The sequence below is a fragment of the Stenotrophomonas nematodicola genome (assembly GCF_009467805.1).
In the GTDB taxonomy this organism is placed as follows: Bacteria; Pseudomonadota; Gammaproteobacteria; order Xanthomonadales; family Xanthomonadaceae; genus Stenotrophomonas; species Stenotrophomonas nematodicola.
Window position 1 is genome coordinate 55,158 of record NZ_WIAY01000003.1, and the last position, 113,754, is coordinate 168,911.

At 68.3% G+C, this 113,754-nt stretch carries 104 protein-coding genes, 1 other RNA gene and 2 riboswitches (1 of these 107 cut by a window edge); of the genes, 39 read left to right on the forward strand and 66 right to left on the reverse strand.

Annotated elements, in window-relative coordinates:
- The first annotated feature begins 68 nt into the window (after positions 1–68).
- The 9 genes from GDJ08_RS11135 to GDJ08_RS11175 all read left to right on the forward strand — a co-directional run bounded on the left by GDJ08_RS11135 (position 69) and on the right by GDJ08_RS11175 (position 9,355).
- The gene (locus GDJ08_RS11135) at positions 69–653 is read left to right on the forward strand and encodes a hypothetical protein (RefSeq protein ID WP_017356474.1); all 585 of its coding nucleotides are present in this window, start codon (positions 69–71) and stop codon (positions 651–653) included.
- A gap of 14 nt (positions 654–667) precedes the next feature.
- Positions 668–1,222 carry a cob(I)yrinic acid a,c-diamide adenosyltransferase gene (locus tag GDJ08_RS11140; protein ID WP_017356473.1) on the forward strand — a complete coding sequence of 185 codons (555 nt, stop codon included), beginning with the start codon at positions 668–670 and terminating at the stop codon, positions 1,220–1,222.
- A 24-nt stretch (positions 1,223–1,246) separates the two neighbouring features.
- Positions 1,247–2,158, forward strand: coding sequence for a histone deacetylase family protein (locus tag GDJ08_RS11145; protein WP_017356472.1), 912 nt, complete (start codon positions 1,247–1,249; stop codon positions 2,156–2,158).
- A 116-nt stretch (positions 2,159–2,274) separates the two neighbouring features.
- Complete coding sequence (lptD, locus tag GDJ08_RS11150; protein ID WP_153164884.1) at positions 2,275–4,725, forward strand: LPS-assembly protein LptD; 2,451 nt, start codon at positions 2,275–2,277, stop codon at positions 4,723–4,725.
- On the forward strand, positions 4,722–6,068 hold the full coding sequence (locus tag GDJ08_RS11155; protein ID WP_017356470.1) for a peptidylprolyl isomerase: 1,347 nt from the start codon (positions 4,722–4,724) through the stop codon (positions 6,066–6,068). The genes lptD and GDJ08_RS11155 overlap by 4 nt, the downstream gene beginning before the upstream one ends.
- 3 nt (positions 6,069–6,071) lie before the next feature.
- A complete protein-coding gene (gene pdxA, locus GDJ08_RS11160) occupies positions 6,072–7,052 on the forward strand; it encodes a 4-hydroxythreonine-4-phosphate dehydrogenase PdxA (protein ID WP_017356469.1) in 981 nt (326 codons plus the stop codon).
- On the forward strand, positions 7,049–7,882 hold the full coding sequence (gene rsmA, locus GDJ08_RS11165) for a 16S rRNA (adenine(1518)-N(6)/adenine(1519)-N(6))-dimethyltransferase RsmA (RefSeq protein WP_017356468.1): 834 nt from the start codon (positions 7,049–7,051) through the stop codon (positions 7,880–7,882). Before pdxA ends, rsmA begins: the two co-directional genes overlap by 4 nt.
- A 68-nt stretch (positions 7,883–7,950) precedes the next feature.
- Complete coding sequence (gene apaG, locus GDJ08_RS11170) at positions 7,951–8,334, forward strand: Co2+/Mg2+ efflux protein ApaG (RefSeq protein WP_017356467.1); 384 nt, start codon at positions 7,951–7,953, stop codon at positions 8,332–8,334.
- 13 nt (positions 8,335–8,347) lie between these two features.
- Complete coding sequence (locus GDJ08_RS11175; RefSeq protein ID WP_136003726.1) at positions 8,348–9,355, forward strand: symmetrical bis(5'-nucleosyl)-tetraphosphatase; 1,008 nt, start codon at positions 8,348–8,350, stop codon at positions 9,353–9,355.
- Positions 9,356–9,388: 33 nt separating this feature from the next.
- Here GDJ08_RS11175 and GDJ08_RS11180 read toward each other — a convergent pair whose 3' ends face one another.
- From GDJ08_RS11180 to GDJ08_RS11220, 9 genes are all read right to left on the reverse strand, one after another.
- Positions 9,389–9,880, reverse strand: a complete 492-nt coding sequence (locus GDJ08_RS11180; RefSeq protein WP_153164885.1) for a dihydrofolate reductase — start codon at positions 9,878–9,880, stop codon at positions 9,389–9,391.
- Between the two features lie 102 nt (positions 9,881–9,982).
- Positions 9,983–10,513, reverse strand: coding sequence for a hypothetical protein (locus GDJ08_RS11185; RefSeq protein ID WP_153164886.1), 531 nt, complete (start codon positions 10,511–10,513; stop codon positions 9,983–9,985).
- A 120-nt stretch (positions 10,514–10,633) separates the two neighbouring features.
- Positions 10,634–11,428 (reverse strand): thymidylate synthase, encoded by a 795-nt coding sequence (locus tag GDJ08_RS11190; protein WP_017356027.1) that lies wholly within the window; start codon positions 11,426–11,428, stop codon positions 10,634–10,636.
- On the reverse strand, positions 11,425–12,315 hold the full coding sequence (lgt, locus tag GDJ08_RS11195) for a prolipoprotein diacylglyceryl transferase (RefSeq protein WP_017356026.1): 891 nt from the start codon (positions 12,313–12,315) through the stop codon (positions 11,425–11,427). The genes GDJ08_RS11190 and lgt overlap by 4 nt, the downstream gene beginning before the upstream one ends.
- Positions 12,316–12,366: 51 nt before the next feature.
- Positions 12,367–12,855 carry a TPM domain-containing protein gene (locus GDJ08_RS11200; protein ID WP_017356025.1) on the reverse strand — a complete coding sequence of 163 codons (489 nt, stop codon included), beginning with the start codon at positions 12,853–12,855 and terminating at the stop codon, positions 12,367–12,369.
- Positions 12,855–13,745 carry a TPM domain-containing protein gene (locus GDJ08_RS11205; RefSeq protein WP_153164887.1) on the reverse strand — a complete coding sequence of 297 codons (891 nt, stop codon included), beginning with the start codon at positions 13,743–13,745 and terminating at the stop codon, positions 12,855–12,857. The genes GDJ08_RS11200 and GDJ08_RS11205 overlap by 1 nt, the downstream gene beginning before the upstream one ends.
- A 4-nt stretch (positions 13,746–13,749) precedes the next feature.
- Entirely contained in the window at positions 13,750–14,394 is a 645-nt protein-coding gene (locus tag GDJ08_RS11210) for a LemA family protein (RefSeq protein ID WP_153164888.1), read from the reverse strand.
- 100 nt (positions 14,395–14,494) lie between these two features.
- On the reverse strand, positions 14,495–15,244 hold the full coding sequence (locus tag GDJ08_RS11215; protein WP_017357185.1) for a TerC family protein: 750 nt from the start codon (positions 15,242–15,244) through the stop codon (positions 14,495–14,497).
- A 42-nt stretch (positions 15,245–15,286) separates the two neighbouring features.
- The gene (locus GDJ08_RS11220) at positions 15,287–15,667 is read right to left on the reverse strand and encodes a diacylglycerol kinase (RefSeq protein ID WP_153164889.1); all 381 of its coding nucleotides are present in this window, start codon (positions 15,665–15,667) and stop codon (positions 15,287–15,289) included.
- A gap of 208 nt (positions 15,668–15,875) precedes the next feature.
- On the opposite strand from GDJ08_RS11220, the gene GDJ08_RS11225 reads away from it, so the two are divergent.
- A complete protein-coding gene (locus tag GDJ08_RS11225; RefSeq protein ID WP_136003717.1) occupies positions 15,876–16,580 on the forward strand; it encodes an SGNH/GDSL hydrolase family protein in 705 nt (234 codons plus the stop codon).
- A gap of 25 nt (positions 16,581–16,605) precedes the next feature.
- Here GDJ08_RS11225 and GDJ08_RS11230 read toward each other — a convergent pair whose 3' ends face one another.
- The 3 genes from GDJ08_RS11230 to GDJ08_RS11240 all read right to left on the reverse strand — a co-directional run bounded on the left by GDJ08_RS11230 (position 16,606) and on the right by GDJ08_RS11240 (position 19,470).
- Entirely contained in the window at positions 16,606–17,877 is a 1,272-nt protein-coding gene (locus GDJ08_RS11230) for a sensor histidine kinase (RefSeq protein ID WP_153164890.1), read from the reverse strand.
- Positions 17,878–18,028: 151 nt separating this feature from the next.
- Positions 18,029–18,742 (reverse strand): response regulator transcription factor, encoded by a 714-nt coding sequence (locus GDJ08_RS11235; protein WP_017357189.1) that lies wholly within the window; start codon positions 18,740–18,742, stop codon positions 18,029–18,031.
- Between the two features lie 77 nt (positions 18,743–18,819).
- Positions 18,820–19,470 (reverse strand): arylesterase, encoded by a 651-nt coding sequence (locus tag GDJ08_RS11240; protein WP_017357190.1) that lies wholly within the window; start codon positions 19,468–19,470, stop codon positions 18,820–18,822.
- Positions 19,471–19,590: 120 nt separating this feature from the next.
- Between GDJ08_RS11240 and GDJ08_RS11245 the strand changes: the two genes are divergently transcribed.
- The 3 genes from GDJ08_RS11245 to GDJ08_RS11255 all read left to right on the forward strand — a co-directional run bounded on the left by GDJ08_RS11245 (position 19,591) and on the right by GDJ08_RS11255 (position 23,119).
- Complete coding sequence (locus GDJ08_RS11245) at positions 19,591–20,193, forward strand: ABC transporter ATP-binding protein (RefSeq protein WP_017357191.1); 603 nt, start codon at positions 19,591–19,593, stop codon at positions 20,191–20,193.
- Complete coding sequence (locus tag GDJ08_RS11250) at positions 20,190–22,676, forward strand: ABC transporter permease (protein ID WP_153164891.1); 2,487 nt, start codon at positions 20,190–20,192, stop codon at positions 22,674–22,676. Before GDJ08_RS11245 ends, GDJ08_RS11250 begins: the two co-directional genes overlap by 4 nt.
- Positions 22,677–22,765: 89 nt before the next feature.
- Complete coding sequence (locus GDJ08_RS11255) at positions 22,766–23,119, forward strand: DMT family protein (RefSeq protein ID WP_136003706.1); 354 nt, start codon at positions 22,766–22,768, stop codon at positions 23,117–23,119.
- Positions 23,120–24,118: 999 nt separating this feature from the next.
- Here the strand turns inward: GDJ08_RS11255 and GDJ08_RS11260 are convergent.
- The 5 genes from GDJ08_RS11260 to GDJ08_RS11280 form a co-directional block, all read right to left on the reverse strand.
- Entirely contained in the window at positions 24,119–25,060 is a 942-nt protein-coding gene (locus GDJ08_RS11260; protein WP_017357223.1) for a DUF6607 family protein, read from the reverse strand.
- A 35-nt stretch (positions 25,061–25,095) separates the two neighbouring features.
- The gene (locus GDJ08_RS11265; RefSeq protein ID WP_136003702.1) at positions 25,096–25,692 is read right to left on the reverse strand and encodes a Hemin transport protein; all 597 of its coding nucleotides are present in this window, start codon (positions 25,690–25,692) and stop codon (positions 25,096–25,098) included.
- A gap of 5 nt (positions 25,693–25,697) precedes the next feature.
- Complete coding sequence (locus GDJ08_RS11270; protein ID WP_423669787.1) at positions 25,698–27,911, reverse strand: TonB-dependent hemoglobin/transferrin/lactoferrin family receptor; 2,214 nt, start codon at positions 27,909–27,911, stop codon at positions 25,698–25,700.
- Positions 27,912–28,054: 143 nt separating this feature from the next.
- Positions 28,055–28,255: a hemin uptake protein HemP gene (gene hemP, locus GDJ08_RS11275; protein WP_017357220.1), complete on the reverse strand. Its 201-nt coding sequence runs from the start codon at positions 28,253–28,255 to the stop codon at positions 28,055–28,057.
- 118 nt (positions 28,256–28,373) lie between these two features.
- A complete protein-coding gene (locus tag GDJ08_RS11280; protein WP_153164892.1) occupies positions 28,374–29,345 on the reverse strand; it encodes a potassium channel beta subunit family protein in 972 nt (323 codons plus the stop codon).
- Between the two features lie 190 nt (positions 29,346–29,535).
- On the opposite strand from GDJ08_RS11280, the gene GDJ08_RS11285 reads away from it, so the two are divergent.
- From GDJ08_RS11285 to GDJ08_RS11305, 5 genes are all read left to right on the forward strand, one after another.
- Positions 29,536–30,834 (forward strand): NupC/NupG family nucleoside CNT transporter, encoded by a 1,299-nt coding sequence (locus tag GDJ08_RS11285; RefSeq protein ID WP_017357218.1) that lies wholly within the window; start codon positions 29,536–29,538, stop codon positions 30,832–30,834.
- A 26-nt stretch (positions 30,835–30,860) separates the two neighbouring features.
- A complete protein-coding gene (locus tag GDJ08_RS11290) occupies positions 30,861–31,853 on the forward strand; it encodes a ribokinase (RefSeq protein WP_153164893.1) in 993 nt (330 codons plus the stop codon).
- Between the two features lie 150 nt (positions 31,854–32,003).
- Positions 32,004–32,432: a hypothetical protein gene (locus tag GDJ08_RS11295; RefSeq protein ID WP_153164894.1), complete on the forward strand. Its 429-nt coding sequence runs from the start codon at positions 32,004–32,006 to the stop codon at positions 32,430–32,432.
- A 169-nt stretch (positions 32,433–32,601) separates the two neighbouring features.
- Positions 32,602–33,594, forward strand: coding sequence for a tRNA dihydrouridine synthase DusB (gene dusB / locus GDJ08_RS11300; RefSeq protein WP_037591248.1), 993 nt, complete (start codon positions 32,602–32,604; stop codon positions 33,592–33,594).
- A 10-nt stretch (positions 33,595–33,604) separates the two neighbouring features.
- Positions 33,605–34,432, forward strand: a complete 828-nt coding sequence (locus tag GDJ08_RS11305; protein ID WP_017356136.1) for a methyltransferase domain-containing protein — start codon at positions 33,605–33,607, stop codon at positions 34,430–34,432.
- Between the two features lie 12 nt (positions 34,433–34,444).
- On the opposite strand, the gene GDJ08_RS11310 is transcribed toward GDJ08_RS11305, so the two are convergent.
- From GDJ08_RS11310 to olsF, 4 genes are read right to left on the reverse strand one after another with little or no spacing between them, the layout of a single operon-like run.
- Entirely contained in the window at positions 34,445–34,888 is a 444-nt protein-coding gene (locus GDJ08_RS11310; RefSeq protein WP_136003700.1) for a hypothetical protein, read from the reverse strand.
- On the reverse strand, positions 34,885–35,961 hold the full coding sequence (locus tag GDJ08_RS11315; RefSeq protein WP_017356138.1) for a metal-dependent hydrolase: 1,077 nt from the start codon (positions 35,959–35,961) through the stop codon (positions 34,885–34,887). The genes GDJ08_RS11310 and GDJ08_RS11315 overlap by 4 nt, the downstream gene beginning before the upstream one ends.
- Before the next feature lie 40 nt (positions 35,962–36,001).
- Entirely contained in the window at positions 36,002–36,805 is an 804-nt protein-coding gene (locus GDJ08_RS11320) for a UDP-2,3-diacylglucosamine diphosphatase (protein ID WP_136003698.1), read from the reverse strand.
- On the reverse strand, positions 36,802–38,511 hold the full coding sequence (gene olsF, locus GDJ08_RS11325) for a bifunctional ornithine lipid synthase OlsF (protein ID WP_153165008.1): 1,710 nt from the start codon (positions 38,509–38,511) through the stop codon (positions 36,802–36,804). The genes GDJ08_RS11320 and olsF overlap by 4 nt, the downstream gene beginning before the upstream one ends.
- A 297-nt stretch (positions 38,512–38,808) precedes the next feature.
- On the opposite strand from olsF, the gene metK reads away from it, so the two are divergent.
- Both metK and GDJ08_RS11335 read left to right on the forward strand, forming a co-directional pair.
- Positions 38,809–40,020 (forward strand): methionine adenosyltransferase, encoded by a 1,212-nt coding sequence (gene metK / locus GDJ08_RS11330; RefSeq protein WP_017355270.1) that lies wholly within the window; start codon positions 38,809–38,811, stop codon positions 40,018–40,020.
- Between the two features lie 130 nt (positions 40,021–40,150).
- On the forward strand, positions 40,151–40,654 hold the full coding sequence (locus GDJ08_RS11335; protein ID WP_017355271.1) for an acyl-CoA thioesterase: 504 nt from the start codon (positions 40,151–40,153) through the stop codon (positions 40,652–40,654).
- 19 nt (positions 40,655–40,673) lie between these two features.
- Here the strand turns inward: GDJ08_RS11335 and ppc are convergent, their stop codons facing one another.
- Together ppc and GDJ08_RS11345 are read right to left on the reverse strand one after the other, a co-directional pair.
- Entirely contained in the window at positions 40,674–43,385 is a 2,712-nt protein-coding gene (gene ppc, locus GDJ08_RS11340) for a phosphoenolpyruvate carboxylase (protein WP_153164895.1), read from the reverse strand.
- 170 nt (positions 43,386–43,555) lie between these two features.
- Positions 43,556–46,081 (reverse strand): S9 family peptidase, encoded by a 2,526-nt coding sequence (locus GDJ08_RS11345; RefSeq protein WP_153164896.1) that lies wholly within the window; start codon positions 46,079–46,081, stop codon positions 43,556–43,558.
- Between the two features lie 126 nt (positions 46,082–46,207).
- Positions 46,208–46,295: riboswitch (S-adenosyl-L-homocysteine riboswitch) on the forward strand.
- Between the two features lie 38 nt (positions 46,296–46,333).
- Between GDJ08_RS11345 and ahcY the strand changes: the two genes are divergently transcribed.
- From ahcY to GDJ08_RS11360, 3 genes are all read left to right on the forward strand, one after another.
- Positions 46,334–47,779: an adenosylhomocysteinase gene (gene ahcY / locus GDJ08_RS11350; protein WP_017355275.1), complete on the forward strand. Its 1,446-nt coding sequence runs from the start codon at positions 46,334–46,336 to the stop codon at positions 47,777–47,779.
- A gap of 147 nt (positions 47,780–47,926) precedes the next feature.
- Complete coding sequence (gene ybaK / locus GDJ08_RS11355; RefSeq protein WP_017355276.1) at positions 47,927–48,400, forward strand: Cys-tRNA(Pro) deacylase; 474 nt, start codon at positions 47,927–47,929, stop codon at positions 48,398–48,400.
- Positions 48,397–48,906: a hypothetical protein gene (locus GDJ08_RS11360; RefSeq protein ID WP_017355277.1), complete on the forward strand. Its 510-nt coding sequence runs from the start codon at positions 48,397–48,399 to the stop codon at positions 48,904–48,906. The genes ybaK and GDJ08_RS11360 overlap by 4 nt, the downstream gene beginning before the upstream one ends.
- A 7-nt stretch (positions 48,907–48,913) precedes the next feature.
- Here GDJ08_RS11360 and GDJ08_RS11365 read toward each other — a convergent pair whose 3' ends face one another.
- The 6 genes from GDJ08_RS11365 to GDJ08_RS11390 all read right to left on the reverse strand — a co-directional run bounded on the left by GDJ08_RS11365 (position 48,914) and on the right by GDJ08_RS11390 (position 53,985).
- Positions 48,914–49,540 (reverse strand): energy transducer TonB, encoded by a 627-nt coding sequence (locus GDJ08_RS11365; protein WP_051008577.1) that lies wholly within the window; start codon positions 49,538–49,540, stop codon positions 48,914–48,916.
- An 86-nt stretch (positions 49,541–49,626) separates the two neighbouring features.
- Entirely contained in the window at positions 49,627–50,184 is a 558-nt protein-coding gene (locus GDJ08_RS11370; RefSeq protein WP_017355279.1) for a DUF3228 family protein, read from the reverse strand.
- A 48-nt stretch (positions 50,185–50,232) separates the two neighbouring features.
- On the reverse strand, positions 50,233–50,967 hold the full coding sequence (locus tag GDJ08_RS11375) for a LytR/AlgR family response regulator transcription factor (RefSeq protein ID WP_017355280.1): 735 nt from the start codon (positions 50,965–50,967) through the stop codon (positions 50,233–50,235).
- Positions 50,964–52,025, reverse strand: a complete 1,062-nt coding sequence (locus GDJ08_RS11380; RefSeq protein ID WP_017355281.1) for a sensor histidine kinase — start codon at positions 52,023–52,025, stop codon at positions 50,964–50,966. Before GDJ08_RS11380 ends, GDJ08_RS11375 begins: the two co-directional genes overlap by 4 nt.
- 26 nt (positions 52,026–52,051) lie before the next feature.
- The gene (locus GDJ08_RS11385) at positions 52,052–52,972 is read right to left on the reverse strand and encodes an alpha/beta fold hydrolase (RefSeq protein ID WP_153164897.1); all 921 of its coding nucleotides are present in this window, start codon (positions 52,970–52,972) and stop codon (positions 52,052–52,054) included.
- A gap of 122 nt (positions 52,973–53,094) precedes the next feature.
- Positions 53,095–53,985, reverse strand: a complete 891-nt coding sequence (locus GDJ08_RS11390) for a TIGR01777 family oxidoreductase (RefSeq protein WP_153164898.1) — start codon at positions 53,983–53,985, stop codon at positions 53,095–53,097.
- 123 nt (positions 53,986–54,108) lie between these two features.
- On the opposite strand from GDJ08_RS11390, the gene metF reads away from it, so the two are divergent.
- A complete protein-coding gene (gene metF / locus GDJ08_RS11395; RefSeq protein ID WP_017355284.1) occupies positions 54,109–54,936 on the forward strand; it encodes a methylenetetrahydrofolate reductase [NAD(P)H] in 828 nt (275 codons plus the stop codon).
- 52 nt (positions 54,937–54,988) lie between these two features.
- Complete coding sequence (locus GDJ08_RS11400) at positions 54,989–55,561, forward strand: hypothetical protein (protein ID WP_136003679.1); 573 nt, start codon at positions 54,989–54,991, stop codon at positions 55,559–55,561.
- On the opposite strand, the gene GDJ08_RS11405 is transcribed toward GDJ08_RS11400, so the two are convergent.
- The 3 genes from GDJ08_RS11405 to GDJ08_RS11415 all read right to left on the reverse strand — a co-directional run bounded on the left by GDJ08_RS11405 (position 55,551) and on the right by GDJ08_RS11415 (position 60,556).
- Entirely contained in the window at positions 55,551–56,501 is a 951-nt protein-coding gene (locus tag GDJ08_RS11405; protein WP_153164899.1) for a Nudix family hydrolase, read from the reverse strand. The two genes, GDJ08_RS11400 and GDJ08_RS11405, sit on opposite strands and share 11 nt — an antisense overlap.
- A 213-nt stretch (positions 56,502–56,714) precedes the next feature.
- The gene (gene secA / locus GDJ08_RS11410) at positions 56,715–59,447 is read right to left on the reverse strand and encodes a preprotein translocase subunit SecA (protein ID WP_017355451.1); all 2,733 of its coding nucleotides are present in this window, start codon (positions 59,445–59,447) and stop codon (positions 56,715–56,717) included.
- 158 nt (positions 59,448–59,605) lie between these two features.
- Positions 59,606–60,556, reverse strand: coding sequence for a M23 family metallopeptidase (locus tag GDJ08_RS11415; RefSeq protein ID WP_017355450.1), 951 nt, complete (start codon positions 60,554–60,556; stop codon positions 59,606–59,608).
- A gap of 12 nt (positions 60,557–60,568) precedes the next feature.
- Here GDJ08_RS11415 and GDJ08_RS11420 point away from each other — a divergent pair, with 12 nt between their 5' ends.
- The gene (locus GDJ08_RS11420) at positions 60,569–61,012 is read left to right on the forward strand and encodes a DciA family protein (protein ID WP_026070670.1); all 444 of its coding nucleotides are present in this window, start codon (positions 60,569–60,571) and stop codon (positions 61,010–61,012) included.
- A 282-nt stretch (positions 61,013–61,294) separates the two neighbouring features.
- On the opposite strand, the gene lpxC is transcribed toward GDJ08_RS11420, so the two are convergent.
- The 15 genes from lpxC to mraZ form a co-directional block, all read right to left on the reverse strand.
- A complete protein-coding gene (gene lpxC / locus GDJ08_RS11425; RefSeq protein WP_017355448.1) occupies positions 61,295–62,206 on the reverse strand; it encodes a UDP-3-O-acyl-N-acetylglucosamine deacetylase in 912 nt (303 codons plus the stop codon).
- Between the two features lie 223 nt (positions 62,207–62,429).
- Positions 62,430–63,659, reverse strand: coding sequence for a cell division protein FtsZ (gene ftsZ / locus GDJ08_RS11430; protein ID WP_017355447.1), 1,230 nt, complete (start codon positions 63,657–63,659; stop codon positions 62,430–62,432).
- A 168-nt stretch (positions 63,660–63,827) separates the two neighbouring features.
- Positions 63,828–65,063: a cell division protein FtsA gene (ftsA, locus tag GDJ08_RS11435; RefSeq protein WP_017355446.1), complete on the reverse strand. Its 1,236-nt coding sequence runs from the start codon at positions 65,061–65,063 to the stop codon at positions 63,828–63,830.
- Positions 65,060–65,812 (reverse strand): cell division protein FtsQ/DivIB, encoded by a 753-nt coding sequence (locus tag GDJ08_RS11440; RefSeq protein ID WP_017355445.1) that lies wholly within the window; start codon positions 65,810–65,812, stop codon positions 65,060–65,062. Before GDJ08_RS11440 ends, ftsA begins: the two co-directional genes overlap by 4 nt.
- Positions 65,809–66,774, reverse strand: coding sequence for a D-alanine--D-alanine ligase (locus tag GDJ08_RS11445; RefSeq protein WP_136003675.1), 966 nt, complete (start codon positions 66,772–66,774; stop codon positions 65,809–65,811). Before GDJ08_RS11445 ends, GDJ08_RS11440 begins: the two co-directional genes overlap by 4 nt.
- Positions 66,771–68,207, reverse strand: coding sequence for a UDP-N-acetylmuramate--L-alanine ligase (murC, locus tag GDJ08_RS11450; RefSeq protein ID WP_017355443.1), 1,437 nt, complete (start codon positions 68,205–68,207; stop codon positions 66,771–66,773). Before murC ends, GDJ08_RS11445 begins: the two co-directional genes overlap by 4 nt.
- Positions 68,208–68,250: 43 nt before the next feature.
- Positions 68,251–69,342 carry an undecaprenyldiphospho-muramoylpentapeptide beta-N-acetylglucosaminyltransferase gene (murG, locus tag GDJ08_RS11455; RefSeq protein ID WP_017355442.1) on the reverse strand — a complete coding sequence of 364 codons (1,092 nt, stop codon included), beginning with the start codon at positions 69,340–69,342 and terminating at the stop codon, positions 68,251–68,253.
- Entirely contained in the window at positions 69,339–70,649 is a 1,311-nt protein-coding gene (gene ftsW / locus GDJ08_RS11460; protein ID WP_017355441.1) for a putative lipid II flippase FtsW, read from the reverse strand. The genes murG and ftsW overlap by 4 nt, the downstream gene beginning before the upstream one ends.
- Positions 70,649–71,734 carry a phospho-N-acetylmuramoyl-pentapeptide-transferase gene (gene mraY / locus GDJ08_RS11465; RefSeq protein ID WP_017355440.1) on the reverse strand — a complete coding sequence of 362 codons (1,086 nt, stop codon included), beginning with the start codon at positions 71,732–71,734 and terminating at the stop codon, positions 70,649–70,651. The genes ftsW and mraY overlap by 1 nt, the downstream gene beginning before the upstream one ends.
- A complete protein-coding gene (locus tag GDJ08_RS11470) occupies positions 71,724–73,118 on the reverse strand; it encodes a UDP-N-acetylmuramoyl-tripeptide--D-alanyl-D-alanine ligase (protein WP_153164900.1) in 1,395 nt (464 codons plus the stop codon). The genes mraY and GDJ08_RS11470 overlap by 11 nt, the downstream gene beginning before the upstream one ends.
- Positions 73,115–74,599 (reverse strand): UDP-N-acetylmuramoyl-L-alanyl-D-glutamate--2,6-diaminopimelate ligase, encoded by a 1,485-nt coding sequence (locus tag GDJ08_RS11475; protein WP_153164901.1) that lies wholly within the window; start codon positions 74,597–74,599, stop codon positions 73,115–73,117. The genes GDJ08_RS11470 and GDJ08_RS11475 overlap by 4 nt, the downstream gene beginning before the upstream one ends.
- Complete coding sequence (locus GDJ08_RS11480; RefSeq protein WP_136003670.1) at positions 74,596–76,440, reverse strand: peptidoglycan D,D-transpeptidase FtsI family protein; 1,845 nt, start codon at positions 76,438–76,440, stop codon at positions 74,596–74,598. Before GDJ08_RS11480 ends, GDJ08_RS11475 begins: the two co-directional genes overlap by 4 nt.
- On the reverse strand, positions 76,437–76,700 hold the full coding sequence (ftsL, locus tag GDJ08_RS11485) for a cell division protein FtsL (protein WP_017357228.1): 264 nt from the start codon (positions 76,698–76,700) through the stop codon (positions 76,437–76,439). Before ftsL ends, GDJ08_RS11480 begins: the two co-directional genes overlap by 4 nt.
- Positions 76,697–77,665: a 16S rRNA (cytosine(1402)-N(4))-methyltransferase RsmH gene (gene rsmH, locus GDJ08_RS11490; RefSeq protein ID WP_153165009.1), complete on the reverse strand. Its 969-nt coding sequence runs from the start codon at positions 77,663–77,665 to the stop codon at positions 76,697–76,699. The genes ftsL and rsmH overlap by 4 nt, the downstream gene beginning before the upstream one ends.
- A gap of 14 nt (positions 77,666–77,679) precedes the next feature.
- Positions 77,680–78,126: a division/cell wall cluster transcriptional repressor MraZ gene (mraZ, locus tag GDJ08_RS11495; protein WP_017357226.1), complete on the reverse strand. Its 447-nt coding sequence runs from the start codon at positions 78,124–78,126 to the stop codon at positions 77,680–77,682.
- 324 nt (positions 78,127–78,450) lie between these two features.
- Here mraZ and GDJ08_RS11500 point away from each other — a divergent pair, with 324 nt between their 5' ends.
- Both GDJ08_RS11500 and rnpB read left to right on the forward strand, forming a co-directional pair.
- Complete coding sequence (locus GDJ08_RS11500; RefSeq protein ID WP_153164902.1) at positions 78,451–79,215, forward strand: NRDE family protein; 765 nt, start codon at positions 78,451–78,453, stop codon at positions 79,213–79,215.
- Positions 79,216–79,266: 51 nt separating this feature from the next.
- Positions 79,267–79,617, forward strand: an RNA gene (gene rnpB / locus GDJ08_RS11505) — RNase P RNA component class A.
- A gap of 192 nt (positions 79,618–79,809) precedes the next feature.
- On the opposite strand, the gene rsmI is transcribed toward rnpB, so the two are convergent.
- Positions 79,810–80,631, reverse strand: coding sequence for a 16S rRNA (cytidine(1402)-2'-O)-methyltransferase (gene rsmI, locus GDJ08_RS11510; protein ID WP_017357224.1), 822 nt, complete (start codon positions 80,629–80,631; stop codon positions 79,810–79,812).
- Positions 80,632–80,711: 80 nt separating this feature from the next.
- On the opposite strand from rsmI, the gene GDJ08_RS11515 reads away from it, so the two are divergent.
- The 7 genes from GDJ08_RS11515 (at position 80,712) to GDJ08_RS11545 (ending at position 93,458) form a co-directional block, all read left to right on the forward strand.
- Positions 80,712–82,433 carry a penicillin-binding protein activator gene (locus GDJ08_RS11515; protein WP_153164903.1) on the forward strand — a complete coding sequence of 574 codons (1,722 nt, stop codon included), beginning with the start codon at positions 80,712–80,714 and terminating at the stop codon, positions 82,431–82,433.
- A gap of 7 nt (positions 82,434–82,440) precedes the next feature.
- Positions 82,441–82,809 (forward strand): YraN family protein, encoded by a 369-nt coding sequence (locus GDJ08_RS11520; protein WP_136003666.1) that lies wholly within the window; start codon positions 82,441–82,443, stop codon positions 82,807–82,809.
- Complete coding sequence (locus tag GDJ08_RS11525) at positions 82,809–83,351, forward strand: metal-dependent hydrolase (protein ID WP_153164904.1); 543 nt, start codon at positions 82,809–82,811, stop codon at positions 83,349–83,351. The genes GDJ08_RS11520 and GDJ08_RS11525 overlap by 1 nt, the downstream gene beginning before the upstream one ends.
- The gene (locus GDJ08_RS11530) at positions 83,348–84,733 is read left to right on the forward strand and encodes an FAD-binding oxidoreductase (RefSeq protein ID WP_136003662.1); all 1,386 of its coding nucleotides are present in this window, start codon (positions 83,348–83,350) and stop codon (positions 84,731–84,733) included. Before GDJ08_RS11525 ends, GDJ08_RS11530 begins: the two co-directional genes overlap by 4 nt.
- 499 nt (positions 84,734–85,232) lie before the next feature.
- On the forward strand, positions 85,233–87,866 hold the full coding sequence (locus tag GDJ08_RS11535; protein WP_165699797.1) for an autotransporter family protein: 2,634 nt from the start codon (positions 85,233–85,235) through the stop codon (positions 87,864–87,866).
- A 410-nt stretch (positions 87,867–88,276) separates the two neighbouring features.
- The gene (locus tag GDJ08_RS11540) at positions 88,277–90,700 is read left to right on the forward strand and encodes an autotransporter family protein (protein WP_229296509.1); all 2,424 of its coding nucleotides are present in this window, start codon (positions 88,277–88,279) and stop codon (positions 90,698–90,700) included.
- 409 nt (positions 90,701–91,109) lie between these two features.
- Positions 91,110–93,458: an autotransporter family protein gene (locus GDJ08_RS11545; protein ID WP_229296510.1), complete on the forward strand. Its 2,349-nt coding sequence runs from the start codon at positions 91,110–91,112 to the stop codon at positions 93,456–93,458.
- A 75-nt stretch (positions 93,459–93,533) separates the two neighbouring features.
- Here the strand turns inward: GDJ08_RS11545 and thiL are convergent, their stop codons facing one another.
- The 5 genes from thiL to GDJ08_RS11570 form a co-directional block, all read right to left on the reverse strand.
- On the reverse strand, positions 93,534–94,499 hold the full coding sequence (gene thiL / locus GDJ08_RS11550) for a thiamine-phosphate kinase (protein ID WP_229296511.1): 966 nt from the start codon (positions 94,497–94,499) through the stop codon (positions 93,534–93,536).
- A gap of 4 nt (positions 94,500–94,503) precedes the next feature.
- Positions 94,504–94,983 carry a transcription antitermination factor NusB gene (gene nusB / locus GDJ08_RS11555; protein ID WP_017356154.1) on the reverse strand — a complete coding sequence of 160 codons (480 nt, stop codon included), beginning with the start codon at positions 94,981–94,983 and terminating at the stop codon, positions 94,504–94,506.
- Positions 94,980–95,447: a 6,7-dimethyl-8-ribityllumazine synthase gene (gene ribH / locus GDJ08_RS11560; RefSeq protein ID WP_017356153.1), complete on the reverse strand. Its 468-nt coding sequence runs from the start codon at positions 95,445–95,447 to the stop codon at positions 94,980–94,982. The genes nusB and ribH overlap by 4 nt, the downstream gene beginning before the upstream one ends.
- 143 nt (positions 95,448–95,590) lie before the next feature.
- Positions 95,591–96,688, reverse strand: coding sequence for a 3,4-dihydroxy-2-butanone-4-phosphate synthase (gene ribB / locus GDJ08_RS11565; RefSeq protein ID WP_017356152.1), 1,098 nt, complete (start codon positions 96,686–96,688; stop codon positions 95,591–95,593).
- Positions 96,685–97,311 (reverse strand): riboflavin synthase, encoded by a 627-nt coding sequence (locus tag GDJ08_RS11570; protein WP_153164908.1) that lies wholly within the window; start codon positions 97,309–97,311, stop codon positions 96,685–96,687. The genes ribB and GDJ08_RS11570 overlap by 4 nt, the downstream gene beginning before the upstream one ends.
- Positions 97,312–97,389: 78 nt before the next feature.
- A riboswitch (FMN riboswitch) is annotated at positions 97,390–97,534 on the reverse strand.
- A gap of 161 nt (positions 97,535–97,695) precedes the next feature.
- On the opposite strand from GDJ08_RS11570, the gene GDJ08_RS11575 reads away from it, so the two are divergent.
- Positions 97,696–98,319, forward strand: coding sequence for an autotransporter outer membrane beta-barrel domain-containing protein (locus GDJ08_RS11575; protein ID WP_017356150.1), 624 nt, complete (start codon positions 97,696–97,698; stop codon positions 98,317–98,319).
- A gap of 81 nt (positions 98,320–98,400) precedes the next feature.
- Here the strand turns inward: GDJ08_RS11575 and ribD are convergent, their stop codons facing one another.
- The 7 genes from ribD to GDJ08_RS11610 form a co-directional block, all read right to left on the reverse strand.
- Positions 98,401–99,483 carry a bifunctional diaminohydroxyphosphoribosylaminopyrimidine deaminase/5-amino-6-(5-phosphoribosylamino)uracil reductase RibD gene (gene ribD, locus GDJ08_RS11580; RefSeq protein ID WP_153164909.1) on the reverse strand — a complete coding sequence of 361 codons (1,083 nt, stop codon included), beginning with the start codon at positions 99,481–99,483 and terminating at the stop codon, positions 98,401–98,403.
- A gap of 69 nt (positions 99,484–99,552) precedes the next feature.
- Positions 99,553–100,074, reverse strand: a complete 522-nt coding sequence (gene nrdR / locus GDJ08_RS11585) for a transcriptional regulator NrdR (protein ID WP_017356148.1) — start codon at positions 100,072–100,074, stop codon at positions 99,553–99,555.
- 95 nt (positions 100,075–100,169) lie between these two features.
- Positions 100,170–100,604, reverse strand: a complete 435-nt coding sequence (locus GDJ08_RS11590) for a hypothetical protein (protein ID WP_017356147.1) — start codon at positions 100,602–100,604, stop codon at positions 100,170–100,172.
- Between the two features lie 26 nt (positions 100,605–100,630).
- Positions 100,631–101,065, reverse strand: coding sequence for a hypothetical protein (locus GDJ08_RS11595; protein ID WP_017356146.1), 435 nt, complete (start codon positions 101,063–101,065; stop codon positions 100,631–100,633).
- Positions 101,058–101,522: a hypothetical protein gene (locus GDJ08_RS11600; protein WP_153164910.1), complete on the reverse strand. Its 465-nt coding sequence runs from the start codon at positions 101,520–101,522 to the stop codon at positions 101,058–101,060. Before GDJ08_RS11600 ends, GDJ08_RS11595 begins: the two co-directional genes overlap by 8 nt.
- Position 101,523: 1 nt before the next feature.
- Positions 101,524–102,777, reverse strand: a complete 1,254-nt coding sequence (gene glyA / locus GDJ08_RS11605; RefSeq protein WP_017356144.1) for a serine hydroxymethyltransferase — start codon at positions 102,775–102,777, stop codon at positions 101,524–101,526.
- A 147-nt stretch (positions 102,778–102,924) separates the two neighbouring features.
- On the reverse strand, positions 102,925–103,398 hold the full coding sequence (locus GDJ08_RS11610) for an RcnB family protein (protein WP_136003653.1): 474 nt from the start codon (positions 103,396–103,398) through the stop codon (positions 102,925–102,927).
- Positions 103,399–103,635: 237 nt separating this feature from the next.
- Here GDJ08_RS11610 and ettA point away from each other — a divergent pair, with 237 nt between their 5' ends.
- From ettA to GDJ08_RS11625, 3 genes are all read left to right on the forward strand, one after another.
- Entirely contained in the window at positions 103,636–105,300 is a 1,665-nt protein-coding gene (ettA, locus tag GDJ08_RS11615) for an energy-dependent translational throttle protein EttA (RefSeq protein ID WP_017356142.1), read from the forward strand.
- A 480-nt stretch (positions 105,301–105,780) separates the two neighbouring features.
- On the forward strand, positions 105,781–107,097 hold the full coding sequence (locus GDJ08_RS11620) for an NCS2 family permease (RefSeq protein ID WP_153164911.1): 1,317 nt from the start codon (positions 105,781–105,783) through the stop codon (positions 107,095–107,097).
- 44 nt (positions 107,098–107,141) lie between these two features.
- Complete coding sequence (locus GDJ08_RS11625; RefSeq protein WP_153164912.1) at positions 107,142–108,158, forward strand: DUF4434 domain-containing protein; 1,017 nt, start codon at positions 107,142–107,144, stop codon at positions 108,156–108,158.
- A gap of 6 nt (positions 108,159–108,164) precedes the next feature.
- On the opposite strand, the gene GDJ08_RS11630 is transcribed toward GDJ08_RS11625, so the two are convergent.
- The 6 genes in view from GDJ08_RS11630 to GDJ08_RS11655 are tightly spaced (at most 29 nt apart) and all read right to left on the reverse strand, a layout consistent with a single transcriptional unit that may run on beyond the window.
- Positions 108,165–109,298, reverse strand: coding sequence for an acyl-CoA dehydrogenase family protein (locus GDJ08_RS11630; RefSeq protein WP_153164913.1), 1,134 nt, complete (start codon positions 109,296–109,298; stop codon positions 108,165–108,167).
- A gap of 3 nt (positions 109,299–109,301) precedes the next feature.
- Entirely contained in the window at positions 109,302–109,988 is a 687-nt protein-coding gene (locus GDJ08_RS11635) for an alginate O-acetyltransferase AlgF (RefSeq protein WP_136003646.1), read from the reverse strand.
- A complete protein-coding gene (locus tag GDJ08_RS11640; protein WP_136003644.1) occupies positions 109,985–111,460 on the reverse strand; it encodes an AMP-binding protein in 1,476 nt (491 codons plus the stop codon). Before GDJ08_RS11640 ends, GDJ08_RS11635 begins: the two co-directional genes overlap by 4 nt.
- A 29-nt stretch (positions 111,461–111,489) precedes the next feature.
- Positions 111,490–111,720: an acyl carrier protein gene (locus tag GDJ08_RS11645; protein WP_017357450.1), complete on the reverse strand. Its 231-nt coding sequence runs from the start codon at positions 111,718–111,720 to the stop codon at positions 111,490–111,492.
- 13 nt (positions 111,721–111,733) lie between these two features.
- Positions 111,734–113,314, reverse strand: a complete 1,581-nt coding sequence (locus GDJ08_RS11650; RefSeq protein WP_017357449.1) for an MBOAT family O-acyltransferase — start codon at positions 113,312–113,314, stop codon at positions 111,734–111,736.
- A 13-nt stretch (positions 113,315–113,327) separates the two neighbouring features.
- Positions 113,328–113,754 carry the 3' end of an alginate O-acetyltransferase AlgX-related protein gene (locus GDJ08_RS11655; RefSeq protein WP_165699798.1) on the reverse strand. 698 nt of this gene lie beyond the right edge of the window, so only the last 427 of its 1,125 coding nucleotides appear in the window; its start codon lies off the right edge, out of view; its stop codon occupies positions 113,328–113,330.

Here is a 113,754-nt window from a genome sequence, read left to right on the forward strand (position 1 = left end):
GTGTCCGGTGCGCCCGGCCGGGCCGGGCCGGGGCTAGAATGGATGCTGAATCCTCTCCCGTCGCCGCCATGACCTCCACCGCCCAACGCGCCTTCGTCCTGTCCGTGCTCGTGCTGCTGATGGCGGCCACACGGGTCAATCATTTCGCCGCGACCCCGGATGCCTCATGGGCGGTGTTCTTCCTCGGCGGGTTCTACCTGCGCGCCTGGACGCGCTGGGCGTTCCCGCTGCTGATGGCGCTGGCCCTGCTGGTGGACGTACTGGTGATCCGCAGCGCCGGCATGGCCTACCTGCAGCACTACTGCGTCTCGCCGGGCACCTGGATGCTGCTGCCGGCCTACTTCGCACTGTGGGCCGGCGGCATGCTGCTGCGCCAGCACTATCGGGGCGCGAGCTGGGCGGCACTGGGCAAGGGCGCACTGCTGCTGGTGGCCGCAGTGGCGGTCTGCCACCTGTTTGCCCAAGGCGGTTTCTACTGGACCAGCGCCAACGTGTCCCAGCCGACCCTGGCCGGTTGGGCCAGCAACTACGGCGACTGGTACCTGCCCTACCTGCGCACCGCCGCGATCTACGTCGGCCTGGCCGCGGCGCTGCAGCTGGCCACCGAACAGGTGGCCAAGCTGCTGCAGGCGCGCCGCGACATCCTGCACTGAGCGCCGGAGCCACCGTGGGCAATCGCCTTTCCCGCATCTATACGCGCACCGGTGACGATGGCAGCACCGGCCTGGGCGATGGCAGCCGCGTGCGCAAGGATGCCGCCCGGGTCCAGGCCTACGGCACCGTGGACGAGGCCAACTCGGCGCTGGGCGTGCTGCTGGCGGTTGCGCTGCCGGACGACGTACGCGCGTTGCTGACCACGATCCAGCACCAGCTGTTCGACCTCGGCGGCGAGCTGTGCATCCCCGGCCATGCCGCCATCCATGCCACCGACATCGAGGCGCTGGAGGCCCGGCTGGACCACTTCAATGCCGACCTGCCGGCCCTGAAGGAGTTCATTCTGCCCGCCGGTGGCGAGGCCGCCGCACGCTGCCACCTGGCCCGCACCATCGTGCGCCGTGCCGAGCGCGAGACGGTCACCCTGGCCGCCCTGGAACCGGTGCGCGTCGAAGCGATCGGCTACCTCAACCGCCTGTCGGACCTGCTGTTCGTGCTCGCGCGCGTGCTGGCGCGCGCCGATGGCCAGGGCGATGTGCTATGGCGCCACGAGCGCCGGCACGCCTGAGCCCCTACCGGAACCCCTGCCCGCATGCTGGTTTTCACCCATCCCGCCTGTCTGCAACACGATCCCGGCCGTGGCCACCCCGAAAGCCCCCAACGCCTGCAAACGGTCCTGGACGCCCTGGAAGCGGCATTCCCCGACCAGCTCGACTGGCGCCAGGCCCCGCCGGCGAAGCTGGGTGAGCTGGCCCGGGTCCACGACAGCGCGCTGATCGACCTGGTCCTGCAGCCGCAGACCGAGCCGCTGCGCCTGCTCGACATGGACACCATGACCTCGCCAGGCTCGGCCAGTGCGGCCCTGCACGCGGCCGGGGCCGGCGTGGCCGCGGTCGATGCGGTGATGCTGGGCGCGGACCCGGTGGCCTTCTGCGCGGTCCGTCCGCCGGGCCACCACGCCACCGCGACCACCGCGATGGGCTTCTGCCTGTTCAACAACATCGCCATCGCCGCTGCGTATGCGCGCGACCGGTATGGGCTGGAACGCATCGCGATCATCGATTTCGACGTCCACCACGGCAACGGCACCCAGGACATCTTCATCGCCGACCCGGGGGTGGCCTACTACAGCACCCACCAGGCCGGGCTGTTCCCGAACTCCGGGCTGCGCCGCGACCGCGGGGCCGGCAACCTGCTCAACATCCTGCTGCCGCCAGGCAGCGGTGGCTTCCGCTTCCGCAATACCTGGGCCGACGAGATGCTGCCGGCGATCGACGATTTCCGCCCGCAGCTGCTGCTGATCTCGGCCGGCTTCGATGCGCACATGCGCGACCCCCAGGCCGACCTGATGCTGGAAACCGACGATTTCGCCTGGATCACCACCGAGCTGCGTACCCTGGCGCGCCGCCACGGTGGCGGCCGGGTGGTGTCGATGCTGGAGGGCGGATACGACCTCCAGGCGCTGGCCGAATGCAGCGTGGCCCACGTCGGCGCGCTGCGCTGAGCCGGCGCAATCCGGGCCGGCGCTGAACCCGGACCCCTTGTCGCCAATCGCCTTCATTGCCCCTATGCAAGGGATGGGGCAAGCTACGGTCCGTTTTCGCCCGAATCCGATACCGCGTGCGCCGAGCCCTCCGCCTGCTGCCCCTCCCCCTCAGCATCGCCATCTGCCTGCCGGCCCTGGCCGACGAAAAGCCGGTGAGCTGGGGCCTGTGTCCGGCCACTGACGTGCTGCCCGTCTTCAACGATGCTCCCCAAGCCGACAAGGCCGCAGCCGCCACGCGCGACCAGCAGCCCACCGACATCGAGGGCGACCAGCTGACCGGCACCTCGACGGTGCCGCAATACCAGGGCAACGTCGCGCTCAAGCGTGGCGACCAGTTCCTGGGCACCGACCACCTGAGCTTCGACACCGAAAGCGGCAATTACATCGCCGAGGGCAACGTCCGCTACCAGGACTCCTCGATCCGCATGGTCGCCAAGCGGGCCGAAGGCAACCAGGAAGCGGACACCCACAAGATTTCCGACATCCAGTACCAGCTGGTGTCCCGCCGTGGCAATGGTGGCGCCGAATCGATCGACCTGCAGGGCGCCGTGGGGCAGATGCACCGCTCCACCTACACCACCTGCGATCCGTCGCAGCCGGTGTGGAAGCTGTCGGCACCGCAGATCGAAGTGGACAACGACGAAGGCTTCGGCACGGCGCGCAACGCCGTGCTGCGCATCGGCAAGGTGCCGGTGCTGTGGGCGCCCTACTTCAAGTTCCCGATCGACGACCGGCGCCAGACCGGCCTGCTGTACCCCCAGCTGGGCCTGTCCGGCCGCAACGGCTTCGATTACACCCAGCCGATCTACCTGAACCTGGCCCCGAACTACGACGACACCCTGATGCCGCGCTACATGAGCAAGCGCGGTTTCATGCTCGACAACGAGTTCCGCTATCTGTACGACGGCGGCCGCGGCGAACTGCTGACCGCCTACCTGCCCAACGACAAGCTGCGCGACAAAGACCGTGGCCGCGTCGAATACACCGGTTATCACAACGTCAACGCGCAGTGGCAGGCGCGGGCAAGCCTGGCCTGGGTCAGCGACGAGCGCTACGTGGAGGACTTCTCCAACCGGCTGCTGGGCGTGACCACGTCCAATCTGCAGAGCCAGATCGGCATCTACGGTACCGGCGAGAACTGGACCGGCGGCCTGATGGCCGACTACTGGCAGCTCACCGACTACACCCTGACCGAAGACGCGCTGCCGTATGCGCGCCAGCCGCGGGCGTTCTTCACCTGGGACAAGCCGCTGCTGCCGTGGCTGGAAGCCGGCGTCTACGCCGAAGCGGTGCGCTTCACCCACGACGACAACCGCCGCAAGATCATCGATGCCGATGGCGAGTACATCCGCTCCGGAGTGGTCGACCCGCGCTTCAACGGGTCGCGCCTGGACATCAAGCCGTACGTGTCGATGCCCTTCAGTGGCGCGGCCTGGTATGTCACCCCGACCGTGGCCTGGCGCTACACCGCCTACGACCTGGAGCGCGGGCTGGCCGACGACATCCGCCGCAGCCAGTTGACCCCGGAACAGTTGGCGGTTGCCACGCCCGAGCAGCTGCGCGGCAACACCTCGCCCAGCCGCAGCCTGCCGATCGGCACGATCGACGCCGGCCTGTTCTTCGACCGCGAGACCACCATCGGCGGCACCCGCTTCCTGCACACGCTGGAACCGCGCCTGTTCTACCTGCGTACGCCCTACCGCGACCAGAGCGACCTGCCGGTCTTCGATACCCGCGATTTCACCTTCAGCTGGGGCCAGCTGTTCCGCGACTCGCGCTACTCCGGCGCCGACCGCCAGAACGATGCCAACCAGCTGACGATGGCACTGAGCACCCGCTTCATCGATCAGGAGACCGGCAAGGAACGCTTCTCCGGCAGCATCGGCCAGATCCTGTATTTCGATGATTCGCGGGTGACCCTCAACAGCAGCGAGACCCCGGTCGAGAAGGGCAAATCGGCCTGGGTGGCCGACGGCAACTACGCCATCAACGACCGCTGGACCTTGGGCGCCACCTACCAGTGGGATCCCAAGTACAAGCGCGAAGACCTGGCCAGCGTGCGTGCGCGCTACCTGATGTCCAACGACGGCATCATCAACCTGAGCTACAGAAGCCGCCTGAATCCGCAGGCGTCGAACACCACGACCCGCTTCGACCGGACGCTGCTGGAGCAGGCCGACCTGTCCTTCCTGTATCCCATCAACGAGCGCTGGAGCCTGGTCGGCCGCTACTACTACTCCATCAAGGACAGTGCCCCGCTGGAAATCATCGGCGGCGTGCAGTGGGACAGCTGCTGCCTGGCCGTGCGTGCGGTGGCCCGACGCTATGTGCGCAACCGCGAGGGCGACCTGAACAACTCCTTCCAGATCGAGTTCGTCCTCAAGGGCCTGAGCTCCATCGGCCAGAACACGGACCGCACCTTGCGCCGTGCTATTCTCGGTTATTACCGCGACGACCTGTATCTCGTGCCGCCCAGCAACACCGGCGCGTCGCGGGACGACTACGATCCGAACCAGATCCCATGACCAAGACCCTTCCCGTTCTTCTCGCTTCCCTGCTGGCGGTGTCCACCGCATCGGTGCCGTTGCAGGTCCTGGCCCAGCAGAGCCAGCCGCTGGATCGAATCGCTGCCGTGGTCGACGAAGACGTCGTGCTGCAGAGCGAACTGGACCGTGCGATCCAGAACATCAAGGCCCAGTACGCCGGCCGCGAGGGCCAGCTGCCACCGGATGACGTGCTGAGCCGCCAGGTGCTCGAGCGACTGGTCCTGGTCAAGCTGCAGGTCGCCCGCGCCGAAAGCAGCGGCATCAAGATCAGCGATCAGGAACTGAACCAGGCCCTGAACGCGATTGCCCAGCAGAACGGCTCCAGCCTGGACGCCCTTCGCCAGCGCCTGGCCAAGGACGGGATCGATTTCAACGACTTCCGTGCCTCGGTGCGCGATGAAATCACCGTGCAGCGTCTGCGCCAGAGCTTCGCCCAGAGCCGCATCAGCGTCAGCGAGGGCGAAGTGGATGCCGCGCTGAAGCAGCAGGCAACGGTGGGGACCCAGTATCACCTCGCCCACATCCTGATCGGCCTGCCCGAGGGGGCCAATGCCGACCAGATCGCCACCGGCCAGAAGAAGGCCGACGGTGTGAAGGCACTGCTGGACAAGGGCGAGCTGGACTTCAACGCGGCCGCCGTGCGCTATTCCGACAGCCCCAACGCGCTGGAAGGCGGCGACCTGGGCTGGCGTACGCTGGATGAAATCCCCAATGCGTTCGCGCAGATGATGAGCCAGATGAAGGCTGGCGACGTGATCGGTCCGCTGCGCGGCCCGAGCGGCTTCCAGCTGCTGAAGCTGGTGGAAGTGCGTGATGCCAATGCGGCGGCCGGCACCGGCAACACCGTCACCGAGTACCACGCCCGCCACATCCTGGTGCGCGTGAACGACCAGCAGGACAACGCCGCAGCCAAGGCCAAGATCGAAACGCTGCGCGCCCGCATCGCTGGCGGCGCGGACTTCCAGGCCGTGGCCAAGGAAGCCTCCGAAGACAACAACAGCAAGGGCCAGGGCGGCGATCTGGGCTGGTTCCCGGCCGATGCGTTCGGTCCGGACTTCGGCCGCCAGGTCGAAAGCGTCGCCGACGGCGGCGTGAGCCAGGCCTTCCGCACCGACGCTGGCTGGCACATCGTGCAGCGCGTGGCGACCCGCCAGACCGATGCCACCAACGACAACCAGCGTGCGCAGATCCGTGAAACGATCGGCCGCCGCAAGCTGGAGGAAGAGTACAACCGCTTCCTGCAGGAACTGCGCGGCGAAGCCTATGTCAGCTTCCGCAGCGGCGACCGGGCGGAAAACACCGCCACGCCTCCGCAGTCCTGATCGATGATCCCGCAGCTCGCGCTGGTACCGGGCGAGCCGGCCGGGATCGGTCCGGAACTCTGCCTCCGCCTCATCCAGCAGCCGCGCACCGATTGCCGGCTGCTCGCCTTCGCCGACCCGGACACCCTGCGGGCGGCGGCGGCGGCACTCGCGCTGCCCCTGCAGCTTCTGCCTGAAGACGCCATCGCCCGCCAGCCGGGCGATCTGCCGTTGTGCGAGGTGCGCAACACCACCCCGTCGCGCTTCGGCGAACCGGATCCGGCCAATGCCGGCGCCGTGATCGGCGCCCTCCTCCAGGCCGGCCAGGCCTGCCTGGACGGTCGTCTGGACGGCGTGGTCACCGGCCCGGTGCACAAGGCCGTGATCAACCAGGGCGGCATCGCCTACAGCGGCACCACCGAGCTGCTGGCCGACCAGGCCGGGGTGGAGGTGGTGATGATGCTCGCCAACGACATCGTGCGCGTGGCCCTGGCCACCACGCACCTGCCCCTGCGCGCGGTCGCCGATGCGATCACCGCCGAGGGCCTGACGGCCACCCTGCACACCGTGCACGCCGCGCTGCGCCGCGAGTTCGGCATTGCCACGCCACGCATCGCCGTGCTCGGGCTGAATCCGCATGCCGGCGAGGACGGGCACCTGGGCCGCGAGGAGCTGGACCTGATCATCCCGCTGCTGGACCGGCTGCGGGCGCAGGGCATGGACCTGGTTGGCCCGCTGCCGGCCGACACCGCCTTCCTGCCGGCCAGACTGACCGGCTTCGACACCGTGCTGGCCATGTACCACGATCAGGGCCTGCCGGTGCTCAAGTACAGCGGCTTCGAACAGGCCGTCAACATCACCCTGGGCCTGCCCTACCCGCGCGTGGCGGTCGATCACGGCACCGCGCTGGAGCTGGCCGGCCGGGGCATCGCCGATCCCTCCAGCCTGCTTGCCGCCACGTCCCTGTGTGCCCGGCTGGCGCGCCAACGTAAACTGGTGCCATGACTTCCCCGTATTCCCCCTCCGCCGCCGGGTTCACCGCGCCGGCCAAAAAGCAGCTCGGCCAGCACTTCCTGGCCGATCGCAGCTACATCGACAAGATCGTGCTGGCCGTGAACCCCAAGGACGACGACCGGCTGGTCGAGATCGGCCCGGGTCAGGGCGCGATCACCCTGCCGCTGCTGCGCCGCCATCCGCGCCTGACCGTGATCGAGTTCGACCGCGACCTGATCGCACCGCTGACCGCCGCCGCCGCGCCGTTGGGCGAGCTGACCATCGTGCACCGCGACGTGTTGCAGGTGGACTTCACCGAGCTGGCCGACGGCGGGCAGATCCGCCTGGTCGGCAACCTGCCCTACAACATTTCCTCGCCCATCCTGTTCCATGCAATGGAACACGCCGCGGTGATCCGCGACATGCACTTCATGCTGCAGAAGGAAGTGGTGGACCGCATGGCGGCCGAACCCGGCAGCAAGGTCTATGGCCGGCTGAGCGTGATGCTGCAGGCCTGGTGCAGGGTGACCTCGCTGTTCGTGGTGCCGCCGGGTGCGTTCCGGCCGCCGCCGAAGGTGGATTCGGCCGTGGTGCGGCTGGTGCCGCGCGATCCGGCCACGGTCGGCATCCTCGACCGCAAGCGCTTCGCCGATGTGGTCCGGGCCGCCTTCGGGCAGCGCCGCAAGACCCTGCGCAACGCACTCAACAACGTGGTCAGCGCCGCACAGTTCGAGGCCGCCGGCGTGCGCAGCGATGCCCGCGCCGAACAGCTCGAGGTGGCGCAGTTCATCGCGCTGGCCAACGTTCCGCACCTGGACGGCGACGACGTGCCCCAGGGTTGAACGCGACGCCACGCGCCAGCCTGCGCTGCGCTCACCTCAACCTGCACAACACCCTCTAAACTGCCTGCATGAACGACGCTGCAAACTATGCGATCTCGGTCGAGGTCGCTCCGCGCTTTCTCGACGACCAGTCCACGCCGGAGGACGGACGCTATGCGTTCGCCTACACGATCCGCATCCACAACGAGGGCCGGATCGCGGCGCGGCTGGTGGCGCGGCACTGGCGCATCACCGATGCCAACGGCCGTATCGAGCATGTGGATGGCGATGGCGTGATCGGCGAGCAGCCGCGCCTGCGGCCGGGTGAAGACTTCCGTTACACCTCCGGTGTCATGCTGGAAACGGAACACGGCACGATGCAGGGGCACTACGACATGGTGGCCGACGACGGCACCGAGTTCGCCGCACCGATCGCGCCGTTCGTATTGACCGTTCCGCGCACATTGCACTGATGGAGGCGCACGCATGAGTGTCTGGGCCATCGGCGACCTGCAGGGCTGCTACGACGTCACCCAGCGGCTGCTGGAGAAGATCCGCTTCGATCCGGCGGTGGATACGCTGTGGTTCTGTGGCGACCTGGTCAACCGCGGCGGTCAGTCGCTGGAAACGCTGCGACTGGTGCATTCGCTGCGCGACAGCAGTGTGGTGGTGCTCGGCAACCACGATCTGTCGCTGCTGGCCGTGGGCGCGCGGACCGAAGAAGAGCAGCGCAAGGTCAACCCGGATCTGCTGCGCATCGTGCAGGCCGAGGACCGCGACGTCCTCCTGGACTGGCTGCGGCTGCAGAAGCTGGCCCACGTCGACCGCGACCTGGGCTGGATGATGATCCATGCCGGGCTGGCGCCGAAGTGGACCACCCAGCTGGCCGAGAAGCATGCCCGCGAAGTGGAGATGCAGCTGCACGGCAGCGGTTACCGCAAGCTGTTCCGCAACATGTATGGCGACAAGCCGGCGTGGTCGCCGGGCCTTTCCGGCTACGACCGCTCGCGCGCGATCATCAACCTGTTCACGCGCATGCGCTACTGCACGCCGCGCGGCCGCATCGGCATCGAGGACAAGGGCACGCCGGGCACCCAGGAACAGGGGCTCTACCCCTGGTTCGAGGTGCCGGGCCGGGTGGAGCGCGACCTCAAGATCGTGTGCGGCCACTGGTCTGCGCTGGGCCTGACCATCACTCAGGGCGTGCACGCCATCGACACCGGTGCGGTGTGGGGCGGCAAGCTCACCGCGCTGCAGCTGGACACCGACGAACTGCGCGTGGTGCAGGTACCCGGCCGCGATGTCCCCAAGCCGGTCTCCGCGCCGCGACCGCCGGCACGCCGGCCGGCCAGCGAAGGCACCTCCGAAGGCCGACCTGCCCGCCAGGGCGGCCCTGGCCAACGTGACCGCCACCGCGGCACGGGTCGCCCGACGCCGCAGGTACAGGCGCAGGCCCATCCCCGGAACGCGGACGTCACCAGCGACAGCGAGTGAGGCCACAGCCGGTCCTGGCGACCGGCCCGTGCTTCAGCGACGGCCGTAGTCCACGAAATCGAACGCCACCGCGTGCCGGGCATCGGCCGGGTGATGTTCGCGCGCCACTTCGACCCACAGCGCCGGGTCAACGGCCGGGAAGTGGGTATCGGCGGCGACGACGGTATCCACCCAGGTCAGGTGCAGGTCGGTGGCCTGCGCCATGACCAGGGCGTAGATCTGCCCGCCCCCGATCACGCACAGCTCGTCGGCCCCATCGGCGCGGGCCTGCTGCAGCGCCTGTTCGACCGATTCGACTGCCTGCATGCCCTCGAACGGCACCTCGCCGGTGCGGGTGAGGACCAGATTGCGGCGGCCCGGCAACGCGCGGCCCAGCGATTCGGCGGTACGCCGGCCCATCAGGATCGGCTTGCCCACGGTCAACGCCTTGAAGCGCTTGAGGTCGTCGGGCAACTGCCACGGCAACTGGTTGTCGTGGCCGATGCCGTGCTGGCGGTCGAGGGCGGCAATCAGGGAGAGCTTCATGGCAGGTCGAATCCGGGCGGCACGGCGGCGCACAGTATACGAAGTGCCTGTTGGCGCGCGGCGAGGCCACCGGCGGCGAAGCGAAGGGCAGCCGGCTCGACGCTACCGTGCCGCGCAGCGCGCGCGCTCGGCGCGGATTGCGGCGAGCTGGCCGTCGAATCCGGCGATGTAGTCGGCGTCTTCCTCGCGGCGCGCCTGCAGCAGGTCGACGCGGTCGTTGATGACGTCTGCGAGCGCCGGGGTGTCGAGCATCGCCGCCCCGAGCTCAAGCGGGGGCACATGACCAATGCGCCCGTTGAGCCTGCGCAGCTGATCCAGCGAGAACGCCGAGGCGACCACCTGGTCAACCTGCGCCAAGTGCCCCGCTTCCTGCATGGCCGGGCGCAACGGCGCGATGTAGGTCGCCGCGATCGGCGCCAGCGCGGCCTCTGCCGCGTGCCGGCAGGCCTCGGGCAGGCCCTCCGGTTCGTCCCCGGTGAAGTTGTCCAGGATCGACCTCTCGATGTCGTCCAGCAGCGCGCGGGTGTAGATCGCCAGCACGTCGTGATTGAGCCGTTGCGCCAGCGACAGCGCTTCCTCGCCGGGCCCGGCCAGCGCAGGCAGTGCCAGCGCGCCGCATACCAGGGCCGCCACGGCCCGCCTCCTCCGATGTGTCACCTGCATCCTTGACCGTCCATCTCCATCTCCAGGGCCGGTCACCCTACACCAGCCCGCGCGCCCGGGGCGAGCCTCAGGCGGCGCCCCCGGCTGCGCTCAGACCGCGACCGGCGCCTTGATTGCCGGGTGCGGGTCGTAGCCGTCGATGCGGATGTCGTCGAACTGGAAGCCGAACAGGTCGGTGACCTGCGGATTCAGCCACAGCGTGGGCAGCGCGCGTGGCGTACGCGACAACTGTTCGCGGGCCTGCTCGATGTGATTCGAGTACAGGTGCGCATCGCCCAGCGTATGCACGAAATCGCCCACGCCCAGCCCGGTGGCCTGGGCGACCATGTGCGTGAGCAGCGCGTAGCTGGCGATGTTGAACGGCACGCCTAGGAAAATGTCGCCGCTGCGCTGGTAGAGCTGGCAGCTGAGCTTGCCGTCGATCACGTAGAACTGGAACAGGTTGTGGCACGGCATCAATGCCATCTGCGACAGTTCGCCCACATTCCAGGCACTTACCACCAGGCGCCGCGAATCCGGATTGCGCTTGATCTCCTCGACCAGCCACTGCATCTGGTCGATCGAACCGCCGTCGGCGGTGGCCCAGCTGCGCCACTGTCTGCCGTACACCGGACCAAGATCGCCGTTGGCATCGGCCCACTCGTCCCAGATGCGGACCTGGTTGTCCTTGAGGTAGCCGATGTTGGTATCGCCCTTCAGGAACCACAGCAGCTCGTGGATGATCGAGCGCAGGTGCAGCTTCTTGGTGGTGACCAGCGGAAAGCCCTCACCCAGGTTGAAGCGCATCTGCCAGCCGAACACGCTGCGCGTGCCGGTGCCGGTACGGTCGGATTTCTCCGCGCCGTGGTCCAGCACGTGCTGCAGCAGATCCAGATACGGCTTCATGCCTTCGCTCCGGCCGGCGACGCCGGCAGTTGCGGCTGCAGCACCGGCGCGCGGCGCGACAGCACCAGCAGCACCAGGCCGAACACCACCAGCGGCAGGCTCAGCAGCTGGCCGCGGGTGAACCAGTCGAAGGCCAGATACACGCCGTTGTCGGGCATGCGCACGAACTCGACCGCGAAGCGGAAGATGCCGTACATCAGCGCGAACAGGCCCGCGATCACATAGCGATGGCGCGGCTTGGCCGACACCGCCCACAGCACCACGAACATCACCAGGCCTTCCAGCAGGGCTTCATACAACTGCGACGGATGGCGGGCGTACTGATTGAGCGCGCCCGTGGCGAACTGCGCCTTGAGCGTGGCGGCATCGAGCGCATTCAATGGCGCCGGCAGACCGCTGGGGAACACCACACCCCAGGTGCCGTCGGTGTACTTGCCCCACAGCTCGGCGCCGATGAAGTTGCCGATGCGGCCGAAGCCCAGGCCCAGCGGCACCAGCGGGGCCATGAAATCGATGGTGTCGAACAGGTGCAGGCGATGCCTGCGCGACCACCACCACGCCGCGAACAGCACGCCCAGCAGGCCGCCGTGGAAGCTCATGCCGCCATCCCACACCTTGAACAGCAGCAGCGGGTTGTGCAGGAAGTCGCCCAGCGCATAGAACAGCATGTAGCCCACGCGCCCGCCCACCACCACGCCGAGCATGGCGTAGAACAGCAGGTCGGAGAAGCCGTCGGCATTCACCCCCGGCAGGCGCCCGGCCGCGATGCGGCGACGCCCCAGCCACCAGGCCGCCATGAAGCCGAGCAGGTACATGATGCCGTACCAGTGCACTTTGACCGGCCCAAGCGAGATGGCGATGGGGTCGATGTCGTGGAAATAGATCATGGGCGATGCCTTGCAGGTAAGCGGCTATTCTCGGGGTACGGCCGCGCTACCTCAACCGAGCAGTTGGGGGGTGTTGGGCAGACCGTCATCCTTTGACCCGGTGCCGGGCGGATAGTGCCCGGCCAGCAGATCGGACACTTCGTTGATCGCCTGCAGCACCGCGTCCTGCAGTTCACCCTGGCGCAGACGTGCCTGCATGTGGGCGCAGATCGCCTGCCACTGGGCCTGGCCGATCCGCCCGCGCAGGCCACGGTCGGCCACCAGTTCGATCGCGTGGTCGGCCAGCAGCAGGTACACCAGCACGCCGTTGTTGTGCTCGGTATCCCACGTGCGCAACTGGGCAAAGGCGGCTTCGGCGCGCTGGCGCGGGCTGACCCGGTGCCACAGGGCCATTAGCGGCAGGTCGCTTTCCACGGCAAACATCACCTGCCCGCCGTGGCGCCGTTCGCCGGCCGTGATCGCGTCGGTGATCGCCTGCAGCCGGGCTGGCGGGAAGGCGCGCCGCACCGACGGGGAGAAAAGATGTCGCCACCAGCGCATCACCAGCCTCCCGAGGCGCCACCGCCTCCTGAACGTCCGCCCCCACCGCCCCAGCTACCACCGCCGCCGAAGCCGCCGCCGCCTCCACCCCAGCCACCCCCGCCGAAGCCACCGCCCCCGCCCCAGCCCCCACTGCGGGCAAAGCGGCCGGCCTTGCTCGAGGACAGACCGATGAACAGCGCCACCAGCCCGGCCAGGCCACTGGCCAGCCACAGCGAGGTGAACAGGAACGCGGCGACTGCCGCGCCGGCACCGCCCAGCAGTCCGCGCAGCGGGCGTGGCACCCCGCTCAACAGCGCACGCAGGACGCTGCCGACGAAGAAGCCGATCACCAGGGCAAAGGTCCAGCCGTCGCCATCCGGGTTGCGGGTGGCGCGGTGGTCGCTGACCGGTGCCGGCAGCTCCTCGCCGTCGATCAGTGTGACCAGCGCGCCGGTGGCCGCGGACAGGCCGCCGGCATAATCGCCGGTGCGGAACTGCGGGGCCAGGTACTCCTGGATCACGCGATTGGCGATCGCATCGGGAATCGCGCCTTCCAGCCCGTACCCCGGTTCGATGCGCACCCGGCGATCATCTTTGGCCACTACCAGCAGCACGCCGTCGTCCACGCCCTTGCGGCCGATCTGCCACTGCTCGAACACGCGCTGGGTGTACTGCTCGATCGATTCGGGCTGGGTGCTGGGCACCATCAGGATCTGCAACTGGCTGCCCTTGCGCTGCTGCAGGGCCAGCGCCTGGGCTTCAAGCGCCTGCGTCTGCGCGGCATCCAGGGTGCCGGTGGTGTCCACCACCGGCGAGGTCAACGGCGGAATCGCCGCCTGCTGGGCCCACGCCGCCGGCGCCAGGCACAGGGCGAGCAGCAGCAGGAAGCGCAGCAGGCGCGCGGTCACGGGCTCAGTGCGCCGGCTGCGGGGTCTGCGGCGCGGGCGCCGGCGCCGGCGCCGGAGCGGGCGCCTGCGAACCGAACTTGACCGCCGGCGGCTGGGAAATCTGCGCCTCGTTCTCGACGGTGAAGTTCGGCTTGGTCGCATAGCCGAAGATCTTGGCCGTGATCACCTGCGGGAACTGGCGGATGAAGGTGTTGTAGTCCTGCACCATCTGGATGTAGCGGCCGCGCGCCACGGTGATGCGGTTCTCCGTGCCTTCCAGCTGCGCCTGCAGATCGCGGAAGCCCTGGTCGGACTTCAGGTTGGGGTAGTTCTCGGTGACCACCAGCAGCCGCGACAACGCGCCGCTGAGTTCGCCCTGCGCCTGCTGGAACTGCTTGAGCGAGTCGGCGTCGTCGGCGTTGACGTTGACCTGGCCGACGCGGGCGCGGGCATTGGTGACGTCGGTCAGCACCTGGCGTTCCTGGTTGGCATAGCCTTCCACGGTCTGCACAAGGTTGGGGATCAGGTCGGCACGGCGCTTGTACTGGTTGAGCACTTCGGCCCAGCCGGCCTTGACCTGCTCATCCTTCTGCTGGATGGCGTTGTAGCCGCAGCCGGACAGCAGGGAGGCCAGTACGGCCAGGAACAACAGTCGGGAGAACGATCGCATGGCCGGCTCCGGCTCTCGATGACGGGAGTCCGGAGCATGCCACGAACGGGGTCGGTGCGCCGTGTTCAGCCAGATGCGACACGGCGGACCGACCCGGCCGTCACCACTGGCCGGCGCCCGGCACGTTGTGGGCCACGGCGCGGCGGCGCATCAGCAGGTTCAGCCATTCCACCAGCACCGAGAAGCCCATCGCGGCGTAGATGTAGGGCTTGGGCACGTGCACGTCCAGGCCATCCAGGATCAGCACCGCGCCGATCAGCAGGATGAAGGCCAGGGCCAGCATCTTCACGGTCGGGTTGGCATCGATGAAGCGGCCCAGCGGGTTGGCGGCCAGCAGCATCACGGCGACCGAAAGCAGGATCGCGGCGACCATCACCGGCACGTGCTCGGCGATGCCGACGGCGGTGATGACCGAATCCAGCGAGAACACGATGTCGATGATGGCGATCTGGGCGATCACCAGGCCGAACACGGCCGAGGCCTTGGTCGTGGTGGGATCTTCGTCTTCACCGCCGGTGATCAGCTCGCGGATTTCCATGCCGCCCTTGATGATCAGGAACAGGCCGCCCACGATCAGGACCAGGTCACGGATGGAGATGCCCATGCCGGCCACGGTGAACAGGTTGGCCTGCATGTGTGCCAGGTAGGCCAGCGAGACAAGCAGCAGAATGCGGGTGATGCAGGCCACCGCGATGCCGAGCTTGCGCGCGAACGGGCGGCGCGCTTCCGGCAGCTTGCTCACGGCGATCGAGATGAACACCAGGTTGTCGATGCCGAGCACGATTTCCAGCGCGCTCAGGGTCAGCAGGGTCAACCAGACATTGGGGTCGGACAGCAACTCAAGGAACATGGACTTCCATCCTTACAGGGGGGATGACGCGCCGCAGACGCGTCAGAAAAAGTGCGGTACCAGGATCAGGCCCCAGCACACCAGGACATTCATCATCAGCACGAAGACCGCGGCCGACCCCATGTCCTTGGCGCGCCCGGCCAGTTCATGGAACTCGCTGCCGTAACGTTCGATCACCGCTTCGATGGCCGAGTTGGCCAGCTCCATTGCCAGCACCAGCAGCATCGAGCCGATCATCAGCGCACGCTCGACCGGGGTCTGGCCCAGCCAGAGCGCCAGAGGTGCGAGCACCACCAGCAGGTAGACCTCCAGGCGGAACGAGGACTCGTGCAGCCAGGCTGCCCGCAGCCCCTGCCAGGACCACACCGCCGCCTTGAAGATGCGTCGCGGGCCGCGGGGCATGTGCCCCATTTCGTCAGCCACGGCAACGGACTCCACTGCGCGGGGTGGGCCGGAACAGAGGTAACAGCGCACGGCTGGCAGTCATGGGCATCGCTGAATGGGCGGTCAATCCGTCATTTTGCCACAAGCCCGTTGCCGGCACGGACGCAGGCCCGGAATGGCCCGATGGGGCACGGCGGAAACCGGGCGGAGCTTCTATGATGAACGCCCTGCCTGAATGGAGATTGCGATGACGTACCGCCGCCCCCTGCTGCTCGCCCTGGCGCTGGCCTGCGCCCTGCCGGCGCTGGCCCGCAGCCCCGTCCCGCCGGCCGCGCCGCAGGTGCCGGCCCAGGTCTCCAACGTGGCCTGGGCCGGGGACATGGACCAGTTCGCCGCCGCCGACAAGGCGGCGCCGCCACCGCGCGGCGGAATCGAGTTCATCGGCAGCTCCTCGATCCGCATGTGGGACACCCTGGCCGCCGATTTCCCGGGCCAGAAGGTGTTCAACCGCGGCTTCGGCGGGTCGGAAGTGCGCGACAGCACCTGGTACGCCGACCGGATCGTGATTCCGTACGCGCCGTGCAAGGTGTTCTTCTACGCCGGTGACAACGATCTCAACAGCGGCCGCAGCCCGGCGCAGGTGCGCGACGACGTGGTGGCGTTCGTGCAGCGCGTGCACCGCGACCTGCCGAAGACGACCGTGGAAGTGATCTCGATCAAGCCCAGCCCGTCGCGCGCGCAGCTGCTGCCGGCGGTGGTCGAAGCCAACGGGCTGATCCGGCAGGCGCTGGCCCGGATGCCCAACACCGGCTACACCGACATCTACACGCCAATGCTGGGTGCCGACGGCCAGCCACGCGCGTCGCTGTTCCGGGAGGACATGCTGCACATGACCCCGGACGGCTATGCGATCTGGCGCGAGGCATTGGCGCCCAAGGTGCGCTGCGAATGACGGCAGCGCCCGGCGTTGCCGCAGGTCAGCGGTAGACGATCGTCGCCTGGGTGCCGACGCCGGGTTCGCTGGTCAGGGTGATCTTCCAGCCGAACCGGTCGCACAGGCGGCGCACGATCGACAGGCCCAGCCCCGTGCCCTGCGGGCGGGTCGGGTCGGCCCGGTAGAACGGCTCGAAGGCGCGGCCCAGGGCGTCGGCCGACATGCCGATGCCGGTGTCGCGCACCACCACCCGGTCCTGCTCGACGTCCACCTCGATGCTGCCTTCGTCGGTGTAGCTGCAGGCATTGCGCAGCAGATTGCTGACCACCACCTGCAGCACCCGCGGCGGCGCGTGCAGGTGCACCGGGCCTCCGCTGTGCATGTGGATCTCCACGGGCCGGCCGGCCAGCAGCTCGCGTGCGTTGTCGACCTCGTAACGCACGATGTCGTTGACATCGAACAGTTCGACCTGCGGCTCCACGTCCGCCTCGCGCGCAAGGATCAGGAACGCGTCGATCACCGCCTCCATGTCCCGCCCGGCGCGCTGGATGCGCTGCAGGCCGCGACGCAGGCGCGGAGTCATCTCCGCATCGCCCAGGGCCATGTCGCTGGCGACGCGGATCACGGTCAGCGGCGTGCGCAGCTCGTGACTGGCATCGCGGGTGAAGTTGCGCTCGCGCGCCACATGCGCACTGACCCGCGTGGCCAGCGAATGCAGCGCGGCCGCGAGCTGCCGGGTTTCACCCTGCATGTCCGCCGGCAGCTTGTCCGCCGCCAGGTCCGCCGCTTCCGGATGCCCGGGGTCCCAGCGCGAGACCCGCCGCGCCAGCCAGTTCACTGGCGACACCAGCCGTTTGGAGGCCCGGTAGGTGATCCAGGACGCGCCGTACACCGCCAGCAGGGTCAGCAGCACCGGCACGATGCCGAACCAGAAGGCCAGCATCTCCGCGCGCGAGCGCAGGAACACCAGATACAGCTGGCCCTCCTCGCGGGCATCGACCAGGACCAGCTGGTCGTCGTCCTTCAGCTCGTGGAACCCCGGCCCCAGCGTGCGCAGGTTGGCCGGCAGGCTCAGGCTGGACTGCCCCGCCTCCAGCAGATAACCGCGGATGTTCTGGGTGTTCGGCGGCGGTTGCGCCGGCGAGGCGTCGTGGAGCTGCCAGAAATAGGCGGCTTCCTCGCGCAACGCGCTGCTGACCAGGCTGTGCTTGATGACCAGCGACACCAGCCATGCGCCCAGCAGGATGCCCAGACTGGCCAGCACGGCTTGGAGGATGAAGACGATACGTATCTTGCGCGGCAGACCGTGCGGCATTACGGGGTCCAGGGCGGTTCGCCGCGATTATAGGAAAGCGCGCCGTGATTCCATCGTGCAAGGAACCCGGACGACCGGGAAGGTGCCAGGTCGTCGAGGGTCCCAGGGCCCCGCAGGGCCCACTCGGTCATACTGTCGTCACGCGATGCGCTCAGCTCATCGGCTGGGCGATATCGGCGATCCGGTAGCCCGCACTCTGCACCGTGTGCAGCAGCGGGCGATCGAACGGCTTGTCGATGATCTTGCGCAGGTTGTAAAGATGGCTGCGCAGGGTGTCCGAATCCGGCAGACCGTTGCCCCAGATCTCGCGCTCGATTTCCTGGCGCGTCACCACCCGGGGCGACTCGCGCATCAGGATCGTGAGCAGACGCAGGCCGATCGGCGACAGCTGCAGCTCGGTGCCCGCACGCGTGGCGCGCATGCTGACCGGATCGAGCACCAGGTCGGCGACCTTCAGCACTTCCGAGCCCACCTGCCGGCGCTCGCGGCGGATCAGGGCGCGCAACCGCGCTTCCAGTTCCTGGATGGCGAAGGGTTTGGTCAGGTAATCGTCGGCGCCAAAGCCCAGACCGGTCAGCTTGTCATCGAGCGTGTCGCGCGCGGTGAGCATCAACACCGGGGTGGACTTGCGGGCGTCGTTGCGCAGCCGGCGGCAGACTTCGATGCCGTCCAGACGCGGCAGCATCAGGTCCAGCACGACCACGTCATAGCTGTTTTCCGCTGCCAGGCGATAGCCGTCCAGCCCGTCCTGGGCGTAGTCGACCTCGAAGCCGCGGCCTTCCAGGTATTCACCGATCATCTCGGAGATGTTGCGGTTGTCTTCGACCACCAGCACCAGGCCGGCGGTTTCCTTTGTCTGACGCATGAGAGTCCCTCTTTCTTCAGCTTTGTGAAACATGCCGCATGGGCAGTGGACGCCGTGTGAAGCCGGTCACGACACAATCAGAGCAGGGGTCTCAGCAGGGGCCAGACGTTGTCCAGCACCCGGGGTTGCGCGGCAGCGGTGGGATGCAGACCGTCGGCCTGCATCGATCCGGGCTGCAGCGCCACCCCCTCCAGCAGGAACGGCAGCAGCGCCACCTTGTGCTGCCGCGCCAGATCGGCATAGACCTGCTTGAGCCGCTGCCGGTAGGCCGGGCCGTAGTTGGGCGGCACGTCGATGCCCAGCAGCAGCACGTTGGCCCCGGCCGCCTGGCTGGCCAGGATCATCTTCTCCAGATTGCCGCGCAGCTGGGCGGGGGTCAGCCCGCGCAGGGCATCGTTGCCGCCCAGTTCGATCACCACCACCGAGGGCCGGTGCTTCTGCAGCAGGCCCGGCAGCCGGGTCAGCGCTCCGGAGGAGGTTTCACCGCTGATGCTGGCATTGATGATCGCCGGCGGCGGTTTGATCTGTTGGTTGACCCGCTGTTGAAGCAGGTTCACCCAGCCCGAGGCCGCCGGGATATTGTGGGCGGCACTGAGGCTGTCCCCGACCACCAGCACCGCATGGCGGGGTTCCGGACCTTTGGCACACGCCAGCAGCGGCCACCACAGCAATGCTGCCAGCACCACGATCCACCCGGCCTGATGCCGCTTCCACTTCGCTCGGTACATTGGAGAATCCTCATCGACAGCCTGTCCCCCCGCAGCGCGCCCGTCGCCATTTCCGCCCACGATGTCGGCAAATCCGCCCGTGGCCCGGAGGGTGAAGTCCACATACTGGACAACATCGGCATGACCGTCCATGAAGGCGAGAGCGTGGCGATCGTCGGCGCTTCAGGTTCCGGCAAGACCACCCTGCTCGGCCTGCTCGCCGGGCTGGACCTGCCCAGCCGTGGCCGCATCACCCTGGCCGGGGAATCGCTGGACACGCTGGACGAGGAAGCCCGCGCGCAGCTGCGCGCGCGCGAGGTCGGCTTCGTGTTCCAGAGCTTCCACCTGTTGCCGGCGCTGACCGCCGAAGAGAACATCGCCCTGCCGCTGGAGCTGGCCGGGCGCGAGGATGCGGCGCGGGTGCGCGAAGTACTCGAGCAGGTCGGCCTCGGCCACCGTGCGCGCCACTATCCGCGCCAGCTCTCCGGTGGCGAGCAGCAGCGTGTGGCGCTGGCGCGCGCGTTCGTTGCACGCCCGCGCATCCTGTTCGCCGACGAGCCCACCGGCAGCCTGGACCAGGCCACCGGCCAGCAGATCAGCGACCTGCTGTTCGCGCTCAACGCCAGCAGCGACACCACGCTGGTGCTGGTCACCCACGACCTGCGCCTGGCCCAGCGGTGCGAGCGCATCTACCGCCTGGATGGCGGCCGTCTGGTCGACGCGTCCGTCGGCACGCCGGCATGAATGTCATCCGTCATGCCGCGCGGGCGCTGCGCCGCGAGTTTCTCGCCGGTGACCTGCTGACCGTGTTCGCCGCGCTGGTGCTCGGCGTGGCGGTCATGACCGCAGTCGGCACCCTGGTCAACCGGGTCACGCTCGCCCTGACCAGCAGTGCCGCCGAGATGCTGGGGGGCGACCTCGGGCTGAGCGCACGTGAGGACGTGCCGGCGCGGTTTGCCGACGCCGCGCGCACGCGCGGGCTGGCGAGCACCCGCATGGTCAGTTTCCCCAGCGTGCTGTTCCACGGCGACGACAGCCAGATGGCCAACATCAAGGCGGTCAGCGCGGGCTATCCGCTGCGCGGCGAGCTGCGCGTTGGACGTGCCCTGCACGATGCCGCCAGCGAAACTGCCGGCACGCCGCCACCGGGAGAGGCCTACGCCGATCCTCGGCTGATGCAGGCACTGGGGCTGAAAATCGGCGATGCGCTGGAGTTCGGCGCCGGGACCCTCACCGTCACCCGCGTGCTGCAGGCCGAGCCGGACACGTCCGGCGAGCTGATGCAGTTGTCGCCGCCGCTGCTGGTCAACCGTGTCGATGTCGACCGTGCCGGCCTGCTCGGTCCCGGCAGCCGCGCCTCCTACCGCATGATGTTCGCCGGGCCGCCCGAGGTGATCGCCGACTTCCGTGCATGGCTGGCGCCGCAGGCCAAGGGCTACCGCATCGTCGGCATCGCCGATACCCAGCGTGGCGTCCGCGGCGCGTTTGACCTCGCGGGCCGCTTCCTGTCGCTGGCCGCCCTGCTGGCGGTGCTGCTGGCCGGCGTGGCCACGGCCCTGGCGGCCAACCGCTTTGCGATGCGCCGGATCGACCAGGTGGCCATCCTGCGCTGCCTCGGCGCGCGCCAGCGCGACATCCTGGCCGCGATGGCGCTGCAGTTGGTGATGCTGGCCATCCCGGCCTGTCTGGCCGGCATCGGTCTGGGGCTGGCCGCGCAGGCCGGGCTGGTGCAGGCACTGGGCGGGCTGGTGCCCAACCGCCTGCCCCTGCCGCAGGCGACGCCCGCGTTGAGCGGTGCCGGCATCGGCCTGGTGCTGCTGCTCGGCTTCGGCCTGCCGCCGCTGCTGCGGCTGCGCGGGGTGCCGCCGATGCGCGTGCTCAACCGCAGTTTCGCCGCACTGCCCCCGAGCTCGTTGCTGGTCTACCTGGCGGCGCTGGCCGCCACGGTGGCGCTGACCGTACAGGCCACCGGTGATGTGCGCCTGGCGGCCTGGGTGCTTGGCGGACTGGCGGCGCTGGCCGCGCTCGCGGGCGGCGTGGGCGCGCTGCTGCTGTGGCTGCTGCGTGGCCTGCAGGGCCGCCTGCGTGGGCGCTGGAAGCTCGGGGTGGCGGCGCTGACCCGGCGCCGCGGGCTGGCAGTGATGCAGTTGGTGGGGCTGTCGCTGTCGCTGTGCGCGTTGCTGCTGCTGTCGGTGGTGGGCCCGGGCCTGCTGGCACAGTGGCGCGACCGCCTGCCCAGCGATACGCCCAATTATTTCCTGATGAACATCCAGCCCGGGCAACGCGCGGCCGTGCTGGCGACCCTGCAGGAGCTGGGCGTGATGGCGCCGGGCATCGAGCCGTTCAGCACCGGCCGCCTGCTGGCCGTCAACGACCGCGCGCCGCAGCGGCAGCAGCGCGAGGACAACAGCAACGACGACGACGATGCCAACCGCCCGGTCAACTTCTCCTGGCGGCGCGATTTCCCGCCAGCCAACCAGCTGCTGGAGGGGCGTTTCTGGGCCGTCGGGAGCACGGCGGCGGAGGCATCGATCGAGCAGGGCTGGGCCGAGCGCTATGGCATGAAACTGGGCGATACGGTGACGCTGCAGATGGGCGAACAGGAACGCCGGTTCACCATCACCAGCATCCGCAAGGCCGACTGGGATTCGTTCCGGGTCAATTTCTTCCTGCTGCTCAACGAGGGCGCGGTGGGCGATGCGCCGTACAACCTGATCACCGCGTTCCATCTGCCGCGCGCGCAGGCGCCGGCGCTGGCGGGCCTGACCCGGGAGCATCCCAACATCTCGCTGCTGGACATCGATGGCATTCTCGAGCGCGTGCGCGAGGTGGTCGATCGGGTGACCCAGGCGGTGCAGCTGGTGATGGGCTTCAGCCTGCTGGCCGGGCTGCTGGTGCTGCTGGCGGCGCTCCAGGCCACGGCCGGCGAACGCCGCTATGACAGCGCCGTGCTGCGCACGCTGGGCGCGACCCGTTCCCAGCTGCGTGGGGCGGTGCTGGTGGAGTTCGGGCTGCTGGGGCTGCTGTCGGCGCTGCTGGCGGTCGCGACGGCGGCGGTGCTGGGCAGTGTGGTGGCGCGCCAGGTGTTCGAGCTGCAGCTGAGCCCGCCGTGGGGGCCGCTGCTGGTGGGCGGCGCGCTGGGCGTGCTGCTGAGCATGGCGTCGGGCTGGCTGGGCACGCGGCGCATCCTGCGCACCCCACCGGCGCTGGCGTTGCGGGAGGCCTGACCGGCCAACCGGCGCGGCGGCCGCATGCTGACACACTGCTGCCGCCGCGCCCGGTATCCTGCGCGCCCCCGTTCCCAGAGATCGCCCGGATGCCCGGCACGTCATTCACCGCCTATCTGTACCCCGTGTTGCTGCTGTTGGGCAGCAACATCTTCATGACCTTCGCCTGGTACGGGCACCTCAAGTACAAAAGCGCGCCGCTGATGACGGTGATTCTGGTCAGCTGGGGCATCGCGTTCTTCGAGTACTGCCTGCAGGTGCCGGGCAACCGGCTGGGCAGCGCGGTGTATTCGGCCCCCCAGCTCAAGGGCATGCAGGAGGTGATCACACTCGTGGTGTTCGCGGTGTTCTCGGCGGTGTACCTGGAGCAGCCGTTGAAGTGGAACCACTATGCGGCGTTCTGCCTGATCGTGATCGCCGCGCTGCTGATGTTCAAGGAATAGGACGGGCCGTCTCGGCCGCCACCCCGTAGCGCCGGGCTCTGCCCGGCTGCGCGCGCAGCGCGCCTGGGGTAAATATCGGCCGCCACACCGTAGAGCCGGGCTCTGCCCGGCTACGCGCGCAGCGCGCCTAGGGGTATCGGCCGCGGAACGGAGAGCAGCCGAGCAGAGCTCGGCTCTACGAGGGGGCTGCAAGCCGACCGTTGGCCGGCTGCGCGCGCAGCGCGCCCGGGGTATCGGTCGCGGAACGGAGAGAGCCGGGCTCTGCCCGGCTGCGCGCGCAGCGCGCCTGGGGTAAATGTCGGCCGCCAGACCGTAGAGCCGGGCTCTGCCCGGCTGCGCGCGCAGCGCGCCTGGGGTAAATATCGGCCGCCAGACCGTAGAGCCGGGCTCTGCCCGGCTGCGCGCGCAGCGCGCCTGGGTAAATATCGGCCACCAGACCGTAGAGCCGGGCTCTGCCCGGCTGCGCGCGCAGCGCGCCTGGGGGTATCGGCCGCGGAACGGAGAGCAGCCGAGCAGAGCTCGGCTCTACGACGGGGCTGCAAGCCGACCGTTGGCCGGCTGCGCGCGCAGCGCGCCTGGGTAATTATCGGCCGCCAACCCGTAGAGCCGGGCTCTGCCCGGCTGCGCGCGCAGCGCGCCTGGGTAAATATCGGCCGCCACACCGTAGAGCCGGGCTCTGCCCGGCTGCGCGCGCAGCGCGCCTGGGGTATCGGCCGCGGAACGGAGAGCAGCCGAGCAGAGCTCGGCTCTACGAGGGGGCTGCAAGCCGACCGTTGGCCGGCTGCGCGCGCAGCGCGCCTGGGGGTATCGGCCGCGGAACGGAGAGCAGCCGAGCAGAGCTCGGCTCTACGAGGGGCTGCAAGCCGACCGTTGGCCGGCTGCGCGCGCAGCGCGCTTGGGGGTATCGGCCGCGGAACGGAGAGCAGCCGGGCAGAGCCCGGCTCTACGAGGGGGCTGCGGTCGGCTTTGCGCGCAGCCCGTGCCCCTGCCCCGCACGACTCAGCGGGCGGCCTCGGCCGGGGCCGTTTCGACCCACTGGGTGAACACCTTGTCGATCTCGGCGTCCTTGACCTTCCTGCCGTCCTGGATGTCCTGGGCCTGGGTGAACAGCGGGATGATCATCGCCATGCCGTCCAGCGTGGTCTTCAGGTGCACGCCCGGTGCCTGCCCAAGGAAACCGTCCCAGCGCTGGCGCACGCTGGCCCAGTAGCCGGCGGTGGCGCTCCAGTAGTCGTAGGCCGGTTTGAAATCGACGTCGGTGGTCCGGTTGTAGTCGTTGAAACCGAACTCGCGCGCGATCTCCTGCTGGCTGCCATCGGCACCGCGCAGGATCTTGGTGTTGAACTGCTCGTGGGTCCAGCCGTTCGGGGTCAGCGTGTGGCGGTTGACCACGGCCAGCGCGTTGTAGTCGCTGCGTCGGGTGTACTCACGACGCGGCAGCGGGCGCCAGCTCAGGTCGCTGGTCCAGGTCGCCACGCCATTGTCGTAGGCCCACCTGCCGGTGCCGCAGTAACGCGGCGCATCGCTGACTTCATAGACACACTGCGTCCATGCACCGGCGTTGACCGCGGTCGGAATCGTGCGCACCTGCCAGGTCTGGTCGGCGCTGAATTCGAACCGGTGCGGCGCTTCGTACACCCAGTCCTGGCGCCAGTGCTTGGTCACGTGGCCGCTCTTGCCGTCCACCAGCAGATGCTGCAGGACGATGCGCCGGGGGGAGTCCTCAACCACGATCACCACTTCATTGCCGCCGCTGCGCACAGCCGGCGCGCGCTCGTAGCCGGGCTTGAGCAGCACGGTCTCATCGAAGGCGAAATCGACGATGTACTCGCCTTTCATCGCCAGGATGCTGTCGTGGTCGCGCTGCAGGTCGGAGGGCTGGGCGTGGACGACACCGCTGCCGGCAAGCAGCAGCCACGCACCGGCTGTCTGGAATTTCATCTGGAGGTCCCTTCTGGAGTGGCTTGCAAGGTGGATTACAACCGGATCAACGGCGGATCGGCGGGATCGGCGCGCGGCCCGTGGCGGGCGGCGGTGGCGCAGCAGCAGTCATCGACCCACAGCTCGCCTTCGGCGCCTTCGACATCGGCGATGTGGCGGGCGATACCCGCACCCAGCGACGACAGCGGGGCCAGGCTGGCCGCCAGGCCGAGGCCCTCCTCGGCCGCGTGCAGGCGCAGCGCGCACATGCGCCACGGCTCGCCGCCAAGGCGGACCGCCAGGCGGCGCCACAGGCGCTCGGCCACGCCGCCATCGCTGATCGGCTCCGGCCGTGCCGGGAAGGCACCCACCAGCCGGTCCCAGGCCAGATAGTCGCTGTCGGGCAGCAGATACAGGCGCCAGCAGCAGCGGCCGCGGACATCGACGAAGCACAGGCTTTCGCGGATGCCTTCACTGTCCATGCCTTGGCAGGCGTGGGCGGAAACCGCCCGCTTCCAGCCGCCCAGTTCGCTGCTGTCGGGTCGGTACAGGCACAGCACCGTGCCCAGTGCCGCGAGTTGTCCCGGCGTGGGCAAGGCCCTGGCGGGCAGTGCGTGGGCCAGGGGACGGAAGGCGGACAGGGCTCGGCTCATGGCGGCTACCAGCTCACGGCAAGACTGGCCGACACGGTGCGGCCGGGGTTGGTGAAACGGTCGATCACTGTACTGTTGGTCGCCAGCGTCGAGGTGATACCCGAGTAGTCGATGTAGGTGCGGTCGCCCAGATTGAACACGCCCACGTTGAGCTTGGCACCGGGCGCAACGGTCCAGTGCGCCATCAGGTCGAGCACGCCATACCCCGCCGGCGCGAAGGGCGCGACAGTACCGACCGCCGGCGGCAGGCGATCCTTGCGCCTGGCGAAGGTACCGGCCAGCTCCACGCCCCAGGTATCGCGGTCGAACGCGATGCCGAGCGTGCCGCGCAGCGGGTCGATGGATTCCAGCGGCACATCTTCGGTCTTGTTCTGGCCACGCGACCAGGCCACCGACCCGTTGAGCGACCAGCCGGCCAGCGCCGTGCTCAGCTCGCCGAAATCGACGCCGGCCTTCAGCTCTGCCCCGTAGATGTCCGCATCGGCCACGTTCTGCGACTGGAACACGATCAGGCCCTGGGCGTTGATGCCGACCTGGCGCTGGGACTCGATGAAGTCCTTGTAGTCGTTGTAGTACCCGCTCAGGCTCACGTAGGCGGCCGGGGCGATGAAACGCACACCCAGCTCCAGTCCATCGCTGGTTTCCGGCTTGAGGTCCGGATTGGGAATGGCGGTGTAACCGAACATCACGTTGGTGAAGCCCAGGTTGACGTCGTTGTACGGCGGCGAGCGGAAGCCGTGCGCATAGCCGGCGAACAGCGACCACTGGTCGGCGAAGCGCCAGACCATGCCCAGCTTCGGCGACACGCTGGTCTTGGTCAGGCCGGACACGGCCATGCCGGGGTTGTCGGCACCGAAGATGCCGTCCACCTCCGGGCGCAGCTCGTAGTGGTCCACGCGCACGCCCGGCACCAGCGAGACGCGGCCGTCGGCGAAACGCATTTCATCCTGCGCGTACAGGCCCAGCTCGGTGGTCCTGCTGATCGGGAAATCACGCACCGGGAAGGCGTCGGGCAGGATCGTGGTGCTGATCGCCCCGTTGGCGAGGACCTGATAGCCATCGCGCTTCTGTCGGGTTTCGGTCCAGGCGCCATCGAAGCCGTAGGTCAGCGCATGCTCGACCGCGCCGGTTTCCAGGCCCTTGTGGAACACCGCCTGCAGGCCGTACACACGCTGGTCGAAGTTGAACTCGCGGTGGCGCGTGGTGCGGTTGGCGCGGTTCTCATCGGTGCGCTGGGTGGTCTCGCTGTCCTGACGGTACACCTGCCACGACAGGCTGTCGGCGACGCCCATGCCGACGTCGTCCAGTTCGTGGCGGAACGACACGCGCGCACGGGTCTGGTGGTCGCGGGCCTTCATGCCCGTGGTGGTGGTGTGGTCGATCGCCGACAGCACGTTGGTGTCCACGCTGTCTTCGTTGCCTTCCACCGTGAGCTTGAAGCGCTGGGTATCGCTGGGGGCATACACCAGCTTGCTCAGCACGCTGCGGCCATCGCGGTCCTGCGGGTTGGCCGCGGTGCGGGTGCGGTCGTTGCTGCGGACATCGCCGTTGCTCTGGGTTTCCTGGCCCTGGCGATGATTGACGTTGACCATGCCGCTCCAGTGGTCGCCGCCGAAGGCGGTGGTGGCGCTGCCAAGCAGGCCCTGCCAGTCGCCGTCATAGCCGAACTTCAGGCCGACGTAGCTGTTCCTGCCGTCCTTGAGGTAGTCGGCCGGGTCCTTGGTGACGAACGCGACCACGCCGCCCAGCGCGTCGGAGCCATACAGCGAGCTCGCCGGACCGCGCACGATCTCGACCCGCTTGAGGGTTTCCAGATCGGTGAAGTTGCGGTTGGCGTCGGCGAAGCTGCCGATGTCGAACGCCTTCGGCATGGCGATGCCATCGGTCTGGATCAGCACGCGGTTGCCGTCCAGGCCACGGATCCGGAAGCCGCCCAGTCCGAAGCGGGCCGGGCTGCTGGTGACCGACACGCCGGGCTCGTAGCGGACCAGATCCTTGATGTTCTGCGCCAGGTGGTTGTCCAGCTGCTCGCGGTCGATGACATCGACGGTGGCGGCCACGTCGCTCAGCGCGCGCTCGGTGCGCGTGGCGGTGACCTGCACGCGATCGAACTCGCGCGCGTCGTTGACGGAAGAGGGGGCGGCGTCGGCATCGGCATGCGCGGCCATCGGCAGCGCCAGCCACAAGGCGGCGCTCAGGGCAGTCGGTCGGATCGTCATGGGGTGGCGGGAAGCGGCGGGGTGCAGAAGGAGACCCCCGACCCACGCCATCGACCGGAGCCGCCGGCGAGGTGTCGAGGGGGAGAGAGCAGGAGCAGCGCGGGCCCGGGGGGAGGGGCGGGCCCGCGTGGACGGCGCCGGCATTACTTGGTCAGGATCAGCTTGTCGTTGCTGGTATGACGCAGACGGTAGAAGCGGTCGCCGTGCTGGATCAGGATTTCGCGGCGGCCCTTGAGCAGGGCTTCGCTGTCGATCACTTCTTCGGGCGGCACCACGCGTACCGGGCGGTCGCGCAGGGTGAGCGTTTCGGGGCGCAGCAGTACAGCAGCTTGAGTGTTCATCATCGTCTGGACTCGTGCGAGGGACGAGTTAAATGATAATGATTCTCAGTTGACAATCAACAACCATTCTCATTTTGATTGATGGCATTAATGATCGAACCAGTGAGTTCGATTGATCTTATCAATCGAAAGCGGCGTCCACCTGCTGCCAGACGCTCTCGTCCATCGTGTCGAACAGCCGCAGCGCGCCCAGGTTTTCCTGCAACTGCCCCACCCGGCTGGCGCCGAGGATCACGCTGGAGACATTGGGGTTGCGCAGGCACCAGGCGATGGCCAGCTGCGCCGGCGACTGGCCGAGCTGGGCGGCCAGCGCGGTAAAGCGGCGCACCTTTTCCAGCCGCTGTTCGGCCGGATCGCCGAGCACCAGGTCCTTCAGCCAGGCGGTCTGGGCCTGACCGAGCCGCGACTGCGCGTCCACCCCGGCGTTGTACTTGCCGGTCAGCAGGCCCGAGGCCAGCGGTGACCAGATGGTGGTCCCCAGCCCGGCATCGGCGTACAGCGGGGCATACTCGCGTTCGACCCGGTCGCGGTGCAGCAGGTTGTACTGCGGCTGCTCCATCGAGGGGGCGTGCAGATGGCCGGCGCGGGCGATATCCACCGCTTCCTGGATCTGCGCCGCCGACCACTCCGAAGTGCCCCAGTACAGGACCTTGCCCTGCCGGATCAGGGTGTCCATCGCCTGCACGGTCTCGGCGATCGGGGTGTCCGGATCGGGGCGGTGACAGTAATAAAGGTCAAGATAGTCAACCCGCAGGCGCTTGAGCGCGGCATGGCAGGCATCGGTCACATGTTTGCGCGACAGGCCATGCTGGGTCGGGCGCGGGTCATCCACGGCACCGAAGAAGACCTTGCTGGACACGCAGAAGCCGTCACGCGGCAGGCGCAGGTCGGCGATCACGTCTCCCATCACCTGCTCGGCCCGCCCGCGCGCATAGCCCTCGGCGTTGTCGAAGAAGTTGATCCCGTTGTCCCAGGCGGCCGCGATCAGGTTGCGGGCCTCGTCGCGGGCGATCTGATCCCCGAAAGTCACCCAGGCCCCGAAGGACAGGGCGGAGAGCTTCAGGCCGGTGGAGCCCAGGCGGCGGTAGAGCATGCGATTCTCCTGCTGCAGGCCCGCATCCGGGCCGGATCGATGCCCGCTAGTGTAGCCGGCGCGGGCCCGCAAACCCTTGTCGATGCTGGCCGGATCGGCGCCGATCGGCCCGCGCACGCCGCTTTTCCTTGCTCCGCCCCTGCCGCTGCTCTAGGCTTCCCGTTTTTCGCGGCGCCCCAAGGGAAGTCACATGGTCGAAGGTTTGGGCAGGATTGGCTTCGGCCTGTTCGGGTTGGTGGTGCTGATCGGCATCGCCTGGTTGTTCTCGAACAACAAGCGCGCCGTCGACTGGCGCCTGGTGGTCACCGGTATCGCGCTGCAGATCGCCTTTGCGGCGGTGGTGCTGCTGGTGCCCGGCGGCCGCGATGTCTTCGATGCGCTGGGCAAGGGCTTCGTGAAGATCCTGAGCTTCGTCAACGAAGGCTCCGGTTTCATCTTCGGCAGCCTGATGGACACCAGCAAGTTCGGCTTCATCTTCGCCTTCCAGGTGCTGCCGACCATCATCTTCTTCTCGGCGCTGATGGGCGTGATGTACCACCTCAACATCATGCAGATGATCGTGCGCGGCATGGCCTGGGCGATCACCAAGATCATGCGCGTGTCCGGTGCGGAAACCACCAGCGTCTGCGCCAGCGTCTTCATCGGCCAGACCGAGGCGCCGCTGACGGTCCGCCCCTACATCGCCAAGATGACCCAGTCCGAACTGATCACGATGATGATCGGCGGCATGGCGCACATCGCCGGTGGCGTGCTGGCTGCGTACGTGGGCATGCTCGGCGGCAACGATCCGGTGCAGCAGGCCTTCTACGCCAAGCACCTGCTGGCGGCGAGCATCATGGCCGCGCCGGCAACCCTGGTGGTGGCCAAGCTGCTGGTGCCCGAAACCGGCACCCCGCTGACCCGCGGCACCGTCAAGATGGAAGTGGAGAAGACCTCCAGCAACATCATCGATGCGGCGGCGGCCGGCGCCGGCGACGGCCTGAAGCTGGCGCTGAACATCGGCGCTATGCTGCTGGCCTTCATTGCCCTGATCGCCCTGCTCAATGCGCCGCTGACCTGGTTCGGCGAAATCTCCGGCCTGCAGGCGATGATCGGCCGTCCGACCGACCTGTCGACCATCTTCGGCTACCTGCTGGCCCCGATCGCCTGGGTGATCGGTACCCCGTGGGCCGATGCCACCACCGTGGGGTCGCTGATCGGTCAGAAGGTGGTCATCAACGAGTTCGTCGCGTACTCCAAGCTGTCGGAGATCGTGAACGGCCAGGTGCCGGGGATGACCCTGTCGGCCGAAGGACGCCTGATCGCCACCTATGCGCTGTGCGGCTTCGCCAACTTCAGCTCGATCGCAATCCAGATCGGTGGTATTGGTGGTCTGGCCCCCGAGCGTCGCCACGATCTGGCGAAGTTCGGCCTGCGCGCGGTGCTTGGCGGTACCATCGCCACCTTCATGACGGCGACCATCGCCGGCGTGCTGACGCATTTCAGCTGATATCCGTTCATTGAGAAACAGACTTTATGAGTAGCAGTGTCGTCGTTGTCGGCTCCTTCAATGTGGACCATGTGTGGCGTTGCGAATCGCTCCCGGCCCCGGGCGCGACCATCGCCGGGCGCTACAGCACCGGTCCGGGCGGCAAGGGCTTCAACCAGGCCGTCGCCGCACGTCGTGCGGGCGCGCCGACCACCTTCGTGTGCGCGCTGGGTGACGATGCCGGCGGTGCGATGGCCCGTGGCCTGGCCGCTGATGACGGCTTCACCCTGCAGGCCGAAGCCAGCACCGAGCCGACCGGCACCGGTGGCATCTACGTGGACAGCCGCGGCCGCAACACGATCGTGATCGGCCCGGGTGCCAATGCCGCCCTGAGCACCGCCTACGTCGAGCAGCAGCGTGCGCTGCTGAGCGGCGCCAAGGTGGTACTGGCGCAGCTGGAGTCGCCGGTGGAGACCATCGAAGCGGCGCTGGCGATTGCCCGCGAGGCCGGTGCCACCACCGTGCTCAACGTGGCCCCGGCCGACGCCCCGTCCAGCATCGGCCTGCTCAAGCTGGCCGACGTGCTGACCCCGAACGAGACCGAGTTCGCCGCCCTGCTCGGCCGCCATGTGGGCGAGCGCGTGGATGCCAACGACGTGGCCGCGCTGGACGGCGCCAGCCTGCATGCGCTGTGCCGCAAGCTGGTCGGCAACGGCACCGTGGTGGTGACGCTGGGATCGGTGGGCGTGTTCGTGTCGCACGCCGAGGAGAACCTGCGCGGCGACACCCAGCCGTACTACCGGGTGGGCGCCGAGCAGGTGCAGGTGCTGGACACCACCGGTGCCGGCGATGCGTTCAACGGTGCGCTGGTGGCCTCCATCGCCCAGGACCCGGACGCCGCGTTCGCCCGCCATGTGCGCTTCGCCAACCAGTTCGCCGGCCGTTCCACCGAGAAGGAAGGCGCCGCGGCAGCGATGCCGCACTTCACCCCACAGGATGCTGCCACGGCCAGAGCGGCCTGGCGGAACCTGCGGTACTGACCAAGCCGGCGCCCAGCGCCGGCTTTTTCATGGGTCCACCGCGCGCGCCGACAGGGTTGGCCGGATCCTGACAGCCTAAGGCCGGCCTGCGCATTGACCGTCCGGCAGGCCGGCTCGACCATCGTGGCCCGCCTCATGGATCGCGTCTGCATGGATGACACCCCCTGGCTGCTGCTGGCGGCCGCAGGCAGCGCGCTCGCGGTGCTGCTGCACATCGGCTGCATTATCTTCGGCGCGCGCTGGTACGCGTTCTTTGGCGCGGGCGAACGGATGGTGCGGCTGTCCCGCGCCGGCCATCCCTTCCCCACGGCAATCACCACCGCCATCACCGCGGTGCTGGCGCTATGGACGGCCTACGCCCTCTCGGCCGCGGGCTGGCTGCCGGTGCTCCCCGGCCGTCAGGAAGTCCTGGTGCTGATCATCGCGGTCCTCGGCGTGCGCGGGCTGGCCGGGCTGCTGATCGGACGGGTGCGCCCCGGCTGCAACGGCGCCCGTTTCTGGTACACCAGCTCAGCGGCCTGCCTGACGCTGGCCGGTCTCCATCTGGCCGGCAGCGTGCAGGTCTGGACGCGGCTGTAACCCCCTGCCAACCGCCCACCATCCCGCCGCGCTGGGGGCGGCGGAAGCAATCGTCAAGCATATGCTCATGACCGGAGCGCATCAGGGCCTTCCGGATCGGCCTTAACACTGGCCCGGATCGCGGTCCGGTGCGTGGTTGCCGGCCGGCGGCCGGCACTACAATGCGTGCATGCAGATTGGCCCCTACAACATCCGGCCCAACGTGGTGCTGGCGCCGATGGCCGGTGTCACCGACAAGCCTTTCCGCCTGCTGTGCAAACGGCTGGGTGCGGGCTTGGCCGCCTCGGAAATGACCATCTCCGACCCGCGTTTCTGGACCACCCGCAAGTCGCTCCACCGTATGGACCACGCCGGCGAGCCGGACCCGATCAGCGTGCAGATCGCCGGCACCGAGCCGCAGCAGCTGGCCGACGCGGCGCGTTACAACGTGGACCACGGCGCACAGATCATCGACATCAACATGGGCTGTCCGGCCAAGAAGGTGTGCAATGCCTGGGCCGGCTCGGCGCTGATGCGCGATGAGGCGCTGGTGGCGCGCATCCTCACCGCCGTGGTCGAGGCGGTGGACGTACCGGTCACGTTGAAGATCCGCACCGGCTGGGACTGCGACCACCGCAATGGTCCGCTGATCGCACACATCGCCGAGGACAGCGGCATCGCTGCGCTGGCGGTGCACGGGCGCACCCGCGACCAGCACTACACCGGCAGCGCCGAGTACGAGACCATCGCGGCGATCAAGGCCGCGCTGCGCATTCCGGTGCTGGCCAACGGCGACATCGATTCGCCGCAGAAGGCCGCGCAGGTGCTGGCCCAGACCGGCGTGGACGCGGTGATGATCGGCCGCGCCGCCCAGGGCCGTCCGTGGATCTTCCGCGAGGTCGCCCATTTCCTGGCCACCGGCACCCTGTTGCCGCCACCGACCCTGGACGAAGTCCGCGACATTCTGCTGGGCCACCTGCAGGCGCTGCACGACTTCTATGGCGAGCCGCAGGGCGTGCGCATCGCGCGCAAGCACCTGGGCTGGTACGCCAAGGACCGGCCGGAGAACGCCGCCTTCCGCGCGGTGGTCAACCGCGCCGAGGATGCCGCCAGCCAGATCGCCCTGACCACCGACTACTTCGATGCCCTCGCCGCCGGCGAGCCGGTGTCGTCTGCCGCCTGAGCCTGCCGCCATGACCCCGCCGATCACCGCACCGACCTACCTCCACGGCTTCTCCGACACCGAACAGCAGCGGCTGGTCACCCAGTCGCGCCTGTTTGAATCGAGCATTTTCAGCGGCATCGATTACGGTGGCGCCAGGCGCCTGCTGGAAGTGGGCAGCGGCGTCGGCGCGCAGACCGAGATCCTGCTGCGGCGTTTCCCGGAGCTGCACGTCACCGGTGTGGATCTGAGCGAGGCGCAACTGTCCACCGCCGCCACCAACCTGGCCCGCACGCCGTGGTGCAGCGAACGCTACGCGCTGCTGCAGGCCGACGCCGGCAACCTGCCGTTCGGCCCGCGCGAGTTCGACGCCGCCTTCCTGTGCTGGGTACTCGAACACGTCCCCTCGCCGGCGCGGGTGCTCAATGAAGTGCGCCGCGTGCTGGTACCGGGCTCGCCGGTGTACGTAACCGAAGTGATGAACGCCTCGTTCCTGCTCGATCCGTACTCGCCGCACATCTGGCGTTACTGGATGGCCTTCAACGACTTCCAGTACGACCACGGCGGCGACCCGTTCGTGGGCGCCAAGCTGGGCAACCTGCTGCTGGCCGGCGGCTTCCGCGACGTCCACACCGAGATCAAGACCATCCACCTGGACAACCGCGAGCCGGCCCGTCGCAAGACCATGATCGCGTTCTGGGAGCAGCTGCTGCTGTCGGCAGCCGGCCCGCTGCTGGAGGCCGGCCTGGTCGACCAGGACACCGTGGACGGCATGCGCCGCGAGTTCAGCCTGGTGCAGAACGACCCCAACGCAGTGTTCTTCTTTTCCTTCGTGCAGGCCCGCGCCACGGTGTACTGACGGCCGCGGCCGCTACGCGGACAGCAGCCAGCCGACCAGGCTGAGCACCACCACCCCCGCCAGCAGCGCCCAGATCGCCATGCCACCGCGATCGCCGGCCGCCACGGTGGTGCCCACGCTCTGGATGCGCGCGCCTTCACGCGGGCGCGGTGTCGGCGTGCTGCCCACCTCCAGCGTACCCGTCCCCCGGCGCGGATTGCGCTCGGACAGCGTGTGTTCCATACGCTGCGCGCGTTCGGGGTCGACGCTGCGCAGCGCCTCCAGCAGCACCTGCTGCTGGCGCCCGCGATCGGGCTGCGCCCTGGCCTTCTGCAGCAGTTCGCGCAGCGGTGCCGCCGGCGGCGTGGTTGACGCTGCCGGGGTCAACTGCACCAGCAGCGCGCGGTACTCCGGTGGCACATCGGCCAGCCGGGTGTAGCGCGTGCCGTTGATCTCCATGCTGAAACGTCCGCTCACGGTGCCTCCTGCCAGCCTGCCTTCGGGGCGATGACGCCGGTCGCGGTCGGTGTGCGCCAGATGCGTTGCCACATCGACGCGAACCGCCGCTCCACCCTCGCCCTGCCCTCCTTCCCTTCATACGCCGGCCGCAGCTGTCGCGGCGTGATTGCCGCCCAGCCGTCGCCCTCGGTCCGCGCCACCGCGAAGGTGAACGTGTAGTCCGGCTCCAGGCCCATGCGCAGGTCGCTGAGCTGCAGTTCGCCGTCCACCACCCGGGCACGCATGAAGCCGCGGTTGAACCATTGCAGCCGCGCCACGGCCGGCAGAGCCGCCGCCTGGCGCAGCGCCTGCACGTTGGACGGATGGCCGTGGAAAACCATCGGGCCACGGTCGGCGACCAGCGAACGCTCGCCGATCACATAGCCGTTGGGGGTCATCGCCACCACCTGCCAGAGCAGGGTGTTGAATGGCATCGCCACCGAGAACCGGGGGGCGTCGGCCAGGCCCATCGCGGCCAGCGCGCGGTCGGCCTCGCGGTCCACCGTGTGCTTGGCCAGCAGCGACCAGCCCAGATAGCCGCTGCTGAGAACCAGCCCGGCCACCAGCGCGCGCTGCGCCAGCGGCCGCGCGCGGGCGAACCATGCCACCGTACAGCCGATCAGCAGCCACACCGTATAGCCGGGATCGATGATGAAAACGCTGGACCACATGGTCGGCGGCGGGGTGAACGGCCACCACAGCTGGGTGCCATAGACGGTGAACGCATCCAGCAGCGGATGCGTGATCAGCGCCAGCAGGATGGCCCAGAACCAGCGTCCCGGTGCCTCGGCCACCCGCCCCTTGCCGAACCGTTTGAAGCCCCACCATATCAGCGCCGCCACCCACGGCAGCACCAGCAGCGAGTGGCTGTAGCTGCGGTGCTCGGTCATCAGTGCCACCGGGTCGGCGGCGGTCGCCGCCAGCAGCAGTGCATCCAGGTCCGGCAGGGTGCCCAGGGCGGCACCGGCAAGCAGGGCGGCGCGGCGGTGGCCGGCCGGGGCGATGGCGGCGGCGACGGCGCCGCCCAGTACGATCTGGCTTAAGGAGTCCATCGGCCGATGCTAGCAGCCGGACACGCGCGATGCCGCGCGCTCAGGCGGCCTTCGGCAACCGCGCTGTGGCGGCCAGCTCCACCAGCATGTTTCCCTGGTGGTCCAGCAACCGCAGGCTGCCGTCGGGGTCCTCGACCAGCGCGGTCAGACTTTCCACCCAGTCGCCATCGTTGGCGTACACCAGCCCGTCGCGCTCGACCAGCGCGGCGCGGTGGATGTGTCCGCAGACGATGCCATCCAGCCCGCGCCGGCGCACGTCATCCAACCCGGCCTGCACGAAGCGTTCGATGTAGCGCTCGGCGGCGCCGCTGCGCTTCTTGAGAAAGTCCGACAGCGACCAGTAGCGTCGTCCCAACCGCCGCCGGACGGCATTGAGCAGATGGTTGCCGGTGAGGATGCGGTAGTAGAGCCAGTCGCCAAACCGTTCCTGCAGACCGCCGAAGTGGGTGATGCCATCGTAATCGTCGCCGTGGACCACCAGCAGCCGGCGCCCGTCGGCGGTGACGTGGATCACCCGCCGGCGGACCTGCATGGCCGGCAGCATCAGCCCGCACGCACGGCGCAGCGACGCGTCGTGGTTGCCCGGAATGTAGATGATCTCCGTGCCGGCACCGCGCAGCGCGTGCAGGGCCTGGATCACGTCGCTGTGGGCGGGCCGCCAGCTCGCCCGCCGGTGCGCCATCCACCACAGGTCGATGATGTCGCCCACCAGGTACAGCCGCTCGCAGCGCAGCTCGGCCAGGAACCGCGCCAGCTCGGTGGCGTGGCAATGGCGCGAGCCCAGGTGCACGTCGGAGAGAAATACCGCGCGCCGGTGGGGTGGCAGGCGCGTCAGTGCCTTCATGCCGGCAGCCCTGCCTGGCGCAGGTAGCGTTTGCGCTTGTGCGGGCGGATCGCGTGCAGATCCACTTCGATCAGGCCGTCGATCGAATCGCTGAAGTCCGGATCGACGCCGAAGGCCAGGAAGCGCGCGCCGCCGGGTTCGGCCAGCTCGGTGTACTGGCGGTAGAGGGTTGGCACGCCGGTGCCGAGCGCAGCCAGATTGGCCTTGAGCACGTCGAACGCGGCCGTCGCATCCAGGTCACCAAAGCACGGCGGCGCGGCGAAGTACTGGAACGGCCGGTGGGAGGCCACCAGCCCCGCCTCGCCACCGAAGTAGCGCTGGTAGTACGCCACCAGCTGCTCGCGGGCGTCCTGCGGCAGCGCGGCGCTGATCGAGACCGCGCCGAACAGGTAGCGGATGCCGGGCCGGCGCTGCAGATACGCGCCGATGCCCTGCCACAGGTAGTCCAGGCTGCGGCTGCCCCAGTAGTCGGGCACCACGAAGCTGCGGCCCAGTTCGAGTCCTTCGGCGATGCGGGGGATGGCGTCGTCGGAGTAGCGGAACAGCGACGCGCTGTAGAGCCCGGCCAGGCCGCGCTGCGCGAGGGCCTGGGCGCCGCGCATGATCCGGTAGGCCCCGGCGATGCGCTGCGCGGCACCGTCCCAGATCACGATGTGCTGGTAGTCCAGGTCGAAGGCATCCAGGTCGCTGCTGCGGCCGGTGCCTTCGCCGACCCGGCGGAACGTCAGCTCGCGCAGTCGTCCCAGCTCCAGCAGCAGCGCGCACCCGGTGCTGCAGCGGGCCAGCAGGATCTGCTTGCCATCGGAGGTCTGCCCGAGCACCTCGGCCGCGGCGATCGCGGCGGCCACCCGCGAGGGCGCGACCGGTGCGGCGAGCGGCTCGGGGCCGGCACCACCGGCCGGCGTGGCCTCAGCCTGCCGCCCCAGCGCGTACAACGCACGCCGCACCGCCAGCAGTTCGCTGCGGGTGTCGCCCTGCCCCAGCTGCATGGGCGTGCCGATGCGCAGGCGCAGCGGCCGGCCGCGATGGGCGAACATCTCCCGCGCCAGCAGCAGCGTTGCAGCCGGTTTGAACACGGTGGACACGCCATAGAACAGGGCCGAATTGCGCGCGTCCACCCGGATCGGCAGCACCGGGGCCGCCGCGTCCCGTGCCAAGCGCACGAAGCCGCGCTGCCAGCGCCCGTCGCGGATGCCGCGCAGCGACAGCCGCGACACTTCCCCGGCCGGAAACACGATCACGCACTGGCCCGCCGCCAGGGCCTGCCCCACCGCCTGCACGCTCGGTCGCTTCGCCGTGCCGCCAAGGATGCGGACCGGCAGCAGCAGGTCCTGCAGGGGCTCGATGGCAGCCAGCAGATCGTTGGCCACGATCCGTACGTCGTGCCGGATGCGCCCGACCGCGTCCAGCAGGGCCAGCGCGTCCAGCGCACCGGAGGGGTGGTTGGCCACGATCAGCAGCGGGCCGGTGGCGGGAATCCGTGCGAGCTCGACGTCCTCAACCCGATAGCGGCCGCCCAGGAAGTCCAGGCCGGCACTGACGAAGCCAAAACCGCGCAGGCCGGCGCTGCGCTGCAGGAACGCCTCGACCCGGTCCAGCTGCGACCATCGCCCCACGCTGCGCAGCAGCGGCCTGGCCAGACGGGCCCGAGGGCCGTGGAACCACTGCGGATACCGCTCCTGGAGGCGCTGCTCGAACTGCTGCATGGCGTGCTCACTCATGCCCGGCGGCCGGATTGGCCGAGAGCGTGGCCCGCAACGAAGGCAGCGTGATGGCGGTTTGGCGGCAGATCGATGACGGCCGGCCCGTGCAGGGCCGTGGATTTGTCACGCTGGTGGAACACTGGGCGGTGACGCTGGGCCCCAATGGCGTCACAGCGGGCCCTGCGACGGGCACACCGGCTTAACCTCGGGCAACTCCGGCTGGCGCACAATGCATCAGCGCGACTTGCCGTGTATCATTCGCGCCCATCTTTCCATCCGAATCAAAGGATATTACGCCTGATGTCCAGCTACCTGTTCACCTCCGAATCGGTCTCCGAAGGCCATCCGGACAAGATTGCCGACCAGATCTCCGATGCGGTGCTGGACGCGATCCTGACCCAGGACAAGCGCGCCCGCGTGGCGTGCGAGACGATGGTCAAGACCGGCGTGGCGATCGTGGCCGGTGAAATCACCACCAGCGCCTGGATCGATCTGGAAGCCCTGACCCGCAAGGTGATCCTGGACATCGGCTACGACAGCTCCGACGTGGGCTTCGACGGCGCCACCTGTGGCGTGCTGAACCTGATCGGCAAGCAGTCCCCGCACATCGCGCAGGGCGTGGATCGCAAGAAGCCCGAAGAAATGGGCGCCGGCGACCAGGGCCTGATGTTCGGCTATGCCACCAACGAAACCGACAGCTACATGCCGGCCGCGATCCACCTGTCGCACCGTCTGGTCGAGCAGCAGGCCAAGGTCCGCAAGAAGAAGAACTCGCCGCTGTCCTGGCTGCGTCCGGACGCCAAGAGCCAGGTCACCCTGCGCTATGAAAACGGCGTGGTTTCGGCCATCGACGCGGTTGTCCTGTCGACCCAGCACGCCCCGGGCGTCAAGCAGAAGGACCTGATCGAGGCCGTCCGCGAAGAGATCATCAAGCCGGTGCTGCCGGCCAAGTGGCTGCACAAGGGCACCAAGTTCCACATCAACCCGACCGGCAAGTTCGAGATCGGCGGCCCGGTGGGCGACTGCGGCCTGACCGGCCGCAAGATCATCGTCGACACCTACGGCGGCTGGGCCCGTCACGGTGGTGGCGCCTTCTCGGGCAAGGATCCGTCCAAGGTTGACCGTTCGGCCGCCTACGCTGCCCGCTACGTCGCCAAGAACGTCGTGGCTGCCGGCCTGGCCGACCGTTGCGAAGTGCAGGTCTCCTACGCCATCGGCGTGGCCGAGCCGACCTCGATCTCGGTCACCACCTTCGGCACCGGCAAGATCAGCGACGACAAGATCGAGAAGCTGATCCGCAAGCACTTCGATCTGCGCCCGTACGGCATCATCAAGATGCTGGACCTGATCCACCCGATGTACCAGCAGACCGCCGCCTACGGCCACTTCGGCCGCAAGCCGAAGGAATTCAGCTACACCGACGGTGCCGGTGAGCTGGTCAACGCGACCGCCTTCTCCTGGGAGAAGACCGATCGCGCCGCCGCCCTGCGCGCGGATGCGAAGCTGAAGTAAGAAATGGGCCGCCAACGCGGCCCACTTCCTGCGGGTGGAGCCGACCGTTGGTCGGCTGCCCCTCAAACGACGGGCCGCGAAAGCGGCCCATCGTCGTTTCAGGCGTCCGATCGCCGGCTACAATCGGCCAATGACCACCGAATTCAAATCCAACCAGCTGTCGATGACCGTGCTGATGTCCCCGGAGATGGCCAACTTCTCCGGCAAGGTCCACGGTGGCGCGGTGCTGCGCCTGCTCGACCAGGTCGCCTACGCCTGCGCCAGCCGCTATGCCGGCCGCTACGTGGTGACCCTGTCGGTGGACCAGGTGATGTTCCGCCAGCCGATCGCGGTGGGCGAGCTGGTCACCTTCCTGGCCTCGGTGAACTACACGGGCACCTCCTCGATGGAGATCGGGGTGAAAGTGGTGGCCGAAGACATCCTCAAGCGCAGTGTGCGCCACGCCAACAGCTGCTTCTTCACGATGGTGGCGGTGGACGACGAGGGCAGACCGACCCCGGTGCCGCCGCTGCAGCTGGAAACCAGCGACGAGCGCCGTCGCCATGCGGCCGCGCTGATCCGCCGCCAGCTGCGCGAGGAAATGGAACAGCGCCATCTGGAACTGCTGGCGTCCAACCCGCCCAGCCATTCGTAGCCTCCGGCGCTGCTTTCGCCTACCCGGTGTTCTGCACGCCCTGCGACACGCCGTTGACGCACGCCACCAATGCGCGCAGCACGTCGTCATCGTCACCGCCGCTGTCACGCCAGCGCCGCAGCAGGTCCACCTGCAGCACACTGATGGGATCAACGTAGGGGTTGCGCAGGCGGATCGACAGCGCCAGGCGCTGGTCGTGCTGCAGCAGTTCGTCCTGCCCGGTCAGCGCCAGGATCAGCGACCCGGTCAGCGCCAGCTCGCGCTGGATCTGCGGGAAGAACACCCCGTGCAGCGGGCCGGACAACCGCGAGAACTGCTCGGCGATGGTGATGTCGCCCTTGGACAGCACCATCGCGATGTCGTCCAGGAAGGTACTGAAGAACGGCCAGTCACGCGCCATCTCCTGCAGCGCGGCCTCGTGCCCGGCATCGATCGCCGCCTGCAGGCCACTGCCCACGCCATACCACCCCGGAATCACCGCCCGCGCCTGGCTCCAGGCGAAGACCCACGGAATCGCACGCAGGTTGGACAGCGCCGCGTCCTCGCCCAGCCGCCGCGACGGGCGCGAGCCCAGCGTCATCCGTTCGATCACATCGATCGGCGTGGCCTGGCGGAAGTACTGCATGAAATTCTTCTGGCCAACGAAGGCGCGGTAGGCCTCGGCACTCCTGGCCGCCACCAGGTCCATCACCGGCCGCCACTGCGCCTCGCGCGGTTCTGGCGCACGCGGACGCAGGCTGGACCGCAGCACCGCCCCGGTGGACTGCTCCAGCGAACGCAGCGCCAGCGCGCGGATGCCGTACTTGCGATGGATCACTTCGCCCTGCTCGGTCACGCGCAGGCGGCCGTCGATGCTGCCGCGCGGCGAGGCGTCCACCGCGTGGGTGGTCTTGCCGCCGCCGCGGCTGATCGACCCGCCGCGACCGTGGAAGAAGGTCAGCCGGATGCCGCTGTCGGCCGCCACCTCCAGCAGCTCCACCTGCGCACGCTGCAGCCCCCAGCGCGAGGCGGCGATGCCGCCGTCCTTGCCGCTGTCGGAGTAGCCCAGCATCACCATCTGCACATCGCCGCGGGCGGTCAGGTGCGCGCGGTACACCGGGTCGGCCAGCAGGTCCCGCAGGGTATCGGTGCCGCGCTTGAGATCATCGACCGTTTCAAACAACGGCGCGATGTCGAGCGGTACCGCCCCGGCGTCATCCACCAGACCGCCGCGCCGCGCCAGCGCCAGTACCGCCAACACATCGCTGCGGTCGTGCGCCATCGAGATGATGTAGCTGCCCAGCGCATCGGTACCGTGCCGATGGCGTGCGTCGGCCAACGCGGCGAACACCGCGTCCAGGCGTGCGCCGCCGTCGTCGGTACTGGCCGGCAGCGCCTGCTCACCGCTGGCGAACGGTGCCAGCCGCGCCGCACGGGCTACCGCGTCGGCGGCGTCCCAGGCCTCCTGCCCATCCAGCACGCTGGCCAGCGCGCGGCCATGCACGCTCGATTCCTGGCGCACATCCAGCCGCGCCAGATGGAAGCCGAAGGTGCGCACGCGCCACAGCAGGCGGCGCACCGCGAAGCCGCCGGCATGGTCGCCCTTGTTCGCGTGCAGGCTGTCCAGGATCAGCGTGAGGTCGTCTTCCAGCGCCTGCGGTGAGGCATACGCACCTGTGGCGTCATCGAGGGTGGCCTGCACGCGGGCGCGCATGCGGTCATTGAGCAGGCGATAGGGCATGTCGGCATGACGCGGACGCGAGGTGACCTGCGGCAGCAGTTCCCGGTAGTGCGCCACCCGTGCCTGCAGCGCATCGCTGACCGCCACCCGTTCGGTGGACTGGCTGAGCAGGCTGGCCAACTGCAGCAGGTCTTTCTGATAGCGCCCCAGCACCGCCTGGCGCTGCGCATCGAGCGTGGCGCGGATGGTGCCGGCATCCACGTTCGGGTTGCCGTCCATGTCGCCGCCCACCCAGGTGCCGAAACGCAGCAGGCGGGGTAGCGGCAGGTCCTCGCCGTAGGTATCGAGCAACGCCTGCTGCAGCGATTCGTACAGCACCGGGATGACCCGGTACAGCACCTGCACCAGATAGAACCCGACATGCTCGCGCTCGTCCTCCACGGTCGGGCGTACCGGCGAGGAATCGGTGGTCTGCCACGAGGCGGTCAGCGCCATGCGGAAGCGTGCGGCATCGGCGGCGGCTTCGCCCGGCGTGCGTTGGCCATCCAGGTTGTCGACCAGGCTGGCGACCATCAGCTGCTCTTTTTCCAGCAGCGCGCGGCGAACCGCTTCGGTGGGATGCGCGGTGAACACCGGCTCGATGTCGATGCGTGGCAGCCACTGCGCCAGTTCGGCCAGGGTCACGCCCTGCGCCTTGAGTTTCTGCAGCGCGTCCTGCAGGCCATCCGGCTGCGGGGCGGCGGTGCCGGCGCGCTGGTAATCGCGACGGCGGCGGATGCGGTGCACGCGCTCGGCGATGTTGACCACCTGGAAGTAGGTGCTGAACGCCCGGACCATCGCTTCGGCGCGCTCTGGCGGCAGGCCGGTCAGTGCATCGTTGAGGTCGGACAGGGGGGCGTCGCTCTCGCGCCGGGCGATGGCGCGCGTGCGCACCTGTTCCACGTCCTCGTAGAACTGCGTGGAGACCTGCTCGGCGAGCAGGTCGCCGACCAGTGCGCCAAGCCGGCGTACGTCATCGCGCAGGGGAATATCGGGAGTGGCAAATACGATGCTGCTGCGGTACTCGTTCATCTGCGACGCACTGGCCTCGGGAACGGAATCCGATCCAGCCTACCGCAGAACAATGGTTTCATCTGGTAGTGCCGGCCAGCGGCCGGCACCTCCCGTGATCCTGTGTTTCATTCACCGGCCGGTACGTTGCCCTCGGGCTCCATACCGGCCGGCGGCCGTTGCCCGTGGCGTCAGCGCTTCTTCTTGATCGGCTTGCCCGGCCCGATGGTCTTTTCCAGCCAACGCTCGCTCTCGGCCAGCATGGTCATGATCGATTCGCGCGCGCGGTAGGCGTGCGATTCGTTCGGCAGCATCACCAGCCGTGCGTCGCCGCCCAGGCCCTTCACTGCGGCGAACATGCGCTCGCTCTGGATCGGGAACGTGCCGGAGTTGTTGTCGTCCACGCCGTGGATGAAGAGGATCGGGTCCTTGATCCTGTCGGCGTAGTTGAACGGCGACATCTTCTGGTAGACGTCCTGCGCCTGCCAGTAGTTGCGCTCCTCGGCCTGGAAACCGAACGGGGTCAGCGTGCGGTTGTAGGCGCCACTGCGGGCGATGCCGGCCTTGAACAGGCGCGTGTGCGCGAGCAGGTTGGCGGTCATGAACGCGCCGTAGGAATGGCCGCCGATGGCGATGTGATCGCGATCGGTCACGCCACGGCGCACCACTTCATCCACCGCTGCTTCGGCGTTGGCGATCAGCTGCGGCAGGTAGGTGTCGTTGGGTTCCTTGTCACCTTCGCCGATGATCGGCATCGACGGGCTGACCAGCACCGCATAGCCCTTGGCCAGGAACGCCTGCGGGCCCCAGTAGCTGATCGCGTTGAAGCGATACGGCGAATCGGTGACCTGGCTGGCAGCCGCGGCGGTTTTGAACTCGCCCGGGTAGGCCCACATCAGCAAGGGCAGCGGGCCGTCCTTCTTCGCGTTGTAGCCCGGCGGCAGCATCAGCGTCGCGGTAAGGTCCACGCCATCGTTGCGCTTGTAGCGGATCTGCTCCTTGCTCACCCCACGCAGCTGCGGCAGCGGGTGCTGGAAGCGGGTCAACGCGCGCGGCGCGGCGCTGGCATCGGACAGCGACTGCACGTAGAAGTTGGACGGCTCGTCAGGCGATTCGCGGGTCAGCAGCAGCGAGGTGCCTTCCTGGTCGAGCAGCGCCTGCGGCAACGCATAGGACGGCGCCTGCGAGTGGAACAGACGGGTGGTCTGCCGGCTCTCCAGGTCCAGACGATCAACGAACGGACGGTCGCCTTCCGGCGATGCGCCCTGCCCCATCAGGAAGATGCTGCGGCCATCGGCACTGACCTGCAGGCGCGCGCGCCCGTTGACGTCGCGCACCATCGCCGGGCGACCCGGGTCGTTGTAGCGGTCCTGCGAAGACCGGGCCGACAGCAGTTCCGGCGCCTTGTCCGGCTGGTCCGGCGCGATCCGCCACTGCTTCACCTCGCGGCTCTTCCACCACGATTCATTGAGCAGCGCCAGATCACCACGGCCCCACTGGATGCCGGCATAGCGGCTGCCCAGCTGCGCCACGGTGACCGGCGGCCTGTCGAACGGCGCGGCCTGCATCAGCACCGCGTCGCGCACCTTGGCCTCGCGAGCCGGATCGCCGCCGTCCTGGGCCTCGGCCCAGACCAGGGTGGCCGGTGCGTCGGCGCGCCAGCTGATGCTGCGCACACCGGTCGGCACGGCGTCGTTGCCGGTCGGCAGGCCTTCCACCAGCGGCAGGGTGCTGACGGTGTGCTGCAGCGAGCCGTCCTGCGCGGACAGCACTTCGATGCGGCGGGCGAAATCGTCGGCCGGCACCAGATAGGAGTACGGGCGCAGCACGCGCTCGGCGAGCAGGTGACGCCCATCCGGCGACACGCTCACATCCAGGTACACCCCGGCGGTGGACAGCGGTGCGGCCTCGCCGTTGAGGGCCACGCGTGCCGGCTGCGCGCTGGCGTAGTAATCGAACAGGCGCGCATCGGCCTCGTTCTTCAGCAGGTCCTGGTAGGTACGGATCGAGCGCACGCCCGCATCCGCATCGGTCTGCTGGATCGCCGGGCCGGTCGGGATGCCGCCGGCGGCCGGTGCGGGGCCCTGGCCCTTGAGCTGCTGCATCACCAGCAGGCCGCGGCTGTCGGGCAGCCAGCTGTAACCATCGCCCATCACCGTGTTGAGATCGGCAAGCAGGCGTCGCGCCGACCCGGCCGCGACATCCACGATCCACAGTTCATTGGCACCGGTGGGGGCGTGCACCTGGTTGAACGCCAGGTACTTCTGGTCCGGCGACCACGCCAGCGTGGCGATCGACAACGGCTGCGGCAGGCCGCTGATCTGGCGCTCCCTGCCATCGGCCACGTTCAGCAGCCACAGCTTGTCGCCGAAGCTGAAGCGGCTGGACGAATGCGTGGCCGGGTTGATGCGCAGGCCGGCCAGCTTCAGTTCGGGCTGGGCGACAACGCTGATCGAGGGCAGCGGCGGGGTCTGCAGCATGGCCGCGATGTCGCGGCGCGGCGACAGGCTCAGGGTCGGCGCACGCGGTGCGTCCACCACGGCCTGCAGGGCGGCCGACGGCAGCTCGTAGCCCTGCTCGCCCTTGGCGGCCGCCACCTGCTGGGTGTGGGTCTGGGCAGCGGGCGCGGCCAGACCCAACGGGGCCACCGCAAGCAGTGCCATGCCCACGATCAGGCTGCCCCAGCGCGCGCGGCGCTGGCGATCATTGCGTGTCATCTTCGATCCCTATGTTGGTGCAAACCTTGGACCTTAACAGCCGCGCGCCGATCGCCCCCCTGCCGATGGTTGGGGGCCGGGACCGATTCATGCCGACCGCCCCTGCCGCGATATAATGGGCGACCCTCCACCGAGGGGCGCTGCGACCGTTCCGGACCCTGTCCGGCCGGCCAGGCTCGGTGGCCAGGATTGGTTCCAACGGCGCCCGGCGAATGCGAGTCCCCTCGGACCCGCAACTACCGGAGCTTACGAATGAACGCTGTTGCCAAGACCTTCTCGACCGAAGGCGACTACAAGGTCGCCGATATCTCGCTGGCCGATTGGGGCCGCAAGGAACTGGATATCGCCGAGCACGAAATGCCGGGCCTGATGTCGATCCGCCGCAAGCACGCCGCCACCCTGCCGCTGAAGGGCGTGCGCGTGACCGGCTCGCTGCACATGACCATCCAGACCGCCGTGCTGATCGAAACGCTGAAGGACATCGGCGCCGACGTGCGCTGGGCCTCGTGCAACATCTTCTCCACCCAGGACCATGCCGCCGCGGCGATCGCCAAGTCCGGCACGCCGGTGTTCGCCTGGAAGGGCGAGTCGCTGGAAGAGTACTGGGACTGCACCCTGGACGCGCTGACCTTCACCCTGCCCGACGGCACCCTGACCGGCCCGGAGCTGGTGGTGGACGACGGCGGCGACGTCACCCTGCTGATCCACAAGGGGTATGAACTCGAGAACGGCAGCACCTGGGTCGACGAGAAGGCCGCCTCGCACGAAGAACAGGTCATCAAGAACCTGCTCAAGCGCGTGGCCAAGGAGCGCCCGGGTTACTGGGGCCGTGTGGTCAAGGACTGGAAGGGCGTCTCCGAAGAGACCACCACCGGCGTGCACCGCCTGTACCAGCTGGCCCAGGCCGGCACCCTGCTGATCCCGGCGATCAACGTCAACGACTCGGTCACCAAGAGCAAGTTCGACAATCTGTACGGCTGCCGCGAGTCGCTGGCCGACGGGCTCAAGCGCGCGATGGACGTCATGCTGGCCGGCAAGGTCGCCGTGGTGTGCGGCTACGGCGACGTGGGCAAGGGCTGTGCCGCCTCGCTGCGCGCCTACGGCGCCCGCGTGGTGGTCACCGAGATCGATCCGATCTGCGCCCTGCAGGCCGCGATGGAAGGCTTCGAGGTCAACACCATCGAATCCACCCTGGGCCGTGCCGATCTGTACGTCACCACGACCGGCAACAAGGACATCATCCGCATCGAGCACCTGAGCGCGATGAAGGACCAGGCCATCGTCTGCAACATCGGCCACTTCGACAACGAGATCCAGGTCGACGCGCTGGTCAGCTACCCGGGCGTGCAGCAGATCAACATCAAGCCGCAGGTGGACAAGTACGTGTTCCCCAACGGCAACGCGATCTTCCTGCTGGCTGAGGGCCGCCTGGTGAACCTGGGCTGCGCCACCGGCCACCCGAGCTTTGTGATGTCCAACTCGTTCGCCAACCAGACCCTCGCCCAGATCGACCTGTGGGCGAACAAGGACCGCTACGAGAAGAAGGTGTACCTGCTGCCCAAGCACCTGGACGAAGAAGTGGCCCGCCTGCACCTGGAGAAGATCGGCGTGAAGCTGACCACCCTCACCCAGGAACAGGCCGACTACATCGGCGTGCCGGTGGAAGGTCCGTTCAAGCCGGATCATTACCGCTACTGATCGGCCTGCCGGTCCAGTTGCATTGAAACGAAACGGGCGCCGCAAGGTGCCCGTTTTTTTTGTCTCGCCTTCCCCGATAGCCTCGGTCAAGCCAACACCCCCGCAGCACCGCTACGATGCACGGGCACCCGGCTCCAAGGAACTGCCATGACCCCGGCCATCAACCTGCTCAAGAAGCTTGGCATCGCCCACCGCGTGCTGTCCTACACGCATGACCCCACGGCCGACTCCTACGGTGGCGAAGCGGTACAGCAGCTCGGGCTGGACCCCGCCCAGGTGTTCAAGACCCTGCTCGCCAGTACCGACACACACGAACTGCTGGTGGCGATCGTGCCTGTCAGCGGCACGCTCGATCTGAAGGCGCTGGCCGAGGCAGCCGGTTGCCGCAAGTGCGGGATGGCCAAGGTCGACGAGGCGCAGCGCGCCACTGGCTATCTGGTGGGCGGGATCAGCCCGCTGGGGCAGAAGAAGCGGCTGCGCAGCTTCGTGGACGCCAGCGCGGCGGCGCTGCCCACCGTGCACGTCAGCGCCGGACGCCGTGGTCTGGAAGTGGCCCTGGCCCCGGCCGACCTGCTGCAGCTCACCCACGGCGCGTATGCACCGATCGGCAGATCGGCATGATCGGACGCCTGTTCGAGCGCCTGATGGGGGCGTCCCTGCCGACGCTGCAGGAAGGTCGCCCAGGCACTGCCCTGCTGCAGGCGCTGGGCAGTGGCGATTACGGCCGGTTGCGCACGGCGGCCGCCACCGTCGCCCTCACCCGCGATGCGGGCGTGCTGGACGACCTCGTTGCACAGTTGCCCTACGTGGAGGCCGCCCGGGCGCGCTACACCACAGACCCCAGGTGGATCCGCGAACACTACGAACTGGACTTCGTGCTGCGCAAGCTGCGCCACTGGCGTGACGGCAGTGGCTGCCTGTGCCAGCTGTATCCGCACTGGATGCATTATCAGCCCGGCCGCGAAGTCGCCAGCGGCCACGTGCTGCCCCTCGCCACCGGCGTGGCCGACGGCGGCTGGGGCGATACGCTGGACGCCACCTGCACTGTATGCGGGCGGGGATGGCGCTGCACCGACCGCGAGTACCACGCGCCGTGGTGGGAATGGACCCCACGTCCACCTGCGTAGGCGGGCGCTACTCCAGGTTGTAGGTCACGGTACCGGGCATCACGCTCATGCCCGGCGCCGCGAGACCGGGCCGGGTCGGTTCGAACCGCCAGGGCGCCGTCTGCGCCACCGCCGCCTCATCGAGAACCTCATGGCCGCTGGACGTCGCCAGCACGGCCGCCCTCACCCGTCCGGTGCCATCGACAAGTGTTCTGAGCACGGTCCGGCCCTGCAGTCCATCGCGCTGCGCCTGCGCCGGATAGCGGAAGGACATGTTGTGCAGCCGGCCCCAGAACCGCTCTCCCGTCGGCAACAGCGGCTTGCCGGCAGGCAGTGCGCAGCGCGCCGGCAGCGTCGCCTCTGCTGCCAGCCCGACCTGCGGGTCCGGCTTCAGCGTCACTGCGCCCTTGCAGGCGATCTGTGCGATCGCCTCGAGCATGCGTTGCTGGCGTTCCAGGGCGGATGCCGTGTCCGCCTCGATGCGGATGACACACTGCCCGGCCTGCGGCTGCGCGACCAGGCGGTTCACCTGGGCGTCCTGGATGGGCGCCAGGTCCGTCAATCCGCCGCACGGGCCACTGCGGTTGACGCCGGCTGCCTGCACCGGCACGCACATCGCCACGGCCATTGCTCCCAGCGCGATCGCGCCCGTCATCCGTGCCTGCATTGTCTGCGCTCCCTGTCTGTGCCTGTCGCCATGATAGCCAGCCTGGCGACAGGCACTGCTTCGCACCCGGCAGCTCATGGACGCCAGTTGGCATTGCAGTCCCAGAATGCCACCGCGCGTGCATAGGCCTCCCGGTCCAGCGGCACGCCCGAGCCGCCCTCTTCCACCCCCAGCGCATTGCGCATCATGGTGATCGGCGCCATCGGCACCTCCTCCGGCTCGGCGGTGTAGATGCAACCGACGATGCCCCAGTCCGCGTCGATGGGCGACCCTTCCCTGGCCAGTTGCGCGGCGCTGTACAGGATCACCACCAGGTAGTTGGCGCGGGGCGATTCCACGCCCTCGAACCAGCGCACCAGCACCGGCAGTTCGTCGCGGTTGCGTGCCTCGTAGGCGCTGTGCAGCTGGTGGCGGTTGGCGTCGGTGATCGGCACCGTGAGACAGCGCGTACTGGTCCAGTTCTCGTACACATGCAGCTTGCAGAACGGCGCATAGCCGTCCAGCACCTTCAGTGGCGCATGCGCGTTGAGGTGCGCCTGGAACTGCTCGGCGCTGCAGTCCTGGATGGTGTTGGCCCGCGGCACGCGCGGGAACAGGCGGGGTCGGGCGAATTCGGTAAGGACGATGGACATGATGTGTTCGGCGGAGAAACTGCGCTTAGGTTAGCGCGACGCCCTCCCCTACAGTGCCATCCGCTCACGCAGTTCGCGCGCCTGCCGGCGCGATACCTCGACCTGGCTGCCGTCGTCGAGCACCAGATCGTAGCCATCGCCGATGCTGGGCTCCACCGCGCGGATGCGCCTCAGGTTGACCAGCGTAGTGCGATTGGCGCGGAAGAACAGCGCCGGGTCCATGCGTGCTTCCAGCGTGGTGAGGCTGCGCGCCAGCACGGCGTTCTGGTCGCGGAACCAGAGGCGCGCGTAGTTGCCGTCCACCACGATCCGGCGGATCTCGCCCAGGGCCACGAACCAGCAGCGCTCGCCGTCGCGCAGGAAGACCTGGTCGTCCACACCCAGCCGATCGCGGGGTGCGGCGGCCGCTGCATCGACACGCGCCAGCCGTGCCTGCGCCCGCGCCACGGCGGACTGCAGCCGCGTCGCGTCGACCGGTTTGACCAGGTAGTCCAGCGCATCACGCTCGAACGCCCGCACCGCGTAGTGGTCGTACGCGGTGACGAACACCACCAGAGGAAGGGCCTCGATGCCCTCCAGGACATCGAACCCGCTGCCGGTCGGCATCTGCACGTCCAGCAGCACCAGGTCCGGATGCAGCCGGGCGATCGCCTCGCGCGCGGCGGGTACGTCGTCCGCGTCGCCCACCCACTGCACGCCCTCGATCCCGGCCAGCAGCGTGCGCAGTTCCAGCCGCGCCAGCCGCGCATCGTCCACCACCAGCACCCGCAACGGCGCGGTCACTGCCGTACCTCCAGCTGCGCCAGCATGGCATCGCCCTCGCGCAGCAGCTGCAACCGCCCCTGTGCCGATGTTGCCTGGCCATCGCCAATGCCCAGCTGCGCACGCAGGTAGGCCAGGCCAACACCATGTCCTTCACCGGGCGGAGCGGTACCCACCGGGTTGCGTACCTGCAGGTGCAGCTGTCCAGCGACCAGGCGCGCGGCAATCTGCAGATCTCCACCGCCACAGGTCACCGCGATGCCGTGCTTGATCGCGTTTTCCACCAGCAGCTGCAGCGCCATCGGCGGCAGGCGCGCGGCCAGCGCCGCGGTCTCGATATCGACCCGCACGCGCAGACGCGCTTCGTAATGGATTGCCTCCACCGCCAGATAGTCCTGGACCACCCGCCATTCCTCCGCCAACGCGACCCACCCAGCGTCGGTGTGGGTCAGTGCGTGGCGCAAGGTGCCCGACAGGTGGGTCACCATGTCGCGCGCGCGCACCGGATCTTCATGGATCAATGCACGCAGGTTGTTGAGTGCATTGAAGACGAAATGGGGATTGAGCCGGGCGCGCAGTGCCTGGTGCTCCAGCGTGACCCGCTGGGCCTCTGCCCGCAGCTGCGCCATTTCGCTGTCGCGGGCGCGCAGCAGGGCACGACGACCGGCCCACAGCGCGCACCACGCCGCAAGCATCACCGCGCTGTTGAGCCAGTAGCCGAACAGCGCGAACGGCCGGTAATCGGCCCGCTGACCGGGCAGGCGTACCCAGTCCAGCTGCAGTGCAGGCAACAGCAGCAGGGCAGTGCCCACCTGGACCAGCGTGCTGCCGATCACCACTGCCAGCAGCAGGCGCCAGCCCAAGGCCAGCGCGTCGTGCTGCAGCCAGCCGGCGCGCAGCGCATGGAACCGGATCGCCGCGCTGGCGAGGAACAGCCCCACGCCCACACTGGCCGAGATCAGCAGCATGCCCGACCACTGGCCGACATAGCCGATGCCGAGCATCGTGCTGACGGCCAGATAGGTCAGCCATACCGCCGCATTGCGCCACCAGAACGCGTTGTCGCCTGTTGCCTGCATGCCGGTCGAGCTCTCCGCGTGGGCGATCAGTGGCGTGCAGGCAGGTCGAGGAAGCGACGCACCTGTGCCTGCAGCCAGCGCGGATCATCCCACATCAGGAAGTGGTAGCCGTCGGCGCTCATCTCGATGCGCGCCGACGGCAGACGTGCGTACTGCCCGGCGAAGGTTGCACGGGTGGACGCGAGCGTGGCGCCGTACGGCTGGTAGGCCGCCCACGCACCGAGCACCAGCACCGGCGCGGTGATCGCGGCGATCGGCTCGCGCAGGTCGGTCATGCTCATTGAGTACATCGCATTGGCGGTGGTGGCCCGGTCGCTGTCGCGCCCCCACTGCTGCAGCGTGGCCAGGTGCTCGGGTGAGCGGGTCATGCTGGCCAGGAAGCGGTCGGTGCTGGCGCGGTACGCGGCGTCCTCGACCGCCATCAGGGTGCTGCGTTCCTGGGCGGCGGCGGCTCTGCGCAGCGCCGGGGTCGCGGCCGGATCGCGGACGGCGTCAAGATAGGGCAAGGCATCGACGATCACCAATGGCCCGACCCGGTCCGGCGCCTCGATCGCCATCTGCAGGGCCACCACACCGCCCAGGCTGTGGCCGATCACCGCCGGATGCTCCAGCCGCTGTGCGGCGGCATAAGCCAGCAGCCGGTCGCGCATCGCCACGAGAAAGTCATCGCTGGCCACCGGCGGCGCTCCGGCAAAACCGGGCAGCTGCACCAGATGGCACTGCACCTGCGGCTGCAGTGCGGCGCAGGTATCGCGCCACACCTCTGCCCCACTGTTGAGGCCGGGGATCATCAGCACCGGGCGGCCGCTGCCGATCACCTCGACCTGCAGATCCTGGAAGCGCGCGGGCGCTGCGTGGACCGGGGGGGCCAGGACGGCCCACGCCGTCAGCGCGAGCGCGATCCACGGAGCGAGGGAGCGGAGGGGGCGGTGGCGTTCGGTCGACATGGCAGGCTCCTGCTGGGTGAGTACACAGCGTGGCGCGGGTCGACGCGGGCGGGGGCGGTGAGATGAGCAGCGGCCGCAGACGGCGGGTGAGCGGTCGCGGGGGACCGATGACGCGGCACGGCTCAATCGTCCGGCGCACCCAGGATTGCCTGCAGTGCGCCTGCGAGCGACGGATGCTGGAAGGTGAAGCCCTCGGCCAGCGCATGCGCGGGCTGTACGTTCTGGCCGGTCAGCAGCAGGCCGGCCCGTTCGCCGAAGGCCAGCCGCAGCGCGAACGCCGGGGTGGTCAGCCGCGCGGGACGCTGCAGGACCTCGCCCAGCGTGGTGGCGAAGGTGCGGTTGGTGACCGTGCCCGGCGCGGTGCCGTTGTAGGCCCCCCGTGCCCGCCCGTTGGCGAGCAGCCACAGGATCATGCCGACCAGGTCCTCACGATGGATCCAGCTCATCCACTGCCGGCCATCGCCCATCGGGCCACCGAGCCCCATCCGGAACGGCGGCAGCATTTTCTCCAGCGCCCCGCCCTCGCGTTCGAGCACGATGCCGGTCCGCAGCACGCAGGTGCGCACTCCCAAGGCCTCGGCTTTCAACGCTTCGGCTTCCCACTGGCGACACAGCATCGCCGCGAAGTCGTGGCCCGGCGACGCGGTTTCGTCCAGCGGCGTACTGTCGCGCGGGCCGTACCAGCCGATCGCCGACCCCGACACCAGTACCTGCGGCCGCTCCGGCAGCGCCGCCATCCAGGCCAGCAATGCCTGTGTTGTGCCGATCCGGGAGTCATGCAGCGCCTGCTTGCGCGCCTCGCTCCAGCGTTCGTCCATCAGCGGCTCACCGGCAAGGTTGACCACCGCCTGGACCGGGCCGACCTCGGCCAGCGTGCCGACGCTGTGGATGCCCGGCTGCGGGGTGCGGCCGGGCCGGCGGGTCAGCACGATGGGCGTGTGACCGTCGGCCAGCAGCCGCGCGCACAGGCGGCGGCCGATGAAGCCGGTGCCACCGGTAATGAGAATCTGCATGGCGGGTACTCCTGGACAGTGCCGCCACTGTAAGCCGGACCCTGTGCAAGGCGCATGGCGTTCACTTCACTTTCATCGCGATGAAGAGATATGATTGCATCACCCCCGTCGCCGCGCCCGCCCATGACTGCCATCAGCTTCGAGTTCTACCCGCCCAAGACCGACGAGCAGCGCGCCCAGCTCGACCGTACCGCGAGCAGGCTGAAGGCATTCGCGCCCGAGTACGTCTCGTGTACGTTCGGCGCCGGCGGCTCGACCCTCAGCTATACCTCCGAGACGGTGCGCCACCTCAACCAGCACCACGGCTTCGAGGCGGCCCCGCACCTGTCCTGCGTCGGCGGCAGCCGCGAGGAGATCCGCGAACTGCTCAAGCTGTACCGTGCCATCGGCTGCCGCCGCATCGTCGCACTGCGCGGTGATCTGCCGTCGGGCATGGGCCACCCCGGTGACCTGCGCTATGCCGCCGAGCTGATCAGCTTCATCCGCGCCGAGCATGGCGACGCGTTCCGCATCGAGGTCGGCGCCTACCCCGAAACGCACCCGCAGGCCAACGACGCGCTGCTGGACCTGAAGCACTTCAAGGCCAAGATCGATGCCGGCGCCGATGCGGCGATCACCCAGTACTTCTTCAATGCCGATGCCTACTTCCACTTCGTGGACGCGGTACGCAGGCTGGGGGTGAGCGTGCCGATCGTGCCGGGCATCATGCCGATCTCCAATTTCAGCCAGCTGCGCCGGTTCTCCGAACAGTGCGGCGCGGAAATCCCACGCTGGATCGGCAAGCGCATGCAGGCTTACGGCGATGACGCCGAGTCGGTGCGCGCCTTCGGTGCCGAGGTGGTCGCCAGCCTGTGCGAGCGGCTGGTGGCCGGCGGCGCGCCGGGCCTGCACTTCTACACCCTCAATCTGGCCAAACCCACCACCCAGGTGCTGAAACTGCTGCGCGGCTGAGCGACGGCGCTCAATCGCTTGCAGATAACGGCGCGGCCGCTACGCTGCAGCGATGCGAACGACCGTGCTCCTGCTGCTTGCGTGCCTGCCCTGCCTCCCCACGCCGGCCGGGGCACAGGCGTCGCGCGTGAACCGCTGCACCACCGCGCAGGGCGACACCGTGTTCACCGACCGCAGCTGCGATGCGCTGGGTGCCACCACACGAATGCCGGCGCGCGTGCCGCAGGTCGGCAACACCGGCATGTTCCGCGCCGGCTGCGCGCGGCGGCTGAGCGAACTGACCGGGCAGATCCGCGATGCGGTGAGCACCCGCGACGTCAACCGGCTGTCCTCGATCTACCTGTGGAACAACGTGTCCGACGCCACCGCCAACCACATCATCGGACGGCTGGAGACGGTGGTGCAGCGCCCCTTGATCGATATCGCGCCGGTGTATCCCGATGCGGTGGACGAAGCGCCGGCCAGCCTCACGGTTCCCGGCAGCACCGACCCGCTGCCCGCGCCGGTCGCGCGCCCGCGCCCGATCGGCCTGCGCCTGGAGCAGACCCTGGCCAACTCGGTCACGCCGGCCCGCACGGTGTTCGGGCTACGGCGTCAGTACGGCTGTTTCTGGATCACACTGTAGGCCACAGGCTGCGGATGGCGGCGATGCCCTGGGCGCCGTGGCGACGCGACTCGGCGATATCGGCCGGGGCCAGGCCGCCGAGCGCGTACAGCGGCAGCGAGACCTGCGCCCGCAAGGCCTCGAAGGCCTCCCATCCCAATGGTGTCGCGCCAGGGTGGCTGGGGGTGGCCTGCACCGGCCCCAGCACCGCGAAGTCGCAGCCGAGCCGCTGTGCGGCCTGCAGCTGCGTCAGGTCGTGGCAGGAGGCTCCCACCAGCTGCCCGGCCGGCAGCGGACGGGCGTCCAGCTGCAGGAGCTGCTCGCTGCCCAGGTGCACGCCCACCCCCAGCCGCCCGGCCAACGCGATGTCGCGGTTGAGCAGCCACTGCGCCCGGTTGCCGTGGGCCCGGATCGCCGCCTCGGCCAGCGCGGCCCGGGCGGGGCTGTCGGGGGTGCGCAGATGCACGCGGCGCACGCCGGCATCCAACGCTGCACCCAGCCGCTGCAGCCAGTGCGGATGGTCGTGCTCGCCAGCGGGTTCCGGGGTGACCAGATAGCGGTCGGGATGGCGCAGGGCGGCCACCACAGGCAGGTCGGCCGGGGGCATCGAGTACCGCGACAGCTTGTCCGGGGTCACCCAGGTGATGGCCTGGCCTTCACGGCCGCGCGGGGAGCCCTTCCAACTGCGGATGTGCCGCACTTCCAGCCGCAGATGCTTGTCCGGATAGACCTGCGGGACATCCATCAGCCACGCGCCGACCTCGGCCTCGATGCCCAGCTCTTCGCGGAGCTCGCGGACCAGCGCCTGCTCGGAGGTCTCGCCCGGCTCGCGCTTGCCGCCAGGGAACTCCCACAGGCCGGCCATATCGCTGTTCTCGGTACGGCGGTTGAGCAGGATGCGGCCACGGACGTCGGTGATGACGCCGGCCACGACATGAATCGATCGTTTGGGGGAAGGCATACAGGCAGGATGCCCAATCCCGGCCGGCTGGCGCAATGGCTGCCGACCGCATGGATGGCCAGGGCTGGTGGCGCACGGTCAGACGCGCGCGAGGCGGTCATCCCGGCAGGCGTGGGACGCCAACGCGTCCACAGGGCGCCACTGGCCTGGACACGTTGGGGGAAAAACGTCACCCCAAAAAAAAGCCCCGCTCGAGGCGGGGCTTCGTGTGCATCAGGTCAGCTGACCGTGGCAATGCTTGAACTTCTTGCCACTGCCGCACGGGCACGGGTCGTTGCGGCCGACCTTGGGCTCTTCGCGGGTGACCTGGCCCACGCCGTTGCGCGCCGCCTCCACCTCCGCCGCCTCTTCGTCGGCGCTGTAGCCGCCGGCGTCCTGGTGCTGGAACTGCGACTGCAGCAGACGCGCTTCGGCCTGCTGGCGTTCGGCCGCTTCCAGCGCCGCCACTTCTTCTTCGCTGCGGATGCGCACGCGCGCCAGCAGGGTCACCACTTCGCGCTTGACGTTCTCCAGCATGTCCGAGAACAGCTCGAAGGCTTCCTTCTTGTACTCCTGCTTGGGCTGCTTCTGCGCGTAACCGCGCAGGTAGATGCCCTGGCGCAGGTAGTCCATGCGGGCCAGGTGTTCCTTCCAGCTCTGGTCGAGCACGGTCAGCATCACGTGCTTTTCCAGCGCGCGCATGGTCTCGTCGCCGACACCGGCTTCCTTCTCGGCGAAGTGCTGGTCCACACGGGCCTGCACCTTCTCGGCGATGCCCTCGGCGTCCAGCTCCTCGTGCGACTTGACCAAGTCGGTCAGCGACATCTGCAGCCCCAGGTCGGCGGCCAGCGTAGCCTCCAGACCCGGCAGGTCCCACTGTTCGTCGATCGAATTCGGCGGCACGAAGCGGGCGACGATGTCGTAGATCACGTCGCCGCGGATGCCGTCCACATTGTCCTTCACCGACTCGGCATCGAGCAGCTCGTCGCGCTGGGCGTAGATCACCTTGCGCTGGTCGTTGTTGACGTCGTCGAAGTCGAGCAGGTTCTTGCGGATGTCGAAGTTGTGCGCTTCGACCTTGCGCTGCGCCTTCTCGATCTGGCGGCTGACCAGACGATCTTCGATGACGTCGTCTTCCTTCATGCCCATCATGCGCATCGCCTTCTGGACCCAGTCCGAGGCGAAGATGCGCATCAGGTTGTCTTCCAGCGACAGGTAGAAGCGCGAGGAACCCGGGTCGCCCTGGCGGCCCGAACGGCCACGCAGCTGGTTGTCGATACGACGCGATTCATGGCGCTCGGTGCCCACGATGTGCAGGCCACCGGCAGCCTTGACCTGGTCGTGGCGCTCCTGCCAGGCGGCCTTGACCTGGGCGCGCTGCTCGGGCGTGGCTTCTTCGCCCAGCTCATGCAGCTGCGCTTCCAGCGACCCGCCCAGCACGATGTCGGTACCGCGACCGGCCATGTTGGTGGCGATGGTCACCGCACCGGGCATGCCGGCATTGGCGATGATGGTGGCTTCGCGGTCGTGCTGCTTGGCGTTGAGCACTTCGTGGTGCACGCCGGCCTTGCGCAGGTGCTCGGAGAGCATCTCCGAGGTTTCGATCGAGGTGGTGCCCACCAGCACCGGCTGGCCCCGCTTGTTGCAGTCCTGGATGTCGGCCAGCACCGCATTGAACTTGCCGTTGCGGTTGAGGAACACCTGGTCGGGCGCATCCTTGCGGATGGTCGGACGGTTGGTCGGAATGACCACCACTTCCAGGTTGTAGATGCTCTGGAATTCGTAGGCTTCGGTATCGGCCGTACCGGTCATGCCGGACAGCTTCTTGTACATGCGGAACAGGTTCTGGAAGGTGATGCTCGCCAGGGTCTGGTTCTCACGCTGGACCGGCACGCCTTCCTTCGCTTCCACCGCCTGGTGCAGGCCATCGGACCAGCGGCGGCCGGCCAGGGTGCGGCCGGTGAATTCGTCCACGATGACCACTTCACCGTCGCGCACGATGTAATCGACGTCGCGCTGGTAGATCGCATGCGCGCGCAGGGCGGCATTGAGGTGGTGCACCACGGTCAGGTTCTGCGCGGCGTACAGGCCTTCGGTCTCGGCGTTGAGGATGCCCGCCTCGACCAGCAGCTGCTCGGCGTGCTCCATGCCCGCTTCGGACAGGTGCACCTGCTTGCCCTTCTCGTCGACCCAGAAGTCACCCTCGCCGTCCTCCGCTTCCTGCTTGATCAGGTGCGGCACGACGCGGTTGACGCGGATGTACAGCTCCGGGGAGTCGTCGGCCGGGCCGGAGATGATCAGCGGGGTACGGGCTTCGTCGATCAGGATCGAGTCGACCTCGTCGACGATCGCATAGTGCAGGCCGCGCTGGTAGCGGTCCGCGCGCGACAGCGCCATGTTGTCGCGCAGGTAGTCAAAGCCGAATTCGTTGTTGGTGCCGTAGGTGATGTCGCTGCCGTAGGCCTCGCGCTTGTCGCTGTGCGGCATGCCCGGGTAGACCACGCCCACGCTCAGGCCCAGCCAGTTGTACAGCTTGCCCATCTGGGCCGAGTCGCGGCGGGCCAGGTAGTCATTGACGGTCACCACGTGAACGCCCTTGCCTTCCAGCGCATTGAGGTAGACCGGCAGGGTCGCCACCAGGGTTTTGCCTTCACCGGTGCGCATTTCGGCAATCTTGCCCAGGTGCAGCACCATGCCGCCGATCAGCTGCACGTCGTAGTGGCGCATGCCGAGCACGCGGCGGCTGGCTTCGCGGCAGACTGCGAACGCTTCCGGGAGGACCTTGTCCAAGGCTTCACCGTCGGCGATGCGCTGCTTGAATTCCGGCGTCTTGGCCTTGAGCTGCTCGTCGGAGAGCTTTTCGATGTCCGGCTCCAACGCATTGATCTTGGCGACGATGCGGTTGAGCTGGCGCAGCTGTCGTTCATTACGACTGCCGAAGACGCGGGTAAGCAGGCTGTTGATCATTGAAGGAACCGGTTGGAATGAGACGCCCCAACGGCGAGGCTCCCCACGGGGAGCCATCGGCCGCAAACGAAACAGGGCGCACTGCGCCCTGTCTATGGCAACACCCATTGTAGCTTGGGACGGGGGGCGTACGTTTCAAGCACCCCCGCCCAAGTGGATCAGCCGCGCGAAACGCGCCCGACCGGGGTATTGCCGCCATCGCCCAGGAACTTGCGGGGATTGACCACCTGCCCGTTTTCCCAGACCTCGAAGTGCACGTGGGCACCGGTGGAACGGCCCGTGGAACCGGCCTTGGCCACTTCCTGACCGGCCCGGACCAGATCGCCGGGCTTCACCACCAGGCGCGAATTATGCGCGTAGCGGGTCACATAGCCATTGCCGTGGTCCACGTCGACCACGTTGCCGTAACCGCCCTTGACCCCGGCGAAGCTGACCACGCCGTCGGCCACGGACATCACCGGATCGCCGACGCGGGCGTGGAAATCCATGCCCTTGTGGGTGGCCGCACCGCGACCGAACGGATCGCTGCGGGTACCGAAATTGGAGGTGATGTAGGTGTTGCGGATCGGCATGCGACCCGGAACGGCGTTCTGTTCGAGCTGGTGGTCGAACATCAGCGACTCCATCACCGACAGCTGGCGGCCTGAAGCAGCGAAGCGCTGCTCCAGCACCTGTAAGTCGGCATTGACCGCGCTGACCGGGATGTCCTGGGTCGGGCCGGCTTCACCTTCACCGAGGCCGGGGGTCTCGTTGAAGTCGAATTCGCCGTCTTCCAGTTTGCCCATCTGGGTCAGTCGTTCGCCCAGGGCGTTGAGACGGGTGGCCTGCGCCTGCAGTTCGCCCATCCGCGCTGCCAGCGCGTTGACCTGGGTCTGGGCGTCTTTCCGGGCCTGTGCCAGCTCGCGCTCCTGCTGGGCGACCTTGGCGTGGAGGCGGGAATCATTGAACATGCTGCCACCAATACCGGCACCAAAGCCGATCAGGCAGCCCACCCCCAGTACACTGCCCAGCAGGGCCCGGGGTCGATCCTCGAAGTAGAAACGCAAACGCGCCAGCGGCGTCTTGGCCTGTCCTTCACGCGTTTTGATTACGATCTTTTTGAATGCCATCAGTGAGTTTTCATGTCTGAGCCGAAATCCAGTGCCCGTCCTGCTTCAACACCGAAACCGGCGCTGGATGCAGTCATGGCGGACAAATCCGGAAACCCGTTGCGCCGAGCCTTGTGGCTCGATGCGCTGGACCGGCAGTTGCGCCCCCATTTGCCGCCCACCCTGGCCACCCGTTGCCGGCTGGCGAATGTGAACGGCGAACACCTCGTTTTTCTCGTCGAGTCCCCGGTCTGGCATGCCAAGGTGCGGCTTGCCGAAGCCCAGCTCATCGACGCGGCCCGGTCCATCGGGCTGAAAGTCACCAAGGTGACCGTCAAGACTGCGTCTGCCCCTCCACCGCGCTCCCCAGCGCTCGACAACCGGAATGGCCCCCACGCAGTTTCAGCCGCCACGCACAAAGGGCTACGCGACGCCTTGGCTTGTCTGCACGACGTGGATTCGTCCTCCACCTCCTGACTGCATCGGGGCATCCAGCCCCTTCCCCGCCGCGTCACGAGCATGTGAACTTGGCAGGGAGCCGGCCAGCATCGTAGCGGTGGATGGTCGCCCAGTCGTTAGCGTTTTGTTAGAAACGCGTTAAACATCGACGATAAATTGATCGGGTTCACAAATCCGTGACGTAGGCACCCCCACGGTTCATTCACGTCAACGCCAGCGCTGGCGTCCGGTCCGGATACGCGAACGGCGCCATCGGCGCCGTTGTTTTTTCTTTCATTTCAATGGCTTGCAAAAACCATCTTACGCGTAGGCGGGCATTCCATACGCCACCGGGGCCGGAGCGGCCGGCGATTCGTAGCTCACCCACTCCCACGCCGAGGCATCGGCCAGCAGCGCGCGCACCAGCTTGTTGTTCAGGGCATGCCCCGACTTGAACCCTTCATAGGCGCCCAGGACCTGGCCACCGGCCAGGTAGAGATCGCCGATCGCATCGAGAATCTTGTGGCGCACGAACTCGTCGGCGTAGCGCAGGCCGTCATCGTTGAGCACACGGAACTCGTCCAGCACGATGGCGTTGTCCATCGAGCCACCCAGGCCGAGATTGCGCTCGCGCATGTACTCCAGGTCGCGCATGAAACCGAACGTGCGCGCGCGGGAGATTTCCTTGGTGTAGGCCAGGGTCGAGAACTCGATCTCCGCACGCGACTGCTTGGCGGGAATCATCGGGTGGTCGAACTGGATGGTGAAGCCAAGCTTGTAGCCTTCATACGGTTCGAACCGGGCGACCTTGTCGCCGTCGGTCACTTCAACCGTCTTGAGGATGCGGATGAACCGCTTCGGCGCGTCCTGTTCGGCGATGCCCGCCGACTGCAGCAGGAACACGAAGGGGCCGGAAGAACCGTCCATGATCGGCAGTTCGGCCGAGGACAGCTCCACGATGATGTTGTCCACACCCAGGCCGGCCAGGGCCGACATCAGGTGTTCGACGGTCTGGATCTTGGCGTCGTGGTGGGTCAGGCCGGTGCACAGGGTCACTTCGGTGACCAGATCGGCACGGGCGGGGACTTCCACCACCGGGTCCAGGTCCACGCGACGGAACACGATGCCGTGATTGACCGGGGCCGGGCGCAGGGTCATGTAGACCTTGTCGCCACTGTGAAGGCCAACGCCGGTGGCGCGGATCGTGTTCTTGAGGGTGCGTTGCGGAATCATGGGGCCAGGCCGGATAGCGCGCGGTCAGCGCGACAAGTGACAAACAAGAATAACACGCAGTACCGCCACCCCTTTCTGAACCGGGGTGCATCGATACCACCGCCAAGGGGCCATGACACAGGGTCGTGGCGACGGGGCGGCAGACTGCCGGGCCGATCCTGGCCCGGCAGCATGGGACATGGAGGCGCTCACCGGGGAGGACAAGACCCCGGGTGGGCGTTCCTCAGTCCGCCTGGCGGCGCAGGAACGCCGGGATGTCCAGGTAATCGTTCGGCAGCTCGGCCGCGGCCGGGCCCGAGGAGGACGACGACGACGACGGCGCCACGGTATCCGCGCTCGGACGACGCAGACCCAGACCCATGCCACCCACCGCCTTGGACACGGCATCGCCACCGGTGTCGAACTCGCCGAACTCCGGCTGGCCGGTGGTGGCGTTGCGGACCAGCTTGATCGGCGCGCGTTCGCCCGGACGCTGGGTCTTGGCGCTGACAACACGGTTCAGGCCGGTGGCCACCACGGTCACGCGGACTTCGTCCTGCATGTCCGGATCGAGCACGGTACCCACCACCACGGTGGCGTCTTCGGACGCGAAGCCATCGATGGTGCGGCCGATCTCGTCGAACTCGGCCATCGTGAAGTCGGCACCGGCGGTGATGTTGACCAGGATGCCGTTGGCGCCGGCCAGGTTCACATCGTCCAGCAGCGGGTTCTGGATGGCGGCTTCAGCAGCGGCCTGGGCGCGGTCATCGCCACGCGCGGTGCCCGTGCCCATCATCGCCAGACCCATTTCCGACATCACGGTGCGCACGTCGGCGAAGTCGACGTTGATCAGGCCCGGACGCACGATCAGATCGGCGATGCCCTGCACGGCGCCCTGCAGCACGTCGTTGGCGGCACGGAAGGCCTGGATCATGGTGGCATTGCGGCCCAGCACGGTGATCAGCTTTTCGTTCGGAATGGTGATCAGCGAGTCGCAGTGCTGGCTCAGCTCCTCGATGCCCTTCAGCGCGACCTGCATGCGGCGACGGCCTTCGAAGGGGAACGGCTTGGTGACCACGGCGACGGTCAGGATGCCCATCTCCTTGGCCAGCTGTGCCACCACCGGTGCGGCACCGGTGCCGGTACCGCCGCCCATGCCGGCGGTGATGAACACCATGTCCGCACCCTGCAGGGCGTCCATGATGCGCTCGCGGTCTTCCAGCGCGGCCTGGCGGCCGACTTCCGGGTTCGCGCCGGCGCCCAGGCCCTTGGTGACGTTGGTACCAAGCTGCAGCTGCAGCTTGGCGCCGCAGTTCTTGATGGCCTGCGAATCGGTGTTGGCGGTGATGAACTCCACGCCGTCCACGCTGGTGCTCACCATGTGCGCCACGGCGTTGCCGCCGCCGCCGCCCACGCCGATCACCTTGATCACCGCATTGGGTGCCATCTTTTCAATCAGTTCGAAATGCGCCATGTCCGTGTCCTCGTTGTATCCGCTTCTGGGTGGCATGGGCGTCCAGGCGTCCTGCCTTCGCGCTGCATGTTGCCGTTGCGGCTGTGTGGGTTGTGTGTTGCTGTTTGAAGCGCCGGCCAAGGCCGGTGTTGAACCAGCCGACCAACAGTCGGCTGTACCGCGGGGGCGTCAGAACTCGCCCCGGAACCAGGTTTTGAGTTTCTTGAACATGCTGCCCGCGCGCCCGGTGGGCAGCGACGGACGGCGCGGGTGTTCGATCTGGCTGCCCATCAGCAGCAGGCCCACGCCGGTGGCGTGCACCGGGTTGCCCACCACTTCGCCGAGCCCGGTGACATGCTGCGGGATGCCCACGCGGACCGGCATCTGCAGCATTTCCTCGGCCAGTTCGACCACGCCTTCCATCTTCGAGGCACCGCCGGTGAGCACCATGCCGGCGCGCACCAGTTCCTCGAATCCGGAGCGACGCAGTTCGGCCTGCACCATCTCGAAGATTTCCTCGTAGCGACCCTGCACCGCCTGCGCGAGCGCATGGCGCGGCATCCGGCGCGGCGGACGATCGCCGACGCTGGGCACCTGGATGCTTTCCTCGGCGGTGGCCAGCTGGGCCAGGGCACACGCATAGCGCACCTTGATCTGCTCCGCTTCCGGGGTCGGCGTGCGCAGCATATGCGCGATGTCGTTGGTGACGTGGTCGCCGGCGATCGGCAGCGAGGCGGTGTGGCAGATGGCGCCCTGCACGAACACGGCCAGATCGGTGGTGCCGGCGCCCATGTCGACCAGCACCACGCCCAGCTCGCGCTCGTCGGCGGTCAGCACCGCCACGCTGGAGGCCAGCGAGGACAGCACCAGGTCGTCGACCTGCAGGCCGCAGCGCTGCACGCACTTGGAGATGTTGGCCGCGGCCGACTGCGCGCACACCACCAGGTGCGCATGTACTTCCAGGCGCACTCCGGTCATGCCGACCGGGTTGCGGATGCCTTCCTGCGAATCGTCCAGGACGTACTCGCGCGGGATGGCATGCAGGATCTTCTGGTCGGCCGGGATCGCCACGGCCTTGGCCGCATCGAGCACGCGGTCCAGGTCGCCCCAGGTCACTTCGCCATCGCGGATCGGCACGATGCCGGGCGAGTTCTTGCACTGCACGTGGTTGCCCGAGATCGAGGCATACACCGAACGGATCTCGCAGCCCGCCATCAGCTCGGCCTCTTCGACCGCACGCTGGATCGACTGAACGGTGGACTCGATATCCACCACCACGCCGCGCTTGAGGCCGCGCGATTCGTGCGAACCGATGCCGATGACCTCGATCGGATTGCCCGGCGAGTACTCGCCGACCAGCGCCACCACCTTGGAGGTGCCGATGTCCAAGCCGACGATCAGCGATTTGTCACCCTTGCGATTCATGTCCTGTCCTGCGTCCTGTGCGCCACATTGGCCGGTGCGGCCGGCGCGGCCGGGGCCGGGGTGCCCCAGCTCAGCGTGAAACCATTGGTATATCGGAGGTCGGCGCGTTCGATCGGCGCCTGCTGGCTGGCCAGCTGCGGCAGCACGCGCACGAAGCGCTGCAGGCGCGAGCGCGCATCGTCGCGGCCGACCACCACTTCGGTGCCGTTGCTCAGCAGCAGCGACCAGCTGCCGCGCGCGTCCATCGTGACCCGCTTGACGTCCACCCCGGCCGGCGCGAACAGCGCGCGCGCATCGTTGTAGAGCGCCACCACTTCAGCGGTCTGGGTGTCCGGGCCGTCCAGGTCGGGCAGCTCGACGTCCTGCAGCTTGCGCGGCGTGGCGAACAGCTTGCCCTGCTCGGACAGCAGACGGTCCTTGCCCCAGTGCGCAAAGGGCTTGTGTTCGACCAGGCGGATTTCCAGCACGTCCGGCCACTGCTTGCGAACCTGCGCGCTTTCCACCCACGGCAGGCCTTCGATCGCGTCCTGGGCGTCCTGCAGTTTGACCGCGAAGAAGCCGGCCCTGGCATAGGGCAGGACCACCTGCTGCAGCTGTTCGGCCGGCACGCGCTTGAATTCACCGTGCACCCGCAGTTTCGCCAGCGGCCAGCGCTCGGCGCCGACCCAGCCGTTGAGCACCGCCACCACGGGCAGCGCCACCAGCGACAGGGCAAGCAACCAGACGAAGATGCGCAGCACGGCGTTCATGCGGAGCGCACCTCCACGGTCTGCTCCAGCACGCGCCAGACCAGTTCCTCGAAGTCGATGCCGGCCTGACGGGCTGCCTTCGGCACCAGCGAGTGACTGGTCATGCCCGGGGCGGTATTGACCTCGAGCAGGTAGAAGCGGCCGCTGCTGCGATCGCGCATCACGTCGACACGGCCCCAGCCGCTGCAGCCGGCGGCGCGGAACGCCGCCAGTGCGATGCGCCGGATCTCGATCTCGTCCTCACCCTCCAGACCCGGGCACAGGTACTGGGTGTCTTCGGCGATGTACTTGGCGTTGTAGTCGTACCACTGGCCCTTGGGCACGATGCGGATCGACGGCAGCGCGACATCACCGAGGATGGCCACGGTCAGCTCATCGCCGACCACCATCTGCTCCATCAGCAGCTGGCCGTCGTAGCGCACGGCCAGCGCCACGGCCTCGTCCAGGCCCGATTCCTCGGTGACCCGGCTGATGCCCACGCTGGAGCCTTCATTGGCCGGCTTGACCACCACCGGCAGGCCGAGCTCGCGCGCGGCCGCATGCACATCGGCACCGGTGCCGATCGACACGAAGCGCGGGGTCGGCAGGCCGTGTGCCAGCCACACCTGCTTGGTGCGGATCTTGTCCATGCTCAGCGCCGAGCCGAGCACGTCCGAGCCGGTGTACGGCACGGCGAAGGCCTCCATCAGCCCCTGCACGATGCCGTCTTCGCCCCCGCCGTTGTGGCCGTGGAGAATGTTGAACACACGGTCGAAGCGGCGCTCGGCCAGGGCCTGGGCCAGCGCCGGAATGCCGTCCACGGCGGTCGCATCGACACCACGGGCGCGCAGCGCCTCGATCACGTTGCGGCCGGAATCGAGCGATACCTCGCGCTCGCTGGAGCTGCCGCCGAGCAGCACCGCGACGCGGCCGAAGGCGGCCGGGTCGGTGATGCGCAGCGAGGGAAACACGAATGCGCTCATTCGGCCGGTGCCTCCTGGAAACCGTCCACCGCGATGTGCTGGGCCACGTAGCCGATGTCGCCGGCGCCCATCATCAGCAGCAGGTCGCCGTCCTGCAGCACGTCAGGCAGCACGTGCGCCAGCTCTGCCGCCTGGCCGACCACGACCGGCTCGCTGCGGCCGCGCGCACGGATCGCACGGGCCAGCGAGCGCGAATCGGCGCCGGGGATCGGCGCCTCGCCGGCCGGGTAGACCTCGCTCAGCACGAGCGCGTCCACTTCGGACAGCACCGCGGCGAAGGCGTCGAACTGATCGCGGGTACGGCTGTAACGGTGCGGCTGGAACGCCACCACCAGGCGCTGGGTCGGCCAGCCGCCACGGGCGGCGGCAAATACCGCAGCCAGCTCGCGCGGGTGGTGGCCGTAGTCGTCGATCACGCGCACCTTGGCGCCGGTGCGGGTGGTGACGATGCCCAGGTCGTTGAAGCGACGGCCGATGCCGGCGAAGCCTTCCAGTGCACGCGCGATGGCCTCCGGGGCGACACCGAGCTGCCAGCCGACCGCGGCGGCGGCCAGCGCGTTGAGCACGTTGTGCCTGCCCGGCAGCGCCAGCGTCACCGGGTGGCTGCTGCCCTCCGGCAGGCGCAGGGTGAAGCGCATGCGCGGGCCGTCCTGGACCACGTCCTCGGCGCGCACGTCGGCGGTGCCGCTCATGCCATAGCTCATGACATGGCGCGGGGTCTGTGCGGCCAGGGCGGCCACTTCCGGATCGTCGATGCACAGCACCGCCAGCCCGTAGAACGGCAGGCGCTGCAGGAACTCGGCAAAGGCGGCCTGGACCCGCGAGAAGTCGTTGCCGTAGTTCTCCAGATGGTCCGCGTCGATGTTGGTGATCACCGACACCAGCGGGTTCAGGCGCAGGAAGCTGCCATCGCTTTCGTCGGCCTCGGCCACCAGCCACTGCCCGCTGCCAAGCTTGGCATTGGCGCCGGCAGCCAGCAGCTGGCCGCCGATCACGAAGGTCGGGTCCAGCCCGCCCTCGCTCAGCACCGCCGCGGTCAGGCTGGTGGTGGTGGTCTTGCCGTGGGTACCGGCGACGGCGATGCCACGACGGAACCGCATCAGCTCGGCCAGCATGGCCGCGCGCGGCATGATCGGAATGCGCTGGCTGCGCGCTTCCATCAGTTCCGGGTTGTCCTCGCGGATCGCGCTGGAGACCACCACGCAGTCGGTGCCGAGCACGTTGGCGGCGGAATGGCCGCGCATCACGCGCGCGCCCAGGCCGGCCAAGCGGCGGGTGGCGGCGTTGTCGGCGTTGTCCGAGCCGGACACTTCATAGCCCAGGGTCAGCATCACTTCGGCGATGCCGCTCATGCCGGTGCCGCCAATGCCAACGAAGTGCACGCGCGGGAAGGCGCGTACCAGGTCGTTGGTGTCGTGCAGGCGGCGGATCATGCGCGGCCTCGCGTCGGGCCTGCGCCGTGGCGCGGTGCGGTGTTCATTTGGATTCCTCGAGGATGATGTCGGCGATGCGCTCAGCGGCATCGACCTTGGCCAGGGCACGCGCGGCATTGGCCATCTGCATGCGTCGGGCGGAATTTTCGGACAATTCGTGCAGCACGCCCTGCAGGTGCGTTGCCAGCGTTTCATCCTGCTTCAGCAATACGGCCGCGCCGCGCTCGACCAGGTACTCCGCATTGCGGGTCTGGTGATCGTCGACGGCGGCCGCAAACGGCACCAGCACGCTGCCGACGCCCACCGCGCACAGCTCGGCCAGGGTGGACGCGCCGGAACGGCACACCACCAGGTCGGCCCAGGCGTACGCTTCGGCCATGTCGGCGATGAACGCATCCACCTGCGCGGTTACGCCAGCCTCGCGGTAGGCAGTGACGGCTTCGGCATGCAGCTTCTCGCCGCTCTGGTGGCGCACGTCGATGGCAACGCGCGCGCCCAGTGCCGCCAGCGCCTTGGGCACGGCGTTGTTCAACGCGCGCGCACCCTGGCTGCCGCCAAGCACCAGCAGGCGCAGCGGCCCCTGGCGGTTGGCCAGGCGCGATTCGGGAATAGCGATCGCGGCGATCTCGGCGCGCACCGGATTGCCCACCGCTTCCTCGCGCGCGGCGAAGCTGCCCGGGAAACCGGTCAGGATGCGCCGCGCGACGCGCGACAGCACGCGATTGGTCAGGCCCGGCGCGCGGTTCTGTTCGTGCACCAGCAGCGGCAGGCCGTGCAGGCGCGCGGCCAGTCCACCCGGACCGGAGGCGAAGCCACCGAAGGCGATCACCGCGCGCGGCTGACGGTCGCGGATCAGGAAGCCGGCGGCACGCACCGCGCGCAGCAGGCGCCACGGCGCACCGATCAGGGCCAGCGTGCCCTTGCCGCGCAGGCCGCTGATGGCCAACGTGTCGATGTGGATGCCGTGCTGCGGCACTAGGCGGGTTTCCATCGCGCCATCGGCGCCGAGCCAGGTGACCGGCACACCGCGTTCGCGCAGCACGCGCGCCACGGCCAGGCCGGGGAAAATGTGGCCGCCGGTACCACCGGCCATGATCATCACCGGGCGTTCGGAAGGGGCAACGGGCAGGCTCATCCCATCCTCCCCAGGGTCGGTTCGATGCGTTGCTGCATGCGGCTGGTGCCGCGCGGCGAGCTGTCGCGCGGGGCATCCTGCAGGGCGGCGGCGACGGCCGTGGCGCTGGTCGGCGCGTCGGCCGCAGCGGCACCGTCGTCGCCCTCGGGCGCGCCCATGCGCACGGCCTGGCGCCGCTCGGCGCGGTCCAGCTCATAGGACACGCGCAACAGCAGGCCCATCGCCACGCAGGTCATCAGCACACTGGAACCACCGGACGAGATCAGCGGCAGGGTCAGGCCCTTGGTCGGCAGGATGCCGAGGTTGACCCCGATCGACACGAAGCTCTGCATGCTGATCCACAGGCCGATGCCGAAGGCGATGTAGCCGGAGAAGTGACGCTTCATCTCCACGCAGCGCATGCCCAGCCAGAAGGTGCGGCCCACCAGCAGCGCGTACAGCGCGATGATCAGGCACGTGCCGAGGAAGCCCAGCTCCTCGGCGGTCACCGAGAAGATGAAGTCGGTATGCGCTTCGGGCAGGTAGTACAGCTTCTGCACCGAGTTGCCCAGGCCCACGCCGGTCCACTCGCCGCGGCCCACGGCCATCAGCGCGTTGGACAGCTGGTAGCCGTCGCCCTGCTGGTCGGCCCACGGGTCCAGGAAGGAGGTGATGCGGCGCATGCGGTACGGCTCGATGATCGCCAGTGCGCTCATGCCGACCATGCCGATGACCACCGGCATGGACATGCGCGGCATGTTCACCCCGCCCAGCACCAGCATGCCGGCGGTGATCGCCAGCAACAGGGTGGAAGAACCGAAGTCCGGCTGAAGCAGCAGCAGTACCACCAGCGCGCCGGCCACGCCGAGCGGCTTGAGCATCGCCGGCCAGGTCGCGTTGACCTCGTCGCGGAAGCGCACCAGGTAGCTGGACAGCCACACGATGTAGAGCACTTTGACCGCTTCGACCGTCTGGAACTTGGAGATGCCCAGGTTGATCCAGCGCCGGGCACCGTTGACGCTGCTGCCCAGGCCGGGGATGAACACCACCACCAGCAGGGCGAAGCAGCCCAGCAGCAGGATCTGGTTGTACTGCTCGATGCTCTTGAGCTCGGTGCGCATGGCCACGATGGCCAGCCCGATGCCGACCGCCAGGAAGATCAAGTGGCGGTTGAGGTAGTAGAACGGGCTGCTCATCAACGCGATCGAGCTGGACGCGACCATCACCACGCCCAGCCCGGTGAGCGCGATGATCGCGCCCAGCAGCCACTTGTCGAAGTGGCCTCCGATGGCTTCAAGGCGGGTTGCCTGGCGCGACAGATCGTTCATCAGCGGACCTTCAACGTGGCCAGGCCGATCAGGACCAGCACCACCGAAATGATCCAGAAGCGCACGATCACGCGCGGTTCCGGCCAGCCCTTCAGTTCGAAGTGGTGGTGGATCGGAGCCATGCGGAACACGCGCTTGCCGGTCAGCTTGAACGAGGCGACCTGGATCATCACCGACAGCGTCTCGACAACGAAGACACCGCCCATGATCACCAGCACCAGTTCCTGGCGGGTGATCACCGCGATCGTGCCCAGCACCGCGCCCAGCGCCAACGCGCCGATGTCGCCCATGAACACCATCGCCGGGTAGGTGTTGAACCACAAAAAGCCCAGGCCCGCGCCGGCGATGGCCGCGCAGATGATCACCAGTTCACCGGCGCCGGGAATCTGCGGGATCTGCAGGTAGCTGGAGAACACCACGTTGCCCGAGGCGTAGGCGAAGACACCCAGCGCGCAGGCGACCAGCACGGTCGGCATGATCGCCAGCCCGTCCAGGCCGTCGGTCAGGTTGACCGCGTTGGAGAAGCCGACGATCCAGAAGTAGGCGATGGCCACAAAGCTGATGCCGGCCAGCGGCAGCGCCACCGACTTGAACATCGGGATATAGAAGGTCATCGCGGCCGGTACATCGGCCGTATAGAACAGGAACAGGCCGGCGGCCAGGCCGAAGATCGACTGCAGCAGGTACTTCCAGCGCGACTTCAGACCGTTCGGGTCACGGCGCACGATCTTGATCCAGTCGTCGTACCAGCCGATCGCGCCGAAGCACAGCATCACCGCCAGCACCACCCAGACATAGCGGTTGCGCAGATCGGCCCACAGCAGCACTGACAGGGTGATGGTCAGCAGGATCAGCGAACCGCCCATCGTGGGCGTGCCGGCCTTGGAGAAGTGGGTCTGCGGACCGTCGGTACGGATCGGCTGGCCACCCTTGAACTGGGCCAGCCTGCGGATCATCGCCGGCCCCAGCCACAGCGACAGGAACAACGCGGTCAGCGCCGCGAGGATGCCGCGCAGAGTCAGATAGCCGAACAGCCCGAACAGGCTCTCCAACTGCTGCAACCATCGGGCCAGTTCAAGCAACATTGGGGGTTTCCTCTCCTCGCGCCAGCAGCGCTTTGACAATTTTGTCCATCGCACTGCCGCGCGAGCCCTTGACCAGGCAGCGCACGCCAGCATGCAGTTCGGTGGCCAGTGCAGCGGCCAGGGTGTCGTGGTCGCTGAAATGGCGGCCACCGTCGCCGAAAGCGGCCGACGCGGCGGCGCTCAGTGTGCCCAGCGTGTACAGCCGCTTGAGCCCGGCGTCGCGCGCGCGCCGGCCGGCCTGCGCGTGCAGCGCTTCGCCGTCCGGGCCGAGCTCGCGCATGTCGCCGAGCACCAGCCAGCCTTCGTCGCCGGCGGCGGCCAGCGCATCGATGGCGGCGGCCAGCGAACCGGGGTTGGCGTTGTAGCTGTCATCGATCAGCACCGCGCCACCCGGCAGCACGTGCGCGACCTGACGGCCCGGCACCGGCTCGGCGCGCGCCAGACCGGCGGCGACCTGGGCCAGGGTGATGCCGGCCGCCAGCGCCAGCGATGTGGCGGCCAGCGCGTTGCCGATGTTGTGGCGGCCCGGCAACGCCAGCACGATTTCGGCCTGGCCCTGCGGGGTGGACAGCACGAACCGGCTGCCCGAGACGCTGAGGCGCACCGACAGCGCGGTGATGTCGGCACTGTGGTCCAGGCCGTAGCGCAGCACGCGGCTGCGCGGCGGCTGGCCGACCACGTGCTGTTCGAACCAGGCACCGAAGGCGTCGTCGGCATTGATCACCGCCACGCCATCGGCCGGTAGCGCGGCGTAGATGGCGCCCTTGGTGGTCGCCACGCCCTGCAGGCTGCCCATGCGTTCCAGATGCGCCGGCGCGATGTTGTTCACCAGCGCATAGCGCGGGCGCACGATGTCGGTCAGGTAGGCGATGTCACCCGGCTTGCCTGCGCCCATCTCGTAGATCGCGTAGTCCGCGTCTTCGGGGGCGTCGATCAGCGCCAGCGGCAGGCCGATTTCATTGTTGAGGTTGCCGGGGTTGGCATACACCACGCGCCCTTCTTCGCGCGCAACCTGCTGCAGGATCGCCAGCAGCAGGGTCTTGACGCTGGTCTTGCCGTTGCTGCCGGTGATGGCGAACACCTCGGCCTGGCGGTCACGCTGCATGCCGGCGGCGATCCGACCCAGCGCGTGCTGGCTGTCGGCGACCACGATCTGCGGCAGCGCCACATCGAGCAGGCGCTCGACCAGCATGGCCGACGCGCCGCGCGCGACGGCGTCGGCGGCGAAGTCGTGGCCGTCGAAGCGCTCGCCACGCAGCGCCACGTACAGGCTGCCGGGGGCCAGGGTGCGGGTATCGTTGCTGATGGCGTCGATCGCGGTGTCTTCACCGTGGATCTCGCCACCGGCCCAGTGGGCGATCAGTGACAGCGGCGTGCGCTTCATCGTGCCGCCTCCCCGTGCGATGCCGCCAGGACGCGTGCGGCCACCTCGGTGTCATTGAACGGATGCTGCACGCCGGCGATCTCCTGGTAGGGTTCATGACCCTTGCCGGCGATCAGCACGATGTCGCCGGCGCCCGCCAGGCCGATCGCCCGGGTGATCGCGGCGGCGCGGTCGCGCTGCACGATGGCGGCGTCAGGCGCGCGCAGCCCGGCCAGGATGTCGGCAACGATGGCATCGCCGTCTTCGCCGCGCGGGTTGTCGTCGGTGACGATCACCACATCAGCGTGCTGTTCGGCAATGGCGGCCATCTGCGGGCGCTTGCCGGTATCGCGTTCGCCACCGCAGCCGAACACGCACACCAGCCGCCCGGCCAGGTGGCCCTGCAGACTGGCCAGCGCCTGTTCGAGCGCGTCGGGGGTATGGGCGTAGTCGATCACCACGGTGGGCTGGCCGTTCGCACCGCCAAGACGGTTCATGCGGCCGGCGATCGGCTGCAGCTGCGAGAGCAGCGCGGCGATCGTGGCCGGGGCATGGTCCAGCGCCAGCAGCGCGCCGGCCACGGCCAGCAGGTTGTCCACGTTGAAGCGGCCGAGCAGCGGTGACTGCACCGGGTGGCGTTCACCGCCAACGACCAGGTCGAAGGCGATGCCGCGACCGTCGAGCGTCAGCGAATCGGCACGCACCGCGGCCTGCTGCGCGCCGCGCGAGCTGACCCCGACCGGCTGCACGCCGGCGTCGAGGGTGCGCAGCAGTTCACTGCCGAATGGGTCGTCGAGGTTGACCACCGCGGCCTTCAGGCCCGCGCGGTGGAACAGCTTGGCCTTGGCCGCACCGTACTGCGCCATGTCGCCGTGGTAGTCGAGATGATCGCGGGTGAGGTTGGTGAACACCGCCACGTCGTAGTGGACCGCGTCCACCCGCCCCTGGTCGAGCGCGTGCGAGCTGACTTCCATCGCCACTGCCTGCGCGCCGCCATCGCGCAGCTGCGCCAGCACGGCGTGCATCTGCAGTACCAGCGGGGTGGTGAAGCCGGTCGGCACCACATCACCATAAAGTCCGACCCCCAGCGTGCCGATACTTCCACTGCGGATGCCAAGCTGGTGCCAGGCCTGGGCCAGCAGCTGCACGGTGGAGGTTTTGCCGTTGGTGCCGGTCACTCCCACCATCGTCATCGCGCGCGAGGGGTGACCGTGGAACTGGTCGGCCATCGCGCCCATGCGCATGCGCAGGCCCGGCACCGCGATCGCGTCGGCCGGGGCCGGCAGCTCGGCCGGGGCCGGCGGATCGAACAGGATCGCGCCCGCGCCGGCAGCACGTGCCTGCTCGACGAAGCCCAGCCCGTGCGCGCCGAAGCCGGCGATCGCCACGAAGGCATTGCCCGGGCGCACCGCGCGGCTGTCCAGCACCAGCCCGGTGATGGTCGGGTCGTGGGGCAGCGCCACGTCGGGAATCAACTGCGAAAGCAACATCGTCTGGCTCATTGCGTGCCTCCCTGCGCGGGGGGCGTCGTGGCGTGCGCGCTGGGCAGCGCGGCATCGAATTCAGCGGCGGCATCGGCCGGCAGGACCACCTCGGCCGGCGGCGCCGGCAGGATCGAGGCGGAGTGCCCCATCTTTCCGGACTGCTGCGCGGCCAGCCAGGACTCGATATCGTCCGGCGGCACGTCCATCAGGCGCAGCGCGCCTTCCATGACGTTGTGGAACACCGGTGCCGACACCAGGCCGCCGTAGTATTTGCCCGCCTGCGGGTCATTGATCACGATCACCGTGGCGAAGCGCGGGTTGCTGGCCGGTACGACCCCGGCGAACAGCGCGTTGTAATGCCCGCGCTCGTATCCGCCCGGACCGGTCTTGCGCGCGGTACCGGTCTTGCCGGCCACGTGGTAGCCCAGCACCGCCGCCTGCTTGGCGCCGCCCTGGGTGACCACGGTTTCCATCATCGCCACCACTTCCTTGGCGATGTTCTCGTCGATGATCTGCTTGCCTTCGTTGCGCTGTCCCTTCACGAAGGTGGGCGCGATCAGCTTGCCGCCGTTGCCGAGCGCCGAGTACGCAGTGGCGATCTGCAGCGGCGTGACATTCAGGCCATAGCCGTAGGACATGGTGGTCTTGGTGGCACCGTCCCACCGGGCGGGGCGCTTCAGCACACCGGCCGATTCGCCGGGGAAGCCGCTGTGCGGAGCTACGCCGTAACCGAAGCTGTGGACGTGATCGTAGAACACCTGGTCCGGCATCCTGGCGGCGATCTTGGCGGCGCCGATGTTCGAGCTGCGGGTGATCACGCCGGTGACGTTGAGCACGCCGTTGTTGCGCGGCACGTCCTTGATGGTGAACCGGCCCACGGCCATGTAGCCGGGATTGGTGTCCACGATGGTGTCCTTGGTGACCACGCCGGACTGCAGCGCCGAGGCGATGGTCAACGGCTTCATGGTCGAACCGGGCTCGACCAGATCGGTGACCGCGCGGTTGCGGCGCGTGTCCGGCGCGGCACCGCCGACCGAATTGGGGTTGTAGGTCGGCAGGTTGACCATCGCCAGCACTTCGCCGGTGGCCACATCCATGATCACCATCGAACCACCGGCCGCCTTGTTGGCGATCAGTGCGTTGCGCAGCTCCTTGAAGGCCAGGAACTGGATGCGGCGGTCGATGCTGAGGGTGAGGTCCTTGCCGGGTTCGGCCGGGCGCAACAGATCGCTTTCGACGGTATCGCCCTTGCGGTTGCGGATCACCCGCTTGGCGCCGGGCTTGCCGCGCAGCCACTCGTCGAAGGCCAGTTCCAGCCCTTCCTGGCCGCGGTCGTCGATGTTGGTGAAGCCCAGCACGTGCGCCATCGCCTCCCCCTGCGGGTAGAAGCGGCGGAACTCGCGCTGCGAGGCGACGCCGGGGATCTTCAGCGCCACCACTTTCTCGGCGTCGTCGGGGTTGATCCGGCGGCGCAGGTACATGAATTCCTTGTCGGCCTTCTGCGCCAGGCGGGCGTTGAGCTCGTCCAGCGGCATGCCGAGCGCGGTGGCCAGCTCCGGGATACGCTCGGGTTCGCGCAGCAGTTCCTGCGGATTGACCCAGATCGAGGCGACCGGAGTGGACACCGCCACCGGCTCGCCGTTGCGGTCGGTGATCATGCCGCGCGAGGTGTTGATCGGCAGCTCGCGCAGGTAGCGGGCTTCGCCCTGGCGCTGGTAGAACTCGCTGTTGATGATCTGCACGTAGGCGGCGCGGCCAACCAGCGACACCGAGCACAGCCCCAGCGCCAGACCCACCCACTTCAGGCGCTGGCGCAGGTTGAAGCTGTTGCGGGCACGGTTGCGGCCGGACTTGCTCATGGGCGCACCACCACGACGTCGGCGGCCTCGGGGAACTTCATGCCCAGGCGTTCGCGGGCAACGCGATCGACCCGGGTCGCTTCGGCCAGCGTGGCCTGCTCCAGCTGCAGGCGGCCGAATTCGATATTGAGCTCATCGCGCGCGCGCTCGACCTTGGACAGCTCCACAAAGGTCTGGCGGTGGCGGTGGCGCATGAACACCACGCCGATCGCCGAGGCGATCGTGCAGGCCAGCAGCACAATGAGCAGCAGGCGGCTCATCCGGCCACCGCACGCTTTTCGGCGACACGCAGCACGGCACTGCGCGAGCGCGGGTTGACCGCCAGCTCGTCGTCGTCGGCCTTGATGGCGCCACCGATCAGGTCCAGCGTCGGCACGAACGCCGTCAGTTCCGGCAGCCGGCGGTTGGTCGGCGGGGCCTTGGCATGACGGTTCATGAACTGCTTGACGATGCGGTCTTCCAGCGAGTGGAAGCTGATCACCGCCAACCGGCCACCGGGCTTGAGCCGCGCCATTGCCGCGTCCAGGCCGGCTTCGAGGTCGGCCAGTTCGCGGTTGATGTGGATGCGGATGGCCTGGAAGCTGCGCGTGGCCGGGTGGATTTTGTCCTTGCCACGCGGCATCACCGAGGCGATCAGCTCGGCCAGTTCGGCAGTGCGGGCGAACGGCTGCCTGTCGCGGCGCGCAATGATCGCGCGGGCGATGCGGCGGCCCTGGCGCTCCTCGCCGTAGGTCCACAGCACATCCATGAGCTCACGCTCTTCAACGCGATTGAGCCACTGCGCCGCGCTCTCGCCGCTGTCCGGGTCCATGCGCATGTCCAGCGGGCCGTCCTTGCCGAAGCTGAAACCGCGCTCGGCCACATCCAGCTGCGGCGACGACACGCCGAGGTCGAACAGCACCCCGTCCAGGCCATCGGCGGTGGCATCCCAATGCAGCAGGTCGGCGAAGCTGCCACGGAAGATCGAGACGCGCGGATCCGGCGCGAAATCGCGCTCGGCCACCGCAATCGCTTCGGGATCCTTGTCCATGACCAGCAGCCGGCCTCCAGGACCGAGTTGCTCGAGCACGCCGCGGGCATGACCGCCACGACCGAACGTGCCATCGAGATACCGTCCGTTTTCGATCACCGCCAGGCCTTCCAGGACCTGCGTGTACAGCACCGGCAGATGGCCCGCCGGCGACTGCGACACCGGAAGGTGACCGGCCTGCGCGCCCCCGCGCACCCGGGCACCCCGGCTCACAACTTCAGGTCGAGCAACCCATCGCCGAGATCCTCGTCAGACAATGTCTGCTGGATCAACGCGCGATGTGCCTGCTCGCTCCACAATTCAAATTTGTCGCCCATGCCGAGCAGAACCGCCTTCTTTTCAATGCCAACGGCACCACGGTGGCTGGCGGGAATACTGATGCGACCGTTGCCGTCCAGCTCCAGATGCGCGGCCGAACCGACCAGCTTCTGTTGCAGCAGACGCACGACACGCTGTGTGTTGGGCTTGGACATGACGTCGTCCCGCACCCGCTCCCACTCCGATTCGGCATAGAGCCAAAGGCAGCCGGACTCGAACGGGTTGTAGGTGAGCACGAGACGGTTGTTGCTGGCGCGCGCGACGAGGTCGCGATAAGCGGTGGGAACCGCCATGCGCCCTTTGTCATCAACTGTGATGGCCGTCTCGCCCTGGAACACGACGCCTGCACCTTTTCCTTTGCCCGGTGAAACATTGAACCACGAAAAACCACAAAAAACCCGGTTTTCCCTCTGTTGCCCACCTTAGCAGTGCCGATTGGGTTGTCAACAACTTTGCGAAGCCGAAATCACTTGGAACATCAAGGGCTTGCAGCAATGTTTAGAGACTTGTTCAAGGCTTATCCACAAGTTGCTGTTTCGTCTCAATTTTTGAGATTGATCGGAAGTTCAGGCCTGTGCAGAGGGCGTGAAACCCTTGCCCGCATTCAGTCGCGCGGGGGTCGGCTTCGACCTGTTCGTGCGCAAACCCGGCACAATCGGCGCATGTGTCTGCTCGCTCTGGCCTGGAAGGCCCACCCCCGTTGGCAGCTGGTCATGGCCGGCAACCGCGACGAGTTCCACGCCCGGCCCACCGCCGCGCTGGCGGCCTGGCCCGCACCCGACACCGGCGTGATGGCCGGGCGCGACCTCCGCTCCGGCGGCACCTGGGCCGGCATCGGCCAGAACGGCCGGATGGCGGTGGTGACCAACGTGCGCGACCCGCTGGCCCGCCAGACCGGCCCCTCGCGCGGTGCGCTGGTGGCCGACTTCCTGCGTGGCAGCGCCCCGGCCGCCGCCTTCGCCGATGCCTTGGCCCCCGATGCCTCCGCCTTCGCCCCGTTCAACCTGCTGCTGGCCGACCGCGACAGTTGCCAGTTCCTGGGCAACCATCCCCTGCTGCGACGGACGCTGTCGCCGGGCCTGCACGGCATGTCCAATGGCCCGCTCGATGCGCCGTGGCCGAAAACCGTGAACCTGGTCGAGGCCCTCGGCGACTGGATCGCCCGTGGCGAGGTCGCGCTGGACCCGCTCTGGCAGGCGCTGGCCAATGAGGGCCGTGCCGACGACAACGCCCTGCCCGACACCGGCATCGGCCTGGAGCGCGAGCGCTGGCTGTCCTCGGCATTCATCCGCAGCCCCGACTACGGCACCCGTGCCAGTACCGTCATCGCCCTGGACGAACGCGGCCACGGCTTCATCCAGGAGCGCCGCTTCGCCGCCGATGGCCGCTGCATCGGCGAGACCCGGTTGGACACGCCTGCACCGTAGTCCCGCATCCACGTCCCTGCCGCGCAGCGGATGTGGGACAATGCGCGCGGCGGAGTCGGCCAGACAGTCGCGTCATCCCTTGCGGATGCCGAGGAAAGTCCGGGCTCCACAGGGCAAGGTGCCAGGTAACGCCTGGGCGGCGCGAGCCGACGGAAAGTGCAACAGAAAGATACCGCCTACGTTCCCTTCGGGGAGCCGGTAAGGGTGAAATGGTGCGGTAAGAGCGCACCGCGAGTCTGGCAACAGACCGGCACGGCAAACCCCACCTGGAGCAAGACCAAATAGGGACCTAATGACGTGGCCCGCGTCGGGTCCGGGTAGGTTGCTTGAGCGCTGCGGTGACGCAGCGCCTAGAAGAATGACTGTCCACGACAAAACCCGGCTTATCGGCCGGCTCCGCCCTTTCTTCGCCTTCTGCGAAGAAGCCCCCAGGGTGCCACCAGCCCCCACATCCCCCCGCCTGTCGGCGTGCCTCCTGTACTGAAGGGGGCTGTTGCTCGGGACAGCACACCGGTGGAGCCGACCGTTGGCCGGCTGCCCTATGTTCCGACATCGGCGCTGCATCCCAGGCACTGACGACCACCCGACCGCAGCTCAACTCCCGTACAGCGCCTTTCTCGGCGCGCCGGTCAGTTCCGCCGCCAGCTTGGCGGCGGTCGAAGGCGGCAGGTGCTCGCTGAGCTTGGCGTACATGCGGCGGCCTGCAGCAAGCTGGGCCTGCGCGTCGTCGGCGGCGCCCTGCACCATCACCACGAACTCGCCCTTGCGCTGGTTGTCGTCGGCTTCCACCTGCTGCAGCAGCGAGCCCAGGGTGCCGTCGAGCACCGTTTCAAACAGTTTGGTCAGTTCGCGCGCGATCACCGCCGGTCGCTCGGCCCCGAACGCGGCCACCATGTCGGCCAGCGATTCGGTGATGCGGTGCGAGGATTCGTAGAACACCAGCGTGCGGGTTTCGCCCGCCAGTCCATTCAACCGCTCGCGGCGGCCCGCTCCCTTGGCCGGCAGGAAGCCTTCGAAGGTGAAGCGGTCGCTGGGCAGACCGGCCACGCTCAAGGCCGCGATCGCCGCGCACGCGCCCGGCACCGGGCTGACCCGGATGCCCGCTTCGCGCGCCGCGCGGACCAGGCGGTAGCCTGGATCGCTCACCAGCGGCGTGCCGGCATCGCTGACCAGCGCCAACGACTCCCCGGCCTGCAGCCGCGCCACGATCCGCTGCGACAACGCTTCTTCATTGTGGTCGTGCAGCGCCACCAGCGGCTGCTGGATGCCGAAGTGGGCCAGCAGCTGGCCGCTGCGGCGGGTGTCCTCGGCGCAGATCGCGGCCACCGAGCGCAGCACCTCCTGCGCGCGCGGCGTCAGGTCGGCGAGGTTTCCGATCGGGGTGGCAACGACATACAGCGTGGGGACAGCACTCATCGCAACGGCACTCATGGGTCAAGGGTAGAATCGTACCGTTCCCCGGCCACGGCCGCTGCCCCCATCGAATGGACCTGATCATGAACAAGCCCGTCGCACGGATCTCTGCCCTTTCGTTGTCGCTGCTGCTGCTCGCCGGCTGCGCCACGACCAGCCTCACCAGTGCCCCCGAATCCCCGGCGCAGAGCCAGGCGCTGGCACTGATCGAGCAGGGCAAGCCGCGTGATGCCGCCGTGCAGCTCGAAGCATTGGCCAACACCCTGCGTGGCAGTGCCCGCAGTGCCGCGCTGGCCGACGCTGCCTTTGCCTGGCATGAAGCCGGCGATGCCACCCGCGCCCGCAGCCTGCTGAGCCAGGTGCAGCCGCGCCAGCTCACCGGCGCCAGCCTGCAGCGTTACCAGCTCACCGGTGCCGAGCTGGCACTGGCCGACCGACAGCCGGCACAGGCGCTGGCCGCACTGAAGGAATCCTCGGACGCAGTGGCTCCGTCGCTGCGCACGCGCTGGCAGCTGGCCCGCGCCAATGCGCTGCAGGCCACCGGCGACACCCTCGGCGCCGCGCTGGAGCGCGCTCGCGCACATGCCGCGCTGACCGGCAAGGCGCGCAGTGACAACCAGCAGGCCATCGCCAGCCTGCTCGGCACCCTGGACGACGCCACCCTGCGGGCCAGGGCCGCCGCGCTGCCGGCCAACGAGCCGCTGTACAACTTCGCCGGTCGCGCGCTGATTGCCCGTGGCCTGCCGCTGCCGCGTCCGTTCGACCGCGATGGCGCCAGCCAGTTCGACACCAGCAAGCGCCCGCCGGCGATGTCCGATGGCTACCGCCCGCCGGTGAAGATGGCCGTGCTGCTGCCGCTCAGTGGTCGCCTGGCCACCGCCGCACAGCCGGTCCGCGATGGCCTGCTCAGCGGTTACTACGGTGAGTCGCGCCGCCGCCCGGAGATCCAGTTCATCGATACCGCCGGCACCGCCGCCGGTGCCGTGGCCGCTTACGACAAGGCCGTGGGCGCGGGCGCCGACTTCATCGTCGGGCCGCTGGGCCGCGACGAGGTCGATGCGGTGTTCGGCCGTGCGCAGCTGCCGGTGCCGGTGCTGGCACTGAACCGTGGCAAGGGCAGCCCGCCGGCCGGCAGCGCCGGCTTCTCGATGGCCCCCGAAGACGACGGCATCATCGCCGCCGAGTACCTGCGCGGCCGCGAGCGCGGCAAGGTGCTGGTGGTGCACAGCAACGACGAGACCGGCCGCCGCGCGGCCGCCGCGTTCCGCGAGCGCTTCACCCAGCGTGGCGGCCAGGTGGCGGCCACGGTCGGCGTCAACGACACCGTGGGCGATGTCGGCGCGCAGCTGCGCGCCGCAGGCAGCGTGGATGGCGTGTTCCTGGCGGTGAAGGCGCCGCAGGCCCGCACGCTGGCGCCGCAGTTGGCGCTGGCCGGCGCCGGTGGCGCCAGCCGCGTGGGCACCTCGCAGTTGACCCTCGGCAGCGGCAAGCCCGAGGAAGACATGGCGCTGGACGGCATCATCTATCCGAACGAAGCCTGGAATGTGCGCGGCGTGGCCGGCCTGCCGGCCGCTTCCACCGCCGGGCAGATCCTGCCCTCGGCACGCGGCGCGTCCGGCCGCCTGTTCGCGTTCGGCTTCGATGCGTGGAAGATCAGCGCCTACCTGGACAAGATCGCCACCGAGGGCGCACTGGCCGGCGCCACCGGCACACTGTTCCTTGACAGCAACGGCAACGTGCTGCGTGTGCCGGTGTGGTCGACCTTCAGCGGCGGTCGGCCGACGCCGATCGCGTCGGCCAACTAGGTCCGGCATGGCCACCGGACGCGCGCAGCGCGGCGCGGCGGTGGAAGCGGCGGCACGGGCGCATCTGCGTCGCGCCGGCCTGCAGCCGCTGGCCGCCAACGCACGCTACCGCGGTGGTGAACTGGACCTGGTGATGCGCGACGGCGACACCACGGTGTTCGTGGAGGTGCGTTACCGCGCGTCGGCCGCGTTCGGCGGCGGTGCCGTCTCGGTCGATCTGCGCAAGCGCCGCAAGCTGGTGCTGGCCGCGCAGCTGTTCCTGCTGGCGCATCCGGCGCTGGCCGATCGGCCCTGCCGCTTCGATGTGGTCGAGGCCGCTGGCGACCCACCGCAGCTGCGCTGGCTGCGGGATGCCTTCCGGCTGGAGGATTGCTGATGCCCACCGTTGTTACCCATGCCGCCATTCCGCTGGCGCTGTGGTGCGCGGCCGACCGCGGCCGCATCGCCACGCCGCTGCTGGCCGCCGGCGTGGTGGCGGCGATGCTGCCGGACGCGGACGTGCTGGCGTTCGCGCTGCACATTCCCTACGCCGACAGTTTCGGTCACCGCGGTGCGAGCCACTCGCTTCTGTTCGCCGCGCTGCTGGCCACGTTGGCAGCACTGCTGCACCGGCGTCTGCGCGCCACGGCCGTGCAGGCCGCCGCGTTTGTCGGCATCAGCACGTTGTCGCACCCGCTGCTGGATGCCTTCACCTCCGGCGGCCTGGGCGTGGCGCTGTGGTGGCCGTGGAGCGGCGAGCGGCTGTTCGCGCCGTGGCGGCCGATCCGCGTCTCGCCGTTCGCCGGCCAGTTCTTCAACGCACGTGGCATCACCACCCTGCTCTCCGAGCTGCGCTGGGTGTGGCTGCCACTCTGCACCGCCGTGATCGGCTGGAAGCTGGTCCACCCTGCCCCCGCCTCGTCCCGGAACACCCCATGACCACCGCCCTGCCCGCCGCCTTCGCCGCCACCCTGCATGCCCTGCTGGGCGACGACGGCTGGCGCACCGACGACAGCGCGCTGCAGGCGCACGCGCAGGACAACTCGTGGCGGCATGCGCTGCCGGCCGGCGTGGCCTTCCCGCGCGACCGCGACCAGGTTGTCGCCCTGGTACGTGCATGCCGCGCGCATGGCATCGCGCTGGTCGCGCGCGGCGCCGGCACCGGTACCACCGGCGCGGCGGTACCGGTGAATGGCAGCATCGTGCTCTCGTTCGCGCGCATGAACCGCATCCTCGACATCCAGCCGGGCAACCGCTGCGCGGTGGTGGAGCCGGGTGTGCTCAACGGCGACCTGCAGCACGCGCTGGTACCGCATGGCCTGTTCTGGGCACCGGACCCGTCCAGCGCGGAGATCTGCAGTATTGGCGGCAACCTCGCCTGCAACGCCGGCGGCCCGCGCGCAGTGAAGTACGGCACCAGCCGCGACAACGTGCTCGGCCTGGTGGCGGTGACCGGTGCCGGCGAGGTGATCCGGTGCGGAGGGGCGTACACCAAGGATGCGACCGGCTACGACCTGACCCATCTGCTGGTGGGCAGCGAAGGTACGCTGGCGCTGATCGTGGAAGCCACGCTCAAGCTGACCCCGCTGCCCGTGGCCCAGGCCGGGTTGCGCGTACTGTATCGCGACGCCAATGCGGCGGCCGCCGCGGTGTCGCGCCTGATGGCGCAGCCGGTGGTGCCCACCCGCCTGGAATTCATGGATGCGCGCAGCCTGGAGCTGCTGCGCCGCAATGGTGCCGTGGTGCCCGAGGCCGGCGCGATGCTGCTGGTCGAGGCCGACGGCGATCACGACACCCTGCCCTATCTGCTGCAGGCGCTGGCCACCGCCGCCGAAGGCGACGGCCTGATCGCGCTGGACGTGGCGATGGAAGGCAGCGCCCGCGAGACGCTCTGGGCAGCGCGCAAGGCGCTGTCGCCGGCGCTGCGCAGCATCGCCCCGGGCAAGATCAACGAAGACGTGGTGGTGCCGGTGTCGCGCATTCCCGATCTGGTCGCCGGCGTGCAGGCGCTGGCGCAGGAACACGCGCTGACCATCGTCACCTTCGGTCATGCCGGCAACGGCAACCTGCACGTCAACATCCTGTACCACCCCGACGACGCGGACGAGAGCGCACGCGCGCACGCCGCCCTGCCGAAGATCTTCGCGCTGACCCTCGCCCTGGGCGGCACGCTGTCCGGCGAGCACGGCATCGGCCTGGCCAAGCGCGACTTCATGGCCCAGGCCTTCACGCCCGCCACGCTGGCGGCGATGCGGGCGATCAAGCGGGCGCTGGATCCGGACGGACTCCTCAATCCCGGCAAAGTACTGCCGCCGGTGTAGCAGAGCACAGCGGTCGTCTGACGTGCCGACGGCCGCCGTGCATCGCCGCAGCGCCACGGCGATCTGCTGCGTGTGTCAGCCGACCTGGCAACACGACCCTGCACGTCCTCGACGGATCTCCCCAAGACGATGACCTGGACGCCGGCGCCTGGGGCCCGGCGCCAGTGGCTGTCGTGACGCCAGCGCGCAGCGGGGCATGACCTGCGCGTGCCGTCGGAACGAGGGTCCACCGGTGGCGATGATCGCCAGCGATAGACGCAGACAATCTGCAAGAAATTGTATGGGTTGACGCAGGTCCGATCGCGACACTGCGCATCCCCTGCTGGACAGTCCGTGTCATTTGCGACCGCCAGGGTACCGCCGCTGCACCGTTCCCCCTGCAGTCTGCCCGGCCACCTCACGAACTCCCCGGCCTATCCCGATCGAGAGACCCACGACAATGAACGCCATCACGACCCGACATCCTGGTCATCCGCCTGTCAGGCTGCTGACCTGTGCTGTGATCCTTGCGCTGACCTCGCTCCCGTTCGGCGATCTGGACGCGCGCGTGCTGGATGGCGAGGAGGCCGACGTGGGCATCGGCGACGCTGCCGACACATGGACGCTCCGCAATGATGCACGTCTGGTGGTCAGGAACGGCGCCACGTTCAACATCATTGCCGACAGCACCTCACAGGTGGACCTCATTGGCACCACCGTGTCGCGCCGCAGCATGTCCAGCCCGAACAAGACCCTCGAACTGACCGACGCCGCCTCCCTGCGCGCCATCGGGTCGACCTTCATCGATGGCGGCCTTCATCTGCAGAATGACGCTACCGTGCATCTGATCGGCAGCAGCATTCTGATGGATGACCTCAGTGGCAGCTTCGCCGGCGCCAGCGTGGGCGTGGATCTGATCAGCGAGACCACGGCGATCGGCAGGGCGCATGCACTGCTCGATGCCACCCTGGTCCGTGTCGCCGACAATCCGGGTGTTTCGGACCGCGTCTCCGGCATTGGCGTGCGCATGGCCGGCGGTACGGTGGATATCGTCAATGGCTCCTCCATCGAAGCGGCCAACGTTGGCGTCCAGCTCCTGGGCGCCCTTCCGGACACCGATACCCTCAGACTGCGGGTGGATGGATCGACGGTGCGTTCGGCGCGCGGCGCCGCGATACAGGTTGCGGCTTACGGGAATGTCGATGCGTCTTATGACGTACGGGTTGCCAATGCTGCGCAACTGGTGGGCGGCGACAACCATCTGATGCTGGTCCGCGCGTTTGACGCGACGCCGTCCCGTGGCTGGACCTCGGTGGCCTTCACGGTGGACGACTCGCGCCTCAGCGGGGATGTCACCTTCGACACGCGTACCGTCACCGGCACGCTCGACGTTCAGCTGCTCAACAATGCGCGTATCGATGGCCGATTCACCGACGTCACGTCGGCAACGGTGGGCAGCGGCAGCACCTGGATGCTGACCGGCGACAGCAACGTCGATCGGTTGCAGCTCGATCCCACCGGTACCGTCGCACTGGGCAACGGCACTGCCTTCAATACCCTGGCCGTCAATACGTTTGCCGGCAACGGCGGCACGCTGCTGTTCAACACCGTGCTGGGCGATGACCACTCCGCCACCGACACGCTGGCAATCACCGGCGATGCCGACGGCCAGGCCGGTGTACGCGTGCTCAACGCCGGCGGGACCGGTGCAAAGACCGATCTGGGCATTGCGCTGATCACCGTCGGCGGTGCGTCCAATGCACAGTTCGATCTGATCGGTCGTGCCGTGGGTGGGCAGTACGAGTACTTCCTGGTCAAACACCAGGACGGCAACTGGTACCTGCGCTCGGAGATCCCGACGACCAACCCGTGCGAGGCCAATCCAGCCCTGCCCGGCTGCACGCCGGTTGATCCGGTTGATCCGGTTGATCCGGTTGATCCGGTCGATCCGGTTGACCCGGTGGATCCGGTTGATCCGGTTGATCCGGTCGATCCGGTCGATCCGGTCGATCCGGTTGACCCGGTGGATCCGGTTGACCCGGTTGACCCGGTTGACCCGGTTGATCCGGTTGATCCGGTTGATCCGGTCGATCCGGTGGATCCGGTGGATCCGGTTGATCCGGTTGATCCGGTTGATCCGGTTGATCCGGTTGATCCGGTCGATCCGGTCGATCCGGTCGATCCGGTGGATGCGGTTGACCCGGTCGATCCGATCGATCCGGCCCCGGCCCCGGCGCCGGTCCTGCGTCCGGAGACCGGCGCCTACCTGGCCAACCAGTTCGCGCTCACCCAGCTGCTGCGCCATACGTGGCACGACCGCAACGGCGACCAGGCCGCCGGCATTGATGGCGTGCACACCTGGGCCAAGGTCGACTCCACCCACAGCCGCCTGGGCGCGGTCAATGACCAGCTCGAGCTCAAGGTGGCCCGCTCGGGCCTGCAGATCGGTGCGGATATCGGTGTGTTCGATGCCGACCGCGGCCGCGTGGGTGTGATGCTCACCGCCGCGCAGTCGCAGGCCACCTCGCATTCGGCCCTCACCGGCTACCGCGCACGCGGCAAGGTGGAAGGCGGCGCGGCCGGCGTGTACGGCAGCTGGAGCAATGACGCCCTGTACGTGGATGCATCGGTGCAGCGCGGCCAGTTCCGCAACCGCGTCCAAGGCGATGGTCTGGATGCCGAGCGCTATGACGCCCAACTGTGGCAGTCCTCGCTGGAGGCCGGCTACCAGATCGACATCGGCCGCATCGGCGCGATGGCACTGCACCTGCAGCCGGAACTGCAGCTGGTCTACACCGAAGCGTCCATCGACGCGCATCGCGAGACCAACGGCACCGTCGTACGCAGCCTGGGCGAAGACGGCCTGTCCGGCCGGCTGGGCGTGCGTATCGAAGGCGAGTCCAAGGCCGACCGCGGCGCGGCCGTGCGTCCGTACCTGGCAGTGAACTGGTACCGCGACGGGGCCAGCAACGGCATCGCCTTCGACGATGAAGCGATGCGCGCCAGCACGCCGCGCAACCGCTATGCGCTCAGCGCCGGTGCCAAGGTTGCGTTCCGCCCGGGCGTTTCGGCCTGGGGTGGGCTGGGCCTGATGCGCGGCGACAGCGGCTACCGCGAAGCCAGTGCGCAGCTGGGGATGTCCTACGCCTGGTGAGGGTCCTGACAGTGCCATGTCCGAGCTCCCCGACGGCGAGACCCGGGCATTGCATCCAGACAACGGCGTTCAGCAAAGGCCACTTCTGAACGCCGCGCAGCGTATCGTCAACGGAGCGGATACCCGCTCCATAGACGCCTTCCGCAGTAGGCCCCCTCACTCTTCTGAATCCGGGCTGGCTGCTACCGGCAAGCCGGGTCCATCTGCAATTTCTTGCATGGGGTGGCCCGCCATTGGTCGCAACACTACACGTCATCGCTGACACAGATCGACGCTGGCGCCTCCCCCCCCCTTCCCATCTTCACGACTCCGCTGCCTCCGATGGGGCGTGGGGCGCGCGGGGACGCGGCGATCACGTGACGTGCTCGGCCACATTTGCCCTCTGACGCGAGAACAGGACGATGACTTTGATGAAGACCTCTGCTGCCGGCCACCCGTCGGTGCGGCCCCTTGCCTGCGCGGTGATGCTGGCGATGGGCGTGCTTCCGCTCGGCGATGTGACGGCGCGCCAGCTCGACGGCGAACAGGCCGAGGTGGTGGCGGGCGAAACGCCCGAAACCTGGTCGCTGCGGAACGGGGCACGGCTGCTCGTCACGGGCGGGCACACCTACGACATCGATGTGACGGAAGGATCGGTGGACCTCACCGGCGCGACCGTCACGCGGCTGGTGAGCGGAAACAAGTCGGTAACACTCCGCGGGACGTCGGCCTTGCGCGCCGACGGCACTCTGTTCCAAGGCGGCGGTCTTTGGCTCACGAACGATTCAACCGCCCATCTGACGGACAGCAGCATCCAGGTGCAGGGCGTGACCGGTGCACTTGCCAGCGTCGGCGTGGACTTCCTGGGTCTGGGCGGTGACAGCGCCCACGCCACCCTCGACAACACGCGGGTGACGGTGGCCGACAACCCGGGTACCCCCGACTACAATTCGGGCCTGGGGGTGCGCATGGCCGCTGGCAGCAGCATCGACATCATCAATGGCTCGTATATCGATGCGGCCAATATCGGCGTCCACTTCTGGGGGACCGATGCAGCAGCAGGTACGACCCGTCTCCGGGTGGATGGCTCCACGGTCCGTTCCGGGCGCGGCGCGGCACTTCACATCGGGGCGGTATCGGCCGTCGACAAGGCGTACGACATTCTCATCGCCAACGACGCCAGGCTGATCGGGGGCGATGGCCATCTGCTGCGGGTTACCTCACTGCTTGGGGACCCCACCGCCAGTGTGAGTACGGTCGCTTTCACGGTCGACGATTCGCGCCTCCGCGGCGATGTCACCTTCGACACCCGCACCGTCACCGGCACGCTGGATGTCACGCTGCGCAACAACGCGCGCATCGACGGTCGCTTCATCAACGTCAGCCGCGCCGACATCGGCACCAACAGCACCTGGATGCTCACCGGCGACAGCAACGTCGGCCGGCTGCAGCTCGACGCCACCGGCACCGTCGCACTCGGCAACGGCAGCACCTTCAACACCCTCAGCGTGGACAGCTTCACCGGTGCCGGCGGCACGCTGCTGTTCAACACCGTGCTGGGCGATGACAGCTCGGCCACCGACAGGCTGGTCATCACCGGCGATGCCGACGGCCAGGCCGGCGTGCGCGTGCTCAACGCGGGCGGTGCCGGCGCCAGGACCGATCTGGGCATCGAGCTGATCACCATCGGCGGTGCGTCCAATGCGCAGTTCGACCTGATCGGTCGTGCCGTTGGCGGCCAGTACGAGTACTTCCTGGTCAAGGGCACCGACGGCCACTGGTACCTGCGCTCGGAACTGCAGTCGCCGACCACCCCGTGCGACGTCGATCCGAGCCTGCCGGAGTGCCAGCCGGTCGATCCGGTGGATCCGGTTGATCCGGTTGATCCGGTTGATCCGGTTGATCCGGTTGATCCGATCGATCCGATCGATCCGGCGCCGGTCCTGCGTCCGGAGACCGGCGCCTACCTGGCCAACCAGTTCGCGCTCACCCAGCTGCTGCGCCATACCTGGCACGACCGCAACGGCGACCACGCCGCCGGCATTGATGGCGTGCACACCTGGGCCAGGGTCGACTCCACCCACAGCCGCCTGGGCGCGGTCAATGACCAGCTCGAGCTCAAGGTGGCCCGCTCGGGCCTGCAGATCGGTGCGGATATCGGTGTGTTCGATGCCGACCGCGGCCGCGTGGGTGTGATGCTCACCGCCGCGCAGTCGCAGGCCACCTCGCATTCGGCCCTTACCGGCTACAGCGCGCGCGGCAAGGTGGAAGGCGGCGCGGCCGGCGTGTACGGCAGCTGGAGCAACGACGCCCTGTACGTGGATGCATCGGTGCAGCGCGGCCAGTTCCGCAACCGCGTCCAAGGCGATGGTCTGGATGCCGAGCGCTATGACGCCCAGCTGTGGCAGTCCTCGCTGGAGGCCGGCTACCAGATCGACATCGGCCGCATCGGCGCGATGGCACTGCACCTGCAGCCGGAACTGCAGCTGGTCTACACCGAAGCGTCCACCGACGCGCATCGCGAGACCAACGGCACCGTCGTGCGCAGCCTGGGTGAAGACGGCCTGTCCGGCCGGCTGGGCGTGCGCATCGAAGGCGAGTCCAAGGCCGACCGCGGCGCGGCCGTGCGTCCGTACATGGCAGTGAACTGGTACCGCGACGGGGCCAGCAACGGCATCGCCTTCGACGATGAAGCGATGCGCGCCAGCACGCCGCGCAACCGCTATGCGCTCAGCGCCGGTGCCAAGGTTGCGTTCCGCCCGGGCGTTTCGGCCTGGGGTGGGCTGGGCCTGATGCGCGGCGACAGCGGCTACCGCGAAGCCAGTGCGCAGCTGGGGATGTCCTACGCCTGGTAAAGGGTCGTGACAGCGGCGGACGGAGATGAGGACGCCGGGCACTGCCCGGCGTCCTTTTCTGCTTCCGGCGGCCCACCATCGTCGGCCACCTGAACACCCAATGCATGTACCGACAGGCGCGGCGTATCTGCAACTTCTTGCATGGGTCGCGTCGCATATCACCGCGACACTGCGCGTCCTAGCTGACACGTGCCGCACGCCACCCGACCGCCCTCACGTCGCCCTCCCCCCTTCAGGAAGGTGACGCCGGGAGGCGCACCGCCGGGGCGCGGCAATCACCTGACGTGCGCGGCCACGGTTTCCCACTGACGAGATCACTACGATGACTGGAACACCCTCCAAGCGGCCTGCCGTGCGCTCCCTTGCCTGTGCTGTGGCGTTCGCACTGGTTTCGCTGCCCCACGGCGCCATGTCCGAGGTCCTCGATGGCGAGACGCTGGTATTGAATCCAGACAGCAGCATTGAGGAATGGACCCTCCTGAACGGCGCGCAGCTTATCGTCGACGGAGCGGGTACCCGCTCCATCGATGCCTCCCAGAATTCGCGCGTGCAGATGCAAGGTGCCGCCGCCCAGGTGGACGACGACGAACAGGACGTGGTGAGGCTGCGGGACACGGCCGTGCTGGAAGCAACCTCGAGCACGTTCCGCGGCGGGAGCGTGCACCTGTCTGGCAACAGCTCGGCACATCTGGTCAACAGCGCCGTTCTGGTGACCCGTGCCGATGGCCTGGATCCCACCGGCCTCAGCGTGGGCGTGGATATCACCAGTACCGACCCGAGCCACGGCGCACGCGTCGTTCTGGATTCGACCCGCGTCCGCGTCGAAGACTCCACCGGCGGAATCAACAGTGGGCTCGGTGTGCGGATGACGGCTGGCCAGGTCGACATCGTCAACGGGGCACGGATCGAGGCGGACAACATCGGCGTGCAGCTGTTCTCTCGTGTGGAGGCCGCAGACCCGCTGCGCCTGCGCATCGACAATGCCACCGTGCAGTCCGGCCGGGGCGCCGCGATAAACGTGGCATCCATGCATGGAGTTGAAAACAGCGCCGAGATCGTGATTGCCAACGGCGCGCAGCTCATCGCCGGCGACGGCAATCTGCTGCTGATGCAGACGCGCGACGGCAGCGTGGATGCCGGTCGCATCGACGTGGACTTCACCGTCGACGATGCACGCCTTGGTGGCAATGTCACCTTCGATACCCGCACCATGAACGGCACGCTGGATGTCACGCTGCGCAACAACGCGCGCATCGACGGTCGCTTCATCAACGTCAGCCGCGCCGACATCGGCACCAACAGCACCTGGATGCTCACCGGCGACAGCAACGTCGGCCGGCTGCAGCTCGACGCCACCGGCACCGTCGCACTCGGCAACGGCAGCACCTTCAACACCCTCAGCGTGGACAGCTTCACCGGTGCCGGCGGCACGCTGCTGTTCAACACCGTGTTGGGCGATGACAGCTCGGCCACCGACAGGCTGGTCATCACCGGCGATGCCGACGGCCAGGCTGGCGTGCGCGTGCTCAACGCAGGCGGTGCCGGCGCCAGGACCGATCTGGGCATCGAGCTGATCACCATCGGCGGTGCGTCCAATGCGCAGTTCGACCTGATCGGTCGTGCCGTTGGCGGCCAGTACGAGTACTTCCTGGTCAAGGGCACCGACGGCCACTGGTACCTGCGCTCGGAACTGCAGTCGCCGACCACCCCGTGCGACGTCGATCCGAGCCTGCCGGAGTGCCAGCCGGTCGATCCGGTCGATCCGGTGGATCCGGTTGACCCGGTCGATCCGGTTGATCCGGTTGATCCGATCGATCCGATCGATCCGATCGATCCGGCGCCGGTCCTGCGTCCGGAGACCGGCGCCTACCTGGCCAACCAGTTCGCGCTCACCCAACTGCTGCGCCATACCTGGCGCGACCGCAACGGCGACCACGCCGCCGGCGTTGATGGCGTGCACACCTGGGCCAGGGTCGACTCCACCCACAGCCGCCTGGGCGCGGTCAATGACCAGCTCGAGCTCAAGGTGGCCCGCTCGGGCCTGCAGATCGGTGCGGATATCGGTGTGTTCGATGCCGACCGCGGTCGCGTGGGTGTGATGCTCACCGCCGCGCAGTCGCAGGCCACCTCGCATTCGGCCCTCACCGGCTACAGCGCGCGCGGCAAGGTGGAAGGCGGCGCGGCCGGCGTGTACGGCAGCTGGAGCAACGACGCCCTGTACGTGGATGCATCGGTGCAGCGCGGCCAGTTCCGCAACCGCGTCCAAGGCGATGGTCTGGATGCCGAGCGCTATGACGCCCAACTGTGGCAGTCCTCGCTGGAGGCCGGCTACCAGATCGACATCGGCCGCATCGGCGCGATGGCACTGCACCTGCAGCCGGAACTGCAGCTGGTCTACACCGAGGCGTCCACCGACGCGCATCGCGAGACCAACGGCACCGTCGTGCGCAGCCTGGGTGAAGACGGCCTGTCCGGCCGGCTGGGCGTGCGCATCGAAGGCGAGTCCAAGGCCGACCGCGGCGCGGCCGTGCGTCCGTACCTGGCAGTGAACTGGTACCGCGACGGGGCCAGCAACGGCATCGCCTTCGACGATGAAGCGATGCGCGCCAGCACGCCGCGCAACCGCTATGCGCTCAGCGCCGGTGCCAAGGTTGCATTCCGCCCGGGCGTTTCGGCCTGGGGTGGGCTGGGCCTGATGCGTGGCGACAGCGGCTACCGCGAAGCCAGTGCGCAGCTGGGGATGTCCTACGCCTGGTAATCCATCCCACCCGTTGGCCGTACAGACAGGAACGCCGGGCACTGCCCGGCGTTCCTTTATCCTGGTGCGTATGGCTCAACCGAAGTGCTGGTAGCCACCCGCACCTGCATCGTCTCCGTCGCAGGCAACGCCCTGCCCGTCGGTGATGGTGCCGATGCAGGTCAGCCGGAGCTGCAACTGCGCCGCCAGCGCCGCCAGCGCATCGCGCCGCGCAGGAGCCGCGGTGAAGCACAGCTCGTAATCGTCACCGCCGCGCAGCGCGCACTGGCGTGCGTCCGCGTCCGCGAAAAGGCCGCGCAGGGCATCCGACAATGGCAGCGCGGTGGCATCGAGCTGCGCACCAAGACCGCTGCGTGCGCAGATGTGTCCCAGATCGGCGATCAGCCCGTCGGACACGTCCACGGCGGCATGCGCCAGCCCGACCAGCGCACGGCCCAGGGCCACGCGCGGGGTAGGCCGTGCCAGGCGCAGGCGCAGGGCTTCCCACCGGGGATCGGCATGGGGCTGGCGCACGTCGAGCGTGCCGGCCTGCCACGCGCGCAGCGCGCCGGCCGCGTCGCCGGGTGTGCCGCTGACCCAGATGTCGTCGCCCGCCTGCGCCGCATCGCGACGCAGCGCGGTACCGGCCGGCACCTGGCCCATCGCGGTCACCGACAGCGACAGCGGGCCACGGGTGGTGTCGCCTCCGATCAGCACGATGTCGTGTGCGTCGGCCAGCGCGAAGAAGCCTTCGGCAAAGGCGTCGATCCAGTCCGTGGTGGCGTCGGGCAGCGACAGCGCCAACGTGCACCAGGCCGGGCGCGCGCCCATCGACGCCAGGTCGGAGAGGTTCACCGCCAGGGTCTTCCAGCCGATGTCGCCGGCCGGGGTCTCGGCAGGGAAATGCACGCCGCTGTTGAGGGTGTCGGCGGTCACCACGAGCTGCTCGCCAGCGCGCGGCTGCAGCAGCGCGGCATCGTCGCCGATGCCCAGCACCACGTCCGCGCGCTCGCGGGTGCGGACGCGGATGCGGTTGATCAGGGCGAATTCGGCGAGCGACACGGGGTCAACCCCCGTTTTCGACCTTGCGCCATTCAACGGCGGCGCGGTCGAGCACGCCATTGACGTAGGTGTGGCCGTGTTCGGAGCCGAACCGCTTGGCCGATTCGATGGCCTCGTTGATCACCACGCGGTACGGCACATCCAGGCGGTAGCGCATTTCGTAAGCGGCCACGCGCAGCGCGGCGCGTTCGATGGCGTCCACTTCTTCGATGCCGCGATCCAGGTACGGGTCCAGCGCCTCGTCCAGGTCCTTGCGGTGGTCGAGCACGCCGTGGACCAAGGCTTCAAAGTACGCCAGGTCGGCGATCTCGCGGGCCTGTTCGTGGGCGAACTGGGCGATCACCGACTGCGCGTTGCCGCCGGAGATCTGCCAGGCATAGATCGCCTGCAGGGCACGACGGCGCGCGCGCGAACGCAGCACGGGGTCGATGCCATCACGGCGGACGGGCTTTCCGGAGGGCTTGCCCGGGGTCGACTTGTTCACGGCAACTGCTCCAGAAGATTGACCATTTCCAACGCCGTCAGTGCGGCTTCCTCACCTTTGTTGCCGTGGCTGCCGCCCGCGCGGGTATCGGCATCCTCGACACGTTCGACCGCCAGCACGCCATTGAGCACCGGCACGCCGAAATCCAGCTGCACGCGCATCAGGCCTTCGGCACAGCCGTCGGCCACGTGTTCGTAGTGGCGGGTATCGCCACGGATCACGCACCCCAGGGCGATGATGGCGGCATGTTCATGCGCGGCCGCCAGGCGGGCGGCCACCAGCGGCAGCTCCCACGCGCCCGGCACGCGGATCACGTCGATCGCTGCTTCCTCGATGCCGTTGCCAGCCAGGCTCTTGCGTGCACCGGCCACCAGCACATCGGTGATGCGGGCGTTCCAGCGGCTGGCGAGAATGGCGAAACGGGCCTTTTCCGGCGTCCGGAGGTCGCCTTCGTAGTGGCTCATGGTCGGCGTAGGGTCCATTTGATAGATGAATATTCTAACAGGCCCCGTAGAGCCGGGCTCTGCCCGGCTGACGCGGCAGCGAAGCCTGTAGCGCCGGGCTCTGCCCGGCTGACGCGGCAGCGAAGCCCGGCGCTACGGGGGCGTCAGGGCGCGACGGTCTCGACGACTTCCAGGCCGTAACCCGCCAGGCCGATCTGGCGGCGCGGGGTGCCCAGCACGCGCAGCTTGCCCAGGCCGAGGTCGGACAGGATCTGCGCGCCGGCACCGTTGCGGCGCCACTGGCTCACATCCTTGTCCTTGCCCGGGGTCAGCGGGGCCGGCTGCTGGCGCAGGCGGGCCAGCAGACCGTTGGTGTCGCGCGGGGCCGACAGCACCACCATCACGCCACGGTCGGCGGCGGCAATGGCGCGCAGGGCGTCGGTGGAGGCCACGCCGAAGTCGTCGCGACGCCAGTGCAGCAGGTCGGCCAGCGGATTCTCCACCTGCACCCGGACCAGGGTCGGTTCGGCATCGACGGGGCCACGGACCAGGGCGAAATGCAGATCGTGGGCGATCCGGTCGCGGTAGGTGACCAGGGTGAACGGGCCGAACTCGGTGTCGATCGGGCGCTCATCAACGCGTTCGACGGTCTTCTCGGTGGCCAGACGGTAGGCGATCAGGTCGGCGATGGAGCCCATCTTCAGGCCGTGTTCGCGGGCGAACACCTCCAGCTCCGGCCGGCGCGCCATGCTCCCGTCCGGGTTGAGGATCTCCACCAGCACGCCGGCCGGTTCCAGCCCGGCCAGCATGGCCAGGTCCACGCCGGCCTCGGTGTGGCCGGCGCGGGTGAGCACGCCGCCCGGCTGGGCGATCAGCGGGAAGATGTGGCCCGGCTGGTGCAGGTCGGCCGGCCTGGCATCGGGCTTCACGGCCGTGCGGATGGTGTGGGCGCGGTCGTAGGCCGAAATACCGGTGGTGACGCCCTCGGCGGCCTCGATGCTCACCGTGAAGTTGGTCTGGAACTGCGCGGTGTTGGCCTGGACCATCGGGGCCAGGCCCAGGTCGGCGGCGCGCTCGCGGGTCAGCGGCAGGCACACCAGGCCGCGGCCGTGGGTCACCATGAAATTGATGTCCGAGGGCTTGACCAGCTCGGCGGCCATGATCAGGTCGCCTTCGTTCTCGCGGTCTTCGTCATCGACGATGACCACCATGCGGCCCAGGCGGATGTCCTCGAGGATTTCGGGGATGGGGGCGAAGTTCATGCGGCCTCTCCCTGTGCCTGCCCACGCTGGGCGGGCACGCTGATCAGCCGCTCCACATAGCGGGCGACCAGATCGATTTCCAGATTGACCGCACTGCCCACACTGGTCGCGGCGAACGCGGTATTGGCAACGGTATGCGGAATCAACGCGACTTCGAAGCCGGCGTCGTCCACGTCGTTGACCGTCAGGCTGACCCCGTCCACGCAGATCGAGCCTTTCCTGGCGATGTAGCGCAGCAGCGCGGCCGGCGCGGCAAAACGCCAGCGCTGGGCGCGGGCATCGTCGTGGATGGACAGGACCTGACCGAGGCCATCGACATGGCCGCTGACCAGATGGCCGCCAAGGCGGTCGGTCGGGCGCATCGCGCGTTCGAGATTGATCACCGCGCCATCGGCGAGCTGGCCGAGCGTGGTCAGGCCCAGTGTTTCGGTGGAGGCGTCGGCCTGGAAGGTGCTGGCGTCGAACGCGATCACGGTCAGGCACACGCCGTTGATGGCGATGCTCTCACCGAGCTGCACGGCGTCGAACGGCAGGCTGCCGACGTGGAAGGTGAAGCGGACGTCGCCGCCGAGGCTCTCGCGTGCGGCCACATGGCCGACGCCTTCGATGATTCCAGTAAACAAGTAACGTTCTCCGCGAAAAGTGAGCGAAAAACGCCGCAAGGCAAACAGGCGGGCGCAGGGCCGGCAAAGGCCCTGTGGCACCGTCTTCTTTCATCCGGACTATACCGTCGGCTCCGGCATCTGACCGGATCTGCTGACCTTCCAGCAGACCTGGAAGCGCTCGCGGGCTCGTGCTTGCGCACCTACCGCCGGTGGGGAATCGCACCCCGCCCTGAAGACGTTTGTGTACCGGCGAACCGGCCCGCGCATTGTACCAGCGAAGCCTGAGTGCTCGCTTTCTGTAAAAAACTTGTTAATATCCGCGCCGCGCGACACGACGTCGCTCCTGCCGCCGCCAAGAAGGTGGCGGCTGAAACGGACATCACCACCCGTGAGGATCTACCCATGCGCAAGACCCTGATTCTGGCCGCCCTGCTGGCTGCCACCCCGATCGCTGCCTCGGCTGCGGACGGCCTGAGCTACACCTACGCCGAAGCTGGCTGGACCCAGATCCAGGTCAACGACGACTACCTCAACGACCCGAAGGTGGACGGCGGCTACATCCGCGGCTCGTTCGCGATCGCCGAGCAGGTGCATGTCTTCGGCGCGTGGTCGACGGTCTCCAAGAAGTACAACTATGCCGATGGCAGCCTGAAGCTGGAACTGAACCAGCCGGAGCTGGGTATCGGTTACCACATGCCGATGAGCGACCGCGTCGACTTCACCGCCGACATCGCCTGGGTGCGCCAGAACGTGGAAGCCAAGTCGACCTACGACGGCTTTGGCACCGTGCGCGAGAAGGACCACACCAACGGCGGCCGCGCCAGCATGGGCGTGCGTGGCAAGCCCTCGCCGCGCACCGAAGCCTGGCTGAAGGCCGGCTACCTGGACGGCAGCGACATGGACGGCACCTGGATCGGCACCCTCGGCGGCCAGGTCAACTTCACCAAGGCCTGGGGCTTGGTCGGTGAAGTGCAGGCTTACGAAGACGTCACCCAGTACTCGGTGGGCGTGCGCGCGAGTTTCTGATCGGGCGGCGGCCTCCGGGTCGCGCCATGATCGAACGGGCCCCGAAAGGGGTCCGTTTTTTTTTGCCTGGCGGGCGCGCCCTCACTGCCGCAGCAGCAGGCGCAGGTCGTTGCCGAGCACGCGCTGGTCGATCACGCGCAGGCGGCGCTGCTGGTCCATCGCGTGAATGCACAGGCCGGACAGCAGCGGCCGCCCATGCTCGCCGAGCAGGATCGGCGCCTGGTAGAGCAGCAGTTCGTCGACCAGGCCGGCCTGTACCAGCGCGCCGGACAGGGTGGCGCCGGCTTCGGTATGCACCTCGTTGATCCCACGGTCGGCGAGCAGGGCCAGCACTGCGGCAAGATCGAGGCGACCGTTGTGGCTGGGCACGCTGGCAAACGCCGCATCGGCGGCATCGGGGGGGCTCACGGCTGCGTCGTGCAGGTACAGCGTGGGTGCCCCGCCCTCGCGCACGCGCGCGCACTCCAGCGAGCGCAGGCGCGCATCGAGCACCACGCGCAGCGGCGCGACGACCTCGGTGTCGGCCAGCCGCACGGTGAGCATCGGATCGTCGGCCAGCACCGTGCCGGCGCCGGTCAGAATCGCACCGGCGCGCGCGCGCCAGTGCTGTACGTCCTCGCGCGCGGCTGCACCGGTGATCCATTTGGAACTGCCGTCGGCCATTGCCGTACGGCCGTCCAGGCTGGCCGCCAGCTTGACCCGCAGCCACGGGCGACCGCGTTCGATGCGCGACAGGAAGCCGTGGTTGAGGTCGCGCGCCTGCGCGGCCATCAGCCCTTCGGCGACGTCGATGCCGGCCGCGCGCAGCAGGTCGAACCCACCGCCGTCGACCTTCGGAAACGGATCGCGCATCGCCGCCACCACACGGCCGATACCCGCCTCGATCAGCGCCAGTGCGCACGGCGGCGTGCGCCCGTAGTGGGCGCAGGGCTCCAAGGTGACGTACGCGGTGGCCCCGCGTGCACGCTCACCCGCCTGGCGCAGCGCGAACACTTCCGCATGCGGGCCGCCGGTGCGCTGATGCCAGCCCTCGCCCACCACGTCGGCACCCTGCGCGATCACGCAGCCCACCATCGGGTTGGGCCGCGTGGTGTACGCGGCGCGCTCGGCCAGGCGCAGGGCATGCGCCATGTGCAGGTGGTCCAGTGCGGAGAAGTCGGTCATGGCAACGGTCATCGGCAGGCAAGCAGCCGCGATGGTAGCCCAGCCGGGCCGGCGGCGAAGCGTAGGGGCTCAGCCCTTCTTCTTCTTGCCCAGTGCGATCACATCCCCGAGCAGTTGCAGCTGCTCGGTGCTGGAGGGCAGCTCGCGTTCGAGCTTCTCGATCTCCTCGCGGAAATCGGCCACGTCCTCGAAACTGCGATACACCGAGGCGAAGCGCACGTAGGCCACGTGGTCGAGCTTGCGCAGTTCGTTCATGACGAACTCGCCGACCTTGATCGACGGGATTTCGCGCTCGCCGCAGGTCCGCGCCTGCTGCATCACCGCGCGTACCGCCAGTTCGATCTTGTCTTCCGGCACCGGGCGCTTCTGCAGCGCGCGGTCGAAGCCGCTGCGCAGCTTGCGGGCGTCGAAGGCCTCGCGGCTGCCATCGCTCTTGATGATCGCCGGCAGCTTCAGTTCGATGGTTTCCAGGGTGCTGAAGCGCTCGTTGCAGGCCTCGCATTCGCGACGACGCCGGATCGTCGCGCCGTCTTCGGAGACGCGCGAATCGATCACACGGGTATCGGCATGCTGGCAGAACGGACAGTACATGGAACGCCTAGCTGGAGAAAAACGTCATGCCACGGTCATGGCAGCGTCGCAACGGTACCTGAGAAGAACCGGGGCGGCAAATACGCGTCTGTGCATCAGCTTGGCCCCTCCGATCGGCGCAACCACACCAGGTGTGCGCTGGGCACCAGCAGCAGCGGGCCAAACACCAGATACCCCAGCACCTGCCAGCGTCCCACGGCCCCGGCGTACAGGAGGACGAGCAGCAGGCCGCCCGCCGCCAGTGCCCCCATCGCCAGACCGGCCCACGGGAGGGTCCCGGCCCGACGCAGCCCGTCGCGGCCGCGCCGGAGATACCGGGCGCTCAGCCACAGCCAGGCCAGCAGGCCGAGCAGACCGGCGCCGCCCCAGAGCAGCAGCAGACCGCCCTCGTTGCCCGCGAGCAGAAAACCGCGATGTACATCGACATGGCGCAGGCCCTGGACCCCAGCCACGCCGCAGGCCACCACGGTTGGCAGCCCCAGCAGCCCGCACTGGAGCGCGTACAGACGCCGGTGGACGCCATCGCGCATGACCGGCCCACCTCGCGACCTGGCTCTCATGCCTGCGTCTGGCCCGACCAGCGCATCCATGCCAGTTGTGCGCTCGGCACCAGCAACGGCGGACCGGCGGTCAGATAACCGAGCACCTCCCAGCCGCCCTGGGGGAGAAGGCGCATGACGACCACCAGCACACTCAGCGCGCCGATGACGCCGCAGGCAATGCCGATCCAGCCCAGCGGGCTGCTGCGGCGCAGGCCCTCGCGGCCGTGCCGCAGGTACACGCCGCTCAGCCACAGCCAGCCCAGCAGACCGAGAATGCCCGACAGGCCCCAGGCCAGCAGCGCCAGGCTTTCGAGGGTGCCCATGTAGCTGTTGCGGGAGAAAAAGACGATGACCGCCAGCACCGACAAGGTGCCGCCGACGGCCAGCGTGGGCAGGCCCAGCAGCAGAGCCACCACCGCATAAGTGCGACGTTGCGCGATGTCATTCATCCGTGGTCAGCGTCCGTGCGGGGGGCGTGTGTTTGGCATCAGGCCGGGCGCGCGCGGCCAGGGCCGCGGCGGGCACCGCCAGCAGCAGGCCGGCCAGCACCAGTGCGACGGTCTGCCGCCCGCCGTCCTGCCAGTGCCAGAGCAGCGTGGCCAGAACGAACAGGCCGGTGAGCAGCCCCAGCAGCAGGCCGATCCACGGCACCACCCCGGCGCGGCGCAGCCCCTCTCGACCACGCCGGAGGTAGGCCACGCTCAGCCACAACCAGCCGGCCGGTGCGGCTGCGCCAGCCAAGCCGAACGCCAGCGTCAGCAGGCGCTCGGAAAGACCCATGTAGTGCGGTCCGAACACTGACAGGACGATGCCGAACAGCGCCAGGGCGCCGCCCCCGGCCAGGCCGGGGACGCCGAACGCGAGGGCCAGGATCGCGTAGCGTCGCTGCGCGCGGCCCTCGCCCATCTCACCCGTAGACCGGGTACTTGCGGCACTGGGCGCTGACCGCCTCGCGCACGCGGGCGATCACCGCCTCGTCCGCCGGGGCGTCGAGCACGTCGGCGATCCAGTTGGCCAGGTCCACACAGTCCTGTTCGACATAGCCGCGGGTGGTGACCGCCGGGGTGCCCAGGCGCAGGCCCGAGGTCACGAACGGCGAACGCGGGTCGTTGGGCACGGAGTTCTTGTTGACGGTGATGTGGGCCTTGCCCAGTGCGGCTTCCGCGTCCTTGCCGGAGACGTCCTTGCCGATCATGTCCACCAGCATCAGGTGGTTCCGGGTACCGCCGGAAACGATCTTGTAGCCACGCGCGATCAGCGTGGTGGCCATCGCCTGGGCGTTCTTGACCACCTGCTGCTGGTAGGTCTTGAAGCCCGGTTCCAGCGCTTCCTTGAACGCCACGGCCTTGCCGGCGATGACGTGCATCAGCGGACCGCCCTGGATGCCCGGGAACACGATCGACTGCAGCTTCTTGACCAGGTCCTCGTTTGCCCCCTTGGCGATGATGATGCCGCCGCGCGGGCCGCGCAGGGTCTTGTGGGTGGTCGAGGTGACCACATGCGCGTGCGGCAGCGGGCTCGGGTACACCCCGGCGGCAACCAGGCCGGCGACGTGCGCCATGTCCACGAACAGGTACGCACCGACCTGGTCGGCGATGGCGCGGAAGCGCGCCCAGTCCACCACCTGCGAATAGGCCGAGAAGCCGGCCACGACCATCTTCGGCTTGTGCTCCAGGGCCAGGCGCTCGACTTCGTCGTAGTCGATCAGGCCCTGCTCGTCCACGCCGTACTGCACGGCGTTGAACAGCTTGCCCGAGGCGTTGACCTTGGCGCCGTGGGTCAGGTGGCCGCCGTGGGCCAGCGACATGCCCAGAATGGTGTCGCCCGGCTGCAGCAGCGCGAAGTAGACGGCCTGGTTGGCCTGCGAACCGCTGTGCGGCTGCACGTTGGCGTAGTCGGCATCGAACAGCTGCTTGAGGCGGTCAATGGCCAGCTGCTCGGCGATGTCCACATACTCGCAGCCACCGTAGTAGCGCTTGCCCGGATAGCCTTCGGCGTACTTGTTGGTCAGCTGGCTGCCCTGGGCCTCCATCACGGCCGGGCTGGTGTAGTTCTCGCTGGCGATCAGCTCGACGTGGTCTTCCTGGCGCTGGGTTTCGGCGGCGATGGCCTTGGCCAGTTCGGGATCGTAGGTTTCGATGCGGACGTCACGCGGGAACATCGGTTACTCCAGGCAGGCAGAGGGGGTACAGCGCGAGCTCTGGATTGTAGTCCCCGCGACGCGGGGTGACCAATCGGTCGACCGCCCCCAGAACGACGGACGGCGCCCGCGAGGGCGCCGTCCTGGGTGGCGAGGCCGTGGCTGGCCTTACCGGTTGTTGATCACGTAGTCGGCGATGATGCCGGTGGCGATGGCCACCAGCAGCAGATTGCCACGGTCGTCGCGGATCCAGTGGTGGTCGCGGGGCGGACGGCGCACCGAGTAGCGGCTGTAGTCGTTGACCACGTAGACCGGGCCACCGTAGTACTCGCGGTAGCGATGGCCACGCGCCCAGCCGTAGGAGCCGTAGCCGGGTGCCGGGCGGTAGACCACGCGCGGCGGGGGCGCCGGGCGGTAGTAGCCACGGTTGTCGTAATAGCGACGGTCGTGGCGGGCTTCGCGGCGGTCATCGCGCCACTCCCGGCGGTCATGGCGGCGGTCGTGGCGATCATCATGACGGTCGTAACGGTCATGGCGGTCGTGACCACGGCCGCGATGGTCGTTGTCGGCGAAGGCCGGTGCAACCGCGCCCAGGGCCAGCAGCGAGGCCACGGCCCCGACCACAATTCGATTCATGCGCATGACGGGCCTCGCTCGAGTGGATGGATGATTACATCATGCTGACCGGATCTGAACGGTTTCCGGCTGGAAACGGTTTCCATTTCAAGGGCTTTGACGACCCGTTCAGGCGGCGGCAAGCCCCACCCTCCCGGGCCGGCCGGCGGTTGTCACCGCTTCCCGCTATAATCGGGGGTATTCCTTTTACATCTGTTCCTGTTCCCAACGGAACGGGCGCAGGGTTGCGCCTTCGGAGACCACATGTCCTCGCAATACATCTACACCATGAACCGCGTCAGCAAGGTGGTCCCGCCCAAGCGGCAGATCATCAAGGACATCTCGCTGTCGTTCTTCCCGGGTGCCAAGATCGGCCTGCTGGGCCTGAACGGCGCCGGCAAGTCGACGGTGCTGAAGATCATGGCCGGCGTGGATACCGACTTCGAGGGCGAAGCCCGCCCGCAGGCCGGCATCAAGGTCGGCTATCTGGCCCAGGAACCGGAGCTGGACCCCAACAAGACCGTGCGTGAAGCGGTCGAGGAAGGCGTGGGCGAAGTGCTGCAGGCGCAGGCCGCGCTGGACGCGGTCTACCTGGCCTATGCCGAGGAAGGCGCCGATTTCGACAAGCTGGCTAAGGAACAGGAGCGCCTGGAGGCGATCCTCGCCGCCGGCGACGCGCACACCCTGGAAAACCAGCTGGACGTGGCCGCCGACGCACTGCGCCTGCCGCCGTGGGATGCCATCGTGGGCAAGCTGTCCGGCGGTGAAAAGCGCCGCGTGGCACTGTGCCGCCTGCTGCTGCAGAAGCCGGACATGCTGCTGCTCGACGAACCGACCAACCACCTGGACGCCGAGTCCGTGGAATGGCTGGAGCAGTTCCTGGCGCGCTACACCGGCACCGTGGTGGCAGTGACCCATGACCGTTACTTCCTGGACAACGCCGCCGAGTGGATCCTGGAACTGGATCGCGGCCGCGGCATTCCGTGGAAGGGCAACTACACCGACTGGCTGATGCAGAAGGACGAGCGCCTGAAGCAGGAAGACAACCAGGAAAAGGCCCGCCAGAAGGCGATCCAGAAGGAGCTGGAGTGGTCGCGCCAGAACGCCAAGGGTGGCCGCACCAAGGGCAAGGCCCGTCTGGCCCGCCTGGAAGAGCTGCAGTCGGTTGATTACCAGAAGCGCAACGAGACCAACGAAATCTTCATCCCGCCGGGCGAGCGCTTGGGCAACTCGGTGATGGAGTTCAAGAACGTGTCGAAGAAGTTCGGCGACCGTCTGCTGTTCGACGACCTGAACTTCCTGGTCCCGGCCGGCGCGATCGTGGGCATCATCGGCCCCAACGGTGCGGGCAAGTCGACCCTGTTCAAGATGATCACCGGCCAGGAAAAGCCGGACTCCGGCGAAATCGTGGTCGGCCCGACCGTGCAGCTGTCCTACGTGGACCAGAGCCGCGACGCGTTGGAAGGCAACCACAACGTCTTCCAGGAAATCGCCGGCGGTCTGGACATCCTCAACATCAACGGCGTGGAAATCCAGTCGCGCGCGTACATCGGCCGCTTCAACTTCAAGGGCCAGGACCAGCAGAAGCTGGTCGGTTCGCTGTCCGGTGGTGAGCGTGGTCGCCTGCACATGGCCAAGACCCTGCTGCAGGGGGGCAACGTGCTGCTGCTCGACGAACCGTCCAACGATCTGGACATCGAAACGCTGCGTGCGCTGGAAGATGCGCTGCTGGAATTCCCGGGCAACACCTTCGTCATTTCGCATGACCGCTGGTTCCTGGATCGCATCGCGACCCACATCCTGGCGTTCGAAGGCAATTCGCACGTGGAGTTCTTCCAGGGCAACTACCGTGAATACGAAGAAGACAAGCGCCGCCGCATGGGCGACGACGCCGCCCCGAAGCGCCTGCGCTTCAAGGCGCTGAAGTAAGAGAAAAGAACGGCCGCGCTCTGCGCGGCCGTTCTGCTTTGAGGTAGGCCACGGTCGTAGGTCGTAGGTCGTAGGTCGTAGGGCAAGGTCAACTGCAGCGCTTCAGTTTTTGCGGGCTGGGGAGGCCGACGGGCAGCCCCTTACGGGACACGCCGTAAACCCATCCTTGGGGGCTTGGCAAAAACATCCATGTTTTTGACAGTCCCTACAGGGGCCACCCGCCGGCCTCCCCCGATAGATCGCGTGCGCCGCGGTTGGGTCTGAATTCCCGTGGCCACCGACATGCTGTCGGAGGGCCGGCGGGTGTGGGGGTACGGGACCGTAGAAAACATGGATGTTTTCTACGAGCCTACATGGACGTATTCACGGCGTGTCCCGTACCCCCGCACCCGCCGGCCCTAACCCACAGTTGCACCAGACGAAGGCTCTTGGCTTCGCTAAATATCCAACGAAGAAAACCAACACCCGTGGACCCAAGCCATGAACCTGTTTGAACGCCTGTTCCAGCTCCAGCAGCACGGCACCACCGTGCGCACCGAACTGCTGGCCGGGCTGACCACCTTCCTGACCATGTCCTACATCGTCTTCGTCAACCCCGACATCCTGTCCACCACCGGCATGGATCCGGGCGCGGTATTCGTCGCCACCTGCCTGGCCGCCGCGCTCGGCTCGCTGGTGATGGCGTTCGCCGCCAACTTCCCGGTCGGCATGGCACCGGGCATGGGCCTGAACGCCTTCTTCGCCTTTACCGTGGTCGGTGCGGCCGGGCTGCCGTGGCAGCAGGCGCTGGCGGCCGTTTTCATTTCCGGGCTGGTGTTTCTGGTGCTGTCGCTCACCGGCGTGCGCGCCTGGCTGGTGGCGGGCATCCCCGCGTCGCTGCGCGCGGCCATCGTCGCCGGCATTGGTCTGTTCCTGGCGATCATCGCCCTGCAGAAATCCGGCGTGATCATCGCCAACACCGACACCCTCGTCGCGCTCGGGCCCCTCAACACCGCACCGCCCCTGCTCGCGCTGGCCGGCTTCCTGTTGATCGCCATCCTCGAAGCGCGGCGCGTGCGGGGCGCGATCCTGATCGGCATTCTCGCGGTCACCGGCGCGGCCTGGCTGCTGGGTGACGTGCAGTTCCACGGCGTGGTGTCGCTGCCGCCGAGCCTGGCCCCCACCTTCCTGCAGCTGGACCTGCCCGGCCTGCTGCACCACGACGGCGGTGCGCCGATCGCTGTGCTGCTGCAGGTGGTGCTGGTGTTCGTGCTGGTGGAGGTGTTCGATGCCACCGGCACCCTGTACGGCGTGGTGGGACGCGCGGGGCTGCTCAAACTGCCGGGCGCACAGAAGCGCTTCGGCCGCGCCCTGCTCGCTGACAGCACCGCCATTGTTGCCGGCTCGCTGCTGGGCACCAGCAGCACCACCGCCTTCGCTGAAAGCGCCTCCGGCGTGCAGGCGGGCGGGCGCACCGGCCTGACCGCGCTGGTGGTGGCGGCCCTGTTCCTGGCCGCGCTGCTGTTCTCGCCGCTGGCGGCGATGGTGCCCGGCTACGCCACCGCCCCTGCCCTGCTGTTCGTTGCCGGCCTGATGCTGCGCGAACTGGTCGATGTGGAATGGGGTGACCTGACCGAATCGGTTCCGGCGGCCCTGTGCGCGTTGGCGATGCCGTTCACCTACTCCATCGCCAATGGCCTGGCGTTCGGTTTCATCGCCTATGCCGTGCTCAAGGCCGGCACCGGGCGCTGGCGCGACGTGCACCCGGCGGTATGGCTGGTGGCCGGGTTGTTCGTACTGCGCTACGCGCTGGAATAAACGCGGTTCACCCCTCGGCAACGCGGCTCTGGGATGATGCGTGCATGACCGATGTCCGCCAGCCCACCGATCTGTCGTCCCCGCTGCGCCGGCGCCTGCTGCGCGCAGCGCTGCTCGCGCCTGCGGCCGCCGCACTGGCGACCTTGCCCGGGTGTTCGACCCCGCCGCATTTCGACGGCAGCTTCATCCAGCCCTGGCGCAGCCACCTGGACCTCACCGCACAGGACTGGCAACGGCACATGGCGCTGGCCCGGCAGCTTGGCTGCCGCCAGATCGTGGTGCAGTGGGCGGGGCTGTACGGCAGCGGCGGCGACGCCGACTGGGATGTACCCGATCCGGTGATGCAGCTGATCTTTTCCACCGCCGCGGCGGAGGGGTTGCAGGTGCGCGTCGGGCTGCCGTATCACAGCGGCTGGTGGAAGGCGTTGCAGGCAGCAGATCCGGCCGCGCTGGATGCGTTTCTCGCACTCACCCTGGACCACGCCCGCCGCTACCTGCAACGGGCGCCGTGGGCGCGGCAGGCCAATTTTTCCGGCTGGTACCTGCCCTACGAACTGGAACAGTTCCACTGGGCGCAGGACGACCGCCAGCAGCGGCTGTGCACCTGGCTGGCCGCGCTGAGCGCGGCGGCGAAAGCAGGTACGCCGCACGTCACCGCCATTTCCACGTATTTCAGCCGGCTGCCCACCACCGGATCGCTGGCGCAGCTGTGGACCCGCATCCTGGAACAGGCGCCGCTGCGGCCGATGGTGCAGGACGGCGTCGGCGTGGCTGGCCTGGACAACCTGGACGGCGTCGATCCGCTGCTGGCGCTGCTGCGCGCGCGCAACGTCGACTTCGACGTGGTGGTGGAACTGTTCGAGGAACTGGCCAGCTCGCCCGCCGACGGCAGCCATTTCCAGGCACAGACCGCCGACGCCGCCCGCATCGCCAAGCAGCTGGCGTGGGCCGAGCGCAGCGGCGCGGCCGGCGTGTTCGCCTTCGCGCTGGACCCGTGGCTGTCGCAGGACACCCCGCGCGCGCAGGCGTTGCGCCGGCGCTGGCGTACCAGCGCGCCATAGCGCGCGCTAGAGCGCGCGCCCGATGATCTCGCGCAGGATTTCGCTGGTGCCGCCAAAGATGCGCAGCGCGCGCGCGTCGGCCCAAGCGCGGCCGATACCGTATTCGCTGCTGTAACCGTAGCCACCGTGCAACTGCAGCAGATCGTCCAGAACCTGCCCCTGCAGTTCGGTGGCATTGAGCTTGGCCATCGCCGCGCGGGTCGCGTCCAGCCGCCCCTCCATCTGCTCGCCCAGACACTGGTCCAGGAACGTGCGCAGCATCGCCAGCCGTGCCGCCGCATCGGCGAGCACGAACCGGGTGTTCTGGTGGTCGATCAGGAACCGGCCGAAGGCCTTGCGCTGGCGCACGTAGGCCACCGTTTCGGCCAGCATGCCCTCGGCCGATGCCGCCGCACGCAGCGCGATCGCCAGGCGTTCGGCCGCCAGCTGTTCGCCGAGATAGTCGAACCCGCGCTGTTCCTCGCCGAGCAGGTGCGATACCGGCACTTCCACGTCCTGGAAGAACAGCTCGGTGGTGTCCTGCGCGTGCTGGCCGATCTTGGCCATCGGCGCGCTGCGGGTGATACCGGGCAGATGCGCGTCCACGCACAGCAGAGTGAGCCCGCGCGCGCCCAGTTCCGGCGCGACCGTCGCCACCACCACCACGACATCGGCATGGGCGCCGTTGGTGATCCAGGTCTTCTGGCCGTTCAGTACGTAGTGGTCGCCACGGCGCTCGGCGCGGGTGCGGATCGCTTTGAGATCGCTGCCGGCGCCGGGCTCGGTCATCGCGATGGCGCCGATCGCCTCGCCACGCGCCATCACCGGCAACCACGCATCACGCAGCGCATCGCTGCCGTACTGCATCAGATACGGCGCGACCATGTCCGAGTGGATCGAGAAGCCGATACCCAGATAATTGGCGCGCGCCAGCTCCTCGATCACACAGGCGGCGTGCCCGTAATCACCGCCCACCCCATACGGGTCGGGCAATTGGCAGTTGAGCAGTCCGGCCTCGCCCGCCTCGCGCCACAGCGCGCGCGGCGTGATGCCGTCGCGCTCCCATTGCGCGTAGTGCGGCGCGATATGCGCTTCGATGAAGCGCTGCACCTGGTCGCGGAACAGGGTGTGGTCATCGCGGAAAATGGAACGCGCATGCATGGATCAGCGCCCCACCGGATCGGTCCCGCTGAGCTGGCCCTGCAGGACAGGCGCACTGGCGCTGCCGGTCAGGAACAGGCTGTAGTGGTCGCCGGGCTGCAACGAGGGCAGCGCCACCGGCAGGCTGTCCTTGCCGCCGCAGCCGGCGACCAGTCGCGCCTTGACCGGATTGATGGCGCGCGCGCTGCTGGCGCCGGCGGCGACCGCCGGGAACACCACCGCCCCCTTGTCGGCCATCGCCAGCCGCGCCTGCGCGCAGCCCGTGGCCAGGTTGTAGAAGCGGATTTCCGCCTTGAGCGCATCGCTGCTGCCCCCGCCGTCGGCCAGCACGGCCAACGGCCGCGACGGCGTTGCCGGGTCCAGCACCAGCGTGGTGAAGGTACCCGCGGCGACCTGCCCCTGCGTGCGCGGCTTGCCGGCCACACGGACCGGGAACGGTTTGCCGCCTTCGACGATCGCATAGCGCGTGGCGCGCGTGGCCGGGCCGATGCTCTGGTCGGCACCGTTGCCGACAGCAACCTTCAGCGCGGTCGCGCCGGGATTGAGCACGCGCACGAATGCCGAACCGGCGGGCGGTCGCGCCGCATACAACTGCGCAAGGCGGCCTTCCGGCGCGCCCTGCTGCGCGTTCGCGGCCACGGGGGAGCACGCCAGCAGGGCGGCGGCGAGCAGGGTCAGCGGCATCTTCATCGTTTGGGTTCCTGGCTGCGGAGCGTCCGCGCCAATGCGTAGCGCTGCTCCAGTTGTTTGCGATCGACCTTGTTGGTGGCGCCGGTGGGCAACGCGTCCACGGCAATCAGTTCGGAGGGGATCATGTAAGGCGGCATGCGCCGGCCAAGCTGGTCCTTCCAGTCCTGCAGGGCCTCGGGCAAGGGCTGCACCGCGCCTTCGCCCGGCTGGGTGAGCTCGACGAAACCGATCATGCGCACCAGGCTGCCGTCGGGGCGGCGCAGCACCACCGCCGCACCCGCAACAACGCCCTCCAGCGTGGACAGTGCCGCATCCACTTCGGCCAGTTCGATGCGGTAGCCGTTGAGCTTGATCTGGTCGTCCTTGCGGCCGCGGAAGTACACCCGGCCCTGCGCATCGAGATCGCCGAGGTCGCCGCTGCGGTAGGCACGCTTGCCGTTGTGTTCGAACAGCACGCCCTGATCGAGATCGGGTCGGTCGAGATAGCCCCGCATCACGTGGTCGCCGGCCATGCAGATTTCGCCGTCGTCCAGGAAGACTTCGGCATACGGCTTGGCCACGCCGATCGGGAACGGATTGGGGGCGGCGGCGCGCAGCCCGGCATCGATCTCCACCCAGGTGGTGGAACAGGTTGCCTCGGTGGGGCCGTAGGAGTTGATGATGCGCGCCTGCGGGAACCGCGCCCATAGTTCTTCGGCCACGCGCGGGGTCAGCGACTCGGCGCCGAACACGAACACACGCAGCGACGGCAGCTGGGCGGCGGTGAAACGCGGGTTGAGCATCTGCTGGCGAACGAACGACGGTGTGGAGGCCCACACCGCGACATCGGACTGGCGCAGGTGGTCCACAAAGCGTTCGCTGTCGGCGATCACCTCACGCGGACAGAGTACGCAGCAGCCGCCGAGACCCAGCGCGCCGCACAGATCGAACAACGAGAAATCGAAGCTGAAGAGCATCTGGTTGAGGAACGCCGGTGCCTCCCCCAACGCCAGGCAGTCCCGGATCCAGCCGGTGAACAGCGCCACGCTGTCGCGGCCGATCTGCACGCCCTTCGGATCACCGGTGCTGCCGGAGGTGAACATGATGTAGGCCAGCCCCGGCACGGTCAGCGCGCGTGGCGCGGCAGCACCGGGGCCGAACGTATCGGCGGCCGCATCGTAGACCGCAACGGCATGCACCAGCCCGGTGATGCGCTGCAGGCGCGCCGGCGGATTGATGGTGTCCACCGGCACGTAGGTCACGCCCATCTGCAGGCAGCCGAGCATGGCCACAACGAAGGCGGCCTGCTTGTGGCCGGAAATCACCAGGGCATGCCCGGGCAGCACACCGGCCGCCTGCGCCCGGGTCATCCAGGCCTGGGTGGCCCTCTCCAGCTCCGCCCAGTCCATCACCCCGTCGGCATCGTGCAGGGCCGCCGCGTGCGGGGCGTGCGCGTGATCGACGAAGCGGCCGTGGTCGAAATCGAATCGCATGCGGTCGGCTCCTGCGGAAGGTGGGCGGCTCAGCGCTGGTGCGCGGCCACGTAGTCGGCCAGCACCTGCACCGAATCGACCAGCGCGTCGATCTCATCGACCGGCAGGGTGACACCCAGGCGGTCCTTGACCTCGACCATCAGCTGCACCTTGGACATGGAGTCGAACAGCGACTCCATGTACTCGTCGGGCTGCACGCGGGTGCCGATCACCGACTCGACGATGTCGATCAGCTGGGTCTGGAGGGTCTGGATATCCATGTGGTTCACCTTGTCAGAACTGGAAGTAGAGGAAACGCGATTCTTTGTGCAGGCTCATCAGGCACAACCCGAGCAGAACCAGCATCACCAGCAGCCACCGCAGGGTGGGCTGCCAGCGCATCCACGCACGCGGCGCCGGATTCGGCTTGGCCAGCGAAGGCGAGTACACGCCCATGATCTGGTGTGCGTTGGGGGTGCCCCACACGATTGCCAGCAGCACCACGATATACACGAACTGCAGGTGATGCCCGATCAGCAGGCGCGCACCGTCGGCCAGGCCCAGTCCGGCCGCATGGGAAACGCTCTCGAGCGCTTCCCAGCCCCGCACGCCGGCCATGCCCTGCACCAGCTGCCAGGCATCACCCACGCCGTCGGCGCGGAAGAACGCCTGCGCCACCAGGACCGCGCCGAAGGTCAGCAGCAGGTAGCCCACGTGCTGCAGCCTGCTCACCTTGCGCAGCGCCACCGGCGTGCGCCCGCCGACGAACACGCGCCAGGCGTGGTTGATCGCCAGGTAGCCCGCATGCAGCAGGCCGAAGATCAGGAACTGCAGGCCGGCGCCGTGCCAGATGCCCGCCAGGCCCATTGCCCATACCGTGGGCAGCACGATCATCGACAGGAAGCCACCGGCCGAGGCTACCGCGGTGGGGCCGGTCGGGCGGCCGTGGCGGGTGCGCCAACGGGTCACCGCCATTGCCACCGGGTAGTACAGGTAGGCGGTGATGTAGCGGGTCAGCGTCATGTGCCAGCGCGCCCAGAAGTCGATCACGCTGGTCGCCTTGTACGGCGAATTGAAGTTGAGCGGGAAGCGGATGCCGAACATGCGCGCCAGGCCGAGCGCCATGTCCGAGTAACCGGAGAAGTCGAAATACAGCTGCAGTGCGTAGCTCAGCGCCGTGGCCCACGCGCCCCAGAACTGCACGCTGCCGGTCTCGGCGAATCCGGCGTCGGCATACGGGGCGATGGTGTCGGCCAGCAGCACCTTTTTGGCCAGGCCGATCACAAACAGCATGCCGCCCACCGACAGGTTGTCGGCCTGGAAGCGGTAGGTCTCGCGCTTGCTGAACTGCGGCATCATCTCCTTGTGATGGAGGATCGGGCCGGCGATCAGATGCGGGAAGAAGGTCACAAACAGCACATAGCTGAGCGGGCTGCGGTCGTTGACCACGCCGGCGCGGCAGTCGAGCAGATAACCGATCTGGGTGAAGGTGAAGAAGGAGATGCCCAGCGGCAGGATCAACGCGTCCATCGGCCCGACGTTGAAGCCCATCTCGCCGACGAAATTCACCATCGCCGCGAAATACTTGTAGTGGAACAGCAGCAACAGGTCGGCCGCCACGCCCAGCGCGGTGACCAGCACCTGCAGGCGCGGGCGCGTGGCCAGTGACAGGATCGCCAGGCTGACCAGATAGTTGAATACGATGGAGCCGGCCAGCAGCACCACGAACTGCGGGTTCCACCAGCCGTAGAACACGATCGAGGCCACGCACAACCACAGCGCGGCCATCCGCGGCTTCCAGGCACCGAGCAGATAGTGGATGCCCAGTGCGATCGGAAGGAACACCAGCAGGAACAGGAAGGAGTTGAAAAGCATCGTCGTTCGGCGCTCAGTCGATCTCGGCCAGCGTCGCCTGCTCACCGTCGGTCAACGGCAAGGACAGGGCCATTTCGGAGTATTCCCAGATCACCAGTTTCAGGCTGGACGGCCATTGCGCCCGCTGCGGCAGCGCGGCCAGCAATGCGCCGGAGAACTGGCCGCCATCCAGGCTCTGGTTCCACACTTCACGCCCCAGCGCGTTGCCGAGGCGTTCGGCGAACAGGCTGCGGCGGCCGTTGGAACTGCCCAGCAGCAGCACCTCCACCGGCGGGGTGTCATCGAGCAGTCCACCGCTGCGCAGCGGTTCGATCACCTGCACAGGCTCGCGGTCCAGTGCCGGCCGCCAGCGTGGCGGCGCATGCTCCAGCCCGGCCAGCACGATGAGGTCGCCCATGCGCGACTGGGCCGGGCCCGGGGCGCCCACCTCGAACGCCTGC

Bases quoted from the DNA above. Each gene is read 5' to 3' on its own strand.
- GDJ08_RS11135 (WP_017356474.1), top strand. From the start codon at position 69: ATGACCTCCACCGCCCAACGCGCCTTCGTCCTGTCCGTGCTCGTGCTG.
- GDJ08_RS11145 (WP_017356472.1), top strand. From the start codon at position 1,247: ATGCTGGTTTTCACCCATCCCGCCTGTCTGCAACACGATCCCGGCCGT.
- GDJ08_RS11155 (WP_017356470.1), top strand. From the start codon at position 4,722: ATGACCAAGACCCTTCCCGTTCTTCTCGCTTCCCTGCTGGCGGTGTCC.
- pdxA (WP_017356469.1), top strand. From the start codon at position 6,072: ATGATCCCGCAGCTCGCGCTGGTACCGGGCGAGCCGGCCGGGATCGGT.
- rsmA (WP_017356468.1), top strand. From the start codon at position 7,049: ATGACTTCCCCGTATTCCCCCTCCGCCGCCGGGTTCACCGCGCCGGCC.
- apaG (WP_017356467.1), top strand. From the start codon at position 7,951: ATGAACGACGCTGCAAACTATGCGATCTCGGTCGAGGTCGCTCCGCGC.
- GDJ08_RS11175 (WP_136003726.1), top strand. From the start codon at position 8,348: ATGAGTGTCTGGGCCATCGGCGACCTGCAGGGCTGCTACGACGTCACC.
- GDJ08_RS11180 (WP_153164885.1), bottom strand. From the start codon at position 9,880: ATGAAGCTCTCCCTGATTGCCGCCCTCGACCGCCAGCACGGCATCGGC.
- GDJ08_RS11190 (WP_017356027.1), bottom strand. From the start codon at position 11,428: ATGAAGCCGTATCTGGATCTGCTGCAGCACGTGCTGGACCACGGCGCG.
- lgt (WP_017356026.1), bottom strand. From the start codon at position 12,315: ATGATCTATTTCCACGACATCGACCCCATCGCCATCTCGCTTGGGCCG.
- GDJ08_RS11200 (WP_017356025.1), bottom strand. From the start codon at position 12,855: ATGCGCTGGTGGCGACATCTTTTCTCCCCGTCGGTGCGGCGCGCCTTC.
- GDJ08_RS11210 (WP_153164888.1), bottom strand. From the start codon at position 14,394: ATGCGATCGTTCTCCCGACTGTTGTTCCTGGCCGTACTGGCCTCCCTG.
- GDJ08_RS11215 (WP_017357185.1), bottom strand. From the start codon at position 15,244: ATGTTCCTTGAGTTGCTGTCCGACCCCAATGTCTGGTTGACCCTGCTG.
- GDJ08_RS11225 (WP_136003717.1), top strand. From the start codon at position 15,876: ATGACGTACCGCCGCCCCCTGCTGCTCGCCCTGGCGCTGGCCTGCGCC.
- GDJ08_RS11230 (WP_153164890.1), bottom strand. From the start codon at position 17,877: ATGCCGCACGGTCTGCCGCGCAAGATACGTATCGTCTTCATCCTCCAA.
- GDJ08_RS11235 (WP_017357189.1), bottom strand. From the start codon at position 18,742: ATGCGTCAGACAAAGGAAACCGCCGGCCTGGTGCTGGTGGTCGAAGAC.
- GDJ08_RS11240 (WP_017357190.1), bottom strand. From the start codon at position 19,470: ATGTACCGAGCGAAGTGGAAGCGGCATCAGGCCGGGTGGATCGTGGTG.
- GDJ08_RS11245 (WP_017357191.1), top strand. From the start codon at position 19,591: ATGACCGTCCATGAAGGCGAGAGCGTGGCGATCGTCGGCGCTTCAGGT.
- GDJ08_RS11250 (WP_153164891.1), top strand. From the start codon at position 20,190: ATGAATGTCATCCGTCATGCCGCGCGGGCGCTGCGCCGCGAGTTTCTC.
- GDJ08_RS11255 (WP_136003706.1), top strand. From the start codon at position 22,766: ATGCCCGGCACGTCATTCACCGCCTATCTGTACCCCGTGTTGCTGCTG.
- GDJ08_RS11260 (WP_017357223.1), bottom strand. From the start codon at position 25,060: ATGAAATTCCAGACAGCCGGTGCGTGGCTGCTGCTTGCCGGCAGCGGT.
- GDJ08_RS11265 (WP_136003702.1), bottom strand. From the start codon at position 25,692: ATGAGCCGAGCCCTGTCCGCCTTCCGTCCCCTGGCCCACGCACTGCCC.
- GDJ08_RS11270 (WP_423669787.1), bottom strand. From the start codon at position 27,911: ATGACGATCCGACCGACTGCCCTGAGCGCCGCCTTGTGGCTGGCGCTG.
- hemP (WP_017357220.1), bottom strand. From the start codon at position 28,255: ATGATGAACACTCAAGCTGCTGTACTGCTGCGCCCCGAAACGCTCACC.
- GDJ08_RS11280 (WP_153164892.1), bottom strand. From the start codon at position 29,345: ATGCTCTACCGCCGCCTGGGCTCCACCGGCCTGAAGCTCTCCGCCCTG.
- GDJ08_RS11285 (WP_017357218.1), top strand. From the start codon at position 29,536: ATGGTCGAAGGTTTGGGCAGGATTGGCTTCGGCCTGTTCGGGTTGGTG.
- GDJ08_RS11290 (WP_153164893.1), top strand. From the start codon at position 30,861: ATGAGTAGCAGTGTCGTCGTTGTCGGCTCCTTCAATGTGGACCATGTG.
- GDJ08_RS11295 (WP_153164894.1), top strand. From the start codon at position 32,004: ATGGATGACACCCCCTGGCTGCTGCTGGCGGCCGCAGGCAGCGCGCTC.
- dusB (WP_037591248.1), top strand. From the start codon at position 32,602: ATGCAGATTGGCCCCTACAACATCCGGCCCAACGTGGTGCTGGCGCCG.
- GDJ08_RS11305 (WP_017356136.1), top strand. From the start codon at position 33,605: ATGACCCCGCCGATCACCGCACCGACCTACCTCCACGGCTTCTCCGAC.
- GDJ08_RS11315 (WP_017356138.1), bottom strand. From the start codon at position 35,961: ATGGACTCCTTAAGCCAGATCGTACTGGGCGGCGCCGTCGCCGCCGCC.
- GDJ08_RS11320 (WP_136003698.1), bottom strand. From the start codon at position 36,805: ATGAAGGCACTGACGCGCCTGCCACCCCACCGGCGCGCGGTATTTCTC.
- olsF (WP_153165008.1), bottom strand. From the start codon at position 38,511: ATGCAGCAGTTCGAGCAGCGCCTCCAGGAGCGGTATCCGCAGTGGTTC.
- metK (WP_017355270.1), top strand. From the start codon at position 38,809: ATGTCCAGCTACCTGTTCACCTCCGAATCGGTCTCCGAAGGCCATCCG.
- GDJ08_RS11335 (WP_017355271.1), top strand. From the start codon at position 40,151: ATGACCACCGAATTCAAATCCAACCAGCTGTCGATGACCGTGCTGATG.
- ppc (WP_153164895.1), bottom strand. From the start codon at position 43,385: ATGAACGAGTACCGCAGCAGCATCGTATTTGCCACTCCCGATATTCCC.
- GDJ08_RS11345 (WP_153164896.1), bottom strand. From the start codon at position 46,081: ATGACACGCAATGATCGCCAGCGCCGCGCGCGCTGGGGCAGCCTGATC.
- ahcY (WP_017355275.1), top strand. From the start codon at position 46,334: ATGAACGCTGTTGCCAAGACCTTCTCGACCGAAGGCGACTACAAGGTC.
- ybaK (WP_017355276.1), top strand. From the start codon at position 47,927: ATGACCCCGGCCATCAACCTGCTCAAGAAGCTTGGCATCGCCCACCGC.
- GDJ08_RS11360 (WP_017355277.1), top strand. From the start codon at position 48,397: ATGATCGGACGCCTGTTCGAGCGCCTGATGGGGGCGTCCCTGCCGACG.
- GDJ08_RS11365 (WP_051008577.1), bottom strand. From the start codon at position 49,540: ATGACGGGCGCGATCGCGCTGGGAGCAATGGCCGTGGCGATGTGCGTG.
- GDJ08_RS11370 (WP_017355279.1), bottom strand. From the start codon at position 50,184: ATGTCCATCGTCCTTACCGAATTCGCCCGACCCCGCCTGTTCCCGCGC.
- GDJ08_RS11380 (WP_017355281.1), bottom strand. From the start codon at position 52,025: ATGCAGGCAACAGGCGACAACGCGTTCTGGTGGCGCAATGCGGCGGTA.
- GDJ08_RS11385 (WP_153164897.1), bottom strand. From the start codon at position 52,972: ATGTCGACCGAACGCCACCGCCCCCTCCGCTCCCTCGCTCCGTGGATC.
- GDJ08_RS11390 (WP_153164898.1), bottom strand. From the start codon at position 53,985: ATGCAGATTCTCATTACCGGTGGCACCGGCTTCATCGGCCGCCGCCTG.
- metF (WP_017355284.1), top strand. From the start codon at position 54,109: ATGACTGCCATCAGCTTCGAGTTCTACCCGCCCAAGACCGACGAGCAG.
- GDJ08_RS11400 (WP_136003679.1), top strand. From the start codon at position 54,989: ATGCGAACGACCGTGCTCCTGCTGCTTGCGTGCCTGCCCTGCCTCCCC.
- GDJ08_RS11405 (WP_153164899.1), bottom strand. From the start codon at position 56,501: ATGCCTTCCCCCAAACGATCGATTCATGTCGTGGCCGGCGTCATCACC.
- secA (WP_017355451.1), bottom strand. From the start codon at position 59,447: ATGATCAACAGCCTGCTTACCCGCGTCTTCGGCAGTCGTAATGAACGA.
- GDJ08_RS11415 (WP_017355450.1), bottom strand. From the start codon at position 60,556: ATGGCATTCAAAAAGATCGTAATCAAAACGCGTGAAGGACAGGCCAAG.
- GDJ08_RS11420 (WP_026070670.1), top strand. From the start codon at position 60,569: ATGTCTGAGCCGAAATCCAGTGCCCGTCCTGCTTCAACACCGAAACCG.
- lpxC (WP_017355448.1), bottom strand. From the start codon at position 62,206: ATGATTCCGCAACGCACCCTCAAGAACACGATCCGCGCCACCGGCGTT.
- ftsZ (WP_017355447.1), bottom strand. From the start codon at position 63,659: ATGGCGCATTTCGAACTGATTGAAAAGATGGCACCCAATGCGGTGATC.
- ftsA (WP_017355446.1), bottom strand. From the start codon at position 65,063: ATGAATCGCAAGGGTGACAAATCGCTGATCGTCGGCTTGGACATCGGC.
- GDJ08_RS11440 (WP_017355445.1), bottom strand. From the start codon at position 65,812: ATGAACGCCGTGCTGCGCATCTTCGTCTGGTTGCTTGCCCTGTCGCTG.
- GDJ08_RS11445 (WP_136003675.1), bottom strand. From the start codon at position 66,774: ATGAGCGCATTCGTGTTTCCCTCGCTGCGCATCACCGACCCGGCCGCC.
- murC (WP_017355443.1), bottom strand. From the start codon at position 68,207: ATGATCCGCCGCCTGCACGACACCAACGACCTGGTACGCGCCTTCCCG.
- murG (WP_017355442.1), bottom strand. From the start codon at position 69,342: ATGAGCCTGCCCGTTGCCCCTTCCGAACGCCCGGTGATGATCATGGCC.
- ftsW (WP_017355441.1), bottom strand. From the start codon at position 70,649: ATGAACGATCTGTCGCGCCAGGCAACCCGCCTTGAAGCCATCGGAGGC.
- mraY (WP_017355440.1), bottom strand. From the start codon at position 71,734: ATGTTGCTTGAACTGGCCCGATGGTTGCAGCAGTTGGAGAGCCTGTTC.
- GDJ08_RS11470 (WP_153164900.1), bottom strand. From the start codon at position 73,118: ATGAAGCGCACGCCGCTGTCACTGATCGCCCACTGGGCCGGTGGCGAG.
- GDJ08_RS11475 (WP_153164901.1), bottom strand. From the start codon at position 74,599: ATGAGCCAGACGATGTTGCTTTCGCAGTTGATTCCCGACGTGGCGCTG.
- GDJ08_RS11480 (WP_136003670.1), bottom strand. From the start codon at position 76,440: ATGAGCAAGTCCGGCCGCAACCGTGCCCGCAACAGCTTCAACCTGCGC.
- ftsL (WP_017357228.1), bottom strand. From the start codon at position 76,700: ATGAGCCGCCTGCTGCTCATTGTGCTGCTGGCCTGCACGATCGCCTCG.
- GDJ08_RS11500 (WP_153164902.1), top strand. From the start codon at position 78,451: ATGTGTCTGCTCGCTCTGGCCTGGAAGGCCCACCCCCGTTGGCAGCTG.
- rsmI (WP_017357224.1), bottom strand. From the start codon at position 80,631: ATGAGTGCTGTCCCCACGCTGTATGTCGTTGCCACCCCGATCGGAAAC.
- GDJ08_RS11515 (WP_153164903.1), top strand. From the start codon at position 80,712: ATGAACAAGCCCGTCGCACGGATCTCTGCCCTTTCGTTGTCGCTGCTG.
- GDJ08_RS11520 (WP_136003666.1), top strand. From the start codon at position 82,441: ATGGCCACCGGACGCGCGCAGCGCGGCGCGGCGGTGGAAGCGGCGGCA.
- GDJ08_RS11525 (WP_153164904.1), top strand. From the start codon at position 82,809: ATGCCCACCGTTGTTACCCATGCCGCCATTCCGCTGGCGCTGTGGTGC.
- GDJ08_RS11530 (WP_136003662.1), top strand. From the start codon at position 83,348: ATGACCACCGCCCTGCCCGCCGCCTTCGCCGCCACCCTGCATGCCCTG.
- GDJ08_RS11540 (WP_229296509.1), top strand. From the start codon at position 88,277: ATGAAGACCTCTGCTGCCGGCCACCCGTCGGTGCGGCCCCTTGCCTGC.
- GDJ08_RS11545 (WP_229296510.1), top strand. From the start codon at position 91,110: ATGTCCGAGGTCCTCGATGGCGAGACGCTGGTATTGAATCCAGACAGC.
- ribH (WP_017356153.1), bottom strand. From the start codon at position 95,447: ATGAGCCACTACGAAGGCGACCTCCGGACGCCGGAAAAGGCCCGTTTC.
- ribB (WP_017356152.1), bottom strand. From the start codon at position 96,688: ATGAACTTCGCCCCCATCCCCGAAATCCTCGAGGACATCCGCCTGGGC.
- GDJ08_RS11575 (WP_017356150.1), top strand. From the start codon at position 97,696: ATGCGCAAGACCCTGATTCTGGCCGCCCTGCTGGCTGCCACCCCGATC.
- ribD (WP_153164909.1), bottom strand. From the start codon at position 99,483: ATGACCGACTTCTCCGCACTGGACCACCTGCACATGGCGCATGCCCTG.
- nrdR (WP_017356148.1), bottom strand. From the start codon at position 100,074: ATGTACTGTCCGTTCTGCCAGCATGCCGATACCCGTGTGATCGATTCG.
- GDJ08_RS11590 (WP_017356147.1), bottom strand. From the start codon at position 100,604: ATGCGCGATGGCGTCCACCGGCGTCTGTACGCGCTCCAGTGCGGGCTG.
- GDJ08_RS11595 (WP_017356146.1), bottom strand. From the start codon at position 101,065: ATGAATGACATCGCGCAACGTCGCACTTATGCGGTGGTGGCTCTGCTG.
- GDJ08_RS11600 (WP_153164910.1), bottom strand. From the start codon at position 101,522: ATGGGCGAGGGCCGCGCGCAGCGACGCTACGCGATCCTGGCCCTCGCG.
- glyA (WP_017356144.1), bottom strand. From the start codon at position 102,777: ATGTTCCCGCGTGACGTCCGCATCGAAACCTACGATCCCGAACTGGCC.
- GDJ08_RS11610 (WP_136003653.1), bottom strand. From the start codon at position 103,398: ATGCGCATGAATCGAATTGTGGTCGGGGCCGTGGCCTCGCTGCTGGCC.
- ettA (WP_017356142.1), top strand. From the start codon at position 103,636: ATGTCCTCGCAATACATCTACACCATGAACCGCGTCAGCAAGGTGGTC.
- GDJ08_RS11620 (WP_153164911.1), top strand. From the start codon at position 105,781: ATGAACCTGTTTGAACGCCTGTTCCAGCTCCAGCAGCACGGCACCACC.
- GDJ08_RS11625 (WP_153164912.1), top strand. From the start codon at position 107,142: ATGACCGATGTCCGCCAGCCCACCGATCTGTCGTCCCCGCTGCGCCGG.
- GDJ08_RS11630 (WP_153164913.1), bottom strand. From the start codon at position 109,298: ATGCATGCGCGTTCCATTTTCCGCGATGACCACACCCTGTTCCGCGAC.
- GDJ08_RS11635 (WP_136003646.1), bottom strand. From the start codon at position 109,988: ATGAAGATGCCGCTGACCCTGCTCGCCGCCGCCCTGCTGGCGTGCTCC.
- GDJ08_RS11640 (WP_136003644.1), bottom strand. From the start codon at position 111,460: ATGCGATTCGATTTCGACCACGGCCGCTTCGTCGATCACGCGCACGCC.
- GDJ08_RS11645 (WP_017357450.1), bottom strand. From the start codon at position 111,720: ATGGATATCCAGACCCTCCAGACCCAGCTGATCGACATCGTCGAGTCG.
- GDJ08_RS11650 (WP_017357449.1), bottom strand. From the start codon at position 113,314: ATGCTTTTCAACTCCTTCCTGTTCCTGCTGGTGTTCCTTCCGATCGCA.